Annotated in this window: 113 protein-coding genes (2 of these 113 running past the window's edge); 70 read left to right on the top strand and 43 right to left on the bottom strand. The window is 61.5% G+C overall.

Features of this window, described 5'->3' with window-relative positions; translation table 11 throughout:
* Positions 1 to 667: the 3' portion of an aldo/keto reductase gene (locus FHT28_RS24960; RefSeq protein WP_168597612.1), read on the top strand. It extends 164 nt beyond the left edge of the window; 667 of the gene's 831 nt are visible here — the last part of the coding sequence; its start codon lies off the left edge, out of view; it ends in the stop codon at positions 665 to 667.
* Between the two features lie 87 nt (positions 668 to 754).
* Here the strand turns inward: FHT28_RS24960 and FHT28_RS24955 are convergent, their stop codons facing one another.
* Positions 755 to 2,215, bottom strand: coding sequence for an MFS transporter (locus FHT28_RS24955; RefSeq protein WP_210255853.1), 1,461 nt, complete (start codon positions 2,213 to 2,215; stop codon positions 755 to 757).
* A 137-nt stretch (positions 2,216 to 2,352) separates the two neighbouring features.
* Here FHT28_RS24955 and FHT28_RS24950 point away from each other — a divergent pair, with 137 nt between their 5' ends.
* Positions 2,353 to 3,279 (top strand): LysR family transcriptional regulator, encoded by a 927-nt coding sequence (locus FHT28_RS24950; protein ID WP_168597611.1) that lies wholly within the window; start codon positions 2,353 to 2,355, stop codon positions 3,277 to 3,279.
* Here the strand turns inward: FHT28_RS24950 and FHT28_RS24945 are convergent.
* Positions 3,256 to 3,744 (bottom strand): MarR family transcriptional regulator, encoded by a 489-nt coding sequence (locus tag FHT28_RS24945; protein WP_037196892.1) that lies wholly within the window; start codon positions 3,742 to 3,744, stop codon positions 3,256 to 3,258. The genes FHT28_RS24950 and FHT28_RS24945 overlap by 24 nt on opposite strands.
* An 83-nt stretch (positions 3,745 to 3,827) precedes the next feature.
* Here FHT28_RS24945 and FHT28_RS24940 point away from each other — a divergent pair, with 83 nt between their 5' ends.
* Positions 3,828 to 4,730 carry an EamA family transporter gene (locus FHT28_RS24940; protein WP_168597610.1) on the top strand — a complete coding sequence of 301 codons (903 nt, stop codon included), beginning with the start codon at positions 3,828 to 3,830 and terminating at the stop codon, positions 4,728 to 4,730.
* 193 nt (positions 4,731 to 4,923) lie between these two features.
* On the opposite strand, the gene leuC is transcribed toward FHT28_RS24940, so the two are convergent.
* From leuC to ffh, 10 genes are all read right to left on the bottom strand, one after another.
* Positions 4,924 to 6,333 (bottom strand): 3-isopropylmalate dehydratase large subunit, encoded by a 1,410-nt coding sequence (leuC, locus tag FHT28_RS24935; RefSeq protein ID WP_037196890.1) that lies wholly within the window; start codon positions 6,331 to 6,333, stop codon positions 4,924 to 4,926.
* Positions 6,334 to 6,604: 271 nt separating this feature from the next.
* Positions 6,605 to 7,483: an amino acid ABC transporter permease gene (locus tag FHT28_RS24930; RefSeq protein ID WP_047637770.1), complete on the bottom strand. Its 879-nt coding sequence runs from the start codon at positions 7,481 to 7,483 to the stop codon at positions 6,605 to 6,607.
* 34 nt (positions 7,484 to 7,517) lie between these two features.
* Positions 7,518 to 8,315 (bottom strand): basic amino acid ABC transporter substrate-binding protein, encoded by a 798-nt coding sequence (locus FHT28_RS24925; protein ID WP_047637951.1) that lies wholly within the window; start codon positions 8,313 to 8,315, stop codon positions 7,518 to 7,520.
* 211 nt (positions 8,316 to 8,526) lie between these two features.
* Positions 8,527 to 9,084 (bottom strand): 50S ribosomal protein L19, encoded by a 558-nt coding sequence (rplS, locus tag FHT28_RS24920; protein ID WP_168597609.1) that lies wholly within the window; start codon positions 9,082 to 9,084, stop codon positions 8,527 to 8,529.
* A 265-nt stretch (positions 9,085 to 9,349) separates the two neighbouring features.
* On the bottom strand, positions 9,350 to 9,769 hold the full coding sequence (locus tag FHT28_RS24915; RefSeq protein WP_037196886.1) for a DUF1801 domain-containing protein: 420 nt from the start codon (positions 9,767 to 9,769) through the stop codon (positions 9,350 to 9,352).
* A 287-nt stretch (positions 9,770 to 10,056) separates the two neighbouring features.
* The gene (gene trmD, locus FHT28_RS24910; protein ID WP_168597608.1) at positions 10,057 to 10,749 is read right to left on the bottom strand and encodes a tRNA (guanosine(37)-N1)-methyltransferase TrmD; all 693 of its coding nucleotides are present in this window, start codon (positions 10,747 to 10,749) and stop codon (positions 10,057 to 10,059) included.
* 24 nt (positions 10,750 to 10,773) lie between these two features.
* The gene (rimM, locus tag FHT28_RS24905) at positions 10,774 to 11,355 is read right to left on the bottom strand and encodes a ribosome maturation factor RimM (protein ID WP_037196884.1); all 582 of its coding nucleotides are present in this window, start codon (positions 11,353 to 11,355) and stop codon (positions 10,774 to 10,776) included.
* A 222-nt stretch (positions 11,356 to 11,577) separates the two neighbouring features.
* Positions 11,578 to 11,934: a 30S ribosomal protein S16 gene (rpsP, locus tag FHT28_RS24900; protein WP_037196883.1), complete on the bottom strand. Its 357-nt coding sequence runs from the start codon at positions 11,932 to 11,934 to the stop codon at positions 11,578 to 11,580.
* Positions 11,935 to 12,050: 116 nt separating this feature from the next.
* On the bottom strand, positions 12,051 to 12,353 hold the full coding sequence (locus FHT28_RS24895; protein WP_034509068.1) for a chorismate mutase: 303 nt from the start codon (positions 12,351 to 12,353) through the stop codon (positions 12,051 to 12,053).
* An 18-nt stretch (positions 12,354 to 12,371) separates the two neighbouring features.
* Positions 12,372 to 13,940, bottom strand: coding sequence for a signal recognition particle protein (ffh, locus tag FHT28_RS24890; RefSeq protein ID WP_047637777.1), 1,569 nt, complete (start codon positions 13,938 to 13,940; stop codon positions 12,372 to 12,374).
* A 411-nt stretch (positions 13,941 to 14,351) separates the two neighbouring features.
* Between ffh and FHT28_RS24885 the strand changes: the two genes are divergently transcribed.
* Both FHT28_RS24885 and FHT28_RS24880 read left to right on the top strand, forming a co-directional pair.
* Entirely contained in the window at positions 14,352 to 15,344 is a 993-nt protein-coding gene (locus FHT28_RS24885) for a hypothetical protein (RefSeq protein ID WP_168597607.1), read from the top strand.
* Positions 15,341 to 16,360, top strand: a complete 1,020-nt coding sequence (locus FHT28_RS24880) for an MBL fold metallo-hydrolase (protein ID WP_092573175.1) — start codon at positions 15,341 to 15,343, stop codon at positions 16,358 to 16,360. Before FHT28_RS24885 ends, FHT28_RS24880 begins: the two co-directional genes overlap by 4 nt.
* A 132-nt stretch (positions 16,361 to 16,492) precedes the next feature.
* On the opposite strand, the gene FHT28_RS24875 is transcribed toward FHT28_RS24880, so the two are convergent.
* Positions 16,493 to 16,936, bottom strand: a complete 444-nt coding sequence (locus tag FHT28_RS24875) for an SRPBCC family protein (protein ID WP_168597606.1) — start codon at positions 16,934 to 16,936, stop codon at positions 16,493 to 16,495.
* Between the two features lie 680 nt (positions 16,937 to 17,616).
* Here FHT28_RS24875 and dapF point away from each other — a divergent pair.
* The 5 genes from dapF to FHT28_RS24850 are packed head-to-tail and all read left to right on the top strand — an operon-like array spanning position 17,617 to position 22,644.
* Entirely contained in the window at positions 17,617 to 18,522 is a 906-nt protein-coding gene (gene dapF / locus FHT28_RS24870) for a diaminopimelate epimerase (RefSeq protein WP_168597605.1), read from the top strand.
* Complete coding sequence (mtaB, locus tag FHT28_RS24865) at positions 18,519 to 19,793, top strand: tRNA (N(6)-L-threonylcarbamoyladenosine(37)-C(2))-methylthiotransferase MtaB (protein ID WP_168597604.1); 1,275 nt, start codon at positions 18,519 to 18,521, stop codon at positions 19,791 to 19,793. The genes dapF and mtaB overlap by 4 nt, the downstream gene beginning before the upstream one ends.
* A gap of 18 nt (positions 19,794 to 19,811) precedes the next feature.
* Positions 19,812 to 21,341: a signal recognition particle-docking protein FtsY gene (ftsY, locus tag FHT28_RS24860; protein WP_168597603.1), complete on the top strand. Its 1,530-nt coding sequence runs from the start codon at positions 19,812 to 19,814 to the stop codon at positions 21,339 to 21,341.
* On the top strand, positions 21,338 to 22,057 hold the full coding sequence (locus tag FHT28_RS24855; protein WP_168597602.1) for a septation protein A: 720 nt from the start codon (positions 21,338 to 21,340) through the stop codon (positions 22,055 to 22,057). The genes ftsY and FHT28_RS24855 overlap by 4 nt, the downstream gene beginning before the upstream one ends.
* Entirely contained in the window at positions 22,054 to 22,644 is a 591-nt protein-coding gene (locus tag FHT28_RS24850) for a DUF2585 domain-containing protein (RefSeq protein WP_168597601.1), read from the top strand. Before FHT28_RS24855 ends, FHT28_RS24850 begins: the two co-directional genes overlap by 4 nt.
* Positions 22,645 to 22,859: 215 nt before the next feature.
* On the opposite strand, the gene FHT28_RS24845 is transcribed toward FHT28_RS24850, so the two are convergent.
* The 5 genes from FHT28_RS24845 to ccmA form a co-directional block, all read right to left on the bottom strand.
* Positions 22,860 to 23,474 (bottom strand): DsbE family thiol:disulfide interchange protein, encoded by a 615-nt coding sequence (locus FHT28_RS24845; RefSeq protein ID WP_168597600.1) that lies wholly within the window; start codon positions 23,472 to 23,474, stop codon positions 22,860 to 22,862.
* Positions 23,471 to 23,644 (bottom strand): heme exporter protein CcmD, encoded by a 174-nt coding sequence (gene ccmD, locus FHT28_RS24840; protein ID WP_037196865.1) that lies wholly within the window; start codon positions 23,642 to 23,644, stop codon positions 23,471 to 23,473. Before ccmD ends, FHT28_RS24845 begins: the two co-directional genes overlap by 4 nt.
* 1 nt (position 23,645) lies before the next feature.
* Positions 23,646 to 24,407 (bottom strand): heme ABC transporter permease, encoded by a 762-nt coding sequence (locus tag FHT28_RS24835; RefSeq protein ID WP_168597599.1) that lies wholly within the window; start codon positions 24,405 to 24,407, stop codon positions 23,646 to 23,648.
* Positions 24,408 to 24,486: 79 nt separating this feature from the next.
* Positions 24,487 to 25,146 carry a heme exporter protein CcmB gene (gene ccmB / locus FHT28_RS24830; protein ID WP_047637786.1) on the bottom strand — a complete coding sequence of 220 codons (660 nt, stop codon included), beginning with the start codon at positions 25,144 to 25,146 and terminating at the stop codon, positions 24,487 to 24,489.
* Between the two features lie 190 nt (positions 25,147 to 25,336).
* Positions 25,337 to 25,984 (bottom strand): heme ABC exporter ATP-binding protein CcmA, encoded by a 648-nt coding sequence (gene ccmA, locus FHT28_RS24825; protein WP_168597598.1) that lies wholly within the window; start codon positions 25,982 to 25,984, stop codon positions 25,337 to 25,339.
* 263 nt (positions 25,985 to 26,247) lie between these two features.
* Between ccmA and acnA the strand changes: the two genes are divergently transcribed.
* From acnA to FHT28_RS24810, 3 genes are all read left to right on the top strand, one after another.
* Positions 26,248 to 28,938, top strand: coding sequence for an aconitate hydratase AcnA (gene acnA / locus FHT28_RS24820; RefSeq protein WP_037196860.1), 2,691 nt, complete (start codon positions 26,248 to 26,250; stop codon positions 28,936 to 28,938).
* Between the two features lie 263 nt (positions 28,939 to 29,201).
* Positions 29,202 to 29,945 (top strand): thioredoxin family protein, encoded by a 744-nt coding sequence (locus FHT28_RS24815; protein WP_047553677.1) that lies wholly within the window; start codon positions 29,202 to 29,204, stop codon positions 29,943 to 29,945.
* Positions 29,946 to 30,304: 359 nt separating this feature from the next.
* Complete coding sequence (locus FHT28_RS24810; RefSeq protein WP_037196858.1) at positions 30,305 to 30,706, top strand: DUF2794 domain-containing protein; 402 nt, start codon at positions 30,305 to 30,307, stop codon at positions 30,704 to 30,706.
* A gap of 94 nt (positions 30,707 to 30,800) precedes the next feature.
* Here the strand turns inward: FHT28_RS24810 and FHT28_RS24805 are convergent, their stop codons facing one another.
* The 4 genes from FHT28_RS24805 to FHT28_RS24790 all read right to left on the bottom strand — a co-directional run bounded on the left by FHT28_RS24805 (position 30,801) and on the right by FHT28_RS24790 (position 35,668).
* Positions 30,801 to 31,358, bottom strand: coding sequence for a GNAT family N-acetyltransferase (locus FHT28_RS24805; protein ID WP_168597597.1), 558 nt, complete (start codon positions 31,356 to 31,358; stop codon positions 30,801 to 30,803).
* Between the two features lie 119 nt (positions 31,359 to 31,477).
* Positions 31,478 to 32,218, bottom strand: coding sequence for a Bax inhibitor-1/YccA family protein (locus FHT28_RS24800; protein ID WP_037196856.1), 741 nt, complete (start codon positions 32,216 to 32,218; stop codon positions 31,478 to 31,480).
* A 196-nt stretch (positions 32,219 to 32,414) separates the two neighbouring features.
* Positions 32,415 to 34,961 (bottom strand): ABC transporter permease, encoded by a 2,547-nt coding sequence (locus FHT28_RS24795; protein ID WP_168597596.1) that lies wholly within the window; start codon positions 34,959 to 34,961, stop codon positions 32,415 to 32,417.
* Complete coding sequence (locus tag FHT28_RS24790; RefSeq protein WP_168597595.1) at positions 34,958 to 35,668, bottom strand: ABC transporter ATP-binding protein; 711 nt, start codon at positions 35,666 to 35,668, stop codon at positions 34,958 to 34,960. Before FHT28_RS24790 ends, FHT28_RS24795 begins: the two co-directional genes overlap by 4 nt.
* A gap of 82 nt (positions 35,669 to 35,750) precedes the next feature.
* Between FHT28_RS24790 and FHT28_RS24785 the strand changes: the two genes are divergently transcribed.
* Entirely contained in the window at positions 35,751 to 36,401 is a 651-nt protein-coding gene (locus tag FHT28_RS24785; protein ID WP_037196853.1) for an arylesterase, read from the top strand.
* 68 nt (positions 36,402 to 36,469) lie between these two features.
* Positions 36,470 to 37,066 carry an RNA 2',3'-cyclic phosphodiesterase gene (gene thpR / locus FHT28_RS24780; protein WP_037196852.1) on the top strand — a complete coding sequence of 199 codons (597 nt, stop codon included), beginning with the start codon at positions 36,470 to 36,472 and terminating at the stop codon, positions 37,064 to 37,066.
* Here the strand turns inward: thpR and FHT28_RS24775 are convergent.
* The gene (locus FHT28_RS24775; RefSeq protein WP_037196850.1) at positions 36,997 to 37,479 is read right to left on the bottom strand and encodes a low molecular weight phosphotyrosine protein phosphatase; all 483 of its coding nucleotides are present in this window, start codon (positions 37,477 to 37,479) and stop codon (positions 36,997 to 36,999) included. The genes thpR and FHT28_RS24775 overlap by 70 nt on opposite strands.
* Positions 37,480 to 37,515: 36 nt before the next feature.
* Between FHT28_RS24775 and FHT28_RS24770 the strand changes: the two genes are divergently transcribed.
* From FHT28_RS24770 to FHT28_RS24750, 5 genes are all read left to right on the top strand, one after another.
* Positions 37,516 to 37,821 carry a 4a-hydroxytetrahydrobiopterin dehydratase gene (locus FHT28_RS24770; protein WP_092573185.1) on the top strand — a complete coding sequence of 102 codons (306 nt, stop codon included), beginning with the start codon at positions 37,516 to 37,518 and terminating at the stop codon, positions 37,819 to 37,821.
* Between the two features lie 66 nt (positions 37,822 to 37,887).
* The gene (locus FHT28_RS24765) at positions 37,888 to 38,277 is read left to right on the top strand and encodes a YkvA family protein (RefSeq protein WP_034509011.1); all 390 of its coding nucleotides are present in this window, start codon (positions 37,888 to 37,890) and stop codon (positions 38,275 to 38,277) included.
* 334 nt (positions 38,278 to 38,611) lie between these two features.
* Positions 38,612 to 39,160 (top strand): invasion associated locus B family protein, encoded by a 549-nt coding sequence (locus FHT28_RS24760; RefSeq protein ID WP_037196846.1) that lies wholly within the window; start codon positions 38,612 to 38,614, stop codon positions 39,158 to 39,160.
* Between the two features lie 264 nt (positions 39,161 to 39,424).
* Positions 39,425 to 40,660, top strand: a complete 1,236-nt coding sequence (gene rlmN / locus FHT28_RS24755) for a 23S rRNA (adenine(2503)-C(2))-methyltransferase RlmN (protein WP_037196845.1) — start codon at positions 39,425 to 39,427, stop codon at positions 40,658 to 40,660.
* Between the two features lie 5 nt (positions 40,661 to 40,665).
* On the top strand, positions 40,666 to 41,094 hold the full coding sequence (locus FHT28_RS24750) for a hypothetical protein (protein WP_168597594.1): 429 nt from the start codon (positions 40,666 to 40,668) through the stop codon (positions 41,092 to 41,094).
* Here the strand turns inward: FHT28_RS24750 and FHT28_RS24745 are convergent.
* A complete protein-coding gene (locus FHT28_RS24745) occupies positions 41,078 to 41,719 on the bottom strand; it encodes a LysE family translocator (protein ID WP_037196843.1) in 642 nt (213 codons plus the stop codon). The genes FHT28_RS24750 and FHT28_RS24745 overlap by 17 nt on opposite strands.
* Before the next feature lie 64 nt (positions 41,720 to 41,783).
* Positions 41,784 to 42,638 (bottom strand): SDR family NAD(P)-dependent oxidoreductase, encoded by an 855-nt coding sequence (locus tag FHT28_RS24740; protein WP_168597593.1) that lies wholly within the window; start codon positions 42,636 to 42,638, stop codon positions 41,784 to 41,786.
* A 191-nt stretch (positions 42,639 to 42,829) separates the two neighbouring features.
* On the opposite strand from FHT28_RS24740, the gene FHT28_RS24735 reads away from it, so the two are divergent.
* Positions 42,830 to 44,053, top strand: a complete 1,224-nt coding sequence (locus tag FHT28_RS24735) for an argininosuccinate synthase (protein WP_047554365.1) — start codon at positions 42,830 to 42,832, stop codon at positions 44,051 to 44,053.
* Positions 44,054 to 44,233: 180 nt separating this feature from the next.
* Here the strand turns inward: FHT28_RS24735 and FHT28_RS24730 are convergent, their stop codons facing one another.
* The gene (locus FHT28_RS24730) at positions 44,234 to 44,716 is read right to left on the bottom strand and encodes a MarR family winged helix-turn-helix transcriptional regulator (protein WP_037196841.1); all 483 of its coding nucleotides are present in this window, start codon (positions 44,714 to 44,716) and stop codon (positions 44,234 to 44,236) included.
* Between the two features lie 161 nt (positions 44,717 to 44,877).
* Here FHT28_RS24730 and FHT28_RS24725 point away from each other — a divergent pair, with 161 nt between their 5' ends.
* The 5 genes from FHT28_RS24725 to ppa all read left to right on the top strand — a co-directional run bounded on the left by FHT28_RS24725 (position 44,878) and on the right by ppa (position 51,020).
* On the top strand, positions 44,878 to 45,519 hold the full coding sequence (locus FHT28_RS24725; RefSeq protein WP_037196839.1) for a LysE family translocator: 642 nt from the start codon (positions 44,878 to 44,880) through the stop codon (positions 45,517 to 45,519).
* 97 nt (positions 45,520 to 45,616) lie between these two features.
* On the top strand, positions 45,617 to 47,680 hold the full coding sequence (locus tag FHT28_RS24720) for a M3 family metallopeptidase (protein WP_168597592.1): 2,064 nt from the start codon (positions 45,617 to 45,619) through the stop codon (positions 47,678 to 47,680).
* A gap of 173 nt (positions 47,681 to 47,853) precedes the next feature.
* Positions 47,854 to 49,680, top strand: coding sequence for a translational GTPase TypA (gene typA / locus FHT28_RS24715; RefSeq protein WP_037196837.1), 1,827 nt, complete (start codon positions 47,854 to 47,856; stop codon positions 49,678 to 49,680).
* A gap of 206 nt (positions 49,681 to 49,886) precedes the next feature.
* Positions 49,887 to 50,393, top strand: coding sequence for a GNAT family N-acetyltransferase (locus tag FHT28_RS24710; protein WP_034509000.1), 507 nt, complete (start codon positions 49,887 to 49,889; stop codon positions 50,391 to 50,393).
* Positions 50,394 to 50,489: 96 nt separating this feature from the next.
* The gene (gene ppa / locus FHT28_RS24705; protein ID WP_037196836.1) at positions 50,490 to 51,020 is read left to right on the top strand and encodes an inorganic diphosphatase; all 531 of its coding nucleotides are present in this window, start codon (positions 50,490 to 50,492) and stop codon (positions 51,018 to 51,020) included.
* On the opposite strand, the gene FHT28_RS24700 is transcribed toward ppa, so the two are convergent.
* Both FHT28_RS24700 and FHT28_RS24695 read right to left on the bottom strand, forming a co-directional pair.
* Positions 51,021 to 51,335, bottom strand: a complete 315-nt coding sequence (locus tag FHT28_RS24700) for a DUF167 domain-containing protein (RefSeq protein ID WP_037196835.1) — start codon at positions 51,333 to 51,335, stop codon at positions 51,021 to 51,023.
* Positions 51,332 to 51,655, bottom strand: coding sequence for a YggT family protein (locus tag FHT28_RS24695; RefSeq protein ID WP_092573259.1), 324 nt, complete (start codon positions 51,653 to 51,655; stop codon positions 51,332 to 51,334). The genes FHT28_RS24700 and FHT28_RS24695 overlap by 4 nt, the downstream gene beginning before the upstream one ends.
* 115 nt (positions 51,656 to 51,770) lie before the next feature.
* Here FHT28_RS24695 and FHT28_RS24690 point away from each other — a divergent pair, with 115 nt between their 5' ends.
* Together FHT28_RS24690 and FHT28_RS24685 are read left to right on the top strand one after the other, a co-directional pair.
* On the top strand, positions 51,771 to 53,027 hold the full coding sequence (locus tag FHT28_RS24690) for an MFS transporter (protein WP_047553648.1): 1,257 nt from the start codon (positions 51,771 to 51,773) through the stop codon (positions 53,025 to 53,027).
* Positions 53,028 to 53,036: 9 nt separating this feature from the next.
* Positions 53,037 to 53,657 (top strand): poly-gamma-glutamate hydrolase family protein, encoded by a 621-nt coding sequence (locus FHT28_RS24685; protein WP_168597591.1) that lies wholly within the window; start codon positions 53,037 to 53,039, stop codon positions 53,655 to 53,657.
* Between the two features lie 13 nt (positions 53,658 to 53,670).
* On the opposite strand, the gene FHT28_RS24680 is transcribed toward FHT28_RS24685, so the two are convergent.
* The 6 genes from FHT28_RS24680 to hemC all read right to left on the bottom strand — a co-directional run bounded on the left by FHT28_RS24680 (position 53,671) and on the right by hemC (position 59,554).
* The gene (locus tag FHT28_RS24680; protein WP_131511879.1) at positions 53,671 to 54,399 is read right to left on the bottom strand and encodes a glutamine amidotransferase; all 729 of its coding nucleotides are present in this window, start codon (positions 54,397 to 54,399) and stop codon (positions 53,671 to 53,673) included.
* A complete protein-coding gene (locus FHT28_RS24675; protein ID WP_037196832.1) occupies positions 54,389 to 54,874 on the bottom strand; it encodes a TerB family tellurite resistance protein in 486 nt (161 codons plus the stop codon). Before FHT28_RS24675 ends, FHT28_RS24680 begins: the two co-directional genes overlap by 11 nt.
* Positions 54,875 to 54,924: 50 nt before the next feature.
* The gene (locus FHT28_RS24670) at positions 54,925 to 56,532 is read right to left on the bottom strand and encodes a heme biosynthesis protein HemY (protein WP_168597590.1); all 1,608 of its coding nucleotides are present in this window, start codon (positions 56,530 to 56,532) and stop codon (positions 54,925 to 54,927) included.
* Positions 56,533 to 56,547: 15 nt separating this feature from the next.
* Positions 56,548 to 57,810 (bottom strand): mitofilin family membrane protein, encoded by a 1,263-nt coding sequence (locus FHT28_RS24665; RefSeq protein ID WP_047637806.1) that lies wholly within the window; start codon positions 57,808 to 57,810, stop codon positions 56,548 to 56,550.
* A gap of 79 nt (positions 57,811 to 57,889) precedes the next feature.
* Positions 57,890 to 58,618 carry a uroporphyrinogen-III synthase gene (locus FHT28_RS24660; protein ID WP_047553637.1) on the bottom strand — a complete coding sequence of 243 codons (729 nt, stop codon included), beginning with the start codon at positions 58,616 to 58,618 and terminating at the stop codon, positions 57,890 to 57,892.
* A gap of 6 nt (positions 58,619 to 58,624) precedes the next feature.
* A complete protein-coding gene (gene hemC / locus FHT28_RS24655; RefSeq protein WP_047637956.1) occupies positions 58,625 to 59,554 on the bottom strand; it encodes a hydroxymethylbilane synthase in 930 nt (309 codons plus the stop codon).
* Between the two features lie 84 nt (positions 59,555 to 59,638).
* Between hemC and tsaD the strand changes: the two genes are divergently transcribed.
* The 5 genes from tsaD to FHT28_RS24630 are packed head-to-tail and all read left to right on the top strand — an operon-like array spanning position 59,639 to position 63,149.
* Positions 59,639 to 60,736 (top strand): tRNA (adenosine(37)-N6)-threonylcarbamoyltransferase complex transferase subunit TsaD, encoded by a 1,098-nt coding sequence (gene tsaD, locus FHT28_RS24650; protein WP_047637808.1) that lies wholly within the window; start codon positions 59,639 to 59,641, stop codon positions 60,734 to 60,736.
* Positions 60,733 to 61,722 carry an NAD(P)H-dependent glycerol-3-phosphate dehydrogenase gene (locus FHT28_RS24645; RefSeq protein WP_168597589.1) on the top strand — a complete coding sequence of 330 codons (990 nt, stop codon included), beginning with the start codon at positions 60,733 to 60,735 and terminating at the stop codon, positions 61,720 to 61,722. Before tsaD ends, FHT28_RS24645 begins: the two co-directional genes overlap by 4 nt.
* A gap of 29 nt (positions 61,723 to 61,751) precedes the next feature.
* A complete protein-coding gene (locus tag FHT28_RS24640; RefSeq protein ID WP_037196823.1) occupies positions 61,752 to 62,045 on the top strand; it encodes a YciI-like protein in 294 nt (97 codons plus the stop codon).
* Positions 62,046 to 62,048: 3 nt separating this feature from the next.
* On the top strand, positions 62,049 to 62,480 hold the full coding sequence (locus FHT28_RS24635; RefSeq protein WP_037196822.1) for an EVE domain-containing protein: 432 nt from the start codon (positions 62,049 to 62,051) through the stop codon (positions 62,478 to 62,480).
* Positions 62,481 to 62,498: 18 nt separating this feature from the next.
* Positions 62,499 to 63,149 carry a methyltransferase gene (locus FHT28_RS24630; protein WP_168597588.1) on the top strand — a complete coding sequence of 217 codons (651 nt, stop codon included), beginning with the start codon at positions 62,499 to 62,501 and terminating at the stop codon, positions 63,147 to 63,149.
* A gap of 6 nt (positions 63,150 to 63,155) precedes the next feature.
* On the opposite strand, the gene FHT28_RS24625 is transcribed toward FHT28_RS24630, so the two are convergent.
* Positions 63,156 to 63,557, bottom strand: a complete 402-nt coding sequence (locus FHT28_RS24625) for a hypothetical protein (RefSeq protein WP_037196820.1) — start codon at positions 63,555 to 63,557, stop codon at positions 63,156 to 63,158.
* Between the two features lie 303 nt (positions 63,558 to 63,860).
* Between FHT28_RS24625 and sdhC the strand changes: the two genes are divergently transcribed.
* The 21 genes from sdhC (at position 63,861) to FHT28_RS24520 (ending at position 86,417) form a co-directional block, all read left to right on the top strand.
* Positions 63,861 to 64,259, top strand: a complete 399-nt coding sequence (gene sdhC / locus FHT28_RS24620; RefSeq protein WP_037196819.1) for a succinate dehydrogenase, cytochrome b556 subunit — start codon at positions 63,861 to 63,863, stop codon at positions 64,257 to 64,259.
* Between the two features lie 65 nt (positions 64,260 to 64,324).
* A complete protein-coding gene (gene sdhD / locus FHT28_RS24615; protein ID WP_037196818.1) occupies positions 64,325 to 64,705 on the top strand; it encodes a succinate dehydrogenase, hydrophobic membrane anchor protein in 381 nt (126 codons plus the stop codon).
* 7 nt (positions 64,706 to 64,712) lie between these two features.
* The gene (gene sdhA / locus FHT28_RS24610) at positions 64,713 to 66,554 is read left to right on the top strand and encodes a succinate dehydrogenase flavoprotein subunit (protein ID WP_037196817.1); all 1,842 of its coding nucleotides are present in this window, start codon (positions 64,713 to 64,715) and stop codon (positions 66,552 to 66,554) included.
* A 17-nt stretch (positions 66,555 to 66,571) separates the two neighbouring features.
* Positions 66,572 to 67,351 carry a succinate dehydrogenase iron-sulfur subunit gene (locus FHT28_RS24605; protein WP_047553621.1) on the top strand — a complete coding sequence of 260 codons (780 nt, stop codon included), beginning with the start codon at positions 66,572 to 66,574 and terminating at the stop codon, positions 67,349 to 67,351.
* A 48-nt stretch (positions 67,352 to 67,399) separates the two neighbouring features.
* Positions 67,400 to 68,206, top strand: coding sequence for a nucleotidyltransferase domain-containing protein (locus tag FHT28_RS24600; protein WP_168597587.1), 807 nt, complete (start codon positions 67,400 to 67,402; stop codon positions 68,204 to 68,206).
* A gap of 145 nt (positions 68,207 to 68,351) precedes the next feature.
* Positions 68,352 to 68,873, top strand: coding sequence for a protease inhibitor Inh/omp19 family protein (locus FHT28_RS24595; RefSeq protein ID WP_047554363.1), 522 nt, complete (start codon positions 68,352 to 68,354; stop codon positions 68,871 to 68,873).
* A gap of 60 nt (positions 68,874 to 68,933) precedes the next feature.
* Positions 68,934 to 70,097: a cell division protein ZapE gene (gene zapE / locus FHT28_RS24590; protein WP_037196812.1), complete on the top strand. Its 1,164-nt coding sequence runs from the start codon at positions 68,934 to 68,936 to the stop codon at positions 70,095 to 70,097.
* 180 nt (positions 70,098 to 70,277) lie between these two features.
* Positions 70,278 to 71,240, top strand: coding sequence for a malate dehydrogenase (gene mdh / locus FHT28_RS24585; RefSeq protein WP_037196811.1), 963 nt, complete (start codon positions 70,278 to 70,280; stop codon positions 71,238 to 71,240).
* A 27-nt stretch (positions 71,241 to 71,267) separates the two neighbouring features.
* Positions 71,268 to 72,461 (top strand): ADP-forming succinate--CoA ligase subunit beta, encoded by a 1,194-nt coding sequence (gene sucC, locus FHT28_RS24580; RefSeq protein ID WP_037196810.1) that lies wholly within the window; start codon positions 71,268 to 71,270, stop codon positions 72,459 to 72,461.
* A 5-nt stretch (positions 72,462 to 72,466) separates the two neighbouring features.
* Positions 72,467 to 72,958: a DUF1579 family protein gene (locus tag FHT28_RS24575; protein WP_047553613.1), complete on the top strand. Its 492-nt coding sequence runs from the start codon at positions 72,467 to 72,469 to the stop codon at positions 72,956 to 72,958.
* 12 nt (positions 72,959 to 72,970) lie between these two features.
* Complete coding sequence (sucD, locus tag FHT28_RS24570) at positions 72,971 to 73,873, top strand: succinate--CoA ligase subunit alpha (RefSeq protein WP_037196807.1); 903 nt, start codon at positions 72,971 to 72,973, stop codon at positions 73,871 to 73,873.
* Between the two features lie 176 nt (positions 73,874 to 74,049).
* Positions 74,050 to 77,034 (top strand): 2-oxoglutarate dehydrogenase E1 component, encoded by a 2,985-nt coding sequence (locus FHT28_RS24565; RefSeq protein ID WP_168597586.1) that lies wholly within the window; start codon positions 74,050 to 74,052, stop codon positions 77,032 to 77,034.
* A 72-nt stretch (positions 77,035 to 77,106) separates the two neighbouring features.
* Positions 77,107 to 77,427, top strand: coding sequence for a YciI family protein (locus FHT28_RS24560; RefSeq protein ID WP_037196803.1), 321 nt, complete (start codon positions 77,107 to 77,109; stop codon positions 77,425 to 77,427).
* 31 nt (positions 77,428 to 77,458) lie between these two features.
* Positions 77,459 to 78,700 carry a 2-oxoglutarate dehydrogenase complex dihydrolipoyllysine-residue succinyltransferase gene (gene odhB, locus FHT28_RS24555; protein ID WP_168597585.1) on the top strand — a complete coding sequence of 414 codons (1,242 nt, stop codon included), beginning with the start codon at positions 77,459 to 77,461 and terminating at the stop codon, positions 78,698 to 78,700.
* Positions 78,701 to 78,714: 14 nt separating this feature from the next.
* On the top strand, positions 78,715 to 79,464 hold the full coding sequence (locus FHT28_RS24550; protein ID WP_168597584.1) for a DUF4241 domain-containing protein: 750 nt from the start codon (positions 78,715 to 78,717) through the stop codon (positions 79,462 to 79,464).
* A gap of 20 nt (positions 79,465 to 79,484) precedes the next feature.
* The gene (locus tag FHT28_RS24545) at positions 79,485 to 79,988 is read left to right on the top strand and encodes a hypothetical protein (protein ID WP_168597617.1); all 504 of its coding nucleotides are present in this window, start codon (positions 79,485 to 79,487) and stop codon (positions 79,986 to 79,988) included.
* The gene (locus tag FHT28_RS24540) at positions 79,985 to 80,740 is read left to right on the top strand and encodes an SDR family oxidoreductase (protein ID WP_168597583.1); all 756 of its coding nucleotides are present in this window, start codon (positions 79,985 to 79,987) and stop codon (positions 80,738 to 80,740) included. Before FHT28_RS24545 ends, FHT28_RS24540 begins: the two co-directional genes overlap by 4 nt.
* 17 nt (positions 80,741 to 80,757) lie before the next feature.
* Entirely contained in the window at positions 80,758 to 81,396 is a 639-nt protein-coding gene (locus tag FHT28_RS24535) for a LysE family transporter (RefSeq protein ID WP_047553600.1), read from the top strand.
* Positions 81,397 to 81,424: 28 nt separating this feature from the next.
* Positions 81,425 to 82,831, top strand: coding sequence for a dihydrolipoyl dehydrogenase (gene lpdA / locus FHT28_RS24530; protein ID WP_168597582.1), 1,407 nt, complete (start codon positions 81,425 to 81,427; stop codon positions 82,829 to 82,831).
* A 114-nt stretch (positions 82,832 to 82,945) separates the two neighbouring features.
* Entirely contained in the window at positions 82,946 to 85,804 is a 2,859-nt protein-coding gene (locus FHT28_RS24525) for a M16 family metallopeptidase (protein WP_210255851.1), read from the top strand.
* A 133-nt stretch (positions 85,805 to 85,937) separates the two neighbouring features.
* The gene (locus FHT28_RS24520) at positions 85,938 to 86,417 is read left to right on the top strand and encodes a DUF2867 domain-containing protein (protein WP_246704933.1); all 480 of its coding nucleotides are present in this window, start codon (positions 85,938 to 85,940) and stop codon (positions 86,415 to 86,417) included.
* Here FHT28_RS24520 and FHT28_RS24515 read toward each other — a convergent pair.
* Together FHT28_RS24515 and FHT28_RS24510 are read right to left on the bottom strand one after the other, a co-directional pair.
* A complete protein-coding gene (locus FHT28_RS24515) occupies positions 86,395 to 87,486 on the bottom strand; it encodes a TraB/GumN family protein (RefSeq protein WP_092573202.1) in 1,092 nt (363 codons plus the stop codon). The genes FHT28_RS24520 and FHT28_RS24515 overlap by 23 nt on opposite strands.
* Positions 87,487 to 87,616: 130 nt before the next feature.
* Complete coding sequence (locus tag FHT28_RS24510) at positions 87,617 to 88,552, bottom strand: tyrosine recombinase XerC (protein ID WP_037196791.1); 936 nt, start codon at positions 88,550 to 88,552, stop codon at positions 87,617 to 87,619.
* Between the two features lie 244 nt (positions 88,553 to 88,796).
* On the opposite strand from FHT28_RS24510, the gene FHT28_RS24505 reads away from it, so the two are divergent.
* The 9 genes from FHT28_RS24505 (at position 88,797) to FHT28_RS24465 (ending at position 98,897) form a co-directional block, all read left to right on the top strand.
* Positions 88,797 to 89,744, top strand: coding sequence for a 1-acyl-sn-glycerol-3-phosphate acyltransferase (locus FHT28_RS24505; protein WP_092573203.1), 948 nt, complete (start codon positions 88,797 to 88,799; stop codon positions 89,742 to 89,744).
* Between the two features lie 24 nt (positions 89,745 to 89,768).
* Positions 89,769 to 90,905 (top strand): AAA family ATPase, encoded by a 1,137-nt coding sequence (locus FHT28_RS24500; RefSeq protein WP_047637820.1) that lies wholly within the window; start codon positions 89,769 to 89,771, stop codon positions 90,903 to 90,905.
* Positions 90,906 to 90,962: 57 nt separating this feature from the next.
* Positions 90,963 to 93,194 carry a primosomal protein N' gene (locus tag FHT28_RS24495; RefSeq protein ID WP_168597579.1) on the top strand — a complete coding sequence of 744 codons (2,232 nt, stop codon included), beginning with the start codon at positions 90,963 to 90,965 and terminating at the stop codon, positions 93,192 to 93,194.
* 112 nt (positions 93,195 to 93,306) lie between these two features.
* Positions 93,307 to 93,690, top strand: coding sequence for a hypothetical protein (locus tag FHT28_RS24490; protein ID WP_037196787.1), 384 nt, complete (start codon positions 93,307 to 93,309; stop codon positions 93,688 to 93,690).
* 261 nt (positions 93,691 to 93,951) lie between these two features.
* Positions 93,952 to 94,518 carry a F0F1 ATP synthase subunit delta gene (locus tag FHT28_RS24485; RefSeq protein ID WP_080760447.1) on the top strand — a complete coding sequence of 189 codons (567 nt, stop codon included), beginning with the start codon at positions 93,952 to 93,954 and terminating at the stop codon, positions 94,516 to 94,518.
* Positions 94,518 to 96,047 (top strand): F0F1 ATP synthase subunit alpha, encoded by a 1,530-nt coding sequence (atpA, locus tag FHT28_RS24480; RefSeq protein WP_037196785.1) that lies wholly within the window; start codon positions 94,518 to 94,520, stop codon positions 96,045 to 96,047. The genes FHT28_RS24485 and atpA overlap by 1 nt, the downstream gene beginning before the upstream one ends.
* Before the next feature lie 29 nt (positions 96,048 to 96,076).
* Positions 96,077 to 96,961, top strand: a complete 885-nt coding sequence (locus FHT28_RS24475) for a F0F1 ATP synthase subunit gamma (RefSeq protein WP_037196784.1) — start codon at positions 96,077 to 96,079, stop codon at positions 96,959 to 96,961.
* A 23-nt stretch (positions 96,962 to 96,984) separates the two neighbouring features.
* Positions 96,985 to 98,415, top strand: coding sequence for a F0F1 ATP synthase subunit beta (atpD, locus tag FHT28_RS24470; protein ID WP_037196782.1), 1,431 nt, complete (start codon positions 96,985 to 96,987; stop codon positions 98,413 to 98,415).
* A 74-nt stretch (positions 98,416 to 98,489) separates the two neighbouring features.
* Positions 98,490 to 98,897 (top strand): F0F1 ATP synthase subunit epsilon, encoded by a 408-nt coding sequence (locus FHT28_RS24465; protein ID WP_034511671.1) that lies wholly within the window; start codon positions 98,490 to 98,492, stop codon positions 98,895 to 98,897.
* 338 nt (positions 98,898 to 99,235) lie between these two features.
* Here FHT28_RS24465 and FHT28_RS24460 read toward each other — a convergent pair whose 3' ends face one another.
* Positions 99,236 to 100,141, bottom strand: a complete 906-nt coding sequence (locus tag FHT28_RS24460) for a LysR substrate-binding domain-containing protein (protein WP_047553573.1) — start codon at positions 100,139 to 100,141, stop codon at positions 99,236 to 99,238.
* Positions 100,142 to 100,257: 116 nt separating this feature from the next.
* Here FHT28_RS24460 and FHT28_RS24455 point away from each other — a divergent pair, with 116 nt between their 5' ends.
* From FHT28_RS24455 to FHT28_RS24445, 3 genes are all read left to right on the top strand, one after another.
* Positions 100,258 to 101,403 carry an iron-containing alcohol dehydrogenase gene (locus FHT28_RS24455; protein WP_168597578.1) on the top strand — a complete coding sequence of 382 codons (1,146 nt, stop codon included), beginning with the start codon at positions 100,258 to 100,260 and terminating at the stop codon, positions 101,401 to 101,403.
* A 1-nt stretch (position 101,404) separates the two neighbouring features.
* The gene (locus FHT28_RS24450) at positions 101,405 to 102,904 is read left to right on the top strand and encodes an aldehyde dehydrogenase (RefSeq protein ID WP_168597577.1); all 1,500 of its coding nucleotides are present in this window, start codon (positions 101,405 to 101,407) and stop codon (positions 102,902 to 102,904) included.
* A gap of 73 nt (positions 102,905 to 102,977) precedes the next feature.
* Positions 102,978 to 104,099, top strand: coding sequence for a mandelate racemase/muconate lactonizing enzyme family protein (locus FHT28_RS24445; RefSeq protein WP_168597576.1), 1,122 nt, complete (start codon positions 102,978 to 102,980; stop codon positions 104,097 to 104,099).
* 37 nt (positions 104,100 to 104,136) lie between these two features.
* Here FHT28_RS24445 and FHT28_RS24440 read toward each other — a convergent pair whose 3' ends face one another.
* Both FHT28_RS24440 and FHT28_RS24435 read right to left on the bottom strand, forming a co-directional pair.
* On the bottom strand, positions 104,137 to 105,348 hold the full coding sequence (locus tag FHT28_RS24440) for an acyltransferase (protein WP_168597575.1): 1,212 nt from the start codon (positions 105,346 to 105,348) through the stop codon (positions 104,137 to 104,139).
* 204 nt (positions 105,349 to 105,552) lie between these two features.
* Positions 105,553 to 106,128, bottom strand: a complete 576-nt coding sequence (locus FHT28_RS24435) for an NAD(P)H-dependent oxidoreductase (protein ID WP_047553560.1) — start codon at positions 106,126 to 106,128, stop codon at positions 105,553 to 105,555.
* Between the two features lie 74 nt (positions 106,129 to 106,202).
* Here FHT28_RS24435 and soxR point away from each other — a divergent pair, with 74 nt between their 5' ends.
* Positions 106,203 to 106,667, top strand: a complete 465-nt coding sequence (gene soxR / locus FHT28_RS24430; RefSeq protein WP_047553554.1) for a redox-sensitive transcriptional activator SoxR — start codon at positions 106,203 to 106,205, stop codon at positions 106,665 to 106,667.
* 10 nt (positions 106,668 to 106,677) lie between these two features.
* Here soxR and glpD read toward each other — a convergent pair whose 3' ends face one another.
* Positions 106,678 to 108,189: a glycerol-3-phosphate dehydrogenase gene (gene glpD / locus FHT28_RS24425; RefSeq protein WP_168597574.1), complete on the bottom strand. Its 1,512-nt coding sequence runs from the start codon at positions 108,187 to 108,189 to the stop codon at positions 106,678 to 106,680.
* 116 nt (positions 108,190 to 108,305) lie between these two features.
* The gene (locus tag FHT28_RS24420) at positions 108,306 to 109,079 is read right to left on the bottom strand and encodes a DeoR/GlpR family DNA-binding transcription regulator (protein WP_168597573.1); all 774 of its coding nucleotides are present in this window, start codon (positions 109,077 to 109,079) and stop codon (positions 108,306 to 108,308) included.
* 97 nt (positions 109,080 to 109,176) lie between these two features.
* Between FHT28_RS24420 and FHT28_RS24415 the strand changes: the two genes are divergently transcribed.
* The 3 genes from FHT28_RS24415 (at position 109,177) to FHT28_RS24405 (ending at position 110,819) form a co-directional block, all read left to right on the top strand.
* On the top strand, positions 109,177 to 109,947 hold the full coding sequence (locus FHT28_RS24415) for an SDR family oxidoreductase (RefSeq protein WP_168597572.1): 771 nt from the start codon (positions 109,177 to 109,179) through the stop codon (positions 109,945 to 109,947).
* Positions 109,948 to 110,049: 102 nt separating this feature from the next.
* Positions 110,050 to 110,388: a metalloregulator ArsR/SmtB family transcription factor gene (locus FHT28_RS24410; protein WP_037196764.1), complete on the top strand. Its 339-nt coding sequence runs from the start codon at positions 110,050 to 110,052 to the stop codon at positions 110,386 to 110,388.
* A 230-nt stretch (positions 110,389 to 110,618) separates the two neighbouring features.
* Positions 110,619 to 110,819 carry a hypothetical protein gene (locus FHT28_RS24405; protein ID WP_168597571.1) on the top strand — a complete coding sequence of 67 codons (201 nt, stop codon included), beginning with the start codon at positions 110,619 to 110,621 and terminating at the stop codon, positions 110,817 to 110,819.
* A 76-nt stretch (positions 110,820 to 110,895) separates the two neighbouring features.
* Here the strand turns inward: FHT28_RS24405 and FHT28_RS24400 are convergent, their stop codons facing one another.
* Positions 110,896 to 111,368: the 3' portion of a MarR family winged helix-turn-helix transcriptional regulator gene (locus tag FHT28_RS24400; protein ID WP_037196762.1), read on the bottom strand. The gene runs 13 nt beyond the window's last position; 473 of the gene's 486 nt are visible here — the last part of the coding sequence; the start codon falls outside the window, past its right edge — the gene reads right to left on this strand; its stop codon occupies positions 110,896 to 110,898.

The raw sequence follows: 111,368 nt of genomic DNA, 5'->3' as shown, positions 1-111,368 counted from the left end.
TGGTGTCGGCGAAGGCATGCGCCAGTCCGGCGTCGCCCGCAAGGATATCTTCCTGACCACAAAGCTCTGGAACGAGGCCCAGGGTTTCGATTCCACACTCAAGGCCTTCGATGAAAGCCTGAAGCGGCTCGGTACCGACTATCTCGACCTCTATCTCATTCATTGGCCGTCGCCGCACCGCGACCGCTACCTCGACACCTGGAAGGCCTTCGTGCGCCTCAAGGAAGAAGGCCGCGCCCGCTCGATCGGCGTTTCCAACTTCGCTAAGGAACACCTCGACCGCATCATCGGCGAGACCGGCGTCACGCCCGTCCTCAACCAGATCGAGCTGCACCCGACCTTCCAGCAGAAGGCGCTGCGCGAAGTGCACGACAAGCTCGGCATCAAGACCGAGTCCTGGAGCCCGCTCGGCCAGGGCAAGCTCCTCACCAACGCCGCAATCGGCAAGGTCGCCGCCAAGCATAGCCGCACGCCGGCGCAGGTCATCATCCGCTGGCATATCGAAAACGGCCTGATTGTCATTCCGAAATCGGTCACGCCGAGCCGCATCGAGGAAAATCTCAAGGTTTTCGACTTCAAGCTCGACAGCGACGATCTGGCTGACATCGCCAAGCTCGATTCGGCCGGCGGCCGTATCGGCCCGGATCCAGTGACGGCAACGTTCTGATTCAACTCGCCGGATTGCATTGTACAGGAGGCTCGGAGTGAAAGATCCGAGCCTCCCTTGTATCGAGCAGGCTGCATTGCCCCGGCGTCACGACGCCTGCTCGGAAAGTGCAGTGCGCTTCGCGATGGCGAAACCGGTGAGCGCGACGACGAGTGCCGCGACGATCAGCAGGGCGGCGATCGCGAAGGTGACCTGCATGCCCGTTGCAATGGCCTCGGGGCGGGCCGCGGTGATGCCTGTGGTTCCCGATGCCAGGGTGAAGACCGCGCCCATCACGGATGCGCCGGTGATCAGCCCGAGGTTTCGCGACAGGCTTAGCATGCCGGAGATGACGCCGCGTTGGTCCGGACGGATATTGGTCATGATCGTGGTGTTGTTGGCTGCCTGAAACAGGGCGTAGTTCGCCGTCACAAGGGCAAGCGGCCCGATATACCCGACGACACCGAACCTGCCCTGCATCGCTGCTACCAGGAACAGGCCGATGATCATGGCCACGAGGCCGGTGATGGTCATACGGTGAGCGCCGAAGCGATCGACGATGCGGCCGGCCGGCACGCCCGTCAGCGCCGCCACCAGCGGACCGGCGGACATCACGGCGCCGACATGGGCGGCATCGAGACCGAGCGCGCGGGAGAGATAGAAGGGCCCGACCACCAGCGTCGCCATCATGACGGTCGAGACAAGGGTGCTCATGGCAAGGCCGACGCTCAGCGCCGAATCGCGGAACATCGTGAGGCGCACCAGGGGCGATTTCACTTTCGCCTCGGTAAAGGCGAAGAGCGCGGTGCCGAAGGCTGCGGCCAGCAGCAGGCCGATGTTCAGCATACCGAAGCTGCCATGCCCCATCGTCATGGCGAGCGCATAGGCGGCAAGCGTCAGGGCCAGCAACAGCGTGCCGATCGCATCCGGGCGTCCCTGGCCGACTTTTCGGTTGGGGCGGTCCACTGGCAGGAAGCGTGCGGCGAGAAGGAAATTCGCGATCCCGAGCGGCACATTGACCAGGAAGATGGTTTCCCAGCCGAAGCCGGCAATCAGGACGCCGCCGAGCGACGGGCCGAGCGTGGTTCCGATGGCGGACATGGTGCCGAGCAGGCCCATGGCGCTGCCGGTCCTTTCCTTCGGGACTGTCTCGCCGACCATGGCCACCGTCAGCGCCATCATCATGGCGGCGCCGAGGCCCTGCAAGGCTCTGGCAGCGATCAGCAGCCACAGCGTCGGTGCTATCCCGCAGAAGAGCGAGGCGAGGGTGAAGAGGGCTATTCCGGCGAGCAGCAGTCGGCGGCGACCGACGATATCGCCTAGCCGCCCGACGCTGACGATCAGCGCGGTAATCGCGAGCAGATAAGCAAGCACGATCCACTGCACCTGCTGGAAGGAAGCGCCGAAAGCCTCTGCCAGCGTCGGCAGGCCGACATTGGCGATGCTGGTATCGAGCGAGGGCATCAGCATGGAGAGCGAGAGGCTGGCGAGCGCCCATCGGATCGAAGGTGCGGCTTTCATCCGCCCGGCTTCGGTCTTGTCCGGTCTTTCAATAATTGGCTTCAACATGAGCTCCGTTTCTGGCGACGTTTGAGAAGTCCTGGCAGAAAGGTAGCTCTTTGCCTGATATGGCGGAACGCGCACGATTTGCATCTTATTCGTGCGTTTGACGCTATGCTTCGGCGAAATCGTGTTATGGTCGCGTCATGTCGACGCCCGATCTCAACCTGCTTGTCACTCTCAATGTCCTGCTTGCGGAAGGCAGTGTCGCGCGTGCGGCCCGCCGGTTGGGGCTGAGCCCGTCCGCCATGAGCCGGGCGCTGGCACGCCTGCGAGAGACGACGGGCGATCCGTTGCTGGTCAGGGCCGGCCGCGGGCTTGTGCCGACACCGCGGGCGCTGGAATTGCGCGAGAGCGTCGGCCGGCTCGTGCAGGAGGCGGAGGCGGCCTTGCGGCCATCCGAGACACTCAACCTGAAAGAGCTCGTCCGGATTTTCACATTGCGCACCCGCGAGGGCTTTGTGGAGAATTTCGGCCCCGAGCTGATCGCTCGCATTGCGGAACAGGCGCCCGGTGTGCGGCTCTACTTCACCCAGAAGCTGGACAAGGACAGCACGCCGTTGCGCGACGGTACGATCGATCTCGAGACCGGAGTCGTCGGCGACGATACCGGGCCGGAACTACGAGCGCAGGCCTTGTTCCGGGATCGCTTCATCGGCGTGGTGCGACGCGGCCACCCGCTGAGCGAAGGTGTGATGACGCCGGCGCGCTATGCCGCTGGCCAGCACATCCTCGTCTCCCGGCGCGGCTTGAAGAAGGGGGAGATCGATGAGGCGCTGGAAAGGCTGGGACTGGAGCGGCAGATCGCAACCATTGTCGGCAGCTTTTCGGCGGCGCTGGCTTTGGCCCGCGCTTCCGACCTGATCGTCAGCGTACCGGAACGCTATACGGGCAACCTGCGCGTTGACATGCATAGTTTCGCGTTGCCGGTGCCGACGTCGGATGTGGCGATCTCGCTGCTCTGGCATCCGCGGCTGGACGCCGATCCGGCGCATCGCTGGCTGCGCGGCTGCATTCGCGATGTTTGCGCGGAGCGGCGTGCGGACCTGTCAGCGAGATTCGAAGCTGGCTAAATAATTGCGCAGCAAGCCGTCGAGGGCAGCTCTTTCCTCTTGCGAGAGGGCGGAAACAAGCCGAGCCTGCGTTTCGACATGCGCCGTCACAGCCGCGTCGATGAGCCTGAAACCTTCCGGGGTCAGGGAAATCAGGAAGCTTCGGCCATCATTCGGGTTCTGGCTCCGGGCGACGAGGCCGGCCTTTTCCAGTTGATCGATGCGGTTGGTCATCGTGCCCGATGTCACCATCATCGTATCCATCAGGTCGCTGGGGGAGAGGGTGTAGGGCTCGCCTGAGCGGCGCAGGGTTGCCAGCATATCGAAATTTGCCGCGTTCAGATCGAAGCGCGCAAAGGTCTTCTCCATTTCGCGCGAGAGATGGAGCGTGAGGTTGCGCATGCGCCCGAACAGGCCCATCGCCGCCGTGTCGAGATCGGGCCGCTCGCGGCGCCACTGGTCAAGAATTTTATCGATGCGATCCATGTCGGGATATCGCCACCAATTTATCTTGACGTCAAGATATTTCAGTTTATCTTGAGGTCAAGATAAATTTTGGGGCCAAGGCCATGAACCGCAATGTCGACCTTCTGCTGACAGCCATCGCGCCGGCGATCTGGGGCAGCACCTATCTGGTGACGACGCAGCTCTTGCCTGCCGGCTATCCGCTGACGGTCGCAACGCTGCGTGCCCTGCCTGCCGGGCTGCTGCTGCTCCTTATCGTGCGGCGGCTGCCGCACGGGATCTGGTGGATCAAGTCCCTTGTTCTCGGGGCACTCAATTTCTCGATCTTCTGGTGGCTGCTGTTCATTTCGGCCTATCGGCTGCCCGGCGGCGTGGCCGCTACCGTCGGTGCAGTCCAGCCGCTGATCGTCATCGTGCTGGCGCGGTTGTTGCTCGGCTCGCCGATCCGCAGCCTTTCGATCATCGCCGCCGTTGCGGGTATTGGCGGTGTCGCCCTGCTGATCCTCACGCCGAAGGCAACGCTCGATCCCATCGGGATTGCCGCCGGCGTCGCCGGCGCCTTCTCCATGGCTGGTGGAACCGTGCTCAGCCGCCGCTGGCGGCCGGATGTCTCGCCGCTCACCTTCACGGCGTGGCAGCTGACCGCGGGCGGTGCGTTGCTGCTGCCGTTCGCCCTCTTGCTCGAGCCGCCGCTTCCGCATCTGACCGGGGCCAATATTATCGGCTTTGCCTATCTCGGGCTGATCGGCGCAGCACTCACCTATATTCTCTGGTTTCGCGGCCTCTCGCGGCTTGAGCCATCGGTGGTCTCGCCACTCGGATTCTTGAGCCCGACGACTGCTGTGATCTTGGGGTGGTGGGTGCTCGGCCAGCAACTGAGCCCGATGCAGATCTTCGGCATCGTCGTGGTGCTCGGCAGTGTCTGGCTCAGCCAGCGGGCGCAGCAAGGTCAGCCGGCGGTTCAAACCCCTTCTCCCCGAGAGGAGAAGGTGCGGACAGGCGGATGAGGGGGGGGCCAGACGCACGAAAGCCTATGGATTCGAGACGATTGGCCCCCTCATCCGACTCTTCGGGCCACCTTCTCCCCGAGGGGGAGAAGGGGTGTTCGTGCAGTGACTTCATTTCCCATGCAATTGCCTTACCCACAAACAAAAAGGGCGGCCGTTCGGGCCGCCCTTTGCTATTCATGCTTTAAGCGGATCAGTTCCACTCGCGGATATCGACGAAGTGGCCGGCGATCGCGGCAGCTGCGGCCATGGCCGGGGAGACCAGGTGCGTGCGGCCCTTGAAGCCCTGACGGCCTTCGAAGTTGCGGTTCGACGTCGATGCGCAGCGCTCGCCCGGCTTCAGGCGGTCGTCGTTCATGGCAAGGCACATGGAACAGCCGGGCTCGCGCCAGTCGAAGCCGGCGGCCTTGAAGATCTTGTCGAGGCCTTCGGCTTCCGCCTGCTCCTTCACGAGGCCGGAGCCCGGAACGATCATGGCATCGACGGTGGAAGCCACCGTCTTGCCTTCGACGACCTTGGCGACGGCGCGCAGGTCTTCGATGCGGCCGTTGGTGCAGGAGCCGATGAAGACGCGATCGACGTTGATATCGGTCATCTTCGTGCCCGGCTTCAGGCCCATATAGTCGAGGGCGCGCCACTTGGAGGTGCGCTTGTTCTCGTCCTGGATCTCGTCCGGGTTCGGGACGATGCCCTGGACGGAGACGACGTCTTCCGGCGAGGAGCCCCAGGAGACGATCGGCGGCAGGGCAGCGGCATTAAGCGTGACGATGCGGTCGTAATGCGCACCTTCATCCGATGTCAGCGTCTTCCAGTAGGCGATCGCCTGTTCCAGCGCTTCGCCCTTCGGCGCGCGCGGCTTGCCCTTGATGTATTCGAAGGTGATCTCGTCCGGCGCGATCAGGCCGGCGCGGGCGCCGCCTTCGATCGACATGTTGCAGATGGTCATGCGGCCTTCCATCGACAGCGCGCGAATGGCTTCGCCGGCATATTCGATGACGTAGCCGGTACCGCCGGCGGTGCCGATCTCGCCGATGATGGCGAGGATGATGTCCTTGGCGGTGACGCCTGGTGGCAGCTGGCCATCGACCTGCACCAGCATGTTCTTGGCCTTCTTCTGGATCAGCGTCTGCGTGGCGAGCACATGCTCGACCTCGGAGGTGCCGATGCCGTGCGCGAGCGAGCCGAAGGCACCATGCGTCGACGTGTGGCTATCGCCGCAGACGATGGTCATGCCGGGCAAAGTGAAGCCCTGCTCGGGGCCGATGATGTGGACGATCCCCTGGCGCTTGTCGTTTTCGGAGTAGTATTCCACGCCGAATTCGGCGGCGTTCTTGGCAAGCGCCTCGACCTGGATGCGGCTTTCCTCGTTCTTGATGCCGAGGTGGCGATCCGGCGAGGTCGGAACGTTGTGGTCGACGACAGCAAGCGTCTTTTGCGGCGCGTGGACCTTGCGACCGGTCATGCGCAGGCCTTCGAATGCCTGCGGCGACGTCACCTCATGAACGAGATGGCGGTCGATGTAGAGAAGACAGGTGCCGTCGTCTTGGGCGTCGACGAGATGATCATCCCAGATTTTGTCGTAAAGTGTGCGTGGAGCGCTCATGGCTACAGATCCATATTGGCAATGTCGAAAAAGGGGTGACGGATCAGGACCGCCGGCCTCGGGTGTGATCAGCGAAGTCGGCTGTTGAGCGCGCCCGAAATCATCGCAAAGAAGCGTGCCGGCAGGCGCTTATGGTCCTGCAGCACGAAAGCCGTGACGTAGCGTCCGTCTTTGCTCATGATCCTAGTCATGGCGTTGCTCATATCAATTTTCGCAAGTCTCGGCAATGGTGACGATGGGGTGGCAGGGGGCTGACGTTTGACCGCAGCCGCTAAACCTGCACGTCGGGCGGCTGGCCCACGCTGAGAGGGCGGAAGGCCGACCGGTCCGCACCGGTCCGCCGGCGCATCCAGGATTCCAGCTGCCGCAGGAGCAGGGAGAGGCCGATCGTCAGCAGCAGATAGATGAAGGCGAGGATCGACAGCGTTTCGAAATAGCGGAAGTTGGCCGAGTAGTAGAGCTTGGCGAGCTGGCTGATGTCGGCGACCCCGAGCACGGAAACCAGCGAGCTGTCCTTGACCATGGCGATGAAGTCGTTCGACAACGGCGGCAGGATGACGCGGATCGCCTGCGGGAATATGACGAGCCGGAAGCGCTGGAAGCGCGTGAGCCCCAGCGCCTTCGCCGCCTCTATCTGGCCCTGGTCGACCGCCTGGATGCCGGCGCGGAAAATCTCGGCGATGAAGGAGGAATAACCGATCATCAGCGCGATGATGGTGCGCCAGACGAACGGCACATCACGTACGACAAGCGGGCTCGTCAAGCCGGTGGAGATCAGCGGGGACGTCACGACATTGTAGATGGCCACGAAGGCCGGCGTGCCGACGAAGGCGATATAGGCGAGCAGCACCAGCATCGGAATGCCGCGCACAATCTCGATGTAGAAGCGGGCGATCTGCCTGAGCACGATGAAGTCCGACAGGCCGAGCAAAGCGAGCCCGAGGCCGAAGAGCATGGCGAGCGTGAAGGCCACCAGCGTCACGAAGATCGTGACGCCGACGCCATTGAGCAGAAGGGAGAAGATCTGGGCGTAGAGGCCGTTCGCCGCGATTGCGATGGAGACGACGATGCCGAGAACGGCGAGTGCGACCAACCACCAGGGAAAGTCATCCTTGCCTTGGTGCCCGCCCGGGCCTGCGAGCAGGGCCATCAGAGCGGGCTTCCCATATGTCGATCTAGGGAGTTCATTGGCCCATCTTGTAATCGAGGAACCACTTCTTGTTCAGCGCCTCGAGCGTGCCGTCAGCCTTCAGGCTGGCAATGGCGGCATTGACCGGAGCGACGAGATCGGAGCCCTTCTGGAAGATGAAGCCGAAATCCTCGGAGCCGAGCGGGCCGCCGATCAGCTTCAGGCCGCCGTTGGAGGCGTCGACATAGCCCTTGCCGGCGGTGCCGTCGGTCAGCACCAGATCGACGTCGCCGGTCTTCAGTGCCTGTACGGTCGCGCCGAAGGTTTCGAAGGTCTTGATGCGCGGGTTCTGCTCGTTGCCGTCGAGAACTTCGTAGACGGCGGTGTAGAAGGGGGTCGTGCCCGGCTGCGCGCCGATCAGGCCTTCCTTGAGGGCGGCGAAGCTCTTGGCGTCGGTGAAGCGCTTCTCGTCGCCACGCACCAGCATGAACTGCTCGGAGCGCATGTAGGGATCGGAGAAGTCGACCTTCTGCTTGCGGTCTTCCTTGATGGTAATGCCGGTCATGCCGATGTTGTACTGGCCTTCCGAGACGGCCTGGATCATCGCGTCCCAGCTGGTGTTCTGGTACTCGACCTTGAAGTTCAAACGCTTGGCGATTTCGTTCATCGCGTCATATTCCCAGCCGATCGCCTTGCCGGATTTGGCATCGACGAATTGCAGCGGCGGGTAGGCGTTCTCGGTGACGACGACGACAGTCTTGCCTTTGAGATCAGGCAGGTCGGCGGCGAAGGACGCGAAAGGTGCAAGCACGAGGGCGCTGAGGCCCAGTAGGAACGAACGACGGAATGCCATGGAAATCTCCCCGATTAGCGCGCGGAAAAGTGTCATATTTGGAAAGCAGATGGCAAGGCCGTTGCCATGGCCGCGAGCGTAAAAGCGGAAAAGTAACTCTAAAATAAGCGGTTCGCGGCGGAATTTTCTTTCTGCCAAGCTGTCTTCGGCAGGCAGCAAAAAGGCGACCCGAAGGCCGCCTTTAAGCGTAGCGATCCGGATGGATCGAAATTTACTCGGCTGCCGGCTCTGCGGCGGTAGCTGCTGCATCGGCGGCTGCCTTTGCTTCGGCTGCTGCTTTTGCTTCAGCGGCTTCGGCGGCTGCCTTCTCGGCTGCGAGAGCCTGGGCTGCTGCAACCTTCTCGGCTTCGATACGAGCCTTCTCATCGGCGAAAGCCTGACGCTCGGCGTCGTTGAGCTTGCGGGCGCGAGTGCCGGTGTTCTCGACGATACGAGCAGCCTTGCCGCGCAGGTCGCGCAGGTAGTAGAGCTTGGCGCGACGGACCTTACCGCGGCGAACGATTTCGACGCTTTCGATCATCGGCGAGTAAACCGGGAATACGCGCTCGACGCCTTCGCCGTAGGAGATCTTGCGGACTGTGAAGTTTTCGTGCAGGCCGCCGCCGGAGCGAGCGATGCAGACGCCTTCATAGGCCTGAACGCGGGTACGGTTGCCTTCCGTGACCTTCACGTTGACGCGGACGGTGTCGCCGGCGGAAAATTCGGGAAGCGTGCGCTTGGCTTCGATCTTGGCGGCCTGTTCGGCTTCCAACTGCTGAATGATGTTCATAGTATCAACCTCGTTGTTGCTTCAACAGCCAGAGCGCCCTGAGCGATCTATCCTTGGTCGGACCCTGAAGGTCTCGCCTCGGATATATGCCTGTGAAGGCAGGGGCGAATACGTCTGCTTTTCTTTGGTGGTTGATGGGAAATTTCCCATGCCCGGCGCGCACATATCCTATTGTCACAGCTTTGTCACCCCTTGGCGGCGAATTTGTTGCAGCGCAAGCGGCTTTCAATGACGGTTTGTGGTCCGCCGCCACCCCGAATTCTGTTCAGGCTTTCTTCGGTTTTTTCCGCGTCGATATATTCAGTGCCGCTGCCGCACGAACGAGCGCCTTCAGCGCCTCCTCATCGATATCTTCGTTCTCCCGGATATCGATGGCCCGTCTCGTATTGCCATCGAGGCTGGAGTTGAAGAGGCCTGACGGGTCCTCCAGCGAAGCGCCCTTGGCGAAGGTCAATTTCACGACACTCTTGTAAGTCTCGCCGGTGCAGATGATCCCGCCGTCCGACCAGACGGGAACGCCCCGCCATTTCCATTCCTCGACCACATCGGGATCGGCCTGTTTGATAAGGGTTCGGACTCGAGCGAGCGTCTGGCCCCGCCAATCGTCCAGTTCCTTAATTCTCCCGTCTATGAGATTAGAGGCAGAGGCTCCCTGCTCGTCCTCCGTCGCGCCGCTTTTTGCCATCCTGTGCGTCCTCCCCGCCGCTGTCGTTCCATCGCCCGTTGCGTTTTATCGCTGGATATCATTTGGCACTATCGAAATCGACCTCAACGGCGGTATCCTACCGTCCGCAAGGCTGTGAGGACCGGCCCCAGCCCCGAACGTCGGCGCAGCATATCCCTGCTTGCTCAAGTCCCGAAGCGATCCTGACGAGGCCATCGGAATTCTTGAATGGCATTCGGCCGATTCCCCTTAGTGGCGAACGGCGGTTGATCTAACTCGTCAACTTGCCGCCGCCCGGTTTCCCGATGCTATTTCCTTGCCTTCTCTTCCAGCAGATCCGGCCGGCGTTGCCGCGTCAGCTCTTCGGCCTGTTCTCTCAGCCATTTGGTGATGGCGGCGTGGTTGCCCGACGTGAGCACGGCGGGGATCTCGCGGTCTTCCCAGATCTGCGGGCGGGTATAGTGAGGGTGTTCCAACAGGCCGCCCTCAAAGCTTTCGTGCAGGCCGGAAAGGTCGTTGCCCATGACGCCGGGCAGGATGCGAACGATGGCGTCTAACAGGATGAGTGCCGCCGGCTCGCCGCCGGACAGGATGTAGTCGCCGATCGACACTTCTTCCAGGTCGCGCCCGTCGATCACCCGCTGGTCGACGCCTTCGAAGCGGCCGCAGACGATGATGACGCCGTCGCCACTTGCAAGCTCGCGCACGCGCTTCTGCGTCAGCGGTGCGCCGCGCGGGCTCATCAGCAGGCGCGGGCGGCTGTCGTTTTCGCTGGCATGGTCGATGGCGCGGGCAAGCACGTCCGGCTTCAACACCATGCCGGCGCCGCCGCCGGCGGGCGTGTCATCCACGGTGCGGTGCTTGTCGGTGGTGAAATCGCGGATCTGGACGGTGTCCAGCGCCCATTGGCCGCGCTCCATCGCCTTGCCGGCAAGGGACGTGCCGAGATGGCCGGGAAACATCTCCGGATAAAGCGTCAGAATGGTCGCCCGAAAACTCATGGCGCAGTCACTTCCAAATGAGGATTATTTCTTCGTCTTGCCTTCTGGCTTCGGCGGTTTCGGCGGCTTGCCGACAAGGTCTTCCGGATTGTCGATCAGGCCAGCGGCCATTGGATCGATCAGGATCTTGCCGCCTTCGAGATCGATTTCGAGCACGGCCGTTTCGGAGAAGGGGATCAGGACCGGACGCTTGCCCGGGCCTTTCAGCTCCAGAAGGTCGCCGGCGCCGAAATCATAGACGCCGCTGACCGTGCCGTAGCCGGTGCCCTTGTCGTCGACGGCTTCGAGCCCTTCGAGGTCGGTGTAGAAGAATTCGTCATCGTCGAGCTCGTCATCCGGCAGGTTGTCGCGCTCGATATAGAGCTCCAACCCGTTCAGCGCCTCGGCGGCGTCACGGTCATTGACGCCCCGGAAGCGTACCACCACCACGTTCTTGGCCTCACGGATTTCCAGCACCTCGAAGCTGCGGCCGTCCATGCTGTGCAGGTGGCCGTAGTCGCCAAGCGCCGCGGGGTCAGACGTATAGGCCCGCGCGCGCACCTCGCCCTTGAGGCCCTGTGCCGCGCCGATTGTCGCCATCAATACCGGGTTTTGCAGTTTCGTCATGGTCTCTTCGCCGATTGCCGGATCACTGCATAATTCCTTAAATCGGAATCGATTTAAGGAATTATGCAGCAGATCTAAAGTGCTTCAACGACCTTTGCGCGTCACATGTGACGCGCGGCGCTGTAGTTGCGTTCTCTCATAAGATGAACATTCCCCGATGGGAAATAAAAAACGGGCGGCATGTCGCCATGCCGCCCGTTTTTCGATGATTACGAGGGCCGATTATTCGGCAGCGGCGGCGTCAGCAGCCTTCTGTGCCTTTTCGGCAGCGCGCTCCTGAGCCTTCTTGCCCGGCTTTGCCTTTACCGGGTTGCTCTTGACGTCGCGCGTGGCAACGCCGGCTTCGGCGAGGAAGCGCAGAACGCGGTCGGTCGGCTGGGCGCCGTTGTCGAGCCAATGCTTGATGCGGTCGGCGTCGAGTTCAACGCGCTTGGCGTCATCCTTGGCGAGCATCGGGTTCCAGGAACCGACCTTCTCCAGGAAGCGGCCATCGCGCGGCGAACGGGCGTCGGCGACAACAACGTGGTAGTACGGGCGCTTCTTGGAACCACCGCGGGCGAGACGAATTTTCAATGCCATGTTTCTTACTCCTTAGGCTTTTTGTGACCGCTTGATTTTGGCGGCGTGTTTATTTGCTGTTGCTGTTTTTGTGTGTCGCATGATCTCTTCCGAAACCCGCTTCACACATTTCGGGATCATGCTTTGAGATCGGCGGCGATCTGCTCATGATGCCGGATGACTTCCTTGATGACGAAGTTCAGGAACTTCTCGGCGAAATCCGGGTCCAGATTGGCGTCCTTTGCCAGGCGGCGCAGGCGTTCGATCTGGAATTCCTCGCGCGCCGGGTCGGCCGGCGGCAGATTGTACTTGGCCTTCAGCACGCCGACCTCTTTGGTGCAGCGAAAGCGTTCGGCCAGCATGTGCACCAGTGCGGCATCGATATTGTCGATCGACTGGCGGTAGTTGCCCAATTGGGCCTTGACGTCTGGATCAATCATGGGGGTCAACGATCCTTTTCACTTCTTCTTCGGCAAACCGGGCAGGCCTGGGAATCCACCGCCGAGGCCCGGCAGCTTGGCGCCGCCCAGACCAGGCAATCCACCACCGCCAAGGCCGGGCATGCCGCCGGGACGGCCGAGGCCTGCGGCCTCCGCCTGCTTCTGCAAGGCTTCGAGCTGCTTGGGGTCCATGTTCGACAGGTCGGGCATGCCGCCCATGCCGCCACCGCCGAGACCCATCTTGCCGGCGAGGCCACCCATCAGCTGCTTCATCATGCCGCCCTTGCCCTTGCCGCCCATCATCTTCATCATGTCCGCCATCTGGCGGTGCATCTTCAGAAGCTTGTTGATGTCGGAGGCGTCGGTGCCGGAGCCGCTAGCGATGCGCTTCTTGCGGGAATGTTTCAGGAGGTCCGGATTGGCGCGCTCGGCCTTGGTCATCGAGGAGATGATGGCGAGCTGGCGGCCGAAAAGCTTGTCGTTGAGGCCGGCGGCGGCCATCTTGTCCTTCATGCCGGCCATGCCCGGCATCATGCCCATGATGCCGCCCATTCCGCCCATCTTCTGCATCTGGCTGAGCTGATCGGCAAGGTCGTTCAGGTCGAACTTGCCCTTGGCCATCTTGGCGGCCATGGCGGCGGCCTTTTCGGCGTCGATATTCTCAGCCGCCTTCTCGACCAGCGAGACGATGTCGCCCATGCCGAGGATGCGGTCGGCGATGCGGCGGGGATGGAATTCTTCCAGCTCGCCCATCTTTTCGCCGACGCCGATCAGCTTGATCGGCTTGCCTGTCACGGCGCGCATCGAAAGGGCGGCACCGCCACGGCCGTCGCCGTCCATGCGGGTCAGCACCAGGCCGGTGATGCCGACGCGGTCGTCGAAATTGCGGGCGAGATTGACGGCGTCCTGACCGGTCAAGCTGTCGGCGACCAGCAGGATTTCGTGCGGGTTCGACCGCTTCTTGATATCCGCCATCTCGACCATGAGCGGCTCGTCGATATGCGTGCGGCCGGCGGTATCGAGGATGACGACGTCATGGCCGCCGAGCTTGGCGGCCTGCACCGCGCGCGCGGCAATATCGGTCGGCGACTGGCCGGCGATAATGGGAAGCGTATCGATGTTGGCCTGGACGCCGAGCTGGCGCAGCTGTTCCTGCGCTGCAGGACGCCGAGTGTCGAGCGAGGCCATCAGGACCTTCTTGCGGTCGCGGCTCGTCAGGCGGTGGGCGATCTTCGCCGATGTGGTGGTCTTGCCCGAGCCCTGCAGACCGACCATCATGACGACGACCGGGGCGGGCGCGTTAAGGTCGATGCCCACGCCTTCGCCGCCGAGCATTTCGATCAGCTCGTCATGGACGATCTTGACGACCATCTGGCCGGGCTTGATCGACTTCAGGATCCCGGCGCCAACGGCCTTCTCGCGGACGCGGTCGGTAAAGGAGCGCACGACATCAAGCGCCACGTCGGCTTCGAGAAGCGCGCGGCGAACCTCGCGGAGTGCTGCGGAAACATCAGCTTCCGAAAGCGCGCCGCGGCCTGTCAGTCCATTCAGAATGGAACCAAGACGGTCCTGGAGGTTTTCAAACATCAATTCTTCCTTATCGATCGCTTTGGGCTTTAGATTTGCGCCTATTCCTTATCTTCCTCGGCTTTGCCTCGAAAGGGAGATGCGCGGATCCTCGCCCGAAAACGTCGTGCTTTTCCATGACGAAAACAAGACGCAAAGCCAAAAAGCACCCGAGGGCGCGTCGCGCTGTCGGGTGTTGACCTCCGGGATCTCTTTATACCTTTATGGGTCCCGGTCGGTGGCTCGGAGGCTTGTGCTCGTCGCAGATTGCGGGCGATAAACAGGAAAAGGCCGCCAAAGTCAACCCGAGGCGGTGGAAATGCCTGGGATGCATGCCCAATATCGCTATATGAACGTCGTTTTACCGCCAATACACTCCTCTAGTTATTGTATTGATCCCCGCCAAATCATGTTTCCCCGAGACAGAACTGAATGAACGATGCAGCCCTGACCAATCTTCTTGCCGCGTGCCGCAGCTATGCCGGCGGCCGGGTCGACGCGCGGTTCAACGCCGCGGCGCAGGCCTTCTATGCCGACGCCAAGGTGCAGCCGAAAATCGTCTCGCGGGCGGCGCGCGAGTTGCGCAGCCTGCCGCCTCCCGGTGCCGCGATCCTGGCGAATATGCTGGGTACCGTGGTCGAGACCGGGGGTTCGGTGGAGCGTAGCGGTCCCGCCGTGTTGGAGCTTTTTACGACCTGGCTGCCGCAGATCCATCGCGGCTTTGCCGGCCGCAAGGAGCTGAGCCCGCGGCAACAGCAGCTGCTCGAAGCTTTCCAGTTGCTCGGTCAGTCGGTCGTCTCGCACCTCGCGGCGATGCCGAAGGAGCGTGCGCTTGCCGCCGGTGATACCAGCCTGATGGCGCAGCTCGCCGAGCTGCAGGATTATACGCCGGGTGCGGCTTGGGTGCGCCATATGCTTCTGAGCCGCAGCGACCTCTTGCTTGTCCTGCATGTGCCGAGCCGTCGAGGCTTCCGCCTGCGCTATGAGAATATCGTCAACTGCTTTCATCTCTTCACGCTGATCCAGGCGGCTTTCGGAGAGACCCTGCCAGGCGGCCGCTCGCCAAACAGGTTCATCATCGACATGGCGCGTTGCGTAACCGTGGTGGAAGACGGTAACGACGAGCCATGGTGGCGCTATGAAACGGTGCAACCTAATCAGTCTGGCACTGTGGGGATATCGGGCGAGGCATCTGTCGATACCATCACGCGCATCGATGGCACGCAGGTCATCCTGCTTTCGCCCCCTGTCGAAGGTGCTGCGCTGTGGGACACGAGCTTCTTTACGCCGCAGCTTTTCGTTATGCCGGCCAATGTCGTGCTTGAGCGAACGCTGACGGCGCGCGAGGTCGAGGAGTGGCTGGCGAAGGCTGGCTTGCCTGGCGAAGGGGAAATGATGGGCGAGCAAGGAGTGGACAAGCCATGACAAGCGCATCCGGCTCCGGCAAGAAAAAGAACCCCTATTATCAAGGCCCGGCTTCCGACCATTTCGATGGTCTGCGCTTCTTCAATCCCGGCGGTGTCGGGCCGGGAAGTCCGCTTGATCTGCTGAAATGGCAGTTCGCGGGCGGCCGGGTGCGCTGGCCCAATCCGGTCATCAGCGCCTTTCCCTCGGCAAAGCCAGACCGGCATGTGTTCGGCGATCAAATGCGGGTGACCATGGTCGGGCATGCGTCGATGCTGGTGCAGATCGCCGGCCTGAACATGCTGACGGATCCGGTCTGGTCCGAACGCGTCAGTCCGTTCCGCTCGATCGGGCCGAAACGCGTGGTGCCGCCCGGCATCCGCTTCGAGGATCTGCCGCCCATCGACCTCGTGCTGGTCTCGCACAACCACTATGACCACCTCGATCTCGTCACGCTGGCGAGCCTGCAGGCGCGCCAGCGGCCGAAGATCGTTACGCCGCTCGGCAACGATACGATTATCCGCCGGGCCGTGCCCGACGCCGAAATCGTCGTGGTCGATTGGGGCGATCGCATCGCTGTCAATGGCGGGGTGACCATCGATGTCGAGCCCTGCCATCACTGGTCGGCGCGGGGCATGGGCGACCGGCGCATGGCCCTTTGGGCCGCTTTCGTGCTGACGACGCCGGCTGGCAGGATCTACCATGTCGGCGACACAGGCTTTCACGATGGCATCAACTATGAGGCTGTCAGGCAGAAACATGGCGGCTTCCGCCTCGCCATTCTGCCTTTCGGCGCCTATGAGCCGCGCTGGTTCATGAAGGGCCAGCACCAGAACCCTGTAGAGGCGGTCAAGGGCATGAAGCTCTGCAACGCCGCTTATGTCGCCGGGCATCATTTCGCGACCTTCCAGCTGACGGACGAGGGGATCGATGAGCCCGTTCACGCGTTGGATGCGGCGCTGAAGGCCGAAGGCGTGGAGCCGGACCGGTTTCGACCGCTGAGGGCGGGGGAAGTGTTCGACGTGCCGGTCGTTTAACGGATCGCGCCTGCGCGAAGCGAAAACCCCTCCTCCCCGTAGGGCAATTGCATATGGAGCATGCTAGCGCCGTAAGCTCCTTCTCCCCAAGGGGAGAAGGGGTTGTGTGCAGAAGCCCTGTGGCTGCGGAGCTTACTGGGTGATCTCCGGCTCTACCAGTTTCGCCAGATTGATCAGCGATTCCTGCCAGCCGAGATAGCAAGCCTCCGGCGGGATAACGTCCGGTATGCCCGCCTGGGTGATGTTTACCTCGGTTCCGACCAGCACCTTCTTCAAGGTGACGGTCACGTCCATTTGGCCCGGCAGGTTGGGGTCATCGAACCTGTCGGTGTAACGCAGGCGTTCGCCGGGAATGAGCTCGACATATTCGCCTCCGAAGGCATGGCTTTTGCCCGTCGTAAAGTTGCGGAACGACATCTTGAACGTACCGCCGGCTGTCGGTTCGAAGTGATGCACGCTGCAGGTAAAGCCATTGGGGGGAAGCCACTTGGCGAGCGCGTCCGCTTCGAGGAATGCGCGATAGACCTTTTCCGGGCTGGTTGCCAGGACGCGGTGCAGGCGAATGGTATTCGGCATGGTCATGATCCTTCTGAATTGACGGAGTGGACGATCCTAGGACGAGCAAACCTTCTGCAATCCGACACTGGAGCAAATTTTGTCGAAATAAATCGCGCTAGGCTCAGCGCCGCAAGGTCTTTTGCCGAGATCAGGCAGAGAGCCGCCTTATCCGCCATGGCGATGCCGTCCCTGCGAGCAGGCGGGATATTGGATGTACGGGTTTGTGGGAGAAACAGTCTCTGCGTTCCGCCATGTCCGGATATGCGCGATTTCAAACTATCATTGCGCCACGAGGGTGCGACCTCATCGTGCGAGAAGCCGGCAAGAAGGTGGGTACTGTTTGCATGCAGGGCTTCACGGGCGGCTGGAAGTCGCCTTCGCGGCCTCCGTCTACGACACCAGAGAGCTTCGGCCGTCCTTGGAGTCCGGTGTGCGGCGGCGGCCGAGCTGTCCCACCTGGGAACCGAGCTGACGCTGATGCATCTGAGAAATCACATGACGGATCGCAAGCAAACCACATCGGTCGCATAGAGCAGGATCGCGGGACAGCTTTGTCGCTTCTCTGTCGAGGTTGAAGCGGTCGTTTGTGTTCGTCAAGCGCGGCCTGAACCTGGCCACGAGCAGCGAATATCACGGCACTGGTAATTCCCCCTCATTTCCGCCATATACAGCTCGAAAACACTGACGGACATACCACCATGAGCAATATGGTCGAATTCGCGCGGATGAACGGGCTTGGCAACAAGATCCTGGTCGTCGACATGCGCGGCCGCAAGGATGTGGTGACGGCTGAGGCTGCGATTGCGCTCAATGCCGATCCTGCTACCGAGTTCGATCAGATCATGGCGATCCATGACCCGAAGGTGCAGGGAACCGACGCCTGGATCGATATCCTCAACTCCGACGGCACCAAGGCACAGGCTTGTGGCAACGGCACGCGTTGCGTCGTGCAGGCGCTATCAGCCGAGACCGGAAAGAAGGTGTTCACCTTCCAGACCGTCGCCGGCATCCTGAACGCCGTCGAGCACGAGGACGGCACGATATCTGTCGACATGGGCAAGCCGGTATTCGATTGGGACAAGATTCCGCTCGCCGAGGAATTCGCCGACACGCGCTATATCGAGCTGCAGATCGGGCCGATCGACAATCCCGTCCTGCATTCGCCCTCTGTGATGTCGATGGGCAATCCGCATGCGATCTTCTGGGTCGACAAGGACCCGATGTCCTTCGATCTCGCTCGCTTCGGGCCGCTGCTTGAAAACCATCCGATGTTTCCCGAGCGCGCCAACATCACGCTGGCGCAGGTGCTTTCGCGGACGACGGTGCGGACCCGCACCTGGGAGCGCGGCGCCGGTCTGACGCTGGCCTGCGGCTCCGCTGCCTGTTCTGCCGCCGTCAGCGCTGCTCGCACCGGCCGCACCGGCCGCAAGGTGACGATCGACGTCGCCTCCGCGCCTGCGCCGAGCCAGCTCACCATCGAATGGCGAGAGAGTGACGAGCATGTCGTCATGACCGGTCCTGCCGAATGGGAGTGGTCCGGTATGGTCGATCCCGTGACGGGCAGCTTCACGCGCGATCAGGAGCAGGGGGCTCAGGCGCGGTGAGCGGGGTCGAGGTCATTACCTTCGGCTGTCGTCTCAACACCTATGAATCCGAAGTGATGAGGTCGCAGGCGGAGAAAGCCGGGCTCAACAACGCCATCCTGGTCAATACCTGCGCCGTAACAGGCGAAGCCGTGCGCCAGGCACGCCAGGCGATCCGCCGCGCGCGGCGCGACAATCCGCATGCGCGCATCATCGTGACAGGCTGTGCCGCGCAGACGGAAAAGCAGATCTTTGCCGAAATGGCCGAAGTGGATGCCGTGCTCGGCAACGAGGAGAAGCTGAAGAGCGCCTCCTATCGCGCGCTGCCGGATTTCGGCGTTTCGGCAGAAGAGAAGCTCCGCGTCAACGATATCATGAGCGTGCGGGCGACCGCCCCGCAGATGATCCGCCATATCGACGGCCATGTGCGCGCCTTCATCCAGGTGCAGAACGGCTGTGATCATCGCTGCACCTTCTGCATCATCCCCTATGGCCGCGGCAATTCGCGCTCTGTGCCGATGGGCGCGGTCGTCGATCAGGCCCGTAACTTGGTTGAAAGCGGTTATCGCGAGATCGTGCTGACCGGCGTCGATGCCACGAGTTACGGCGCTGATTTGCCCGGAACGCCAACGCTCGGCCTGCTTGCCAAGACATTGCTGAAGCAGATCCCGGATATCCGCCGCCTGCGCCTCTCCTCGATCGACAGTATCGAGGCCGACAGGCACCTGATGGATCTTATCGCCGACGAACCGCGCTTCATGCCGCATCTGCATCTGTCGCTGCAGCATGGCGACGATATGATCTTGAAGCGGATGAAGCGGCGGCACTCGCGCGCCGACGCCTTGCGGTTCATCGAGGATGTGCGCTGCCTGCGACCCGAGACGAGCTTCGGCGCCGACATGATCGCCGGTTTTCCCACAGAGACGGAGGAGATGTTCGACAATGCCGTTGGCCTTGCCGAACAGGCCGCGATCGCGCATCTGCATGTTTTCCCTTACAGCCCGCGCCCCGGCACGCCCGCCGCCCGCATGCCGCAACTCGACCGCGTGCTGATCAAGGAACGCGCCGCCCGCCTGCGCGAGGCTGGACAAAGACTGCACCAGACCCATCTCGACAGCATGGTCGGAACACGGCAATGGCTGCTTGTGGAGAATAACGGGCTGGCCCATACCGAAAATTTCACGCTTGTCGCCGCCCCCGGCCTTCGCCCGCGCGACCTTGTGCAGGTCGCAATCACCGGCCACAATGGCAAGCACCTCGACATGCAACTTCTGGCCGCTAACGTGGCCTAATGCTTCAACGGATACTTCATGGCGCTTGGTTTCATTAAAAAAGTCTTCACCTTCGGCCGTGAGAAGCCGGCGGAAGAACAGGCGCCTGCGGAGGTTATTGCACCGGACGTGCCCGCTCCGGAGCAAGAAGCGCCTGTTGCGGATGTTTCGCCGGCTTCCGAGTTGGCCGAACCTACCTCGCCCCCCTCTGTCCCGCCGGGACATCTCCCCCACGCGGTGGGAGATCGGTTGGAGGATGCCGCGCCGGTCGAGCACGAACAGTTGGCTGAAAAGGCCGCAGAGGCGGTTGTTTCGCATGAGCCGGTTGCTCCGGAGCAGGCTGGTAAGAGTGAAATTGTCGAGCCGGAGCAAGCCAAAAACGCTGAGGCTGATGCTGTAGCGGAGGATACCACTCCAGAACCGATCTCCACCCCTGTGGGGGAGATGTCTGAAAAGACAGAGGAGGGTGAGGAAGTTTCGGCTAGCTCGGAGCTCTCGTCGGAAAGCACCGAAGCTCAGACGGACTCGGAACAGTCGCCGGAAACTACCGAAACCCCAGCCGCAGCCCCCATCCTCCCCAAAGGCTTCGCCGCGGCCTCCAGCATCCCCGAGCCCGCTCCCGAAGCCCTCAAGCAGAAGCTCTCCTGGTTCCAGCGCCTGCGCGCCGGCCTTGCTCGCACATCGTCGCAACTGACAGGCCAGATCGCCGCGCTCTTTACCAAGCGGAAACTCGACGACCAGACGCTGCAGGATCTGGAGGATCTGCTGATCCAGGCCGATCTCGGCGTCGAGACGGCGATGCGGGTGACCGATACGCTGGCCTCCGAGCGCTATGGCAAGGACGTGACAAGCGAGGATGTCGGCCGCATCATGGCGCAGGAAATCGCCAAGGTGCTGAAGCCCGTCGCCAAGCCGTTGCAGCTCGATCTCAGCCACAAGCCGCACGTCATCCTCGTGGTCGGCGTCAATGGCACCGGCAAGACGACGACCATCGGCAAGCTGGCGGCCAAGCTATCCGGCGCCGGGCTCAAGGTCATGGTTGCCGCCGGCGACACGTTCCGCGCGGCTGCCATCGAGCAGCTGAAGATCTGGGCCGAGCGCACCAAGTCGGAATTCATCGGCACCAAGATCGGCGCGGATGCGGCCGGTCTAGCCTTCGATGCTTTCCAGCAGGCCAAGGCCAACAAGAGCGACGTGCTGATCATCGATACCGCCGGCCGCCTGCAGAACAAGGCGGAGCTGATGGCCGAGCTCGAAAAGATCGTGCGCGTGCTCGGCAAGCTCGATCCGGACGCGCCGCATACCGTGCTGCAGACGCTGGATGCCACCACCGGCCAGAATGCTTTGAACCAGGTGGAGATCTTCCGCAATGTCGCCGGCGTCAACGGGCTGATCATGACCAAGCTCGACGGCACGGCGCGCGGCGGCATCCTTGTGGCGATCTCGGCCAAGCACAAGCTGCCGGTCTATTTCATCGGCGTCGGCGAGGGTGTAGACGATCTCGAGCCGTTCGAGGCCGAGGATTTCGCCAACGCCATCGCAGGGACAGGTGCCGGAAGCAGCCAATGAACGATAAGAACGAATTCGACGATAGCGAAAGTGCCGCAATGACGACCAGCGATAACGAACTCACCCCAAGTGCCGCCGACAAGCATCATCCGCTGTTGAAGCTGGTGCTGGAACTCGGGCCTTTGCTGGTGTTCTTCTTCGGCAATCTGCGCGGCGACTGGTTGGCGCAGCAGTTCCCGGCGCTGTCCGCGCTGGGAGGGCCGCTCTTCGTCGCCACCGGCCTGTTCATGGCGGCAACGGTGATCTCACTCGTCGTCTCGAAGGTCATGCTCGGCCATCTGCCGCTGATGCCCTTCGTGTCAGGCATCGTCGTCCTCGTCTTCGGTGCGCTCGGCATCTACCTGCAGAATGAAACCTTCATCAAGATGAAGCCGACCATCGTCAACGCTCTGTTCGGTGTTGTCCTGCTTGGCGGGCTCGCTTTCGGAAAATCGTTGCTCGGCTACGTTTTCAACGCCGCCTTTCAGCTGGATAGCGAAGGCTGGCGCAAGCTCACGCTTCGCTGGGGTCTCTTCTTCCTGGTTCTTGCCGTGCTCAACGAAGTCGTCTGGCGCCTGTCGAACTGGTATTACCTGCCCGACGTCAAGGCCGCGGATAATCTCTGGGTGAACTTCAAGGTCTGGGGAACGATGCCGATCACCATCCTCTTCACGCTGTCGCAAATGCCGCTGATCATGAAGCATACGATCGAGCAGCCGGCGGAAAGCGGAAAATGACCGAAGCAGTCGACGCGCAAAACCGCTACCGGCAGCAAAGCTTCTGGTTCATCGCCTGCGCCCTTGTCCTGCTCGTGCAGATCGTCGCGGAATATATGATGGGCCGCGTGCCGATCTGCACCTGCGGTTACGTGAAGCTTTTCGAGCCCGTCGTGAAATCCAGCGGCAATTCGCAGCATATCGCCGATTGGTACACGCCGTCTCACATCATTCACGGCTTTCTGTTTTTCGGGCTGACGCATCTGATCATGCGCGGTAAGCCGCTGCCGATGCGCCTGTTCGTCGCCATGCTGATCGAATCCGGCTGGGAACTGCTGGAGAACTCGCCCATCATCATCAACCGCTACCGCGCCGCGACGATCTCGCTCGATTATGTTGGCGACAGCATTCTGAATTCGGCGATGGACGCGGTGTTCATGGTGGTTGGCTTCCTGTTTGCCTGTCGTGCGCCGGTGATCGTCACGATCGCCATCGCGATCTTCTTCGAGCTGCTGACGGGTTACCTGATCCGCGACAATCTCACGCTGAACGTGCTGATGCTCGTCTGGCCGGTCGAAGCGATCAAGACCTGGCAGGGCGGCATTTAGCTTGTTCCCCCTCGCCCCTACGGGGAGAGGGTGGCAATCCTGAGTTTATCGAAGGGGCGCCGGGTGAGGGGCGTTACCGGGAAATTGCCGTTCGCTTGTCGCTTGAGGCCATTGTTGTTTTGCTTTTCGGCCCCCTCATCCGCCCTTCGGGCACCTGACCGGGGTTGAGCCGCAGGTCTCAACCCGTCCTTCGGACCCCCGAGGGAAGAAGGAGTTCAGGATACCGGCTTCCTCTGCGCCTTCGTTATGGCCGGATAGAGCCCTTCCTTCAAACTCGTCGGCGTAAACGGGCCGACCTGTTTGTAGAGGATCGTGCCGTCGGGGGCGACGAGGTAGGATTCCGGGATGCCGTAGACGCCCCAGTCGATGGCGGCGGAGCCGTTGGGGTCGATGCCGATGGCGTTGTAGGGATTGCCGAGTTCACCGAGGAAGCGCAGGGCGTTCTCACTCGTGTCCTTGTAGTTGATCGCGACGATGTTCAGCCGGCCGTCTTTCGCGAGCTCCTTCAGTACCGGATGCTCGTCCCGGCACGGAACGCACCATGAGGCGAAGACATTGACAAGCGTCAGCTTGCCCTTGATGGCCTCATCGGTCAGCGCCGGCAGGTTGGAGCCTTCGAGCGGCGGCAGAGCGAGCTTTGGCGCTTTCGTGCCGATCAGCGCCGAGGGGATGGCGGAGATGTCAGTGCCATGAACCTCCTGGTCGTACATGACCTTGCCGACGGCAAGCGCGATGCAGGCAAAGACGATGAGCGGGATCAGCGCCAGCAGATAGCGCCCGGTGCCGCCGCCCGATTTCGGCTGATCCTTGTTGCCGGCATCGGTGGTCATTTCGCATCGCCTTCGGGCGCGCGCTGCGAACGGCGGCGGATGCCTGATGCTTCGAGTGCGGCCAGCTCGCGACGACGCAGGCGTCCGTCGATCCATGTCCAGGCGATGATGGCGAGAATCATGACGGCAGCAAAGCCATAGGAGCCGAAGACGTAGAAGGGATGGGTCATCCTATTCCTCCCGGCTTGCCATGCGTGCGGCGATACGGCGCTGCGCGGCAATGCGACGGCGCCAGATCTCGTTGCGGATCGCCATCAGATGCAGGGTGAAGAACAGCAGGGTGAAGGCCAGCGCCATGATGAAGAGCGGCCAGAGGAATGCGATGTCGATGGCCGGGCCATCCAGACGCATGATGCTTTCCGACTGATGCAATGTGTTCCACCAGTCGACCGAGAACTTGATGATCGGAATGTTGATGAAGCCGACTAGAGTCAGCACGGCGGCGACGCGCGCGGCTTTGGACGGATCGTCCATGGCGCGGTTCAGCGCGATCAGGCCGAGATACATCAGGAACAGGATGAAGACCGAGGTCAGCCGCGCATCCCAGACCCAATAGGTGCCCCACATCGGCTTGCCCCACAGCGAGCCGGTGACGAGCGCAATCAGGGTGAAGGCGGCGCCGAGCGGGGCGGCGGTCTTGCCGGCGACGTCAGCGAGCGGATGACGCCAGACCAGCGTGCCGATCGCCGACATGCTCATGATCGTGTAGCACATCATCGAAAGCCAGGCGGCCGGAACGTGAATATACATGATGCGGACGGTGTCGCCCTGCTGGTAATCGCCCTCGGTCGAAAAGGAGAGGTAAAGGCCGATCGCAAAGAGTATGGCCGAGATCGCTGCCAGCCAGGGAATGAGACGCGCCGAAAAGGCCAGGAACCGCGTGGGGTTGGCGAGGTCGGAAAATCGGCTGATCGCAGGGCTGATATCGCTCATGCGGCTTGTTTAACCCGATATGGCTTTTCCGGCAATCGACAGCATTGTCTCAGATGGGCGAAACAGTATCTCATCGCGATCAATCCGTCGTGTTCCGCAAGGCAAGGGCGGCAGCCGCCGGGCCGAGCACGGCGAAGAACAGGGTGAGGGCGATCAGGATCAGGAAAGGCGGCAGGAAGGGTTGCGGCCCCTCGACGGCAGCATAGGTCGCGCTGACGCCGAAGATCAGCACGGGGATGGCCAGCGGCAGCACCAGGATTGACACCAGCAGGCCGCCGCGCGGCAGCGCCACGGCAACAGCTGCGCCTACCGCGCCGATGAAGGTGATCGCCGGCGAGCCGACGAGCAAGGTCAGGGCCGTGGCGGCGATCGCTGTTTCACTCATATTCATAAAGAGACCGAGCAGCGGCGAGGCAATGACCAGCGGAAGGCCTGTTGCTATCCAATGCGCGGCGCATTTGATGAGAACCGTGAGGACCAGCGGCGTCTCCTGCATGACGAGCAGATCGAGCGAGCCGTCGTCCCGTTCGGCCTGAAACAGACGGTCGAGCCCGAGCAGGCAGGCAAGCAGCGCGCCGATCCAGACGATGGCCGGGCCGATTCGCGACAACAGTTTCAGGTCGGGGCCGACGCCGAAGGGAATGACGGCGACGACGGTGAGGAAGAAGAGTATGCCGATCAAGGCTCCTCCGCCGGCGCGCACCGAGAGTTTGAGATCGCGGAGGAAGAGGGCGGTCATGATGTGGCACCAATCCCCTTCTCCCTTCGGGGGGAAGGTGGCCCGAAGGGCCGGATGAGGGGGCTTCTTCTCCATAAAAGTCTGATCTTTCGCTTCCGCTCAAGATGCTCTGTGCTTCGCTCCTCGCCCCCCTCATCTGCTCTTCGGGCATCGTCTCCCCAAGGGGAGAAGAGGAAAATCGTCGTTCTCGTCATCCCCAAACCCCTTCACTCACCCCGGCAAATCCGGTCATCCGCATTTCCCGCACATTATTTAATCCCAGTGGCTGATGCGTCGCCGCAAGGACGATGCCGCCCTTCTTCTGGTGTGCCGAGATCAGATCGGTGAAGAGTTGGTCCGCCGAAGTGTCGAGCGCGGCTGTCGGCTCGTCGAGGATCCAGATCTGGCGATGGGCGACCAGGAGTTTGGCGAAAGCGATTCGCCGTTGTTGGCCGGCTGAGAGATAGCCGAAGGGGAGATGGGTGATATCGGCAAGTCCGACAGCATCCGCCGCCGCCTCGATGCCGAGGCCGGCGCCGCCTGGCATATCGCCGAGGAAGGCTTTCCAGAAGGTCAGGTTTTCGGCTACCGTGAGCTCGGATTTCATTGCATTGCGATGGCCGAGATAGTGGCTGGCCTCGCCGGGTAGGCGGTCCGAATCGCCGTCGGCACCGGTGAATGTGACACGGCCCTTCTCCTGCCTTAGAAGACCGGCGACCACGCGCAAAAGCGTGGACTTTCCGGAGCCGTTGCGGCCGGTCAGAACGAGGGCGTCGCCACCCTCCAAGCCAAAGGAAACGTTCGAGAAAATCAGGTCTTCGCCCCGCCTCGCCGCCAGATTTTCAGCGCTTAGATGCATTCGCTCAGGCTTTCCCTATTTTAGTTGCCGCAACGCGCAAAAAATTGTCCAAATTTGCATCTTGTCACTCTGGCAAGTCTTTACGAAATTATCTATAAGACCTGCAACCACGCCAGCGGTCGGCGTGAATTTCATCCTTGCGCCGAACATAAGGTTTTCTGCCTTACGTGCGGACAGCGGAAATGGCCGTACCCGCATCCTGATGTGCATAAAGTGCATAGGCGTTCGCACGACTGTGTTGGCTATCAGAAACGGGGTATCTCGTGTCTAAATCTCTTGACAGTTTCAATTGTCGTTCCACGCTGACTGTGAACGGGAAAGACTACATCTATTTCAGCCTGCCCAAGGCTGAAGCGAATGGTCTGCCCGATGTTTCCAAGCTGCCTTATTCCATGAAGGTGCTTTTGGAAAACCTGCTGCGTTTTGAAGACGGGCAGTCGGTCACCAAGGAACATATCCTTGCCGTCGCCGAATGGCTGACCAACAAGGGCACAGTCGAGAATGAAATCGCCTATCGCCCGGCGCGTGTGCTGATGCAGGACTTTACCGGCGTCCCCGCCGTTGTCGACCTTGCCGCCATGCGCGACGCGATGGTGTCCCTGGGCGGCGATCCGGAAAAGATCAACCCGCTCGTTCCGGTCGACCTCGTCATCGACCACTCTGTTATCGTCGATGAATTCGGCACGCCGCAGGCTTTCGCCCGCAACGTCGAGCTTGAATATCAGCGCAACGGCGAGCGTTACCGCTTCCTGAAGTGGGGCCAGCAGGCGTTCAAGAACTTCCGCGTCGTTCCCCCCGGCACCGGCATCTGTCATCAGGTCAACCTCGAATATCTCGGCCAGACCGTCTGGACGAAGGAAGAGGACGGCGAAACGATCGCTTATCCCGACACCTGCGTCGGCACCGATTCGCACACGACCATGATCAACGGTCTCGGCGTTCTCGGCTGGGGCGTCGGCGGCATCGAGGCTGAAGCCGCCATGCTCGGCCAGCCCGTCTCCATGCTGCTGCCAGAAGTCATCGGCTTCAAGCTGACCGGCAAGCTCAAGGAAGGCGTCACCGCGACCGACCTCGTGCTGACCGTCGTGCAGATGCTGCGCAAGAAGGGCGTTGTTTCCAAGTTCGTCGAATTCTTCGGCCCCGGCCTCGACGCGCTGCCGCTCGCCGACCGCGCCACCATCGGCAACATGGGTCCGGAATATGGAGCGACCTGCGGCTTCTTCCCGGTCGACAAGGAAACGCTGAACTATCTCAACATGTCCGGCCGCGCCAAGGACCGCATCGCGCTCGTCGAAGCCTATTCCAAGGCGCAGGGCATGTGGCGTGACAATGACGGCGCCGACCTCGTCTTCACCGATACGCTGGAGCTCGATCTCGGCGACGTCGTGCCGTCGATGGCCGGCCCGAAGCGCCCGGAAGGCCGTATCGCGCTGGAAAACATCGCCTCCGGCTTCGCTACCTCGCTGGACACCGAATACAAGAAGCCCGGCCAGCTTTCGAACCGCTATGCGGTGGAAGGCACGGACTTCGATCTCGGCCATGGTGACGTTGCGATCGCCGCCATCACGTCCTGCACCAACACCTCGAACCCGTCGGTGCTGATCGCTGCCGGCCTTCTCGCCCGCAACGCCGTCGCCAAGGGCCTGAAGACCAAGCCGTGGGTCAAGACCTCGCTGGCACCGGGAAGCCAGGTCGTCGGCGAATATCTCGCCAAGTCCGGCCTGCAGGCCGATCTTGACAAGCTCGGCTTCAATCTGGTCGGCTTCGGCTGCACCACCTGCATCGGCAATTCCGGCCCGCTGCCGGCGCCGATCTCGAAGACGATCAACGACAAGGGCCTGATCGTATCAGGCGTCCTCTCCGGCAATCGCAACTTCGAAGGCCGCATTTCGCCTGATGTCCAGGCAAATTACCTGGCCTCGCCGCCGCTCGTCGTCGCCTATGCGCTCGCCGGCTCGGTGCAGCTCGATCTGACCAAGGAGCCGCTCGGCGAAGACCAGAACGGCAAGCCGGTCTATCTCAAGGACATCTGGCCGACCTCGCACGAGATCCAGGAATTCATCCTGAAATACGTCACCCGCGAACTGTATGAATCCAAGTACGCCGACGTCTTCAAGGGCGATGCCAACTGGCAGGCCGTGCAGGTTCCTCCGGGCCAGACCTATGCCTGGGACGACAACTCGACCTATGTGCAGAACCCGCCTTACTTCGTCGGCATGGGCAAGACCGGCGCCGGCATTTCCGACATCAAGGGCGCCCGCGTTCTCGGCCTGTTCGGCGACAAGATCACCACCGACCATATTTCCCCGGCCGGTTCGATCAAGGCTGCCTCGCCGGCCGGTTCCTACCTCATCGACCATGGCGTCGGCGTTGCCGACTTCAACCAGTACGGCACGCGCCGCGGCAATCATGAAGTGATGATGCGCGGCACCTTCGCCAATATCCGCATCCGCAACCACATGCTCGGCCCGAACGGCAAGGAGGGTGGCTACACCATCCACTATCCGTCCAAGGAAGAGACCTCGATCTACGATGCGGCCATGCAGTACAAAGCCGAGGGCGTTCCGCTCGTCATCTTCGCCGGCGTCGAATACGGCAACGGCTCGTCGCGCGACTGGGCTGCCAAGGGCACCAACCTGCTCGGCGTGCGCGCCGTGATCGCCCAGTCCTTCGAGCGCATCCACCGCTCGAACCTGGTGGGCATGGGCGTCATCCCCTTCGTCTTCGAGGAGGGCACCACCTGGGCAACCCTTGGCCTTAAGGGCGACGAGATCGTCTCGATCGAGGGCCTGGAACATATCAAGCCGCGCGAGCGCAAGATCGCCAAGATCACCTATGGCGACGGCACGGTTCGCGATATCCCGATCATCTGCCGTATCGATACGCTGGATGAGATCATCTACGTCAACAATGGCGGCATCTTGCAGACCGTTCTGCGCGATCTCGCTGCCTGATAGGCCTGATAGGCTTTGAAGCCATGATTGCATGCCGCCGGGGAAGTTTCCCGGCGTCGTCTTTTTTCACGCTGATGTGTACGAGACGCGCGTTGTCGGGCCTTTGCCTCACCCCATCGTGACTTTGCGTCATCGCGCTAAACTATTATCTCTTGTTTCAGATTTTTCGGGCTTGATACGGACTTGGTTGCCCCAGGGAGCGTGAGCGGTTTCGAGGTCTGCACGGGCAGACACTCTCGAATTTGAGAAAGAGGTACAAGGGAATGCGCCTTCGATTTTCGGTTCCACTTCTGGCAGGCATCGCGCTGGCAAGTTCGCTGCATGCGCAGGAGGCTGCGAAGATCAAGGGCGTGGTCGAGCTTTTCACCGCGCAGGGCTGCGCCTCCTGTCCGCCCGCCGATGCGGCGTTCCGCAAGCTGATCCGCCAGGGCGACGTTGTGGCGCTCGCCTATCATGTCGACTACTGGAACTATCTCGGCTGGAGCGACACCATGGCGTCCAAGGACAATACGGCGCGCCAATATGCCTATGCCCGCGCGCTGGGCCGGAGCGGGGTCTATACCCCCCAGGCCGTCGTCAATGGCCGGGATCATATGAATGGTGCCGACCTCGGCGCAATCAATGTCAAGCTTGATGACTTCCAGCGTGGAGGCGAAGGGCTGATCGTGCCGGTGAATGCCGCCATGAAGGGCGACGAGCTCGAGATCAAGATCGGTGCTGGCCAGGGCAAGGCCAATGTGGTCGTCGTCTATTTCGACAAGGAACAGATGGTGGCTCCGAAGGGCGGCGAAAACAACGGCCAGCAGATTGCCTATATGCATGCGGTCTCCGATGTCGAAACCGTGGGCATGTGGGATGGCAAGGCCATGAACATCGTCTTGCCCGCCAATGTGCTTGATAAAGCCGGTAGGAAAGGGCTTGCCGTTCTCCTGCAGGCTTCGACGCCTTCGGGTGATCCGGCCGCCATCATCGGGGCAACTGTCTTGACGATCGGCTCGGACGGCTGAGTGGCTTTTCCCACATCAGCCTGAAAGCTCTCCGTTTCGGCTAGCGCCGAAAAGGCCCCTATTTTGGCTGCCGCCAAAAAGGTCCCTATTTTGGCTGCCGCCAAAAAGGGGAGGTGCCCGGCGAGGACGCATTCGGGGCTGGGGTTTAATCGATGCGCCCCGGCCGGGCCGTTTGGCGCGGCGGCGCCAAACGGCTGACTATAATTCTTGTAAATTGGGCGTCGTTTTGACTGAAATGCGGCGCTGCCAAGATGCTTTCTCGCGCCGAAAAGAAATTGTGAGCGGCCAGGTGTCTTGCAATTTGAAGCGGCTGAGGCAAACTGTCATTCTCCTGTCATGAGATAGCCCTTGGGGGATTGATGACTGATCAGCCGGATTTGCGACATAGCGAAAGCCGCTCCGTCGATACCACCACCTCCGTCGTTGTTGATCTCAGGGAATACAAACAGAGCAGGGATCCGATACCGGTGACCTTTCATCGCCGGGAGCTCGACGCCATTTTGTGGATCTACGGCCGCATGGTCGGCGAAGGCGAGTGGCGGGACTACGCAATCGATCATCTCAAGGACAAGGCGGTTTTCTCCGTCTTCAAACGCTCCGGCGAGATGCCGCTCTTCCGTATCGAAAAGAACCCGAAGCTGGCCGCCAAGCAGGGCGCCTTCTCGGTGGTCAGCACCAGCGGCATGATCCTGAAACGCGGGCATGACCTGAGCCAGGTGCTGAAGGTTTTCGACAAGCAGCTGAAGCTGGTGGAGAAGTAGTTTCCCTGAATTGACGGTGGGTATGAGGATAGTGCGGCCCCCCTCTGTCCCGAAGTGACCGAGGGGGTATCAGAGGCTCGGCATACGGGTAATGCTACCCGCCGAACAACGTCCCAGGATAAACCGACGGATCCGGATCGGTATCCGCACCATCGCCCAACGCCTTTTGCATCAGCATGGTATCCAGCCATCGGCCGTGCTTGTAGCCGGTGCCTTTCAGCAACCCTACCTCGGTGAAGCCTGCGGCGCGATGCACGGCGACGGAGGCCGGATGTGCTCCGCCGATGACGGCGATCATCTGGCGGAAGCCGAGCGTCTGGCAGCTCTCCACCAAGGCGTCCAGCAGCAGCCTCCCGACGCCCCGCCCGCGGGCTTCCGGGGCAAGATAGATCGAATCCTCCACCATCCAGCGATAGGCCGGCCGCGTGCGGAACGCCGAGGCATAGGCATAGCCGAGGAATGCGCCGCCCTCGTCTTCGGCGACGATGTAGGGATAGCCCTTCTCCCGGATTGCCTGAAAGCGGTCTGCCATCTCCTCATCGCTCGGCGGCGTGATCTCGTAGCTCGCCGTGCCGTTCAGGACGGAATCGAGGTAGATGGCGGTGATTTGCGGGAGGTCGTCTGGAGTTGCGCTGCGAAGGCTGACGGACATGTGCTTCTATTGCCTGATCTGGGATTTTGAACGTCGATATCAAATCGCAGAGCCGGCAGCCAGGCAAATAAAAAAGGCGGCCGAAGCCGCCTTTCCGATGAGTTGTTCAAACCGTGCAATTAGCGGCGGTTGCCCATGAACTGCAGCAGGAACATGAACAGGTTGATGAAGTCCAGGTAGAGCGACAGGGCGCCCATGATGGCCTTGCGGCCGGCCACGGTCGCATCGTCGGCGGTGTAGTACATTTCCTTGATCCGCTGCGTATCGTAGGCGGTGAGGCCTGCGAAGATCAGCACGCCGATCACGGAGATCGCGAACTGCAAGGCGGACGAAGCCAGGAAGATGTTGACGAGGGAGGCGATGATCAGGCCGAAGAGACCCATCATCATGAACGAGCCCATCGCAGAGAGATCACGCTTCGTCGTGTAGCCGAAGAGCGACAGCGCGCCGAAGGAGGCGGCGGTCACGAAGAAGGTCTGCACCACGCTCTGGCCGGTGTAGATAATGAAGATCGACGACAGCGACAGGCCCACCAGCGCGGCATAGACCCAGAAGGTCGTCGTCGCGGCGGCTACGCTCATGCGGTTGATCCTGAAGCTCAGGAAGAAGACCATTGCCAGCGGAGCGAAGATCACCACCCACTTCAGCGGGCTCAGATAGATCGCCTGACCGAAGGTCGTGATCTGTCCATTGGCGAAAGCGAGGGTGAAGGAGAGATAGGCGGCAACACCCGTGATCGCCAGACCCAGCGCCATCAGGTTATAGACCTTGAGCATGTAAGCTCGAAGGCCTTCGTCTATCATCGCACCGGATTGCGCACCGCTCTGCGCCCGGTTTTGGTAGTTGCGAAAGTCAGCCATGTTTTCCTCTTTTAAGCTCCGATGTGAGTACGGTGTCGGGCCTTCCAGGCCCAGGCGCCGCTGCGGAGCTCCAGCATGCCTCCACAGAATATGAGGCTTTCATGCCTTATACACAAGGGTCTAGCTGTCGGCGCCGTGTTAAATCGGCGTAATATCGGGCGGCTTTCGCGGCGTTCGGTTAATCCGCGAAGACGATTCACAGTTCGCGCAGAACGGGCGCCGCCTTCTGGCCGAGGATGCGCCAGGTGCCGATCAGACCGATGCCGACCGTCAGCACCAGGGCGATGATGAGCGTGGAGAAAGCGACATCGGGCATGAAGGTCGAGGGCAGGTGCATGATGCGGCTGACGATGTACCAGGCGGAGACGGAGCCGGCGATCAGCGCGAAGACGGCGGTTGCCGAACCGAGGATCAGATATTCGTAGCTGAAGGCACGGATCAACATTGCCCGCGTCGCGCCGAGCGTCTTGAGGATGACCGCATCATGGGTGCGGGCGCGATTGCCGGCGGCAAGCGCGCCGGCGAGCACCAGCACTGACGCGATAAGCGCGACCGAGGCGGCGGCGCGGATGGCGGTGGCGAGCTGTCCCACAAGCGTATTGACGACATCGAGGGCATCCTTGACGCGGACGCTGGTGATGGTCGGATAGGCGTTGGTGACTTTCCTCAGGATCGCCGCCTCCTGCGCCGAGGTGGCGGAGGCATCGGTCAGGGTTGCCAGCCACGCATGCGGGGCTCCCTTGAAAGTGTTGGGCGAGAAGATCATCACGAAGTTGATCGACAGCGACTGCCATTGCACCTTGCGGAAGCTGGCGATCTTTGCCGTCACGTTGCGGCCGAGGACATTGACGGTCACCTTGTCGCCGATCTTCAAGCCGAGCGCCTTGCCTTCATCGTTGGAAAAGGAGACCAGCGGCTCGCCGCTATAATCCTTGTCCCACCACTGCCCTTCGGCAAGGGCGGCGTTTTCGGGCAAGGTCTCGGCATAGGTGATGCCGCGGTCGCCGCGCAACACCCAATGTCCGGCCGCCGGCACCTTCATTTTCGTGACATCCTCGCCGTTGAAGGCGACGATCCGGCCGCGCAGCATCGGCGCCTCGACGAGCTTGCCCTTGGGGTCCTCGTTGAGGACGATCTTGCGGAAGCCCTCAAGTTCCGGTCCCTGTATGTCGACAAAGAAGAAATTCGGCGCCTTTTCGCTCATGCGTCCGGTCAGCTCGTGGCGCATGTTGCCGTCGATCAACGTCAGGGTCACCAGAAGCGCCAGGCCGAGGCCGAGCGACAGCACGACGGAACCCGTGAGCGCGCCGGGCCGGTGGATATTGCCGATCGCAAGCCGCAGGGCCGGCGAGCGCACACGCGGGCTGCGGCGGGCGAGCCAGGAGAGGAGTGCGGCGACCACGCGCAGCACGACGAAGGCGGCGGCGATGGAGACGACGAAGACGATGGCGATGAAGCGATCATAGGCGGTGACGATCGCGAGAGCCGCAAGAGCCGCCATCAGCACGCCGGCGGCGAGCAGATAGGGCCAGCCGGGCAGGCGGCGCGCTTCAAAGCCCTGTTCGCGGAAAAGTGCCGTCGCCGGCACCTCGCGGGCGTGGCCGAGCGGCGGAATGGCAAAGGCAAGCGTCGTCAGCAGGCCGAAGAGGGCCGCCAGCATCATGGGGCCGGGATAGAGCCGCGGTGCAGTCGATATGGGTAGGAATTCCGCCATGAATTGCGAGGCGACCAGCGGCGCGATGGCGCCGAGGACCAAGCCGACGGCAACACCGGCGAGCGCAATGACGGCAATCTGGATGAGATAGATCAGCACCACGACGAAGGCCGGGGCGCCCAGGCATTTGAAGGTGGCGATGGTGGTGCGCTTCGAATCGAGGAAGGCGCGCACGGCATTGGCGACGCCGACGCCGCCGACGATGAGAGCCGCCAGTCCCACCAATGTCAGAAACTGCGAGAAGCGGGTGATGTTGTCGGCAAGCTCGGGTGCGGCGCGGCTGCTGGTGCGGATCGACCAGCCGGCCTGCGGGAAGGCGGCATTGGCGCGATCGCCAAGGTTGCGCAGCCCGGTCGCGGGATCGTCCATGCGGATCCTGTAGGCCTGCTCGACGAGGCTGCCAGTGGTGATCAGGCCGGAGGCGGCCAAGGCATCGCGGCTTGTGAGCAGACGGGGGGCGAAGCCGAAGCCTTCGGAGACGGCATCCGGCTCATTCGTGATGGTGCCGGTGATGTGGAGCTTTGTATTGCCCAGCAGCAGATCGCTGCCAACCTTGAGGTTCAAACGCTCAAGCAGGAGGGGAGCGACGACGGCGCCATAGGCGCCATCCTTGACGGCAAGCAGGGTCGATAGCGGCTGATCGGGATTGGCTTGAAAGGTGCCATAGAGCGGATAGGCGTCATCGACCGCCTTGACCTCGACCAGCGCCTGGTCGGAGCCGTCGGGCAGGCGGGACATGGAACGCAAGCTGGTGGAGCGGGAGAGCTTGCCGAGGCCTTGGAGATAGGCCAGTTCCTCAGGGCTTGCCTCGCGATTGCGCAGCTCGAAGCGGGCGTCGCCGGCCAGGAGCGACTGGCCCTGCGTCGAGATGGCATCGGTGATCGAGCGGGATACGGAGTTGACGGCGGCGATGGCGCCGGTGCCGAGCGCGATGCAGGCGAGGAAGATATAGAAGCCGCCAAGACCGCCGCGCAGTTCGCGCAAGGCAAGGCGGAAGGCGAGCGTCAGGCGCATCCCCGCCATGTTCATGCGATGGCCGCCTGATTGACGCGTGACGGAGCGCTATCCTTCTCGATTTCACCTGATCGTACGCGGATCTGGCGCGAGCAGCGGGCGGCAAGCGCCGGGTCGTGGGTGACGAGCAGCATGGTGGTGCCGCGCTCGGCCTGCTGGGCAAAGAGCAGGTCGGCAATCTGCCGGCCGGTATCCGTGTCGAGATTGCCCGTCGGTTCGTCGGCGATGAGGACGGCAGGCGAGGGCGCAAGTGCGCGGGCAATCGCCACACGCTGCTGCTCGCCGCCGGAAAGCTGGCCGGGATAGTGATTGAGCCGCTCGCCCAGCCCCACCGCCTGCAGCTCCCGCCTGGCGATGTCGAAGGCGTCTCTGTTGTTGGCGAGTTCCAGCGGCACGGCAACGTTTTCCAGCGCCGTCATATTGGCGATGAGATGGAAGGATTGGAAGACGATGCCGATATTGCGGCCGCGGAAATCGGCGATGCGGTCTTCGCTCAGGCTATGCAGAGGCGTGTCGCGGATCAGCAATTCGCCGCTGTCGAGCTTTTCGAGGCCGGCCAGCACCATCAGCAGCGTCGACTTGCCGGAACCGGAAGGGCCGACGATACCCACGGCCTCGTCCTCCATGACTGTGAGGTCGATGCCCTTCAGCACATGGACGGAGGCGGCGGCACTGCCGAGCGTCAAATCCGCCTTCTTCAGCTCGATGATGGTTTTTGCCAATGCGAACGCCCTATATATCAGAGAACATCAGAGATAGTGGCGGGCGCAAATTGGCCCGGACAGCGAATTTAGGAAATCGATCATGAGTTTTAAAGTTGCTGCGTTTCACTTCGCTGTCATCACTTTCGGTCTTTTGTTTGGCGCTGTGGATGCCGCCGAGGCGCGGACCATCCAGCTCGTCGGATTGGGCGACAGCCTGATGGCCGGTTATCAACTGCCGCCGGGCGACGGCTTTCCCGCCAAACTGGAGGCGGCGCTGAAGGCCAAGGGGCTTGATGTGGCCGTCGCCGATGCCGGCGTATCGGGCGACACGACATCCGGCGGGCTTTCCCGCGTGGACTGGTCCGTGCCCGACGGCACGGACGGGGTGATTCTCGAGCTCGGCGCCAATGACGCCCTGCGCGGCATTCCACCGGAACAGACGGAAAAGAATCTCGAAACGATGATCGGCCAGCTCAAGCAGCGAAAGATCCCGGTTCTCCTCGTCGGCATGCTGGCACCGCCGAACATGGGGGCGGATTATGCCGAGAAGTTCAATCCCATCTACAAGCGCCTGGCAGACAAATATCAGCTCGCGCTCTATCCGTTTTTCCTCGACGGCGTGGCCACGCATGCGGATTTGCAGCTGTCCGACGGCATGCATCCGAATCCTAAGGGCGTCGATGTAATGGTCGAGCGCATTCTGCCAGCTATTGTCACTTTCGTAGGGATGATTGACGCAGGTGCGAAATAGGTGCTTGCACCGACTGCAAATGCGTGATTCCCTACTTATACCTGCAAGAGATTCGGGGAGTGCTCGTGATGCCGAGACTTTTTACCGCCCTCGAAATTCCGCGCAACGCGGCCATGAGCCTCTCGTTGTTGCGCGGTGGTCTTCCCGGAGCCAGGTGGATCGACGTTGAAAATTATCACATCACCCTTCGGTTCATCGGCGATGTCGATGGTCGGACGGCTGATGAGATCGTCGACCGGCTGGACCGGATAGATCGCCCAGAATTTCAGCTTCGTCTGGAGGGCATAGGCTCCTTCGGTTCCAAGAAGCCGCACTCGGTCTGGGCCGGGGTCTCGCAGACACCGGACATGTACGCGCTGCAAGGCGAGATCGAGCGCATCTGCCAGCGCATCGGATTACAGTCCGATCCCCGCAAGTTCACGCCGCACGTCACGCTCGCCAGATTGAAGTCCTCGCGGGTCGACGATGTCGTGCACTACCTCTCCGGCCGCGGCAACTTCTATACCCAGCCGTTCACGGTGGGGCGCTTCGTGCTTCTGTCATCGCGCGAATCGGTTGGCGGCGGACCCTATCTCACCGAAGAGATATTTCCGCTTCACGAACCCCACAGCGCCTTCCCGGCCTTGGGCAACAACGCGCTGCAGCCGGCCAAGAGCATGGTGTAAACAGCCTCGAAATCATCGCGGCCACCATAATACGGGTCGGGAATGTCCTTGTTGCTGCCAAGCGCGAGGGCGTTGAAGAGGTGCAGCTTGCCGTGAAGATCGGCAGGCGCGACCTTGCGCAGATTCTTTAAATTGTCTTGATCCATTGCCAGGATCAGATCGAACCTGCCGAAATCTGATGATGCGATGCGGCGGGCGCGCTGGCTGGAAATATCGATTCCGTGGCCGGCGGCAACGGCCACCGAACGGCGATCCGGTCGCTCGCCTTGATGCCAGCCGCCGATGCCGGCCGAATCGATCTCGAATTCAAGGGAGCGACCGGCTTCGGTCGCCAGATGCCTGAAAATGCCTTCGGCAAGCGGCGATCGGCAGATGTTGCCGGCGCAGACAAAAAGAATCCTTTGACGATCCATGATATCGTTCAATCGCTAGAGAGGAGTGACCTTGCCATGAAATACGAGAAGCTGGAGCCGACCGCAATCGATGAAAGCCTGAAGGAACTGGACGGCTGGACGCTTTCGGCCGACCGCATTTCGATTTCGAAGACGTTCAAATTCCGCAATTTCGTCGAGGCCTTCGGCTTCATGACAGAGGCGGCGCTTTCGGCGGAGAAATTCAATCATCACCCGGAATGGTTCAATGTCTATTCCCGTGTCGACGTCAAACTGACGACGCATGATGCTGGCGGTCTGACGGATCACGACATCAAGCTTGCGAAGGCGATGGAGAAGGCGGCGGCCCGGCGGATCGATTGAATCGCCTGATGCGATCACCATATGTTTACACGGCCCGGGCAACGGGTCTCGATAGAGGTGAATGGAATGGATGACATCAAGTACGGGGAAATCCTGATGCCTGGTGATGAAGAAACCCAAAAGGAGCAGGAGAAGACGGTGCGCAGCAAATTCTGGCCGACCTTGCGGAAGGCGGCTCGTCATATCCCGTTTTCCCGCGACGTCGTGGCCGCTTTCTATTGCGCGTTCGATCCGCAGACACCGACTCGTGTCCGCGGCATCCTGCTGGCTGCGCTCGGCTATTTCGTCATGCCGTTCGATATTATCCCCGATTTTTTTGCCGTGGTCGGCTTTACGGACGATGTCGCGGTGCTGACGCTCGCCTTCAGCATGATCAGGGGCCATATCCGCCAGGAACATTACGACGCTGCCGACAGGGCGTTGGAGAACGAGCCAGAGGCTGTAAAAACGGCTTGATGCCCGCCCAACAGGGGTCGATCTGAATCCTCTCGGGTTTCCAGACCTTTATGAGGCCCCACTGATTTAAGCGAGGACAAATTCTTGCCTGAATCTTTCTGTCTTAAATCGATCCCGTAGGGTGGTGTTCCACCATCCGGGTTTTCCAATTCCTTCTGAAGCGTTTCAAGCTCTGCGCAATACCTGGGTTGAAATGGCACGGAGCCAAGGGCGGTTAGCGCTCCGTTGACGGTTTGGTAACCTGAATAAAGTCAAAATAAGGCAGCTCACGAGCATAGGCGTGCGTTAATCGACTCGCCACGCGCTCTGGACCGCAAGAAATCGGCAGGAAACCATGTTTGTAAAAAGCTTCGCAATCGCCCTCTCGCTTGTTCTCGCCGGCACCGGCATTGCCTCCGCCCAGACCAAGAAGCAGACGCAGGCAGCGGCAGCAGCAGCGCCGGCGGCTCCGACGCGCATCCAGCAGTTCGACGCCTGGGGCGCCTATTCCTACCAGTCCGCGGCGGGCAAGGTCTGCTACGTTCTCTCCGTGCCCACCGCCAAGGCGCCGACCGCCGGCATCGACCATGGCGACAATTTCTTCATCGTGTCCCAGCGCCCGGGCCAGAATATCTCCTATGAACCGCAGGCGATGATGGGCTATCCGCTCAAGGACAATTCGAAGGTCGACGTCATCATCGACAACAAGACCTTCGTGATGTTCACCAAGGACAAGGCCGCCTGGGTCGAGAATGCCGCGCAGGAGCCTGCATTGGTCGCAGCCCTCAAATCAGGCCATTCGCTGAAGGTTTCGGCGACTTCGAAAAAGGGTACGGCCACTTCCTATACCTATTCGCTGAAGGGCGTTACCGCCGCGCTGAAGCAGATCGAGAACTGCAAGTAAGTTCGAGGGCCAAGGGATCACGTCAATGTGATCGTCCTGCCGCCGCGACCGTGATGACAAGGCCGGCAAGCACGCCGGCCTTTGCTTTTGAGGGAAAGGGATGACGCGAGCGGAAATTAGTGCTAAAGGCCGCGCCAACAGCAGGTGTGCGGCAGACAGCTTGTCCCGCCACCGCATGAATCTTCAGATTTCCGTGCCTTGCCCGCATCCGCAGCTTCTTTCAGCTTTTGCGGCATCGCCGATGTGAACCGTTGGAATGATCCTATGTCCGCCACCGATATCATGACCCATCCCAAGCTGAAGCCGATGCCCTTGTCGCAGCCGGTGGAGCTTTCGCCGAAACCGTCGCTCATCGGTCTGACGCGCGAGGAAATGGGTGCCGCGCTCAAGGAAAAGGGCGTTGCCGACAAGCAGATCAAGATGCGCGTCAGCCAGCTCTGGAACTGGATCTACGTGCGCGGTGTCTCCGATTTCGATGCCATGGTGAATGTCTCGAAGGACATGCGCGAAATGCTCAAGACGCATTTCACCATCGCACGTCCCGAAATCGTCGAGGAACAGGTGTCCAATGACGGCACCCGCAAATGGCTGCTGCGTTTCCCGCCGCGCGGCGCCGGCCGTCCCGTCGAGATCGAGGCCGTCTATATTCCGGAAGAGGGCCGCGGCACGCTCTGCATTTCCAGCCAGGTCGGCTGTTCGCTGACCTGCTCCTTCTGTCATACGGGCACGCAGCGCCTGGTGCGCAACCTGACGGCGGAAGAGATCCTGTCGCAGTTGCTGCTGGCGCGCGACCGGCTCGGTGATTTCCCCGACCGCGAAGCGCCGCAGGGCACGGTCATGCCGGCGGAAGGCCGCAAGGTCAGCAATGTCGTCATGATGGGCATGGGCGAGCCGCTCTATAATTTCGACAGCGTCAAGACGGCGCTGCTGATCGCTTCCGACGGCGACGGCCTCTCTCTGTCGAAGCGACGCATCACCCTTTCGACCTCAGGCGTCGTGCCGGAAATCTACCGCACAGGCGATGAGATCGGCGTCATGCTGGCGATCTCTCTGCATGCGGTGCGCGACGACCTGCGCGACATGCTGGTGCCGATCAACAAGAAATATCCGCTGAAGGAGCTGATGGATGCCTGTCGCGCCTATCCCGGCCTTTCGAACGCACGGCGCATCACTTTCGAATATGTGATGCTGAAGGGCGTCAACGACAGCCTCGAGGATGCGAAGGGGCTGATCCAGCTGCTGAAGGGCATTCCGGCCAAGATCAACCTGATCCCCTTCAATCCCTGGCCCGGCACGAATTACCAGTGTTCGGAGTGGGAGCAGATCGAGAAATTCGCTGATTTCATCAATTCGGCCGGCTATGCTTCGCCGATCCGCACGCCGCGCGGGCGTGATATCCTCGCCGCCTGCGGCCAGCTAAAGTCGGAATCGGAGCGCATGCGCAAGACCGAACGCCTGGCCTTCGAAGCGATGATGATCGCCAATCACGGCGAGGATTGAGATCGATGCTCGTTGGGCTGCGCAAGCCGATACGCCTCCTGTGGGGCTATGTCGCCGCCTGCGCTCTGATGGGCTTCGTGCTGGCCTGCGTTGCAGCGTGGACGGTGCCGGAGACGGCCCCCCCCGAACTTTTCGTCCTGACGATTGCGCTCACCAAGCTCGCAATGATCGTCAGCATTCTGCCGTCGCTCATCGTCATCCCCATTCTGGAATGGCGCGGTATGCGTCGCTGGTACGGTTATGCGATCTATGGCGCCGTCTTGTCTGCGGTGGCCTCCATCCTTATTTCCGGCGGCGTGGAAAAGCCACAGACCCTCAATCTGATCACGATCGCGGTCTGCTTCGCCTTCTTGGGGGCAGCCAGCGCCACCGTTTATTGGTGGATCGCCGGCCGGTTCGCCGGGCGAGGCCCCGTCCTCAACGAGCCTGAGTGAAGAAGATCTTCACCGCGAAGATCGAGAAGACGGTGGCAAAGGCATAGTCGAGGCCGCGCATGACGCCCCGGTTCTTCTGCAGCCAGGACGACAGGCCGTCGGCGGCAAGAACGATGAGCACGTTCACCGGAATGCCGATGACGATGAAGAAGAAGCCGAGGAACAGCAGCTTGTGCGTCACGGCCGGATCGCCTGCCGTGACGAATTGCGGCAGGAAGGTCATGAAAAAGATGATGACCTTGGGGTTCAGCAGATTGACTGAGAAGCCGGTGGAAATATTGGCGAGCGGCGTGCCCTTGACGGCATCGACCTTCTTGATCGACAAGCTGGAACCGAAGCGGATCGCCTGGATCGCCAACCACAGGAGATAGGCGGCACCACCCGTTTTCAGCACCGTGAAGGCGACCGGCGAAGCGGTGATCAGCGCCGAAATGCCGAAGGCCACCAGGCAGGTGTGAACGATGACGCCGAGGCTGGTGCCGAGAACGACGAAAAGCGCTGCCTTCTTGCCCTGAGCCAAAGCGCGACTGATCGACAACGTCATGTCGGGACCGGGGGTCAGCGCCAGCAACAGGCTTGCCGCCGAAAAGGCGAGAAGGGTCGGCAGGCTGGGTATGAAGTCCATGAGATGCTCCGAAAGCCGGATAGGGGATCCGTGTTCTCTTATCCGGCTTTGGGGGGATTGCAAATCAATCCTTCTTTTCGAGAAATGCCTTGAATTGGTCGGCATAGTCGGGGTGCCAACGCGACAGCGGCGGACGGTTTTCGACGATATCGCCGGCGGCCCACAGCATGCGGCGCTCGTCGGTCGGACGGGCCACGTCATTGTCAGGGCAGAGAATATAGAAGTCGCCGCGCTTCAGGCTCTCCACCATGAAGTCGATCGTCTGTTCCGGCGTCCAGGCACCGGCCGGCTTTTCCCTGCGCTCGCCCTTGGTGAGGCCGGTGAAGACGAAGCCGGGGATAAGGAGATGGGCTGATATTTTCGCGCCCGCTGTATTGCGTAGCTCGTGCTGCAGCGCTTCGGTGAACACCTTCACGCCGGCCTTTGAGACATTGTAGGCCGGATTGCCTGGCGGCGTGGTGATGCCCTGCTTCGAGCCGGTGTTGATGATAACACCCGGTTCGCCATGGGCCAGCATGCCGGGCCCGAAGGTCCGCGTGCCGTTGATAACGCCGAGCAGATTGACGCCGAGAATGGCATCCCAGCCGGCCTGTGTGCTGAAGATCGAGGTTTCCGGTCCGATACCGGCATTGTTCATCAGCACATGCACCCGGCCGAAGCGCTGCAGGACTGCGCGCTCCAACGCCTCCAACGAGTCTTTGCTGGAAACATCGGTCTCGATGGCCATCACATGCTCCTCGCCTGTGATCGTCTTGAGCTCGGCGCTCGCTTCCGCCAGGCGGTCGCCGCCGAGATCGGCAATGACGACGCTCATGTCGAGCGAAGCAAAATATTTCGCCGCGGCAAAGCCGATGCCGGACGCGCCGCCGGTGATGACGGCTACATTGGATTTCTTGAAAATGTCTTGAATATCGGTCAAAGGGTGCCCTCCGAGGCATTGCTTGCTCGCCGCCGAATATGGTGCTTTCCCGAGGCGAGTCAAACCCGCGTCGAACCCGTGCGAGGCGCTCCGCCGCACTTCCCCTTGCGCCTCGCGATAATCTCGCTAAAAGTGCCGCGATACAGGGTTTGCGGGCCTTTCCTTCGGCTTGCATTGAAACGGATCTCATCATGGCATCACATAAAGACGTGAAGAAAGTCGTTCTCGCCTATTCCGGCGGTCTCGACACCTCGATTATCCTGAAGTGGCTGCAGACGGAGCTGGGTGCGGAAGTCGTCACCTTCACCGCCGATCTCGGCCAGGGCGAAGAGCTGGAGCCGGCGCGCAAGAAGGCCGAAATGCTCGGCATCAAGGAAATCTATATCGAGGATGTGCGCGAGGAATTCGTGCGCGATTTCGTCTTCCCGATGTTCCGCGCCAATGCCGTCTACGAAGGCGTCTACCTGCTCGGCACGTCGATCGCCCGCCCGCTGATCTCCAAGCACCTGATCGAGATCGCCAAAAAGACCGGCGCTGACGCCATCGCGCACGGCGCGACGGGCAAGGGCAACGACCAGGTTCGTTTCGAACTCTCGGCCTATGCGCTGAACCCCGACATCAAGATTATCGCTCCCTGGCGCGACTGGTCGTTCAAGAGCCGTACCGACCTGCTCGAATTTGCCGAGAAGCACCAGATTCCGGTTGCCAAGGACAAGAAGGGCGAGGCGCCGTTCTCCGTCGATGCCAACCTTCTGCACTCCTCCTCGGAGGGTAAGGTGCTGGAAGATCCGTCGCAGGAAGCGCCGGAATATGTGCATATGCGCACGATTTCCCCTGAAGCCGCTCCCGACAAGGCGACGGTTATCAAGGTCGGCTTCGAAAAGGGCGATGCCGTCTCGATCAATGGTCAGCGCCTGAGCCCGGCGACGCTGCTGGCAAAGCTCAACGATTACGGTCGCGACAATGGCATCGGCCGTCTGGACCTCGTCGAGAACCGCTATGTCGGCATGAAGTCGCGCGGCGTCTACGAAACGCCCGGCGGCACGATCCTGCTAGCGGCCCATCGCGCCATCGAATCCATCACGCTCGACCGCGGTGCCGCGCACCTCAAGGACGAGCTGATGCCGCGTTATGCCGAGCTCATCTATTACGGCTTCTGGTTCTCGCCGGAGCGCGAGATGTTGCAGGCCCTCATCGACAAGAGCCAGGAACATGTCGAAGGCGAAGTGACGCTGAAGCTCTACAAGGGCAATGTTATGGTCATCGGCCGCGAAAGCCCGAAGTCGCTCTACTCCGATAAGCTCGTCACATTCGAGGACGATCAGGGCGCCTACGATCAGAAGGACGCAGCCGGCTTCATCAAGCTCAACGCTTTGCGCTTGCGCACGCTCGCCAAGCGCAACCTGTCGAAGTAATCAGAATCCAAACAACAAAAGACCCGCTTCCGGTTGCCGGAGGCGGGTTTTTCTTGCTGGAAAGCGGAACGTGCCGGACATTAGGCGGTCAGGCGATTCCGTGAAACGCCTGACCGCTCTATGTTGTTGTTTTGCGCAATTCCGGACGGAAAACCGCTACGCACTTTTCCCGGAATCGCTCTAGTCGACCGGCCTCAGCTCACGTTCGGTCTCGGCGGGCAGTTCTGCCTTCTGCAGATTGCTGCGGAACGTACAGAGTGCGTCGTGCAGCTGCGTCTGCAATCCCTGATCGAAGCCTTGCGTCGCATTGCGCTCGACCTCGCAGACCTCTCTGTCGATCTGCTTCAGCTTGGCGGCGGCCGTTTCCGACAGGACGATCCGCTTGGCGCGGCGGTCGAGCGGGTCGGGTTGGCGTTCGATCAGGCCCCGCGCCTGCAATTTGTCCAGAAAGGCGCTGACGGTCATCGGCTCCAACCCCATGCGGGAGGCGATGTCGAGCTGCCGACTACCGTTAATGGCAGCGACCTGCATCAGCGTTCGTGCTTCACCCGCTGTCAGGCCGAGCCCTGCGACAAGAATACGTCGCTCGAAGGCCGTCCTGATCAATCGGGCGCAATCGCTCACAAGAAAGGCGAGCGAATCCGTATTAATCCTGCTGTTCATAAGCGCTTCCCTACCTACGCTTTTCAGTTCTTGGGCCCCGATACGTTCTTATTGGTTTAAACCCATGAACACAACGGCTTCTTCTGTCATAAAACGAACAGCGACTTGACCCGATTCAGCAGGTTGCTACTCTCCCGCGATCAGCAGTGGGGACCTCCATCATGACGCAATCGCTCGTTGTCGGCGCTTTCCTGGCCGCGCTGTTTTATGTCCTTATTCCGGGCCCCGCTTTTCTGGCGCTGCTGGGCATCGGCGCGGGGCAAGGGCGCAAGGCCGGCGCATTTTTCGTCAGCGGCCATCTGCTGGGCGATATCGTCTGGTCGTCGCTTGCGCTGGTCGCCATCGTCGGCGCCAAGACCATCGGCACCTTCGTCTTCGATCTGCTCGGATTGCTTTGCGGCTTCTATCTTGCCTGGATCGGATGGAGCGCGGTGACGGCCAAGCCAAAGGGAGATGGGAAATCGCTTGTCAATGTCGACCGGCCGTTCCGCCGGGGCCTGATCTTTGGCGTCACCAACCCGAAGGGATATCCGGTTGCGCTGGCGACGTTCACCGCTTTGGTGGCGGGTTCCGCCGGAGCGCTGACTTTCAGCGCGCTGCCGCTATTGCTCACAGTTTCCTTCGCCGGCTTCGTGACAGCGGATATCATCCTGATCAGCATTATCGGCGCGGGGGCTGTGCGACGTTTCTATCGCGCGCATGAACGGCTGATCGTGCGCTGCTCCGGCGTGCTCTTCATGGGCTTTGCGGCGCAGGCGCTCTGGCACGCCACGCCTGGCCTGCTCGGCTGGCGCAAGGCCTGACCCTTCCCCGTGAATTTGTTTGTCGCCGCCATACCAATTTGGCGGGGCGGGCCTTATATCGTGCTTCGATCAGATATCTGTCGAAAGGATGCCCTGCATGTCTTCCTACGCCGCCGTCAATCCCGCGCTCGTCGAATGGACCGGACATCAAGGGCTGCCACGCTTCGACGCGGTGAAGGACACGGATTTCGCTCCCGCCTTCAACGCCGCATTTGTGTTCCACGAGGCGGAGATCGATGCGATTGCCGGGGACAGCGATGCGCCGACCTTCGCCAACACGGTGACAGCGCTCGAACTCGCCGGTGATGAGCTGTCGCGCATATCGGCGCTGTTCTGGAACAAGGCCGGTGCTGATACCAACGAGACGATCCAGGCGCTGGAGCGCGAGATCGCGCCGAAGATGGCGCGGCATTATTCGAAGATCGGCACGAATGCCGCGCTCTTTGCCCGCCTCGACGCTCTCTGGGAGGGCCGTGACGAACTCGGTCTGACGCTGGAGGAAACCCGCGTGCTCGAACGGCACTGGAAGGGTTTCGTGAAGTCGGGTGCCAAGCTGCCGAAAGCGGAGCAGGAGCGGCTTTCCGCGATCAACGAAAAGCTTGCCGGCCTCGGTGCGCAGTTCGGGCAAAATGTGCTTGCCGATGAAAAGGACTGGGCGCTGTTGCTGTCGGAGGAGGCCGATCTCGCCGGCCTTCCTAGCTATCTGCGCGATGCAATGGCGGCCGCGGCGCGCGAGCGCGGCGAAGAGGGTAAATATGCCGTCACGCTGTCGCGCTCGATCATTGAACCGTTCCTGACATCATCCGAGCGCCGCGATCTGCGCGAGCAGGCCTTCAAGGCGTGGGTGGCACGCGGCGCCAATGGCGGCAAGACGGACAACCGCGAGATCATTCGCGAGATGTTGGCGCTCAGAGCCGAGAAGGCGAGGCTGCTCGGCTACGGCAACTTTGCCGAATTGAAGCTCGACAACACCATGGCGAAGACGCCTAACGCAGTGAATGACCTCCTCATGACCGTATGGTCGAAGGCGGCAGCACGCGCTGCCGAAGAAGAAAAGGATATTGCCGCGCTGATCGCCGAGGAAGGCCGCAACCACGAGGTCATGCCCTGGGACTGGCGGCACTATGCCGAAAAGATCCGCACGCAGAAGTTCGATTTCTCCGAAACCGAACTCAAGCCTTATCTGCAGCTGGAAAAGATCATTGCCGCCTGCTTCGATGTCGCCGGCCGCCTGTTCGGCATTCATGCCGTCGAGCAGAAGGGCGTTCCCGCCTATCATCCCGATGTGCGTGTCTTCGAGATCCGCGACCGTTCCGACAAGCTCGTCGCGGTGTTCCTTGGCGATTATTTTGCCCGCAGCTCCAAGCGCTCCGGCGCCTGGATGAGCTCGTTCCAATCGCAGCACAAACTGCCATTGAAGAACGGTGACGTGGGCGAATTGCCGATCATCTACAATGTCTGCAATTTCGCCAAGCCGGCCGAAGGCAAGCCGGCGCTGCTGTCGCTCGACGATGCCCGCACGCTGTTCCACGAGTTTGGCCATGCGCTGCACGGCATGCTGTCGAACGTCACCTATCCCTCGGTATCAGGCACCGGCGTTTCCCGCGATTTCGTCGAGCTGCCGTCGCAGCTTTACGAGCACTGGCTGACCGTGCCTGCCATCCTGAAAGAATATGCCGTCCACTACGAGACCGGCGCGCCGATGCCGCAGGCGCTGCTCGACAAGGTGCTGGCAGCCCGCACCTTCAATGCCGGCTTCAACACGGTGGAGTTTACCTCGTCGGCGCTGGTCGACATGGCGTTCCATACTCGCGGCGCCGTCGAGGATCCGATGGCGGTGCAGGGGCAAGTGCTTGCCGAGATCGGCATGCCGAAATCGATCGTCATGCGTCATGCCACCCCGCATTTCCAGCATGTGTTCGCCGGCGACGGCTATTCGGCCGGCTACTATTCCTACATGTGGTCGGAAGTGCTGGATGCGGACGCCTTCTCCGCTTTCGAGGAAACCGGCGATGCTTTCAATGCCGAGATGGCCGAGAAACTCAAGGCCAACATCTATTCCGTCGGCGGCTCGATCGACCCGGAAGACACCTATAAGGCCTTCCGCGGCAAGCTGCCGAGCCCGGATGCGATGCTGAAGAAGAAGGGGCTGGCGGCCTGATCCTTGCCCTTGGGCTCGAAGGTCGGGACCATGTTGTCGATGGGTTGAAGAGGCGTGCAAGCGAGCTTTCGCGCCTCCCCCCTTTCGCAATCGCGAAAAAAAGGCTATGAGCGCGCCAAACGTAATTGGCGTGTTTACTTTATATCGCGCCTCAGCCTCAGAGATATAACATTATGACACTCCGCAACATCGCGATCATCGCGCACGTTGACCATGGGAAAACCACCCTCGTTGACGAGCTTCTGAAGCAGTCCGGTTCCTTCCGCGAGAACCAGCGCACCGTTGAGCGCATGATGGATTCCAACGATCTGGAAAAAGAGCGTGGCATCACCATTCTCGCCAAGGCGACCTCCGTTGTCTGGAAGGGCGTTCGCGTCAACATCGTCGACACGCCTGGCCACGCCGACTTCGGCGGCGAAGTCGAGCGCATCCTTTCGATGGTCGATGGCGCCATCGTGCTGGTCGATGCCTCGGAAGGCCCGATGCCGCAGACCAAGTTCGTGGTCGGCAAGGCGCTGAAAGTCGGCCTCCGCCCGATCGTCGCGATCAACAAGATCGACCGTCCGGATGCGCGCCACGAAGAAGTCATCAACGAGGTCTTCGATCTCTTCGCAGCGCTCGACGCCACCGACGAGCAGCTCGATTTCCCGATCCTTTATGGCTCGGGCCGCGCTGGCTGGATGAACTATTCGCCGGAAGGCCCCGTCGAGGATGGCCTTGGCCCGCTTCTCGATCTGGTGCTGAAGCATGTGCCGGAGCCGAGTGTCGGCGAAGAAGACGGCGCATTCCGCATGATCGGCACGCTTCTCGAAGCCAATCCCTTCCTTGGCCGCGTCATCACCGGCCGCATTCATTCCGGCTCGATCAAGCCGAACCAGTCCGTCAAGGTTCTGGGCCAGGATGGCAAGCTGATCGAAACCGGCCGCATTTCCAAGATCCTCGCCTTCCGCGGCATCGAGCGCACGCCGATCGAGGAAGCTCATGCAGGCGATATCGTCGCCATCGCCGGTCTGTCCAAGGGTACCGTCGCCGACACATTCTGCGATCCGTCCGTCACCGAGGCGCTGCACGCCCAGCCGATCGATCCGCCGACCGTCACCATGTCGTTCATCGTCAATGACAGCCCGCTCGCTGGCACTGAAGGCGACAAGGTTACCTCACGCGTCATCCGCGATCGCCTCTTCAAGGAAGCCGAAGGCAATGTCGCGCTGAAGATCGAGGAAGCCGAAGGCAAGGATTCGTACTACGTCTCCGGCCGCGGCGAATTGCAGCTTGCTGTTCTGATCGAAACCATGCGCCGCGAAGGCTTCGAGCTTGCCGTGTCGCGTCCGCGCGTCGTCATGCACAAGGACGAAGCCACCGGCCAGATGCTGGAGCCGATCGAAGAAGTCGTCATCGACGTCGATGAAGAGCATTCGGGTGTCGTCGTGCAGAAGATGTCGGAGCGCAAGGCCGAAATGGTCGAGCTTCGTCCGTCCGGCGGCAATCGCCTGCGCCTGAAATTCTTCGCGCCGACCCGCGGTCTCATCGGCTATCAGTCGGAACTGCTGACGGATACGCGCGGCACCGCGATCATGAACCGCCTGTTCCATGACTATCAGCCCTTCAAGGGCGCGATCGGCGGCCGCACCAACGGCGTCCTGCTCTCCAACGCTTCAGGCGAAGCAGTCGCCTACGCGATGTTCAACCTGGAAGACCGCGGTCCGATGATCATCGAACCGGGTGAAAAGGTCTATGCCGGCATGATCATCGGCATTCACTCCAGAGACAACGACCTCGAAGTCAACGTGCTCAAGGGCAAGCAGCTCACCAACATCCGCGCCGCCGGCAAGGATGAAGCCGTGAAGCTGACCCCGCCGATCCGCATGACGCTCGACCGCGCTCTCTCCTGGATTCAGGACGACGAGCTGATGGAAGTCACGCCGAAGTCGATTCGCCTGCGCAAGATGTATCTCGACCCGAACGAGCGCAAGCGCTTCGAAAAGGCGCGTTCCGCGTAACGGCAAAGCCTGTACCGCTTCGAACCAATCAACCCCGGCCATTGTGCCGGGGTTTTATTTTGTGTGTTCGATTTTTGGACCCTTGTGGGAAAGGTTAAAAAGGCGTTAATTTTCAGCGATCATCCACGGATAAAGGCTGTGGGCAAGTCTGCCGTCTTTATGAATGAGGATGGTTAATTCGGAGTCGCGAGACCAGAGTAGACGTTATGAAGACGTTGTCGATTGATGTTCGGCGGGCAGAACCCCATGACGCCCGGGCCATTTCGGAGGTGCACCGCCAGTCGTGGCAGTACACCTATGCCGGCATTATCCCGCATCGCGCACTCGGCCAGATGATCGAACGCCGCGGCGAATCCTGGTGGCGCAAGGCAACCAGCGGTCCGGCCACGCTCTTGGTTCTCGATGTCGCCGGCGAGATTGCCGGCTATGCCACGCTTGGGCTCAACCGCGCCCGCGCCCTTCCGCAGGAAGGCGAGATCTATGAGCTTTATCTGCGCCCGCAATATCAGGGCCTCGGCCTCGGGCGGATGCTTTTCGGCGAGGCGCGCCGGCTGTTGAAGTCGCTCGGCTGCAAGGGGCTCGTCGTCTGGTGCCTCGAGGAAAACGAAAATGCCTACCAATTCTATCGAGGGCAGGGTGGCGCCGATTTCTGCGAGGGCATCGAAACCTTCGATCATCGACAGCTGAAGAAGATCGGCTTTGTCTGGCCCTGACGCCAACTAAATCCTCTGCTTTCTCGATGGATTGTTGCGTTGCGCCATGATTCCTATTATTTGGCTGGCGGCAACCATCCTTATTAGGGGACACGCATGCGCATCGACGCGATTTCCATTGGCAAGAACCCGCCCGAAGACGTCAACGTCATCGTTGAAGTGCCGGTCGGCGGTCATCCGATCAAGTATGAAATGGACAAGGAGGCCGGCACGCTGGTCGTCGACCGTTTCCTCTACACGCCGATGACCTATCCGGGCAATTACGGCTTCGTGCCTCACACGCTCTCCGAAGACGGCGACCCGATCGACGTCCTCATCGCCAGCACCCGTCCGCTGGTTCCGGGCTGCGTTATCAATGTCCGCCCGATCGGCGTGCTGAAGATGGAAGACAATTCCGGCAGGGACGAGAAGATCATTGCCGTTCCCTCGCCGAAGCTGACGCTGCGCTACGAGAAGGTCAGGGAGCATACCGACCTGCCCGAGATCACGCTGAAGCAGATCGAGCACTTCTTTGAGCACTACAAGGATCTGGAGCCCGGCAAGTGGGTGAAGATCTTTGGCTGGGGCGGTTCCAAGGAGGCTGGCGAGCTCATTCTCGAAGCCATCGAGCGCGCCAAGAAGGCCTGATCAGTTCTTCGCGATAGCCTTTAATCTTTCTATCAAATCCTCCGGCTCGCCCTCGATCCGGAGGATTTTTTTACGTGCGGTCTCGCCGCTGACCAGGCTGAGCGCGGATTTGGGAATGCCGATGCTCTTGGCGATGAGCGCGATCAGCGCCTTGTTGGCCTTACCCTTTTCCGGGGCGACCGAGACACGCGCCTTCAGATAGCACTCGCCCTCGCTGCCGGTCTCCACGCCATCGATCGCGTCACGACCGCCATTGGGCGTGAGACGGACGGATAGTCGCAGGTGATCCGAAGACACCTGCCAGGGCGTGCTCACCGCAAGAAAAGCGGAACCAGCGAGTTCCACATCAGCGAGCGGACGAAGAAGATGATCAGGAGCAGGATGACGGGCGAGATGTCGATGCCGCCGAGATCGGGCAGGATGCGGCGGATCGGGCGCAGTGCCGGCTCCGTCACGGCATAGAGGAAATTGCCGACCGAGTTGACGAACTGATTGCTCGAATTGATGACATTAAAAGCATGGAGCCATGAAAAGATGGCGCTGGCGATCAGCACCCAGGTATAAAGATTCAAAGCCAGATCAATGGTTTGAAATAAGGCGAGCATATCCGTCTCCATTTCGCGGTTGACAGACATGTAGACATTGACGACTAAACGGGCAAGTCCCATGCACTGATGCATGTTGAATCATGTTTAAAAGGCAGCCAAGCGTGCTTTTAGTGCAGGCCGCCGCGCCGGAAAGTCTCGCCCAATGTCGTTCGCTGCAAGCGGAGACCGGTTTGCCGCCTTCAGGCACATCGCCTATACCTATTTCTTCTTTGCGCGGTTTTTGACTGGCTTCGCCACCCAAATGGTCAGCGTTTCCGTTGGCTGGCAGATGTATGCGCATACCGGCCAGCCGATCTATCTCGGCCTTATCGGCCTGGTACAGTTCCTGCCTTCGTTGTTGCTTATCCTTGTGACGGGCACGGTTGCCGACCGCTATAACAGGCGCATGATTGCCGCCACCTGCATTTTCATCGGCACCCTCTGTACGGCCGCCCTACTGTTCCTGACGGTCTCCGGCACCTTCGCACCGCTGCCGGTCTTCATGATCCTCACCGTCTTCGGCATCGAGCGCGCCTTCATGACGCCGGCGACGCAATCGCTGGCGCCCAATCTCATACCGCCCAAAGACCTGACGAATGCCATCACGTGGAATTCGATGTCATGGGACGCTGCGGCCATCCTCGGGCCGGTGGCCGGCGGCCTGCTTTATGGCGTCGGTCCCGAGGTTGCCTATACTGTGGCCGTTCTTTTCTTTGCGGCCGGTTCGGTGCTGACCTTCCTGATCCCGAAGCCGCAGCAGCGCGTCGCCCATGAGGCGCGAAGCCTGAACGAGATGCTCGCCGGCTTCCGGTTCATCTGGTCGGAAAAAGTCGTGCTCGGCGCGATCTCGCTCGATCTCTTCGCCGTGCTGCTCGGCGGCGCAGTTGCCCTGATGCCGATCTTTGCACGCGATATCCTGACGCTCGGCCCCTGGGGCCTCGGCCTGCTGCGCGCGGCGCCGAGCTTCGGCGCGATCGCCATGGGCCTGTTTCTGGCGACCTATCCCATCCGGCATCGCGCCGGGATCTGCATGTTCATCGGCGTTGCCTTGTTCGGCCTGGGAACGCTGATCTTCGGCATTTCGCATACGGCCTGGCTGTCGATTGCCGCCCTCGCCATCATGGGGGCATCCGACCTGATCTCGGTCTATGTCCGCGAAACCTTGATCACGCTCTGGACGCCGGATCACGTGCGCGGCCGCGTCAACGCCGTCAACATGGTCTTCGTCGGGGCGTCGAACGAGCTCGGCGAGTTCCGCGCCGGCACCATGGCCCATTATTTCGGCGCGATCCCCGCCGTCGTCATCGGCGGCGTCGGCACGCTCGCCGTGGCCGCCCTCTGGGCGACGGGCTTCCCGCAGCTTCGCCGGATCGACAGCCTGAACGCGCCCGATCGCAAGGGCGAGCCGCAGCCGGCGTGAGGTTGCCGAATGAAAAGGCAGCCTGATCGATACGGTTCGTTTTCAGCGCTGCGCGAACATGAAGCGGAGGGCGTTGACTATCGCATCCGTATTGAGGATCGGTCGTCACGTGTCGTTGTTATCGCTCCGCATGGCGGCTTCATTGAGCCGGCCACCTCGCAGATCACGCTTGAAATAGCGGCGGAGAGCTTTTCCTTCTACTGCTTCGAGGGGTTGGCTACGGACAGGTCGCACCATGAGCTGCACGTCACCTCCGAACGTTTCGACGAGCCGATGGCTCTCGGTCTGGTGTCAAAATCACCGATCGTCGTCGCCATTCACGGCCGAACGGACAGGGGCGACCCGGAAACAAGTTGGGTTGGCGGCCTCGATACCGCGCTTCGCGATCTGATCGTTCAGGCGTTGCGGGAGGATGGCTTTGCAGCCGTTGCGAGGGCCAAAGGCGAGGCTCTGGCGGGAACGGCGGCCGGTAACATATGCAACCGCGGCAGCCGGAATGCCGGCGTCCAGCTGGAGATCCCGAGATGCGTTAGGGATACTCTCGTGTCAGACGATGAAAAGCTCAGGCGATATGCCGGATCGGTGCGCCAGGCGGTCGAGCGGCATAATCGAATTCTTGCCGCGGACTAAACTATTGGCCGCCTCAGGCAGCCATGGCCTGCTTGCCTTCGAAAACCATGTCGAGGAATTCGGAAAGCCAGGCCTTGAGCGCCGAGTCGAAGATCATGCGGCCTTCCAGATGCTCGCGTCCCTGCTGGGCGTTCGGCATGCAGAAACGGTGTTCGCCATGCACGACCCAGCGCTGCATCATGGCGCGGGTGAGTTCGGCATGGAACTGCAGACCCCAGGCATTGGCGCCATAGCGATAGGCCTGGTTGGGATAGGTCTCGGCCGTGGCAAGCAGATCGGCGCCGCGCGGCAGTTCGAAACCCTCGCGATGGAAATGATAGACCATCTGCGGCCAGCGCATCAGCAGCCGGCCCTTTTCCGTCGGGTTCAGCGCATACCAGCCTATCTCGGTCTTGCCGTCGTCGCGCGCCTTCACCTTGGCGCCCAGATGACGGGCGAGCATCTGCGCGCCGAGACAGATGCCGAGATAGGGGCGATTTTCCTTGAGCGGGATTTTCAGCCAGTCGATCTCGGCCTTGACGAACTCGTCCGGGTCGTTGGCGCTCATCGGGCCGCCGAAGATGACGGCGCCGGCATGGGCCGCAAGCGTGGAGGGCAGGCCTTCGCCGAGAACCGGGCGGCGGATATCGAGATCGTAGCCCTTTTGCAACAGCATCTGGCCGACGCGGCCCGGACTGGAGTGCTCTTGATGGAGCACGATCAAAATGGGGCGGCCAGCGCTCTCCGGCGCTTCAATCATCATTGCCTGTCTCCATCTTGGAACCGGGCGCGCGGGCTGCTGCCTCCTGGCGCTTCATGATGCGTTCGCGATCGGAAATGCCCATGAGGTCGGCGATGCGCCAGATCGCGTGATCTTCCATCTCGCTGCGCTCGCCATCGGCATAGACGATATCCCAGAGGATGCCGAGCAGCTCCAGCCGCTGGGCATTGTCGAGATGGCGCTTCAAGTCCGAGGTGAAGCGATAATAGTCGACGGCCTCGCTTTCGGCCTCCTCGCCGGCGGCGATCAGCCGATCGAGCTGACGGCCGTCCAGGCCATATTGCTCCTTCAGCAGCTTGCGAAGCCGCTTCTTCTCGCTGTTCTCGATCTTGCCGTCCGCTTCCATGACCTGGATGCAGAGCGCCGCCACCGCTATGCGCGGATCATCGGGAGCAAAGCCGGATTTGGGGCGATCCTGGGTCAGGTTATGGAAGAATTCCTGAAAGCGTTCAAACATCCGATTCCATTCTTAAAACAAGTCGAGCAGGGTTCTTGGGGCACCATGCTTTAGAATAACTTGAGCCGTGTCTTGGGTTCCGGTTCAAGTTTTAGATTTTTCACACCCGGGTCGTCCGGCGCACCGCCGAAGAAGGGCCGTGGTTCCGGCTCCTGCTGAGCCGGCTCTGGCGCTGCGGCGGATGCGTCGGGCGCGGGTTTTGCCGCCGCCGGCTCCAACTCCATGACATAGGCATCGGCTGCCGGCGATGCAACTTTCGGTGAGGTCGATTTCGCTGGCACGGTTGCGGAAGCTGCCTCGCGCACCGGCGGCAGCGATTTCAACGCTGCATCGACGGACACGGCGGAACCTTCTTCCACAGGTCCCTCGATCTGGCCGAAGGGGGCCTTCCATTCGAAGGCGTCGAGGCGGCCCGTCACGGGCGATAGCGGCAGCCACTTGTCGGATACGAAACCATCGGCGACCCAGGCCGGGTCGCGCGGCGCGCGCAATGCCTGCGCCATCCAGTGACGCACGCGGCCCTGATCGCCGGTTTCGGCCTCCTCGATATCAGCTAGCAGCATAAAGGCGCCTTCGCGCGCATCGATCCTCGCGGCGGCTTCGGCCTTGGCGCGGGCCTTGTTGAAATCCCCGGCATCCAGCGCCGCCTTTGCCGTCAGCAGCAACGCTTCGACATTGTTCGGGCGGATGGCCTCCAGCCGTTCGGCCCGTTTCAGCCGGTCGATGACGGAATCGCCGCTGCGGGCACGCACATAGGCCCTGCCGATCTCGGGGTGCGGATGCGCTTTCCAGACCTGCTCGAGCATGGAGGCGGCCTTGCGCACCTTGTCTTCGCGGAAGAGAGCTTTCGCCGCTATCAGCGCCGCTGGCACGAAATCATCCACCAGCTTCACGGCCGCAAGCGCATCGTCGCGGGCCCCGGCCGGATCGCTCTCCAACCTGTCGTTGGCGCGTGCCGTCAGCAGCACGGCCCGCTGGCGGTTCGCGGTGGTCTTGTCGACGACGTGGGCAACCTTCTGCTGGTCGAGAAGCTTGATGGCATCATCCCAGCGGCCGGCCTGGCTGCGATATTCCAGCGTCGCCTGTGCCGCCCAAGGCAGATAGGGAGCCTGATCGGCCGCTTTTTCCGCATATTGCCGCGCCGCTTCGTGCGCGCCGAGGCGCTTGGCTTCGAGGTAGAGGCCGCGTAACCCGAGCTCGCGCGTTTCCGGATCGTTGGCCATCAGCTCGAATTTCTGGCGCGCCTCGTCGTGCTTGCCTTCGATCAGAGCCGCCTGCGCCTCGAGCAGGTTGATGAGGGGTTCCTGATCGGCGCGGATGAGGCCGCGCGTGCGCGCCGCCATCTTCCGTGCGAGCAGGGCGTTGCCGGCACCGGCGGCGATCAACCCGGTGGAGAGCGCCTGATAGCCGCGGTCGCGCTTACGGGCGCGGAAATAGCGGGTGACGGAATGTGGCGAGGTCCAGATCAAACGCAGGAACCACCAGACAATCATGACGGCGGCGATCAACGCAATCAGGATGCCGGCGGCCACGATCAGCCTGGTCTGGTAAAGCTGGCCTTCCCAGACCAGCGAAAGATCGCCGGGGCGATCCGCGAGCCAAGAGAAGCCGTAGCCGAGAGCCAGGACGAAAACGGCGAAGATAAGCAGTCTGATCATTCCTGCGCTCCGTCCTTAATTCTGTTTCCCGGTGTTGGCGATTGCCTTCGACAGCGCATCGCTCACCAGATCCTCGACGCGGATGCGGGCTTCCAGCGATTGCTTGAAGGCGGCGGAGGCCGACTTGGCGGCATCGGGCAGGCTGTTCCATTCGGTCACCGCACCCGGCAGATCGCCATTCTTCACCTTGTCTTCGAAGCGCGCGGCGATCGCATCGACGCTGTCGCCGGGAACGTTGCCGACGGGGCGGACCTGCACCAGGGTCTTGGCGCTCGAGATCAGGCGGTCGCTCCAGCTCTGATTCGGATCGTTGCTCTCAGTCGTAGCGACGATCGCGGTCGCGACATCCGTGACCCGACGGATCAGGTCGGCGCGGGAGGGAACGCCGGTCTGGGCGAAGGTCTTGAGATCGGCAACGGCAGGGTCGTCCGAGGCGACGTTGGCGAAGGTGTCGAGCTCGGGCTGGAAGGGGCCGCCCCGGTCGATCGCCGCCTTCAGTGCCGCGGCGGCAATGGCGCGGGCGACCGCGCTTTCCTGGCTCGGTTGATTGAGTTTCTTCTCTGCGTCGTCGAGACGCTTGCCGACCTCGGCGTCGGAGCTGGCCTGGCTTTGGGTTGCCTTGCCGAGGTCCGCCTTCAGCTGATCGACTTCCGCACTCAGGGAAGCAATCTTCTGATCAGCATCGGCGCTTGCCGTTCCCGCCGATCCACCGGTCGAGGTGCCGTTGGCGGCAGCCGTTTCGAGCGCTGAAATGCGGGCAGCAAGAGCGCCGTCGGGCTTTGCGGCAGGCGCTGCGGCGAGGCTGGCGATGCTCTGCTTCAGCCCGTCGATCTCAGCGTTCAGTGCGGCAATATCGGCGGAATTGTCCTTGCGCGAGCCGCCGCCCGGCAACAGGCCGGCATATTGAACGGCGCCGGCGCAAACGAGCGCAATCAGGCCGCCGACGATGCCGGCGGCGATCAGGCCGGAGGTTGAACCTTCCCGTCGCTGCTGATGTTCTGCATAGGAAGCATGAGGTTCGGCCTGTCGTGTCGTCGTGGCCTGCGGCTCTTCCGGGACGGGATCAGGGGTGGGCTCGCGAGGCTCCTCGCGCAGCGGCTCCTTGTCCGCCTCCAGCGGCATTTCCACTTCATTGGCGGAGGATGAGCCGAACTCGCCGTGGGCGTGCTCCGTCATATCCTCGGGGGCTGCGTCCTGCGCAGTTTTTTCGGCCTCCAGATCAATCGTGACCGGCTCGTCGTTGGGCTTCGAATGGTTAGGCGGTTTTCCCGGTACCATGAGGTCCTCTTTTCATGCGCTGCAACGAAGTTAGACAGACAAGGCGATTATGGAAAGACCTTAGATCAAAATTGCGGCCTTACTCAGCGTCGAGCAGCGCCAGAAGTCGGTCCTCATTCGGCATGTCAGCGATATCGACGTGTAAACGCATCTGAGGGGGAATCGCTCCCGCGATGGCCTCGCTCAGGCAGAGGAAGTGCGTTTCGGCGAAGATCTCAGGATTTTCCTGCACGAAAGACAGGCCGAAAAAACGCTGCGCCGTCTGATGGGAATAAAGCAGCACCGCATTGGCGCTGATATCGATAAAAAGCCGGCGAAGAATATCATCTTTCGGAGCGATATCCCGCATCCGGTAGCATTCCACCGTGTGGAACGGCAGTTGCAGCTCCGCCAATCTCGCCTCGAAGCCGGCGGCGCGGGGATGGCCCGCGAGATAGAGGAGGGGAGCCTTGGCAAGGCTTGCCGCGTGGTCGGAAATCAAGGCCGCAAGTTCCGTGCCGCCCCCTTCGGATATGACGACATTGGTGAAGCCGAGGCTTGCCGCCTCTTTGGCGGTTGCCTTGCCGACCGCAAAGAGCGGTCGGCCGAGATAAGGCCCGAGATCGGATCCCAATGCGGCCAGAACCCGAATCGCTTCGGCGCTGGTGACGGCAATGGCGCCTTGTGTGTCCAGGAGCGCGCGCCTGGCCTCGTCGGCATGATGGACCGGCTCTGCCAGCGGCAGCAGCAGCGCCTCGTGACCCATCTGCGTCAGTCGCCGGATGGTGCGTTCACCCGAATGCTGGGGACGGGTGACGACAACGCGCATCGGATGTCAGATCCAGTCTTCGAAGAAGGTGCTGCCTGCCTCGGCGCGTATGGCCTGGCCGGCATTGGTGCCGAGCGCCTCGGCGTCGCGGCGGTTGCCCTCGATGGTGGTCGTATGCACCTGCTGTCCATCAGGCGTCAGGATCATGCCGAAGAACCGCAGGTGATCCCCCTCGCAAATTGCATAGCCGGCAATCGGCGTCCGGCAGGAGCCGTCAAGCGCGGCGAGAAATGCGCGCTCGCAGGAGACGGTATCGAAGGTAGGGCCGTCATTGATGGCGGCGAGCAGGTCGTTCATCCTGGCGTCGCCAATGCGGCTTTCGATGGCGATCGCGCCCTGTGCCGGTGCCGGCGGAAATTCGTCGGGATCGAGGATATCGGTGATGACTTCGACCTTGCCGAGCCGCTTCAGGCCGGCAACGGCGAGCAGCGTTGCGTCTGCCTGCCCCTCTTCCAGCTTGCGCAGCCGGGTCTGGACCGAGCCGCGAAAGGTGATGACGTTGATATCGGGGCGCAGCCGGCGGATCAGCGCCTGGCGGCGCAGCGACGCGGAACCGACGGTCGCGCCGTGCGGCAGCTCGATCAATCTCGGTGACGTGCGGCCGATGACGGAATCGCGGATGTCCTCGCGCGGCAGGTAGGCTGATAGCGCCAGGCCTTCCGGAAGCTTCGTCGCCATATCCTTGGCCGAGTGCACGGCGAAGTCGAGCTCGCCCGAGGCCAGCTTCTCTTCAAGCTCTTCCGTGAACAGGCCCTTGCCGCCGATAGCCGCCAGCGAGCGGTCGGTGATGCGGTCGCCCTTGGTTGTGAGCACGGCGATTTCGAACATCTCCTCCGGAAGGCCGTGCGCCGCCATCAGGCGGTCGCGTGCCTCATGTGCCTGGGCGAGCGCCAGCGGGCTGCCGCGCGTGCCGATCCGGAAAGGTTTTGTTTGCATCCGCTTTGATCCGTTGTTACCGACAGTTCCCGTAACCATATTTCCGCTTCATCGCAATCGACCAAAAGGCAACGAACAGCTTCCATGGCGTCCATTCTTCGTATTCTCGGCATCGAAACAAGCTGCGACGAAACCGCTGCAGCCATTGTCGAACGCCTAGAAGACGGCACGTCCACGATTTGCTCCGATGTCGTCCTCAGCCAGTTGGAGGAGCATAGCGCTTATGGCGGCGTCGTGCCGGAAATTGCTGCGCGTGCGCATGTCGAGGCGCTGGATACGCTGATCGACGAGGCATTGAAACGCGCCAATGTGTCGCTCTTGGACGTCGATGCCATCGCCGCAACATCAGGCCCAGGCCTTATCGGCGGGCTGCTTGTCGGCCTGATGACCGGCAAGGCGATCGCGCGCGCCACAGGCAAGCCACTCTATGCCATCAACCATCTGGAAGGCCATGCCCTGACGGCGAGGCTGACCGATGGGCTTGCCTTTCCCTATCTGATGCTGCTCGTTTCCGGCGGCCATACGCAGCTTATCCTCGTGCGCGGCGTCGGCGAATACGAGCGCTGGGGCACGACCATCGACGATGCGCTGGGCGAAGCCTTCGACAAGACGGCCAAGCTCCTGGGTCTTCCCTATCCCGGCGGCCCGGCCGTGGAGGCGGCGGCCAAAAGCGGTAATGCGGATCGCTTTGATTTCCCGCGGCCGCTTGTCGGCGAAACACGCCTCGATTTTTCCTTTTCCGGCCTGAAGACCGCGGTACGACAGGCGGCAATGGCCATCGCGCCGGTCACGGAGCAGGACATTGCCGATATCTGCGCCTCTTTCCAGAAGGCGGTCTCGCGCACGTTGAAGGATCGCATCGGCCGCGGCCTGCAACGCTTCAAGGCGGAATTCCCGAAGACGACGGAAACGCCGGCGCTCGTGGTCGCCGGCGGCGTTGCCGCCAATCTCGAGCTGCGCCGCACTCTGCAGGAGCTTTGCGACACCAACGGCTTTCGCTTCATCGCGCCGCCATTGAGACTGTGTACGGATAATGCCGTCATGATCGCCTGGGCCGGACTGGAGCGCATGGCAAAGGGCGCAGCACCTGACGATCTCGATGTGCAGCCGCGTTCGCGCTGGCCGCTGGATCAGAAGGCGGAAACTCTCCTGGGTCATGGCAAACGCGGAGCGAAGGCATGAGCGGCAACGAACGGATCGCAGTCATCGGCGCAGGCGCCTTCGGCACGGCGCTCGCGGCCGTCATCGCACTAACCGGCCGCAGCGATGTGACGCTCGTCGGGCGCAAGGCGGCGCTGATGGCGGATCTCGCAGCCGATCGGATACATGATGCCGTCTTGCCCGGGATCCTGCTTCCGGATTCGCTGCGGTTTTCGGCCGAACCTGATTCCATCTCCGATGCCGGCATCGTGCTCTTCGCCATGCCGTCGCAAGCGCAAGCCGATGCGGCCAGTCTCTATGGGCCTTACCTTGCCAAGGACGCCGTCGTCGTCACCTGCGCCAAGGGCATCGACAAGGTCTCGGGTGATCTTTTGACCGACATGCTCGAGCGGGAACTGCCGCAACATGCCATCGCCGTCCTCTCCGGACCGGGCTTTGCCACCGATATCGCCAAGGGCCTGCCGACGGCCATGGCGATCGCGGCGGCCGACATGGCCGTTGCTGAAAGGCTTGCGCAGGCGATCTCCGGTCCGAGTTTCCGTCTCTATGCATCGGACGATCGCATCGGCGTGCAGCTCGGTGGCGCCTTGAAGAATGTGCTGGCCATTGCCTGCGGCATCGTCGAAGGCCGAGGTATCGGCGATTCCGCGCGTGCGGCCCTGATCAGCCGCGGCCTGGCCGAAATGTCACGCTTCGTCGCGGCCAAGGGCGGCAAGGCGGAGACGGTGCGCGGGCTCTCCGGTCTCGGCGACCTCGTGCTGACGGCCACCAGCCATCAATCCCGCAATCTCAGATTCGGCATCGCGCTCGGTCGCGGAGAAGCGGGCGATCCGACGCACGGCACGCTGGTTGAAGGTGCTTATGCCGCCTCTATCGCCGCGCGGTTGGCTGGCGAAATCGGCGTCGACATGCCGATTACCGAAGCAGTTTCGGCCATCATCGACGGCAAGCTCGACATAGCGACCGCCATCGGCCAATTGATGACGCGGCCTATCACCACGGAATAGTTTTCTCGATATCTGAAGGAGCCCAAGCAATGCTGTTCGCCTTTGTCTGCAAGGATAAACCCGGTCATCTGAATGTCCGCATGGAGACGCGCCCGGCGCATGTGGAGCATCTGAACAAGCTGAATGCCGAAGGAACGCTGAAGATAGCGGGGCCTTTCCTCGATGCCGACGGCAAGCCGAATGGCAGCCTCGTCGTCGTCAGCGCCGAGACCATCGAGGCGGCCAAGGCGATCGCGGATGCCGATCCCTATACGAAGGCCGGCCTGTTCGAGAGCGTCGAGATCAAGCCGTTCAATTGGGTCTTCAACAATCCGGAGGCATGAGGCATGGCGCATTGGCTCTATAAATCCGAGCCGTCTTCCTGGTCGTGGCAGCAGCAGAAGGCGGCTGGCGAAAAGGGGACCGAATGGACCGGCGTGCGCAACTATCTCGCCCGCAACAACATGCGGGCGATGCAGATCGGCGACAAGGGTTTCTTCTACCATTCCAATGATGGGCTGGAGATCGTCGGTATCGTCGAGGTTTGCGCGCTGGCGCATCCGGATTCGACCGCCAAGGACGACCCGCGCTGGGAATGTGTCGATATCCGCGCCGTCCGCGACATGCCGAAGTTTGTTTCCTTGAAGGACATTAAGGCCAACCCGAAGCTGTCGCAGATGGCGCTCGTCACCTCCATGCGGCTTTCGGTCCAGCCGGTAACCGACGAAGAATGGCTCGAAGTTTGCCGCATGGGCGAACTTGACAATCCTCCCGTCTGATCCCGGTTCGAGGAATCGTTGAAAACCGATCCGGAAAGCTTCATCCGCGCCAATACCAGCCTCATGGCGCCGCCGCATGTGCCGGAGGTCCGGCTGCATCTGGCAAGCGAAGCACATGAACTCTGGCTGAAGACAGAAGAGGAGTTGGAAGAGATCGGCCTGCCGCCGCCCTTCTGGGCCTTTGCCTGGGCGGGCGGGCAAGGATTGGCACGCTACATTCTCGACCATCCTGAAATGGTTGCCGGCCGGACGGTGCTGGATTTCGCCAGCGGCTCCGGGCTTGTGGCGATCGCGGCGAAGCGCGCCGGCGCCCGCCATGTGCTGGCGGTCGATATCGATCCATGGGCCGGTACCGCGTTACGACTGAATGCGGTCGAAAACAGTGTCGATCTCGACTTCGCCGGCGATAATATCATCGGCCGTGCGGTGGATGCCGACGTCATACTTGCTGGTGACGTCTTTTACGATCACGATTTTGCCGGGAGCCTGGTTCCCTGGCTGCGGCAATTGGCAGGTGAGGGGAAGCTGGTTTTGGTCGGTGATCCCGGCAGGGCCTATCTTCCCAAGGATCGCCTGGAAGAGCAGGCGACCTGTCAGGTGCCGGTAACGCGGGCGCTGGAGGACAGCGAGATCAAGAAGACCACTGTCTGGCGGTTTCTCGCCGGCTGAAGACCGTCAGGGCCTGATCACGCAGACGCCGGCTTCGTACGAGCAGGGATTGTCGGCATAGCGTACGTTGATGACCTTGGCGCGCGGCCTTGGCTGCATCGCGGCAGGGCGGGCATAGGGGTTGTAGCCGCCATAGCCGACGACATAGGTGCCACCATTCGCCTGATAGACATCGGCCGTACCGGCATAGGTGCCGGTGTCTGCGGCTTCGCGTGGTTCCATGAGAATGATTCTGGCCGGCTGCTGCTGCCCGAAACCCTGCGGCGCCGATGTCTGGTTCAGGCGCACGAGGCCCGAATGGTCGCGGTGATGCCAGTGACGGTAATCGCCTGCCAGCACCGCGCTTGACGAAAATGCGGCTGTTGCCGCCAAAACGAGCGCTGATGCCCTGAAAAGATGCAAGCTCATGATTCGCCCCCGTTTGGGTCGGTTAATGAAATCTTAACGGCAGATTGCCCCAAGACCGGCGCGAAGTCCACGTCAGGGTTGAGGAAATGGTAAATGAGGTCGAATGGGGAGCGCGTCCTTGCATACTCGCTAAAGTGCAAAGCGATCCCAATCGATTAAATTCGGTGCAGGCATCAATTGTGCTTGTCGATAGGCGTCCGGGTGATTAATGGTCGCAATGATGCAACGCACACAGCATGTCTCTGCGCGCGCGTTGTCCCGGATATCCGGGTTTTAAGCGTATCGTAACGCCGCGAGGTTCTGATGGCGAACGTCACACAAAACCGGCCCCTGTCGCCGCATCTGCAAATCTACAAACCCATTCCCACCATGGTCATGTCGATCGTTCACCGCATCACCGGCGGCGCGCTCTACTTCGGCACGGTGCTGGTCGCCTGGTGGCTGATCGCCGCGGCGACCGGCCAGGGCTATTTCGATCTGGTCAACTGGATCCTGGGCACGATCATCGGCCGGATCATCCTGTTCGGCTATACATGGGCGCTGCTGCATCACATGATCGGCGGCCTGCGCCATTTCGTCTGGGATCTCGGTTACGGTTTCGATCCTGCCGTCTCGACCAGGATGGCCAAGGTCACGCTTATCGCGTCGATCTGTTTGACCGTGCTGGTCTGGATCATCGGCATCGTCATCAGGCTGGGTTGATTGGTGTGATCGTTTCCGAAAACCGCTCGATGATTTTCGGGATCATGCTTTAGAGGATATTTCTCATGGATATGCGCACCCCTTTGGGTAAAGTCCGCGGTCTCGGTTCCGCCAAGGAAGGCACCGATCATTTCTGGCGTCAGCGCCTGACCGCCGTCGCCAACGTTCCGCTCTTCATTTTCTTCGTCATTTTCCTGCTGATCTATGCCGGCGCGCCTTACGCGGAAGTCGTGCATGCGCTGTCGAACCCGCTCGTCGCCGTCATCATGGGGCTCATGGTGATCTCCGGCGTCATTCACATGAAGCTCGGCATGCAGGTCATCATCGAGGATTATGTCCACGGCGAATTCGGCAAGATCGTCCTTCTCATGCTCAACACATTCTTCGCGATTTTCGTGGCGGGGCTCTGTCTTTTCGCCATTCTGAAGATCGCGTTCGTAGGATAATTGTATCATGGCACCGACCTCACCCGCTCAGAATGGCAAAGCCTACAAATATGTCGATCACTCCTATGACGTGATCGTCGTCGGCGCCGGCGGTGCCGGCCTGCGCGCTACGCTCGGCATGGCCGAGCAGGGCTTCCGCACCGCCTGCATCACCAAGGTCTTCCCGACCCGCTCGCATACGGTCGCAGCCCAGGGCGGCATCGCTGCCTCGCTGCAGAACATGACGCCGGACAGCTGGCAGTGGCACCTCTACGATACCGTCAAGGGTTCGGACTGGCTCGGCGACGTCGACGCCATGCAATATATGGTCATGGAAGCGCCGAAGGCCGTGTACGAGCTCGAGCATTACGGCGTGCCCTTCTCGCGCAATGAGGAAGGCAAGATCTATCAGCGCCCGTTCGGCGGCCACATGCAGAATTTCGGCGACGGACCGCCGGTGCAGCGCACCTGCGCTGCCGCCGACCGCACCGGCCACGCCATCCTGCATACGCTCTACGGCCAGTCGCTGCGCAACAATGCCGAATTCTTCATCGAATATTTCGCGCTCGACCTCATCATGTCGGACGATGGCAGCCGCTGCACGGGCGTCGTCGCCTGGTGTCTCGACGACGGCACGATCCATCGCTTCGCCGCCAAGATGGTGGTGCTGGCGACCGGCGGCTACGGCCGCGCCTATTTCTCGGCAACGTCTGCCCATACCTGCACCGGCGATGGCGGCGGCATGGTGGCCCGCGCCGGTCTGCCGCTGCAGGACATGGAATTCGTGCAGTTCCACCCGACCGGCATCTACGGCTCGGGATGTCTGATCACCGAAGGCGCGCGCGGCGAAGGGGGCTATCTCGTCAATTCCGAGGGCGAGCGCTTCATGGAACGCTATGCTCCTTCGGCAAAGGACCTTGCCTCGCGCGACGTGGTTTCACGCTGCATGACGCTGGAAATCCGCGAGGGTCGCGGCGTCGGCAAGAACAAGGACCATATCTTCCTGCATCTCGACCATCTCGATCCGGCCGTGCTGCACGAACGCCTGCCTGGCATTTCCGAGAGCGCGCGCATTTTCGCTGGCGTCGATGTGACCCGCGAGCCGATCCCGGTGCTGCCGACCGTCCACTACAACATGGGCGGCATTCCCACCAATTATTGGGGCGAAGTGCTGAATGCCGACAGCAACAATCCCGAGCGCATTCTGCCGGGCTTGATGGCCGTCGGCGAGGCCGGCTGCGCCTCGGTGCACGGCGCCAACCGTCTCGGCTCCAACTCGCTGATCGACCTTGTGGTCTTCGGCCGTGCCGCAGCCATCCGCGCCGGTCAGGTCATCGACCGCGTCGGCCCGGTTCCGCCTGTTAACGTTGCCGCCTGCGACAAGATCATGGAACGCTTCGACAGTCTGCGCCACGCCAGCGGCAGCACGCCGACGGCGGCGCTGCGCGAGAGAATGCAGCGCGCCATGCAGGAAGACGCCGCGGTGTTCCGCACGCAGGAATCGCTGGAATCCGGCTGCCGCCGCATTTCGGAGATCTGGAAGGAACTGTCCGACATCAAGGTCACGGACCGTTCGCTGATCTGGAATTCCGATCTCGTCGAGACGCTGGAACTGCACAATCTGATGTCCAATGCCATCACGACGATCTACGGCGCCGAGGCACGCAAGGAAAGCCGCGGCTCGCATGCTCGCGAGGACTACACCGAGGGCAAGTTCGGCGGCCGTGACGACGAGAACTGGCGCAAGCATACGCTTGCCTGGGTCAACGAGGCCGGCGATGTGAAGCTCGACTATCGTCCCGTCCACACTGACCTGATCGCCGAAGGCATCGATCCGCACAAGATCGAGCCCAAGGCACGCGTGTACTGATCTGAGAGGAACTGACCATGGTTGAACTCGCTCTCCCCAAGAACTCTCAGATGCGCGAAGGCAAGGTCTGGCCGAAGCCGGTCGGCGCCACGAATACGCGCGAATTCCGCGTTTATCGCTGGAGCCCGGACGACGGCCAGAATCCGAGCATCGATACCTATTACATCGATATCGACGATTGCGGCCCGATGGTGCTCGACGGTCTGCTCTACATCAAGAACAAGATCGACCCGACGCTGACGCTGCGCCGCTCCTGTCGCGAGGGCATCTGCGGCTCCTGCGCGATGAATATCGACGGCACCAACACGCTCGCCTGCACCAAGGGTCTGGACGAGATCAAGGGTACCGTGAAGATCTATCCGCTGCCGCATCTGCCCGTCGTGAAGGATCTCGTGCCGGATCTGACGAATTTCTATGCCCAGCATCGTTCGATCGAACCCTGGCTGAAGACGGTATCGCCCCCGCCGGCCAAGGAATGGAAGCAGAGCCACGAAGACCGCCTGAAACTCGACGGCCTTTACGAATGCATCCTGTGCGCCTGCTGCTCGACCTCCTGTCCGAGCTATTGGTGGAACGGCGACCGCTATCTCGGTCCTGCCGTCCTGCTGCAGGCCTATCGCTGGCTGATCGACTCCAGAGACGAGGCCAAGGGCGAACGTCTCGACAATCTCGAAGATCCATTCCGCCTCTATCGCTGCCATACGATCATGAACTGCGCCCAGACTTGCCCGAAGGGTCTGAACCCGGCCAAGGCAATCGCCGAAATCAAGAAGATGATGGTCGAACGGCGGGTTTGACCGTCGACGATCATTCGCCAATTCGGCGGCGATGAGGATTATGTTCGCATGACGATAGAAGGCTTTGCGCCAGAGGCCGTGGCCGAAATTCGGTTGCGGCTTGCTTCGGTCAAGGCCGAGGGCATTCGCATCGGTCTTGCCATCGAAAGCGGCAGCCGCGCCTGGGGCTTTCCCTCGCCCGATAGCGATTATGATTGCCGCTTCGTCTATATCAGGCAGGAGCGGGATCATCTGACCTTGTTCCCGCATCGCGACGTCATCGAGTTTCCCATCGTTGACGATATCGATACCGGTGGGTGGGATCTGCGCAAGGCGCTGCTTTTGGCACTGAAGGGCAACGCCGTTCTTGTCGAATGGCTGAAATCACCGATCGTCTATGAGGAGGAGCCAGGCTTTCGAGATCGCCTCGGCGCGCTGCTGGATGCGATCATGGTGCCGGAGAAGGTCGCTCAGCACTATGTCGGCTTAATGAAACGGCATCAGCCAGACGATGGAGCCGAGCCTGTTCGCTTGAAGAAGCTGCTCTATTCCATTCGTCCGGCGATAGCGCTCGAATGGATGTGTCAGACGGATTTTGCCAAATTGCCGCCAATGAACATGCTCGAATGTCTCGCAGACATCGACATAGCCAAGGATATTCGGGCAACAATTCTGCAATTGGTGGCGGTCAAGAAAGAGACGCGCGAAATGGGAGAGGGCGTCCCGCCACTGCCCCTCACGCAATTTCTGACGGCCTCGCTCGCACGCTATTCTGACTTCTCAGGCAGGTTCCGCGAAGATCGAGTGCGTGACAAAAGCATGCAGGAGTTTGCCGATCGCTTCTATCTGGAAGAGGTTCGCCGGGTTAGGCCTTGAAACCACCCGATTCTTGTCCAGCTATGGCCGACGGCAATTTGTGGCGGTATCGACTTGATTAACCAAAGTGAAATACGATAATTCCCACGTCATTGAGCATTACTTTGCAAATGTCAGCGGTGGACAATTAATTAGGAGTGTGATGATGCAGTTCAGATATGCAGTGACGGCTGCTGCGATAGGTCTGTCGCTTGCCGGTTGCCAGCGCACAGCATACAACGACAATTATTCGGCCCCGCCATTGCAGGCACAGCCTGTCCCCTCCGTTCAGTCAAGTCAGCTTCCCCCTGTGAACGGCGCCAATGGTTCGCAGTTTCCAGCAGCGCCGACGAACGCGCCGAGCGGTGGCAACCCGCAGCAACAGCAGGCGATGGCCGCTTCCGCCATGGACGTCACCAAGGAATCGATGGTCGGCAGCTGGAAGGTCAGCAACGGCGGATCGAGCTGCGACATGTTCCTGACGCTCACCAACCTCGGCAGCGGCTCGCGTGGCGGCACGCGTGGCTGCTCGGGCGAGCTCACCGCAATGGGATCCTGGGAAGTCTCCGGCAAACAGGTTCTCTTGAAGAACCGCGATGGCAGCACGATCGGAACGCTCTACAAGACGGCCGACGCGCGCTTTGATGGCTCGACCGCTTCCGGTCAGCCTCTCAGCCTCAGCCGATAAGCTTCTCCGATAGGGCCGCGCCTCGGGCGTGTTCCCTTTTGCACAGGCGGGTATTTCCCCATGCAGCCCATGCCCGACTATTCCCACAGCGTCTGCGAGCAGTTGAAGGCGCTGACGGTCTCCGGATCGCTTCAGGTAGATTCGGCGCAGATGAATGTGGCGAAACTGCTGGATCGGGTGCTTGCCGATCTGAAGCGGAAGCGGCCCGCCAGCAAGTCGAGCGCGCTCGGCTGGATGTTTGCCACGCGCAAGAAGTCGGTCGAGACCGTCAAGGGGCTCTATATCCACGGCAGCGTCGGGCGCGGCAAGACGATGTTGATGGATATGTTCTTCGCCATGGCGCCCTGCCAGAAGAAGCGCCGTGCGCATTTTTTCGAGTTCATGACCGATGTGCACAATCGCATCGCGGCGCAGCGGCTGAAGTTCAAGAACGGCGAGACCAAGCAGGCAGACCCCATACCGCCGGTTGCCGCAGATCTCTACGCCGAGGCCGAACTGCTCTGCTTCGATGAATTCACCGTCACCGACATCGCCGATGCGATGATCCTGTCGCGGCTGTTTTCCGAGCTGTTCTCGCTCGGATGCGTGCTGATTGCCACATCGAACGTCGAACCGGACAATCTCTATCGCGATGGGCTCAATCGTGGCCTGTTTCTGCCCTTCATCGATCTCTTGAAGCGCCATGTCGATGTCGTGACACTGGATTCGCCGACCGACTACCGCATGGAGAAGCTGAACAGCCAGCCTGTTTATCTGACCCCGATCGATGACCGCACCGATATGGCGATGGATGCATCCTGGATGCAGGCGCTGCACGGACGCAAGGCGCAGCCGACGGAGATCCCTAGGAAGGGGCGCTCCATCCATGTGCCGCTGGCAGTCGATCGCATGGCGCGCTTCTCCTTCGCCGATCTTTGCGAGGCGCCGCTCGGCCCCGCAGATTTCCTCGCCATAGCGGAGCGGTTCGACACGATCTTCCTCGATCGCGTGCCGAAGCTCGGGCCGGAAAAGCGCAATCAGACGAAACGTTTTATCATTCTGATCGATACGCTCTACGATCATGCCATCCGGCTTTATGTTTCCGCGGCTGCGATGCCGGAGGATCTTCTGGTGGAAAGGCGCGGGACCGAAGGCTTCGAATTCGACCGCACGACATCCCGGCTTTTCGAGATGCGCAGCGCAGACTATCTGGCGCAGACTCGGGCAAAACGCGCGGCCGAGTAACAATTGGGTGACAGAGTGGCTTACGTTTACGTAAGAATTTTACGATCTAACCGATTGAAATTGCTGCTCTCAAAATAATCAATTGCCAATTTGTGCCTTTGGGTCTATGCGATTGGCGGCTATTGTGGATGCCTCGCTCGGCGTCCCGCCACGGATTTTGATCGCAAAGGATACACCGAAATGGCGCGCAACAAGATCGCACTTATTGGTTCTGGCATGATTGGTGGCACGCTGGCACATCTCGCCGGCTTGAAGGAACTGGGCGACATCGTCCTGTTCGACATCGCGGACGGCATTCCCCAGGGCAAGGGTCTCGACATCGCCCAGTCTTCGCCGGTCGAAGGCTTCGACGCCAACCTGACCGGCGCCAGCGACTACTCCGCGATCGAAGGTGCTGACGTCTGCATCGTCACCGCCGGTGTCGCCCGCAAGCCGGGCATGAGCCGTGACGATCTTCTCGGCATCAACCTCAAGGTCATGGAGCAGGTCGGCGCCGGCATCAAGAAGTATGCCCCGAATGCCTTCGTGATCTGCATCACCAATCCGCTCGACGCCATGGTCTGGGCGCTGCAGAAGTTCTCGGGCCTGCCGGCCAACAAGGTCGTCGGCATGGCCGGCGTGCTCGACAGCTCGCGCTTCCGCCTTTTCCTCGCCAAGGAATTCAACGTATCGGTCGAAGACGTCACCGCTTTCGTTCTCGGCGGCCATGGCGATTCGATGGTTCCGCTTGCCCGCTACTCCACCGTTGCCGGCATTCCGCTGACGGACCTCGTCACCATGGGCTGGCTCACCGCTGAGCGCCTGGAAGAAATCATCCAGCGCACCCGTGACGGCGGCGCCGAGATCGTCGGTCTGCTGAAGACCGGCTCGGCCTATTACGCTCCGGCCGCCTCCGCCATCGCAATGGCCGAATCCTACCTCAAGGACAAGAAGCGCGTCCTGCCCAGCGCTGCCCATCTCAATGGTCAGTATGGCGTCAAGGACATGTATGTCGGCGTTCCCACCGTCATCGGCGCCGGCGGTGTCGAGCGCATCATCGAGATCGACCTGAACAAGGCCGAGAAGGAAGCCTTCGACAAGTCGGTCGCGTCCGTCGCCGGCCTTTGCGAAGCCTGCATCGCCATCGCGCCGTCGCTGAAGTAATTTCCGCGCTATAACAGGGATAAGTCCATGAACATTCATGAATATCAGGCCAAGGCTCTGCTGAAGAGCTATGGCGCACCCGTCGCGGACGGCGTTGCCATCTTCTCCGCCGACGAAGCCGCCGCTGCCGCCAAGCAGCTTCCAGGCCCGCTTTACGTCGTCAAGAGCCAGATCCATGCCGGCGGCCGCGGCAAGGGCAAGTTCAAGGAGCTCGGCCCGGACGCCAAGGGCGGCGTTCGCCTCGCCAAGTCTGTCGAGGACGTCGTTGCCAATTCCAAGGAAATGCTCGGCCACACGCTGGTGACCAAGCAGACCGGCCCGGCCGGCAAGCAGGTCAACCGTCTCTACATCGAAGACGGCGCCGATATCGATCGCGAACTCTATCTCTCGATCCTGGTTGACCGCTCGGTCGGTCAGGTCGCTTTCGTCGTATCGACCGAAGGCGGCATGGACATCGAGACCGTCGCGCACGATACGCCGGAAAAGATCATCACCGTTGCCATCGATCCGTCGACGGGCGTCACGGCTGACAATTCGGCTGCCATTTCCGACGCGCTGAAGCTCGAAGGGGCTGCCCGCGAGGACGGTGCCAAGCTGTTCCCGATCCTCTACAAGGCCTTCGTCGAAAAGGACATGGCGCTGCTGGAAGTCAACCCGCTGATCGTCATGACCAACGGCCGCCTGCGCGTCCTCGACGCCAAGGTCTCCTTCGATGGCAACGCACTCTTCCGTCATGAAGACATCCGCGCGCTGCGCGACACGTCTGAAGAAGACGAGAAGGAAATCCAGGCCCACGAATACGACCTCGCCTATGTCGCTCTCGATGGCAACATCGGCTGCATGGTCAACGGCGCCGGTCTCGCAATGGCGACCATGGACATCATCAAGCTCTACGGCGCAGAGCCGGCGAACTTCCTCGATGTCGGCGGCGGCGCCAGCAAGGAAAAGGTTACGGCCGCCTTCAAGATCATCACTGCCGATCCGGCCGTCCAGGGCATTCTGGTCAACATCTTCGGCGGCATCATGAAGTGCGACGTCATTGCCGAAGGCGTGCTCGCAGCCGTCAAGGAAGTCGGTCTGAAGGTTCCGCTCGTCGTGCGCCTCGAAGGCACCAATGTCGAGCTCGGCAAGAAGATCATCAACGAATCCGGTCTCAACGTCATCTCCGCCGATGACCTGGACGATGCCGCCCAGAAGATCGTCAAGGCAGTCAAGGGCTGATCGGGATGGCTGCCTCCTTCGCTCCAACGGCCGCTCATCTTCGCCTCGGTGCCTTTGCCGGCACCTGGGAAGGGGAAGAGCGTGTCGCGGCTTCGGCCTGGACGAAGGAAGGCACGGCAACCGCGCGGCTCACGGCCGAGTGTCTGTTCGGCGGGTTCTTCGTCGAGCAGCGCTACGTGCAGACGCGGGACGGCGATACCTCTTTCGAATCCCGGAACATTCTCGGCTTCGACGGTGCGGATCAGGCTTACAAGCTCTATCAGTTCGACAGCGTGGGCTTCGCGCCCCACTCGCCGGCCTCCGGCGAGTGGGTCGAGGATAGGCTTGTCCTGACGAAAGTCTCGCCGCGCGGTGCGCAGCGCACTCTATTCCAGTTCGAAAATGAAGACTGCTACCGAATGGGCGTCACTTTCTCGCCCGCCGGCAGCGATACATGGCAGGAGGTCGTCAGCGGTGTCTATCGTCGCGTTGCCTCCGCGTCTTCCAACCTCTCGTAGCAAAGGCCTCGCATGTCTATTCTCATCAACAAAGACACCAAGGTTCTGGTTCAGGGCCTGACCGGCAAGACTGGCACCTTCCACACCGAGCAGGCGCTTGCCTATCACGGCACGAAGATGGTCGGCGGTATCCATCCCTCCAAGGGTGGCGAAACCTGGACCGGCAAGGACGGCGAAAAGCTGCCGATCTTCAAGTCGGTCGCCGAAGGCAAGGAAGCGACCGGCGCCAACGCTTCGGTCATCTACGTGCCACCGGCGGGTGCCGCAGCCGCGATCCTCGAAGCGATCGAAGCCGAGGTCCCGCTCATCGTCTGCATCACGGAAGGCATTCCGGTCGCCGACATGGTCAAGGTCAAGGCTCGCCTTCTCAAGTCGAAGTCGCGCCTGATCGGACCGAACTGCCCCGGCGTGCTCACCCCGAACGAATGCAAGATCGGCATCATGCCGGGATCCATCTTCAAGAAGGGCTCGGTCGGCGTTCTCTCGCGTTCGGGTACGCTGACCTATGAAGCCGTATTCCAGACCACCAATGAAGGTCTCGGCCAGACGACCGCCGTCGGCATCGGCGGCGATCCGGTCAAGGGCACGGAATTCATCGACATCCTGGAAATGTTCCTCGCCGACGACGAAACCAAGTCGATCATCATGATCGGCGAAATCGGCGGTTCGGCGGAAGAAGACGCGGCACAGTTCCTCAAGGACGAAGCCAAGAAGGGCCGCAAGAAGCCGATGGTCGGCTTCATCGCCGGCCGCACGGCACCTCCCGGCCGCACCATGGGCCATGCTGGCGCCGTGATCTCCGGCGGCAAGGGCGGCGCGGAAGACAAGATCGCAGCGATGGAAGCGGCGGGCATCCGCGTGTCGCCGTCGCCGGCGCGTCTCGGCAAGACGCTGGTGGAAGTCCTGAAGGGCTGATCTTACCTATAGCAAGACCCGGACGGGGAGCGGCAGCCGCATATCCCGTCCGGCCTTCCAATTTTTGGAAACAGATGTGCGGCCCAATGGGCCGTGGACGAAATACGGTCGCCGGATGTCCATAAGCCGGCAATGCAAACAAGTCGGGAGGCGGACGAGGCTGTCCGCATATCACCATGGCAAGGCAAGAAGCCAACGAGCAATTTCAGATCACCTCGTTCCTGGATGGCGCGAATGCTGCCTATATCGAGCAGCTTTATGCGCGCTACGAGGACGACGCATCGTCGGTTTCCGACGAGTGGCGGTCATTCTTCAAGGCGCTGGAAGACAGTCCTGACGACGTGAAGAGGGCGGCCAAGGGCGCCTCCTGGCAGCGCAAGAACTGGCCGATCCCGGCAAAGGGCGACCTGGTTTCCGCGCTCGACGGCGATTGGGGCATTGTCGAGAAGGTTATCGAGACCAAGATCAAGGCCAAGGCGGAAACCGCCGGCGCGCCGGCCGATACCGCCGACGTCCTGCAGGCGACGCGCGATTCCGTCCGCGCCATCATGATGATCCGCGCCTACCGCATGCGCGGTCACCTGCACGCCAAGCTCGATCCGCTCGGCATCGCCGCTGCGGTCGAGGACTACAAGGAACTGTCGCCGGAAGCCTACGGCTTTACCGAGGCCGACCTCGATCGCAAGATCTTCATCGATAATGTGCTCGGCCTCGAATATGCGACCATTCGCGAGATGATCGAGATCCTCGAGCGCACCTACTGCTCGACGCTCGGCGTCGAATTCATGCACATCTCCAATCCGGAAGAGAAGGCCTGGATCCAGGAGCGCATCGAGGGCGTCGATAAGGGTATTGCTTTCAATCCCGAGCGCAAGAAGGCGATCCTGCAGAAGGTGATCGAAGCCGAAGGCTACGAGCAGTTTCTCGACGTCAAGTTCAAGGGCACGAAGCGCTTCGGTCTCGACGGCGGCGAATCGCTGATCCCGGCGCTGGAGCAGATCCTGAAGAGCGGCAGTCAGCTCGGCCTCAGGGAGGCTCTGTTCGGCATGGCCCATCGCGGCCGCCTGAACGTGCTTTCTCAGGTCATGGGCAAACCGCACCGGGCGATTTTCCACGAATTCAAGGGCGGCTCCTACGCGCCGGATGAAGTCGAAGGCTCCGGTGACGTCAAGTACCATCTGGGCGCGTCCTCCGACCGCGACTTCGATGGCGCCAAGGTGCACGTTTCGCTGACGGCCAATCCGTCGCATCTGGAAATCGTCAATCCGGTCGTCATGGGCAAGGCCCGCGCCAAGCAGGATATGGGCGCCACCCAATGGGATGGCGACATCATTCCGCTGTCCGAACGCGCCAAGGTCGTGCCGCTGCTGATCCACGGTGACGCGGCTTTCGCCGGCCAGGGCGTGGTTGCCGAAATTCTCGGCCTGTCCGGCCTGCGCGGTCATCGCGTTGCCGGCACGATGCACGTCATCATCAACAACCAGATCGGTTTCACCACCAATCCGGCCTTCTCGCGCTCGTCGCCCTATCCGTCCGACGTCGCAAAGATGATCGAAGCGCCGATTTTCCATGTCAACGGCGACGATCCGGAAGCCGTTGTCTATGCGGCCAAGATCGCCACCGAATTCCGCATGAAGTTCCACAAGCCTGTCGTCCTCGACCTGTTCTGCTACCGCCGCTACGGCCACAACGAAGGCGATGAGCCGTCCTTCACGCAGCCGAAGATGTACAAGGTCATCCGCGCCCACAAGACGGTTCTGCAGCTCTATTCCGAGCGGCTGATCGCCGAAGGTGTGCTGACCGAGGGCGAAGTCGAAAAGATGAAGGCTGATTGGCGCGCCCATCTCGAGCAGGAGTTCGAGGCCGGCCAGCACTACAAGCCGAACAAGGCCGACTGGCTGGACGGTGAATGGTCGGGCCTGCATGCGGCTGACAATGCCGACGAGCAGCGCCGCGGCAAGACCGCCGTGCCGATGAAGACGCTGAAGGAGATCGGCCGCAAGCTGTCGGAAATTCCGGCCGGCTTCCACGCGCACCGCACCATTCAACGCTTCATGGAAAACCGCGCCAACATGGTGCAAACAGGCGAAGGCATCGATTGGGCAATGGCGGAAGCGCTCGCTTTCGGCTCGCTTGTTGTCGAGGGCCACAAGATCCGTCTGTCCGGCCAGGATTGCGAACGCGGCACATTTTCGCAGCGTCATTCGGTTCTCTACGATCAGGAAACCGAAGAGCGCTACATCCCGCTCGCCAATCTGTCGCCGACCCAGGCCCGCTATGAAGTCATCAACTCGATGCTTTCGGAAGAGGCTGTTCTCGGTTTCGAATACGGCTATTCGCTGGCCCGCCCGAACGCATTGACGCTCTGGGAAGCCCAGTTCGGCGACTTCGCCAACGGCGCGCAGGTCGTTTTCGACCAGTTCATCTCGTCGGGCGAACGCAAGTGGCTGCGCATGTCCGGCCTCGTCTGCCTGTTGCCGCATGGCTATGAGGGTCAGGGTCCGGAACATTCCTCGGCCCGCCTCGAGCGCTATCTGCAGCTCTGCGCTGAAGACAATATGCAGGTCGCCAACGTCACAACGCCGGCAAACTACTTCCATATCCTGCGCCGCCAGTTGAAGCGTGACTTCCGCAAGCCGCTGATCCTGATGACGCCGAAGTCGTTGCTGCGTCATAAGCGCGCCGTGTCGAGCCTGGCGGAAATGGGGGGGGAAACCTCCTTCCATCGCCTGCTCTGGGACGATGCGGAAGTGATCAAGGACGGCCCGATCAAGCTGCAGAAGGACAACAAGATCCGTCGCGTCGTCATCTGCTCGGGCAAGGTCTATTACGATCTTCTGGAAGAGCGTGAGAAGCGCGGCATCGACGATATCTACCTGCTGCGCATCGAACAGCTCTACCCGTTCCCGGCCAAGGCGCTCATCAATGAGCTCAGCCGCTTCCGCAATGCGGAGATGGTCTGGTGCCAGGAAGAGCCGAAGAACATGGGCGCGTGGTCCTTCATCGATCCCTACCTGGAATGGGTGCTCGCCCATATCGATGCCAAGTACCAGCGCGTTCGCTACACCGGCCGTCCGGCCGCCGCCTCTCCGGCGACGGGCCTGATGTCCAAGCATCTGACGCAGCTTGCGGCGTTCCTTGAGGATGCGCTTGGCGGTTGAAGCATGATCCAGAAAAGTGCGAAGCGGTTTTCTGACAAGGTCATCGAGCAAAGACGATAGGGAGGTGGGACGATGGCTTATTTTCATATGAAACTCGTGCCGCCGCGTCCCAGCTTTCCACATGACGCCACTGGGGAGGAGATGGCGGCCATGCAGCAACATGCCGCCTATTGGCACGGGCATGCGCAAACCGGGGTGGCCATTGTCGTCGGCCCGGTCTTCGCTGCCGCCGGTGCCTTTGGCATGGCGATCATCGAGACAGAAGATGCCGACACCGCGAAGGCGCTCTGCGATGCTGATCCCGTCCTTCTTGCAGGACTCGGCTTCCGCACCGAAATCTCGCCGATGCCATCGATCATTCTCCGGCCGTCTGCTGCCGGATCATCTACTTAACGTATAACGACGAAAAATCAGGATCTGAACAATGGCCACTGAAATCCGCGTTCCTACCCTCGGCGAGTCCGTCAGCGAGGCGACCGTCGGCACCTGGTTCAAGAAGGTCGGCGATGCCATCAAGGCCGATGAGCCGATTCTCGAGCTTGAAACCGACAAGGTGACGATCGAAGTTCCAGCACCTGCGGCTGGCACGCTGTCCGAAATCGTTGCCCAGGCCGGGGAGACCGTAGGCCTCGGCGCGCTGCTCGGCCAGATCAGCGCCGGTAACGGTGCCGCCGCCGCTCCGGCTCAGGCTGCCGCACCCGCCGCTCCGGCCCCCGCCGCTGCCGCGCCGGTTGCTGCGGCCGCCGTTTCCGCTTCGGCTTCGGCTTCCGCCATGCCGCCGGCTCCGGCCGCCGCCAAGCTGCTCGCCGAGAACAATATCTCCGCCGATCAGGTCGATGGCAGCGGCAAGCGCGGTCAGGTCCTGAAGGGCGATGCCATCGCCGCCATCGCCAAGGCTTCCTCGGCGCCTGCCGCCGCGCCGGCTGCTCCGGTCGCCGCGCGCGCGCCGACCGCCGTCGAGGACGTCAGCCGCGAAGAGCGCGTCAAGATGACCCGCCTGCGCCAGACGATCGCCCGCCGCCTCAAGGATGCGCAGAACACCGCCGCCATGCTCACCACCTACAATGAGGTGGACATGAAGGCGGTCATGGACCTGCGCAACAAGTACAAGGACATCTTCGAGAAGAAGCATGGCGTGAAGCTCGGCTTCATGGGCTTCTTCACCAAGGCCGTCACGCACGCCCTGAAGGAACTGCCGGCCGTGAACGCCGAGATCGACGGCACCGACATCATCTACAAGAACTACTGCCACGTCGGCATGGCTGTCGGTACCGACAAGGGCCTCGTCGTTCCTGTCATTCGCGATGCCGACCAGATGTCGATCGCCGAGGTCGAGAAGGAGCTTGGCCGTCTGGCAAAAGCTGCCCGCGACGGCACGCTGTCGATGGCTGACATGCAGGGCGGCACCTTCACCATCACCAATGGCGGCGTCTATGGTTCGCTGATGTCCTCGCCGATCCTGAACGCGCCGCAGTCGGGCATTCTCGGCATGCACAAGATCCAGGAACGTCCGGTCGCCATCGGCGGTCAGGTCGTCATCCGTCCGATGATGTATCTGGCGCTCTCCTACGATCACCGCATGGTCGACGGCAAGGAAGCCGTGACCTTCCTCGTGCGCGTCAAGGAAAGCCTGGAAGATCCGGAACGCCTGGTTCTCGATCTCTAAGGGAGCGTTGGATCATGTCGACATGGCCCATGCGGACGCTGCGCGGATTGTTGTGCGCCGTCGCCGCATGGGTGCCATCATCCGCCGGCGCGGATGAGTTCGACGTTTCCAAGCTCAGCAGCAACCTCGATCTGGCGTCGTTCAGCGACGCCGATCTTGCTGCACGATCGATCACCGTCCTTCGCATCGGTAATGTCGAACTGACGTCCGGCCGCATCGTTGCCAGCGATCCGCTGGTCGGACCGGGCCGTCCGGCGCTGGTCAGGACCGTGCCTCCGGGCGATTATCCAGTGACGCTCTATGAAGCCTTCGGCCGCATCGCCGCCGGCAGCATTCGGTTTGCCGAGGGCAAGCCGGTGCGCTGGGAGCTGGCGCTCATTCCGGGCCAGGATATCAATGCGTTGAAGGGTGAGGAGTTCTTCGGCTATCCGGTGGATGCTGGCCTCGGCTGCTATATGGATGCCGATACCTATGCTCTCATTCAGGAGCGGGAAAAGCAGGTCCGGGCCGAGAAGTCGTCCTCGGATATCAACTACTATGACGATGTCCTGGCGCCCGAGCTCGAGGCGAACAAGGACAAATATACCATGCACCGGCCGGTGGCCGGCGAGCGTGGTAATGTCGCCATCTTCTGGAGCGGCTGGGGCGATGGCTTCTATCCGGTCTTCTGGGGCCTCGATGCCGGCGGGCGGCCGCTGGTTCTGTTCACCGACTTCGGCGTGACGGAGAACGCCGATGGCCGGCGCGAACCGGGAGGGGAATGACGATGTTGACTAACCGCATGATGACGCGGCTGGCTCCGGTGCGCTGGGCGATGATGGCCTTTGCTGTTAATCCGGCACTGGCTCTGGCAGGCGAATGCGTGCAGGAAAAGGCCGTCTACGGCGATATGGATGACGCCTATGAGCTGCGCTTCGAGCCCATGGGGTCGGAATCATCCGTCAGCAACAAGTTCAAGCTTGCCGTGCGCAACACCAACGTCGTGGCCGATGGCGTTGTCATGCGCACCGACGATCAAAAGCGCGCCGATGGCAGGATCATGTTCGAGTGCCCGGAAGGTGATGTGACCGGGGCCGATCTGAGGGCCTGCACCGTCTGGCAGGGCATGGTCTATGCCTCGGACCTGAAGGGCCATATCAGCGCACTTCCGACCGAGGGCGAGAGTGCGGCGGAACGGCTTTTCCTGCCGGCGCTCGGACCCTCGATCCAGAAGTCTTCTCTTTGGGGCGAGGGCAAGGCAACCGTCGCGCCCTGGGACGTCCTCAGCCTGAAAGGATGCTATCAATGAGCGAGAGTGCACCCGTTCTTCTCGTAACCGGCGGCAGCCGCGGCATTGGCGCGGCTGTTTCAGTGGCCGCTGCTCAGCATGGCTGGGCGGTGGCGGTCAACTACGCGTCCAACAAGGAGGCGGCCGAGGCTGTGGTGGCGACGATCCGCGAGGCTGGGGGCGAGGCGATCGCAATACCCGGCGATGTCGGCAAGCCCGAGGACATCAAATCCATCTTTGCCACGATCGACGCGCATTTCGGCCACCTCGATGGCCTCGTCAACAATGCCGGCATCGTTGGTGTGATCCAGCGCCTCGACGAAATGACGCCTGAGCGGATCGACCGCATGTTCCGCGTCAATGTCACCGGCTCGATGTTGGTCGCGGCGAAAGCGGTGCGCCGCATGTCGACTCGGCACGGCGGCAAGGGCGGCGTGATCGTCAACGTTTCTTCTCTCGCCGCCACGCTCGGCGGCGGCGGGCAATATGTCGATTATGCCGCTTCCAAGGGGGCGATCGATACCTTCACGGTCGGTCTGGCGCGCGAGGTGGCGGCCGAAGGCATCCGCGTCAATGCCGTCCGGCCCGGCATCATCGATACGGATATCCACGCCGCCGCCGGCCTGCCGGACCGGGCTCGCGACATCGCTCCGCAATTGCCGATGAAGCGTGCCGGAACGGCCGACGAGGTGGCCGACTCCATCCTCTATCTCCTGGGGCCTCACGCATCCTATATAACGGGTGCCTTGCTCGACGTGAGCGGTGGCCGTTAAGCGGAAGGGTGGCTTTCATGCAATATATTCTCGAATTCCTCGGCCTGATGGCGGTGTTCTCGATCTTCATCGTCATTCCCGGCGCCGATTTTGCCGTCATCCTGCGCCAGAGCATCGTGCATGGCCGCCGTGCCGCCATGATGACCGGGCTCGGCATGGGCTTCTCGCTGCTCTTCCACATCAGCTACACCATTCTCGGCCTCGGCCTGATCGTCTCGCAATCGCTTGTCCTGTTCAGCATGATCAAATGGGCCGGCGTTCTCTATCTCGTCTATCTCGGCCTCAAGTCGTTCCGCGATCCGGGCTTCAAGGTGGCGGAAATCGAGATCACCGATGCCGACCGCAAGCCGGTCTCCGTCTGGCGTTGCCTGGCGACGGGCTTCATCACCAATGCGCTCAACCCGAAGCCGGTGCTGTTTTTCCTGTCGCTGTTTTCGACGCTCGTGCATCACGACACGCCGGCGCTGATCCAGTTCAGCTACGGCATCGGCATGGCGGCGGCTCTGGTCGCCTGGTTTGCCGGCGTCTCCACCTTTTTCACCGTCAAGCCGGTTCGCGATCGCTTCATCGCGTCAGGCAAATGGTTCAACCGCATCACCGGAGCGGCGCTCGTCGGCTTCGGCATCCGCCTCGCCTTGGCGCGGGCGGCCGACTAACAGAGATAGAAAACAAGGAAATTAAACCATGTCCTACGATGTGATCATTATCGGAACCGGCCCGGGCGGCTATGTCTGCGCAGTCAAGGCGGCGCAGCTCGGCCTGAAGGTGGCGGTCGTCGAAAAGCGAGTGACCTTTGGCGGTACCTGCCTCAACATCGGCTGCATTCCCTCCAAGGCGCTGCTGCACGCTTCCGAAGTGTTCCATCAGGCCGGCCATGGCATGGACGCGCTAGGCGTCGAGGTTGCAGCGCCGACGCTGAACCTTGGCAAGATGATGGCCCACAAGGACGCGACGGTTAAGTCGAATGTCGATGGCGTCGCCTTCCTCTTCAAGAAGAACAAGATCGATGCCTTCCAGGGCACCGGCAAGATCGTTTCCGCCGGCAAGGTTGCCGTGACGGCTGACGACGGCAAGGTGACGGAGATCGAGGGCAAGAACATCGTCATCGCCACCGGCTCCGACGTTGCCGGCATTCCGGGCGTGCCGCTCGAAATCGATGAGAAGATCATCATCTCCTCCACCGGCGGCATCGCGCTCGACAAGGTGCCGGGCAAGATGATCGTCGTCGGCGGCGGCGTCATCGGCCTCGAGCTCGGCTCGGTGTGGTCGCGCCTCGGCGCCAAGGTTACCGTCGTCGAATATCTCGACACCATCCTCGGCGGCATGGACGGCGAAGTCTCCAAGCAGTTCCAGCGCATGCTGGCCAAGCAGGGCGTGGAATTCCATCTCGGCGCCAAGGTGGTCGGCGTCGAGAAGTCCGGCGGTGGCGCGAAGGTTACCTTCGAGCCGGTCAAGGGCGGCGACAAGGTCGTGCTCGACGCCGATGTCGTGCTGGTCGCGACTGGCCGCAAGCCCTATACGGCAGGCCTCGGCCTGGAAGAGGCCGGCGTCGTGCTCGACAATCGCGGCCGCGTCGAGATCGACGGCCACTTCAAGACCAACGTCGCCGGCATCTATGCCATCGGCGACGTGGTGAAGGGCCCGATGCTGGCGCACAAGGCGGAAGACGAGGGCGTGGCGCTCGCCGAGATCCTCGCCGGCCAGGCGGGCCATGTGAACTACGACGTCATCCCGAGCGTCGTCTACACCCAGCCGGAAGTCGCCTCCGTCGGTAAGACCGAGGAAGAGCTGAAGGCCGCGGGCGTCGCCTACAAGGTCGGCAAGTTCCCGTTCTCCGCCAACGGCCGCGCCCGCGCCATGCTGGCGACCGATGGTTTCGTCAAGATCCTGGCCGACAAGGAAACGGACCGGGTTCTGGGTGGCCATATCGTCGGCTTCGGCGCCGGTGAGATGATCCACGAGATTACCGTGCTGATGGAATTCGGTGGGTCGTCGGAAGATCTCGGCCGCACCTGCCATGCGCATCCGACCATGTCGGAAGCCGTGAAGGAGGCAGCGCTTGCGACCTTCTTCAAGCCGATCCACATGTAAGAACGGCGTTTAAGCTCGGTCGAATACTGGGATTGCAATGCACATGCGATGATGCGATGAACGGGGCCTCTCGTGCATCGCATCATCGAAGCTCCCCCAATCACCGAAGCAAGCATGTCACGCCAAATCCCAGCTATTGCCGCATCCCTACAACTGTTCATTGTTGTCGCCTTCACGGTCCTAGCGACCGGTGTGCTCCCGGCTCATGCCGAAACGCCTGATGTCGGTTGGCCGCAGGCCGCCAGCGATCTGCCGGCGGAGCCCGATCTCCGTTTCGGCACGCTGCCCAACGGTATGCGTTTCGCCATCATGCATAATGCGACGCCTGCGGGGCAGGTGGCGATCCGGTTTCGCATCGGCACCGGTTCGCTCCAGGAAAAAGACGATCAGCAGGGGCTGGCGCATTTTCTCGAACATATGGCGTTCAAGGGTTCGACCCACGTTCCCGAAGGCGAGATGACCCGAATCCTCCAGCGCCTCGGCCTGGCCTTCGGCGCGGATACGAACGCTTCGACCAGCTACAACGAAACCGTCTATGCGCTCGATCTGCCTGAGGCCGATGCCGAGACGGTTTCCACCGGCCTGATGCTGATGCGCGAGACGGCGAGCGAACTCACGCTGGACGCCGGCGCCTTCGACCGCGAGCGCGGCGTCATCCTCTCGGAGGAGAAGCTGCGCGATACGCCGCAATATCGGGGCGGAACCGGCTTCATGAACCTGCTGCTGCCCGGCCAGCGCGTGCTGCTGCGTCCGCCTATCGGCAAGACTGACATCATCAGCAACGCACCGGTCGATCTGGTGCGGGACTATTATCGCACCAATTATCGGCCGGAACGCGCCACGCTGATCGTGGTCGGCGATATCGATGCGGCGGCCCTCGAAGCCGACATCCGCAGCCGCTTCAGCAATTGGATGTCAAATACACCGGCGCCGGCGGAGCCCGATCTGGGCGCTCTTGAAAAACACGGGGAGCGCGTCGGAACCGTGGTTGTGCCGGGTGGCGCCACCCGCGTGCAGATCGCCTGGACGCGTCCCTATGATGGTTCGCAGGACACGGTTGCCAAGCGTCGTCAGCAGTTGATCGACGGGATAGGGCTGGCTGTTCTCAACCGGCGCATCTCCGTTCTGGCGCAACAGCCCAACCCGCCCTTCGTCAGCGCGCAGGCCGGTTCTCAGGATCTGTTGAAGTCCGCGCACGTCACGATGATTGCCGCCGATAGCGATCCCGACAAGTGGCAGGCGGCGCTTGCCGCCATCGATCAGGAGCAGCGCCGCATTGCCGAGTTCGGTGCTGCGCAAAGCGAGATCGATCGCGAGATTGCCGAATACCGGTCGACACTGCAGGCGGCTGCGGGCGGCGCTGCAACGCGCACGAGCCCGGACATTGCCGGATCTTTGGCCTGGAGTGTCGGCGAAGGCGTGGTCTTCACCTCGCCGGCGGAAGACCTCTCGCTCTTCGATGCTGCGATGAAAGGCTTGACAGCGGCCGAGGTCAACCAGAGTCTCCAGGCTGCCTTTGCGGGCAACGGTCCGCAACTGGTACTGCAGATCCCGCAAATGCCCGAGGGCGGTGTCGCGGCTGTTGAAAAGGCCTATGCGGACTCGCGCGACGTGCCGGTTATTGCGCCGGAGCATACGACAGCGGCCGTCTGGGCGTATACCGATTTCGGGAAGGCCGGAGCCGTCGTCGAACAGCGAGTCGTCGATGATCTCGGCGTGACGATGGTACGCTTTGCCAACGGCGTCCGCCTGACCGTCAAGCCGACAAAGCTCCGCGCCGACGAAGTCCTGGTTCGTGCGAATATCGGTCGCGGCCGGCTCGATCTGCCGCATGACCGCCCGCTGCCAATATGGGCGGCGCCGGCGGTGCCGCTGTCCGGCCTCAAAGCAATCAGCTACGATGACTTGCAGAAGGCGTTCGCCAGCAACGTCGTCGGCAGCGACTTTTCCATCCAGGATGGCTCCTTCAGGTTCGAGGGGGCGACGCGGCCGAGCGACCTGGCGACGCAATTGCAGCTTCTGACGGCCTATGTCTCCGATCCAGCCTACCGTCCTGATGTCTTCAAGCGGGTGCAACAGGCCTATCTGAACAGTCTGACGCAGCTTCAGGCAACGCCAGGGACCGTGGTCGGCCGCGATCTTCCCGGGCTTTTGCATTCTAATGATCCGCGCTGGACTTTTCCGGACCGGACACAGTTGCTCAACACCAAGCCGGAAGATTTCGAGGCACTCTTGCGGCCGTTCCTTTCCAGGGGGCAGATCGAAGTCATCATCGCCGGCGATGTTCAGGTGGATGATGCGATCCGCATGACCGCACAGACCTTCGGTGCGCTGCCGGCCCGGCCCGATGCGCAGGTGCGGACCGACAGCAGCGCGCTTTTTCCGGCACCGACGCCGGAACCGGTCGTGCGGCTTCAGGACGGGCGAAGCGACAATGCCGGCGCGCTTGTTGCCATGCCGATCGGCGATTTTCTCTCCGATTTGCCGCGCGCCGTTGCCGCCAATGTTACAGGAGCGATCTTCCGGAATCGCCTGATCGATCAGTTCCGCATTGCCGAGGGCGCGACTTACAGTCCACAGGGCGACGTCGACCTGTCCAGATCGATCCCGGGCTATGGCTTTGCCTATGTCTACGTCGAGACAGTTCCGGCGAAGGTGGATCATTTCTTCAATCTGGTGGACAAGATCAGCGCCGATTTGCGGGATAGGGACGTTTCGCCGGACGAGCTCACGCGCGCCAAGGCTCCGATCGTGGAGGAGATAAAGCGTTCGCAGCAGACCAACGGCTATTGGCTGGAGAGCTTGCATGGTGCCCAGACGGATGCCCGGCGTCTCGAACGGATTCGCGGCAGCATCAACGGCTACCAGTCCATAACAGCGCAGGATGTCCGCGCAATTGCGACAGCCTATCTGAAGCCGGAGACGTCCTGGCGTATGAAAATATTGCCGGCTAACGGATCGGCTGTGCGCTAGCCGGCCGTCCATCTGCACAATCGTCGCAGCCGGCATTTGTCTGTTCAGGTTGATGTGCTGAGTGTGATAGCTTGCGGGGATGGACGCAACGGGCGAGACGATGTCTGCAAGGCCTCGGATGGTGATACCGTATATGCCGCATCCCGCGCTGCCGGGTGCGGATTGGGCGGATTGCTATGAGCTGCAGGTCGCGAGATCGGATTTTACGGCAATTACGGCTGCGCATGCCATGCTTGGCCGGTTTCCGCTGTGGGTGCGGCTATTGGTGCGGCTGCGCGACGCCGTGACTGGTCTGTTCGGATTGAGATCCAGCCGTAGCCTGGTGGCGGATGAGCTGGAAACGATCGGTTTCTTTCCGGTCGTTAGCAAGTCGGACAATCAAGTCGTTCTGGGGTTCGACGATCGCCACCTCGATTTTCGTGTCGTCATCGACGTGCGGCACGACGATCAGGGGCGTCGGCTGGTCGATGCGACGACATTGGTCAGGCGAAAGATATGGCTCGGGCGGATCTATATAGCGCTGATTACACCATTCCACCGGCTGATCGTCATAACAATGCTCGCCAATTTCGGCAGACGGATGAGCGCGGTCAGTTTACTGCCGTTACCGTGAAGCCCTGCTTGCGCAGCAGCGCTACCAGGCCCTGGTCGCCGGCCAGATGCAGCGCGCCGACGGCGATGAAGGCGTTGCCCTTGTCGAGGATCGGTGCGGAGCGTTCGGCCATCACCTTGTTGCGATCGAGGATGATGCGCTGCTCGAAGGCCGCCGTGTCGTCGTCAGAGATGTTCTGGTCCGGCTCGATTACCTTCAGCATCGGGATCATCGCGCCGATATTGCCGGCACGATAGAGATCGGTCATCGTTTCGTTGACGTCGTTGATCTTGTCGCCGAGTTCGAGCGTCTGGATCAGCGACTTCAGATGCAGCGCGATGGGCAGATCGCTCATGGCCTTGGCCTGCTCGGCCAGCGTCTCCAGGCCCTTGACCTGCTTGCCCTCGGCGGCGGCGTCGCTTGCCAGCTTCTGATCGAGGAATTTCGCGCCGGCGGTCTTGCGGTGGATTTCGCAGCCGGTCATCTCGAAAGAGCTCGAAATCAGCCAGGGTTGCATGCGGGAGACAGCGGCAAGCGCAATGCCGCGCGCCTTCAGTCCCGCTTCGAGCTTGGCGTTATCCTCGGGCGACAGATGCTGGCTGATGGTCGAGCCGTCGGTGAGCATCGTCAGCGACGGATTGGCGAAGAGGGCCGCGGCTGCCCTCTTGTCATCGAGAATTTCGTCGGATTCGACGACGATCGTATCGGCGGCCGCTACGGCCTCCGGCGCGCCCTTCGGCATGGTGAGCACGCGCGAATCCGAGACATGCATGGTGCCGAGCAGCCAGGAAGGCTTCAGGCCTGATTTCTCGATCTTCCAGAAGATGCCCTTGCCGTTTTCCACTTTATCGCCTGCCGCGATGATGGAGGCATATTTGGCAGGATCGGTTTTCTGCAGCTCCGCCATCAGATCCTTGCCGCCGCAGCTGTCGGACACCGTCTCATCGGCGTGCGCCGATTGCAGCGTCAGCATGGTTGCGATCAATATGATCGCCAGCATCAGCGGAAAGGCCGTGGCGAGCCAAAGGAGCATGCCACCGATCGCCGGCGTCGGTGACCGCATCGTCCTGGATCCGAGGGCAGAAATCATCTAAACCTTCCGCTGGCAGAGGACATGACTTCTAAAGCTCGAAAGCGGCTTTCGGGAGGCATGTCGAAACATGTTTCTGCTCTATCCTTGCGAAACGCATATTCCCTTAACGCAAGGGGTTAATCTTTTCTTACGCTCGCGGATGGGCGCGATCGTAGACTTCCAGAAGCCGCGAGGAATCGACGCCGGTATAGACCTGCGTCGTCGACAGGCTGGCATGGCCGAGCAATTCCTGGATGGTGCGCAGGTCCCCTCCGCCCGCCAGCAGATGCGTCGCGAAGGAGTGGCGCAAGGCATGCGGCGTGGCGGTATCGGGCAAGCCGAAGGCGCTGCGCAGTTTCTGCATGCCGTGCTGGATGATGCCCGGCTGCAGCTTGCCGCCGCGCGCGCCGCGAAAGAGGGGGCCGTCCGCGTCGAGATGATAGGGGCAGAGCGCGCGATAGTGATCGACCGCCTCGACGACGATTGATAGTAGCGGCACCAGCCGCGTCTTGTTGCCCTTGCCGGTGATGCGCAGCGCAGTCGCGCCCGGCGGCATATCCTGCGGCTTCAGATCCAGCGCTTCGGAAATGCGCAGGCCGCAGCCGTAGAGCAGGGTCAGCACGGCCGCATCGCGCGCAGCGATCCATGGCTCCTCATGCAACTGTGCCTCATCGCTGACCACCGTGATGGCCTGCGTATCGGAAAGCGGCTTGGGAAGCGATTTCGGCTGTTTCGGCGAGCGCACGGCCGCCGCGCCTGCGGCATTCACCAGGCCTTTCTTTTCGAGATAGCGCAGCAGCGACCGAAGGCCGGCAAGATTGCGCCCGAGCGAACGGGCGCCGGCCCCTTCTTTTCGGCGCGCGGCGAGAAAACCGCGAAAATCGGCGGGGCGCAGCGCGTGAATATCCGCGATCGTTGCCGGGCCGCCGAGATGGCCGGTGAGAAAGGTGAGGAATTGCCGCGTGTCGCGCTCGTAGGCATTCAGCGTGTGGGCGGAGAGCCGCCGCTCCTGACCGAGCGCGTCGAGCCAGCGGCTACGCTCCGCCATCAACCTTGAGTCGGCAATGATCAACAATTCGTTCAGTGGAAAACCCCTTGAAATTCAAATTCCTTCTGCCACTTTGAATTAGGGAAGGTTATGGAATCACTAACTTTCCCGTTGCACTGCTTGCATTTCCGATGTGCTGCGGGAGCAACGGCACTCCAAAAAACTGCATATGGGCCGGTTCCTAAATCCCCGATGATTTGGCGGCTATATGCGAGGCGCTTGTCATGCTTCGATCATATTCGGTTGCAATAGAATATACCCCAACCATTCAGGATACTTCATGGCACGCCGCGGTTCGATAACTGCATTGGGACAGATTGCAGAAGCGATCGCTTTGGTGTCGCAGGGTCAGCCGGGACATATTGTCGATATGCTGATCGCCGAACGTGGCGAAAAGATCGTTCGCAATCCGCTCTGGCCGGTCATGCGCCCCTTTCTCTACACGCTGCTGCGCTACAACAAGGCGATCGAATTCGCCAATGATGTCGCCAAGTTGTCCGGCTTTCAATGCTTCGAATATATGAGCGATCTGCTCCAGCTCGACATCGACGTCACCCACGCCGATCGCATCCCGGCATCCGGCGGGTTCATTCTCGTCAGCAATCATCCCACCGGCATTGCCGACGGCGTCGCCGTTTTCGATCTCCTGAAATCGCGCCGGCCTGACATGATGATCTTTGCCAATCGCGATGCCGTCCGCGTCAATCCGCGTTTCGCCGAGATGATCATTCCGGTAGAATGGCGAGAGGAGCACAAGAGCAAGCCGAAGACGCGCGAGACACTGCAGCTGACCAATCGCGCCGTCGCCGACGGCAAGGTCACCGTGCTTTTTCCGTCCGGCCGCATCGCCTATTGGGCGGACGGCAAGCTGAACGAGCGTCCGTGGAAGACATCCGCCGTGGGTCTGGCCCGCAAATACAATCTGCCGATCCTGCCGGTGCACCTGACGGCGCGCAATTCCGGCCTGTTCTACTGGCTCGCCAGATGGTCGACCGAGCTGCGCGATATGACTGTCTTTCACGAGCTTCTGAACAAGCGCGGCGACCAGTTCGACTTCCTCGTCGGCAATCTCATTCCCGTCGAGCATCTGGACGGCGACGTCAACGAGGTGACGAAAGCGCTGGAGAAACACACGGTCGTCGATCTTGCGGCTGACGGCAATGCGAGGTTCTCGCCGCTCGTTTCGCCCAGGCGGCAGGACGAGGCCTTGGCCGCGCATTCTCTTTAAATCGGGAATCGGCTAGACCGGGGCATGCAACTTCGCTCGATGTTCGCCCAGAATTACCGCTCTTTGCGTTCGATCCGAATGGATCTCGCTGATGTCAACCTGTTCATCGGCGAGAATGGCGTCGGCAAATCCAATCTCTATCGTTCGCTGCAGCTCGTACAGGCGGCGGTCCGTGGGCGGCTGGCGCATGAGATTTCCAGCGAGGGCGGCATGTTCTCGGCCATGTGGTCGGGCAAGCGGCGCTCGCATGAATCAGCCCGCATCCGCTTCGATGTCGAGCTGCTCGACATGGAGCGGGCAGCGACCTTCCGCTATTGGATCGAGGCCGGCATGCGGCCGCCGCTTGCCTCTGCCGGCTTTCCATTGGAGCCGCAAGTCAAGGCTGAGGAATTGTCGATCGAAACGGGCCGGCGGTCGGTAACGATGATGAAGCGCGACGGACCGGGCATTTCCGTTCGTGGCGAGAATGGCCGCATGCAGGCGCATCCCGAGCAGGCGCTGACATCCGAAACGGCGATCGCTCTGCTCGGCGATGCCGGATATTATCCGGAAGTCGGCACGTTCCGACGGGCCGTCGATGCCTGGCGGTTCTACCATGGCTTTCGCACCGATCGCGGCTCGCCGCTGCGTGCGCCATGCCTTGCGGTGACTTCTCCGATGTTGGACGAGGACGGCGCCAATATCGCTGCCGTCTTCGCCACGCTTGTTCACACGCGCGAAGATACCGTTGAACTCGATCGCGTCATTGCCGCCGCCCTTGGTGGGGCGCGTCTCGTCGTGCCGGAACCGCAGGAGACGGCGGATTTCGGCCTGATGCTGCCCGAATTCCCGAGGCGCGTCTTTCAGCCGCGCGAATTGTCCGACGGCCAGATCCGTTTCCTCGGCCTGGCGGCTGCGCTGATGTCCTATCGCCTGCCGCCGCTGATCGCGCTCAACGAGCCGGAGGCGAGCCTGCATCCCGACATGCTGGTGCCGCTTGCCGAGATGATCGCGCAAGCGGCCAAGACCAGCCAAATCTGGATCGTCACCCACTCGGAGGTTCTGGCCGCTGCCGTGCGCGAGCGCTGCGGCGTGCGGCCGCGCCGGGTGATCCGCGAAGATGGTGCCACCTGGATCGACGGCATGCGGCTGACCGGTGTGATCGACGATGAAGACGAATAGTGGCAATCCGGCAATCCGGGTTTTCTTTTGTGCCCGTCCGGGGCATGGTCTGGCGCAATGAATAAAGATTCTTCCGATCTGTTCGGTGCGCTTTTCGAGGCTGCGCCCGCGAAACTTGTGATGAGCCGCACGGTTCCGGTTTTGGTGCCGTTGCCGGCGCCGAAGGCCTATTCCTATGCGGTGCCTGAGGGGATGGCGGTCGAGCCGGGTTCTGTCGTGCAGGTGCCGCTCGGGCCGAGGCAGGTCATCGGCGTCGTCTGGGATGGCGACGAGGATGGCGGCGTCGATCCGAAGAAGCTTCGCCCCATCAGTCGTGTGTTCGATTGCCCGCCGCTCGGCAAGCATATGCGCGATTTCATCGATTGGGTTGCCACCTATACGCTGTCGCCGCCGGGGCTGGTGGCGCGCATGGCCTTGCGCGCGCCGGCCGCCTTCGATCCCGAGCCGATGATCGAGGGGTTGCGCTTCATCGGCGGACAGCCGGAGCGGCTGACGCCGGCGCGCGCCAAGGTCATGGAGACTGCCGCCGACGGGCTGTCATGGACGCGCATTGGCCTGGCGCATGCGGCCGGCGTTTCCACCAGCGTCGTCGATGGGCTGATCTCGCAAGGTATTTTCGAAACCATCTTCCTGCCGCCGCCACCCGTCGTCGCCCGGCCCGATCCGGATTATATCGGCTCGCGGCTGGAGGGGCCGCAGAAGGAGGCGGCCGACGAGATATTGGTCGATGTGCGCAAGGGCGAGTTCTCCGTCTCGCTGATCGACGGCGTTACCGGCTCCGGCAAGACGGAGGTCTATTTCGAGGCGATCGCCGAAACGCTGAGGCGCGGCAAGCAGGTGTTGATCCTACTGCCCGAGATCGCGCTGACGGCAAGTTTCTTGGAGCGCTTCCAGGATCGCTTCGGCGCCAAGCCGGCGGAATGGCACTCGGATCTCGCGCCGCGTACGCGCGAGAAGGTCTGGCGGCAGGCGGTGACGGGCGAGGTCAGGGTCGTGGCCGGGGCGCGCTCGGCGCTGTTCCTGCCCTTCGAGGACCTCGGCCTGATCATCGTCGACGAGGAGCACGATCCGGCCTATAAGCAGGAGGATCGCGTTTATTACAATGCGCGCGACATGGCCGTCGTGCGCGGCCGCATCGGCGATTTTCCCGTCGTGCTGGTTTCCGCCACGCCCTCGGTCGAAAGCCAGGTCAACGGACAGAGCGGGCGCTACACCACCATTCACCTGCCGACGCGCTTCGGCGATGCCGCTCTTCCCGACCTGCATCTGGTCGACATGCGCCGCCACGCGCCGGAACGCGGCGGCTTCCTCTCGCCTGTCTTGCTCCGCGCCATCGGCAAGACGGTTGCCAAGGGCGAGCAGGCGTTGCTGTTCCTCAACAGGCGCGGCTATGCGCCGCTGACGCTTTGCCGCGTTTGCGGCCATCGTTTCCAGTGCCCGCAATGTTCAAGCTGGCTGGTGGAGCACCGGTTTCGCGGCCAGATCCAGTGCCATCAATGCGGCTATGCCGAGCGCACGCCGGAAGCCTGCCCGGAATGCGGCACGCTCGACCACCTCGTTGCCTGCGGGCCCGGCGTCGAGCGCATTGCCGAGGAAGTGGAGCGGCACTTTCCCGAAGCGCGGACGATCATGCTTTCTTCCGACATCATGGGCGGCGTCAAGCGGCTGAGATTGGAGCTCGAAGCCATTGCCAAGGGCGAGGCGGATATCGTCATCGGCACGCAGTTGGTCGCCAAGGGCCACAATTTTCCGCTGATGACGCTGGTCGGCATTGTCGACGCCGATCTCGGCCTTGCCAATGGCGATCCGCGCGCCGCCGAGCGGACATTCCAGCTTTTGTCTCAGGTGACGGGACGCGCCGGCAGAACCGGGCTGAAGAGCCACGGATTGCTGCAGACCTACCAGCCGCAGCACCCCGTCATGCAGGCGATCGTCTCAGGCGATGCCGGCGCCTTCTACGAGCGCGAGATTTCCGAGCGCGAGAGGGCGGTGCTGCCGCCCTTCGGCCGGCTCGCCTCGATCATCGTTTCGGCCGAAACCCGCCAGGATGCGGAGACCCATGCCCGCAGCATGCGCAACGCCGCGCCGCAGGTGCAGGGCATTTCCGTGCTCGGGCCGGCGGAAGCGCCGTTAGCGCTGGTGCGCGGCCGCCACCGGTTCCGGCTGCTCGTGCACGGCCGGCGCAATTCCGACATGCAGGGGTTTCTTCGGGCCATGCTGGCGCAATCGCCCAGGGAGCGCGGCTCGGTGCAGGTGCAGCTCGATATCGATCCACAGAGCTTTCTGTGATTTGACCCGGCTGATATGGCGGCATGCCTTTCCCTGCTCCGCCGGATCATGCCATAAGTCGGCCGTCTCATTCAGGTGATTTGCGCACCGATCGATCTTCTAGGGGCGACCGATGGAATTCTATTTTCCGACCGAATTCGGCGAGCAGCTTGCCTTTTGCTCGGCGGCGTCTACGGCGCTGATCGGTCTCGTCATGATGTTCGCGCCGGGCTACACTTATCGCTTCCTTCGATTGCAGGTGCGCGAGGGGCGATCCGAAGCCTATGCCGAGGCGCGGTCGGCGGGCGGCTTCCTTGCCGGCTTCGGGCTGGTGGCGATTCTGCTGGCTCAGCCTATGATCTATCTGGCGCTTGGCGCCTCCTTCGGCGTTGCGGCGTTCGGCCGTATCCTTTCGATCATGTCGGATCGTGGAAGTGTATTCTTGAATCTTCTCCTTCTGGTTGTGCAGGCGATTCTGGCCGCTCTACCGCTTCTCTACGGAATGGGCTATATTTGAACTGAAATAGGCTCGGCGTGGCCTTATTTCCCTGCGCTATCCCCACGCTTTTCGATTTTTGCCATCATAATTTCACCCGAATGGCGTATTCCGTGGATACGCGTGTTGCGAGTCTCAATATCCTATGTTAGACGAACCCCGAATTTCGGATGAGGTAGGAACGTACTCCTGCTGATTTCTGGGGGAAATCAAAACGAATTCAAGGATATATGGCTTCCGTCACCCGGAAGCCGAGTTCTTGGGTTGAAATCAGGGAAATTTGTGCCCGTGGCAGACACATCCCAGCATATTTCTGGTGTTGCAGAACGATATGCCTCGTCATTGTTCGAATTGGCCCTTGAGGAGGGCGCAGTACCGACAGTGACCGCCGATCTTGATCGGTTCCAAGCCATGCTCGATGACAGCGCCGATCTGAAGCGCTTCGTCCTCAGTCCGGTCTTTTCGTCTGAGGAGCAGGTCGGCGCGATTGAGGCGCTGGCGACTAAAGCTGGCTTCGGCGCCTTCGTTACCAATTTTCTGAAGCTTGTGGCCAAGAACCGGCGCCTCTTTGCGCTGCCGGGCATGATCAAGGCTTTCCGTATCATCGCCGCCCAGCATCGCGGCGAGATTTCCGCCGAGGTCACCTCGGCGCATGCGCTTACCCAAGCGCAGGAAGATGAATTGAAGGCGGCGCTGAAGGGCGTCACCGGCAAGGACGTGGCGATTGCCGTCACGGTCGATCCGTCGATCCTCGGCGGCCTGATCGTCAAGGTTGGTTCGCGTCAGATCGATACGTCCCTTCGCACCAAACTCTCCACCCTTAAGCTTGCATTGAAAGAGGTCGGCTGATGGATATCCGCGCCGCGGAAATTTCCGCAATTCTGAAAGATCAGATCAAAAATTTCGGCAAGGAAGCTGAAGTCTCCGAAGTCGGCCAGGTTCTTTCCGTCGGTGACGGTATCGCCCGCGTCTACGGTCTGGATAACGTCCAGGCCGGCGAAATGGTCGAATTCCCGGGTGGCATCCGCGGCATGGCGCTGAACCTTGAAGCCGACAACGTCGGTGTGGTCATCTTCGGCTCCGACCGCGACATCAAGGAAGGCGACACCGTCAAGCGCACCGGCGCGATCGTCGACGTTCCGGTCGGTCCGGAACTGCTTGGCCGCGTCGTCGACGCGCTCGGCAATCCGATCGACGGCAAAGGCCCGATCAATGCGACCCGCCGTTCGCGCGTCGACGTGAAAGCTCCGGGCATCATTCCGCGCAAGTCGGTTCATGAGCCGATGTCGACCGGCCTCAAGGCCATCGATGCGCTGATCCCTGTGGGACGCGGCCAGCGCGAGCTCGTCATCGGCGACCGCCAGACCGGCAAGACCGCCATTCTTCTCGACACGATCCTGAACCAGAAGGCCATCCACGATGCCGGCCCGGACAGCGAAAAGCTGTACTGCGTCTACGTCGCCGTCGGCCAGAAGCGTTCGACCGTTGCTCAGTTCGTCAAGGTGCTCGAAGAGCGCGGCGCGCTGAAGTATTCGATCATCGTCGCCGCGACGGCGTCCGATCCGGCTCCGATGCAGTTCTTGGCTCCGTTCGCCGGTTGTGCCATGGGCGAATATTTCCGCGACAACGGCATGCATGCGCTGATCGGTTACGACGACCTGTCGAAGCAGGCCGTTTCCTACCGCCAGATGTCGCTGCTGCTGCGCCGCCCGCCGGGCCGCGAAGCCTATCCGGGCGACGTTTTCTACCTGCATTCGCGCCTTCTCGAGCGCGCTGCCAAGATGAACGATGAATTGGGCGCCGGTTCGCTGACCGCTCTGCCCGTCATCGAAACGCAGGGCAACGACGTTTCGGCCTTCATTCCGACCAACGTGATCTCGATCACCGACGGCCAGATCTTCCTTGAAACCGACCTGTTCTATCAGGGCATTCGTCCGGCCGTTAACGTCGGTCTGTCGGTTTCGCGCGTCGGTTCGTCCGCGCAGATCAAGGCGATGAAGCAGGTTGCCGGCTCGATCAAGGGCGAACTCTCGCAGTATCGCGAAATGGCCGCCTTCGCTCAGTTCGGCTCGGACCTCGATGCCGCAACGCAGCGTCTGCTGAACCGCGGTGCCCGCCTGACCGAACTCCTGAAGCAGCCGCAGTTCTCGCCGCTGAAGACGGAAGAGCAGGTTGCGGTGATCTTCGCCGGCGTCAACGGCTACCTCGACAAGGTCGCGGTTCCGCAGGTCGGCAAGTTCGAGCAGGGTCTGCTGTCCTACCTCCGTTCGGAAGGCAAGGAGATCCTCGATACGATCCGGACCGAAAAGGCTATCAGCGACGCGACCAAGGGCAAGCTTACGGCTGCTCTCGACAGCTACGCCAAGTCTTTCGCCTGATCGGACCTCACTTCTAGGACGGATACCGGATGCCTTCACTTAAGGATCTGAAAAACCGGATCGCCTCCGTCAAGGCGACGCAGAAGATCACCAAGGCGATGAAAATGGTCGCCGCGGCGAAGCTTCGGCGTGCCCAGGAGGCAGCGGAGGCCGCGCGGCCGTATTCGCAGCGCATGGGCGCCGTTCTTGCCAACATCACGGCTGCTGTCAGCGAAGCTGACGGCGCGCCTCTGCTGATGACCGGCACCGGCAAGAGCGATGTGCATCTGCTCGTGGTCTGCACGGCTGAACGCGGCCTTTGCGGTGGTTTCAATTCGCAGATCGCGCGCTTTGCCCGCGATCACATTCGCAAGCTGCTTTCCGAAGGCAAGACCGTGAAGATCTTCACGGTCGGCAAGAAGGGTTACGACATCCTGCGTCGTGAGTATTCTTCCCTGATCGTCGAGCGCAAGGAACTGCGCGACGTCAAGCGCATCGGCTACGAGAATGCGGATGCCATCGGCAAGCGCATCATCGAGATGTTTGAAGCCGGCGAGTTCGATGTCTGCACGCTGTTCTACTCCGAGTTCAAGTCGGTGATCAGCCAGGTGCCGACCGGGCTGCAGCTCATCCCGGCTTCGGCTCCCGCCGCCGTCGAAGAAGATGCTGCCCATAAGGGTGCAGTTTATGAATACGAGCCGGATGCGGCTTCGATCCTCGAGGATCTGATCCCGCGCAACCTCTCCGTCCAGGTCTTCCGCGCGCTCCTTGAGAACGTTGCCGGCGAAATGGGCGCCAAGATGAGTGCGATGGACAATGCGACGCGCAATGCTGGTGAGATGATCAACAAGCTGACACTGAGCTACAACCGTCAGCGTCAGGCGCAGATCACCAAGGAATTGATTGAAATCATTTCGGGCGCGGAAGCGCTCTGAGGCTAGGAAAAGAGGGTAAGATTATGGCTGACGCAGCTCAGGCCGCAGTTTCGGTCGGCAAGGTTACGCAGGTTATCGGCGCCGTCGTTGACGTTCATTTCGATGGCGATCTGCCGAAGATCCTGAATGCTCTCGAAACCAGCAACAACGGCAACCGCCTTGTTCTGGAAGTCGCGCAGCACCTCGGCGAAAACTCGGTCCGCACGATCGCCATGGACTCCACCGAAGGTCTGGTTCGCGGCCAGATCGTTTCGGATACCGGTGCGCCGATCTCGGTTCCGGTCGGTCATGAAACGCTCGGTCGTATCATGAACGTCATCGGCGAGCCCGTCGACGAAGCCGGCCCGCTGGTCACGGCCCATAAACGCTCCATCCACCAGGACGCGCCGTCTTACGTCGAGCAGTCGACCGAAGGCCAGATCCTGGTCACCGGCATCAAGGTCGTCGACCTGCTCGCACCTTACGCAAAGGGCGGCAAGATCGGCCTGTTCGGCGGCGCAGGCGTTGGCAAGACCGTTCTCATCATGGAACTGATCAACAACGTTGCCAAGGCGCACGGTGGTTACTCGGTGTTCGCAGGCGTGGGTGAACGCACCCGCGAAGGCAACGACCTTTACCACGAAATGATCGAATCCGGCGTCAACAAGCATGGCGGCGGCGAAGGCTCCAAGGCTGCCCTGGTATACGGCCAGATGAACGAACCGCCGGGCGCCCGCGCCCGCGTCGCTCTGACCGGCCTGACGGTTGCCGAGAACTTCCGCGATGAAGGCCAGGACGTTCTGTTCTTCGTCGACAACATCTTCCGCTTCACCCAGGCAGGCTCGGAAGTGTCGGCTCTGCTCGGCCGTATTCCTTCGGCCGTGGGCTATCAGCCGACGCTCGCCACCGACATGGGTCAGATGCAGGAACGCATCACCACGACGACCAAGGGCTCGATCACCTCGGTTCAGGCCATCTACGTTCCGGCCGACGACTTGACCGACCCGGCGCCGGCCACCTCGTTCGCCCACTTGGACGCGACGACGGTTCTGTCGCGTTCGATCGCTGAAAAGGGCATCTACCCGGCTGTCGACCCGCTCGACTCAACCTCGCGCATGCTCGACCCGATGGTCGTCGGCGAAGAGCACTATGAAATCGCTCGTAAGGTCCAGTCGACCCTGCAGCGTTACAAGGCTCTCCAGGACATCATCGCCATCCTCGGCATGGACGAACTGTCCGAAGAAGACAAACTGGCCGTTGCCCGCGCCCGCAAGATCGAGCGCTTCCTGTCGCAGCCGTTCTTCGTCGCCGAAGCCTTCACCGGTGCGCCGGGCAAGCTCGTTGCGCTCGAAGACACGATCAAGGGCTTCAAGGGCCTGGTCAACGGCGAATACGACCACCTGCCGGAAGCCGCTTTCTACATGGTCGGCTCGATCGAAGAAGCGATCGAGAAGGCCAAGAAGCTGGCTGCCTAAGGCCAATCCATCGGCGCGCGGCATTGCCCGCGCGCCCTTGCCTTGCGAATGAGACAATCGAGAAGTGACGGGTCATGGCTGACAATTTCAATTTCGAACTGGTTTCTCCGGAGCGCCTGCTCCTGTCGGAGCAGGTTATCGATGTCGTCATCCCCGCCTCGGAAGGCGAGATGACTGTCATGGCGCATCACGCGCCGACCATGACCACCATCAAGCCGGGTGTCGTCAAGGTGCACCTGGCCTCGGGCAAGAAGCAGGATTACGTCGTGTTCGGCGGTTTCGCCGACATCCTGCCGACGGGCTGCACTCTGCTGGCCGAATCCGCCGTTACGGTCGAGGACATGAGTCGCGACGAGCTGGAGCGCCGCATCAATGCTGCCAAGGCCGAGCTTGAAGATGCCGAGCATCACGAGCACAAATCGCGCCTTGAGCATTTCATCATGGAACTCTCGCATCTGCGCGGCTCGATCCCGCAGGATTGATGTGATCCGGATGCAATAGTCGAGATGAAAGCGGTCCTCTGGGCCGCTTTTTTTGTCAGAGGGCGTGGGCCATGCTCGCCCTTCGAGGCTTCGCCCCCTCGACAAGCACAGGAGCCTCCGCACCTCAGGGTGAGAATGGAGCGGGCGCCGTAGCATAAGCTAGTTCCAATGGCGTGAGGTTTGTCGAGTATGAGGTCTGGCATAACGGGTTAGCCCTCATGATGAGGTGGCGCGTAAGCGCCCTCGAACCACGAGGGCAGGTGGTGAGCGACCGCAACCCCTTTAAATCTCCGACTTCTCACGGCGAAAGCAGCGGGGATATTCCTCCCGAAATCGCATCAGGCCTGTTGTCCGCGCAGCAGGAACCGGTGCAACTGCAACGCTTCCGGAGAGAGCGAACGGAAGCGTGGTGCGCCGAGATAGTATCCGAAGCCGCTCTCGACACGGTCGGTACCGACGGTGACGAGCGCACCGGATTGCAGATACTCTTCGACAAGGCCGAGACTGCCAAGCGCTATGCCTTCGCCCCTAAGCGCCGCCTCCACAGCCATGATATAGGTCGAAAAGGAAAGGCGCGGCCTCGGCAGCTTGCCTTTCAAGGGGTCGCCGATACGGCCGAACCATTGACGTAGGCTGATCCAGTGGGCGTTGGCACGCTCGTAATCGATAAGATCAAGCGCGGCAATATCAACCGACGTCAATGCCTGCGGGTTCAATCCGCGAATTGCCAGGTAGTCTGGTGATGCGATGGGCACCAGCACCTCTTTCATCAGCGGCGTCAGGCTCCAGCGCGGATGCTCGCCGGTGGAATAGATGATGATGAGATCGTTGTTTTCCGATGCGAGTTCGGAATGGACGTCTGTCGTCAGCAGGCGCACGGAGATCCCGGGGCTTTCCTTGCCGAAATCCCTCAGTCGTTGTCCGAGCCAGAGATGCGAGATGGAGCCGCTTGCTGCAATCGAGATAATCTCGCCCGTGCCGGCCCGGAAGGGCTCCAGGCTCTCTTCGAGATATTCCAGCGTGGCGCGTACACGCTGGAACAGCCGTTCGCCTTCCGGCGTCAGTGCCAGGTTCCGGCCGCGCCGGGTAAACAGCGTCGCGCCGAGGTGGTCCTCCAGTCCCTTGATGCGGCGACTGACGGCGGCCTGGGTGATGTTCAGCTCTCGGCCGGCGCGGGAGAAATTCATCGCGCGGGCGGCGGCGTCGAAGACGCGGAAGGCTTCCAGGGGTATTTTCTCGAGCATGGGCTCTCCATAACTTCAGATCATCAATATTCCTGATAATTGCCCGGATTTGAAGATCTGAAATTGTGATGCAGGATCACGACATCATATCAGCCGCATTTATCAGGGGATCCCTCGTGTCCTTTTCCATTTCCGCCATCCCAGACATTCGTTTCGGCGACGGCGCCCTGTCCGACCTTCCCGCAGCAGTCAAATCCTTCGATGGCGTCGGAGCCGTTCTGCTTGTCATCGACGTTTTCCTGGCGCAGTCGGGCCTTGCCGGCAAGATCGGCGCTGAGCTCGCGGAAGCCGGTGTAAAGACGCAGGTCTTCTCGGACTTTTCCGGCGAGCCGAAACTCGCGCATCTGCAGGCCGCCATTCAGGTCGCCGAGGGCGCGGATATGGTGATCGGCATCGGCGGCGGCTCGGCGCTGGATATCGCCAAGATCGTCGCTTGCTGCGCAGCCTCCGGCAAGGACCCGATGCACTACGCGCTGGCCGCCAACCCGCTGCCGAAGAACCCGCTGAAGAAGATCATGGTGCCCACCACGGCCGGCACGGGTTCGGAGACCTCGGCAACGAACATCTTTGCCGGCCCCGAAGGCAAGAAGCTCTGGATCTGGGGTCCGGAGACGAAGGCGGATCTCGTCATCCTCGATCCGGCGCTGACGAAGACGCTGCCGGCCAACCTGACGGCGTGGTGCGGCCTTGATGCCTTCATCCATGCTTTCGAGGCGGCGACGAACCGCAACACCCATCGCGGCGCCCAATTCTATGCGCATCAGGCGCTGAGGCTGATAACAGGCGCGTTGGAGACGGCGGTCAAGCAGCCAGATGACATCGCCGCCCGTGGCGATGTGCTGCTCGGTTCCTGTTTTGCCGGCATCGCCATCGACAATTGCGGCACGGCGATCGCCCACAATGTCAGCCATGCGCTGGCGGGCCTGGCGCCGGTCCATCATGGTCTTGCGACCGCGCTCGGCTTCGAGGCGACGCTTGGCTGGCTGGTCGAAGCCGATACGCCAGAACTGAATGCGGCGGCAAAGGCTTGCGGCGTGGCCAATGCCGCCGAACTGCCGGCCTTCGTCTCCGACTGGATGGATCGTTGCGGGATCACGCGGTCGCTGCCATCAGCCTTTAAGCCGTTCGATGCCACCGATCTTGCCCGCGAGATGCGCGCGCCGGAAAACCAGCCCATGCGGCGCTCGACCATCCGCGATGTAACGGATGCCGACATCGATCATTTTGCGGCCGCCGTCATGGCGCTGCCGAAAGGAATCTGAGATGACCAAGGAATACACACGCGACTATTGGGAAAATGTTCTCTCCAGCCTGAAGCTCGAGGGGCGCCACTTCATTGACGGCGCCTTTCGCGCTTCCTCTTCCGGCGAGACCTTCACCCGCATCCGCCCGATGGACGGCAAGTCCGGTGCGCAGCTGGCGCGCGGCAATGCCGCCGATATCGACGCCGCCGTCACTTCCGCCCGCGCCGCCTTCGAAAGTGGTGTCTGGCGCAAGAAGGAGCCGCTGGAAAAGAAGAGGATCATGCTGAAATGGGCCGAGCTGATCCGTGCCCATGGCGATGAGCTTGCCATGCTGGAGACGCTTGACGTCGGCAAGCCGGTCATGGCGTCGCTTGGTGTCGACGTGCGCCTCTGCGCCGACGGTATCCAGTTCTACGGCGAGATGATCGACAAGATGTATGACGAGATCGCCCCGACAGGCCCGAATGCCCGCGCACTGGTGCGCAAGGTGCCGATTGGCGTGGTCGGCGCGATCACGCCCTGGAACTATCCGATGATCATCGATTCCTGGAAGCTCGGGCCGTCTATCGCTGCCGGGAATTCCGTGGTGCTGAAGCCGGCCGAGCAATCCTCGCTTTCGGCGATCCGCCTGGCCGAACTTGGCTTCGAGGCGGGCCTGCCTGCCGGCGTCCTCAACGTCGTGACCGGTTACGGCGAGGAGACGGGCAAGCCGCTGGCGCTGCACATGGATGTCGACATGATCGCGTTCACCGGCTCGACCGAGGTCGGCAAGCTGATCATGGGTTATGCTGCGCAATCGAACGTCAAGCGCGTGGCGCTGGAGCTCGGCGGCAAGTCGCCACTCGTCGTCTTCGAGGATGCCGATCTCGATGCGGCCGCGGTCGCTGCCGCCTGGGGTTGCTTCTACAATTCCGGCGAGACCTGCCATGCCTCGACGCGGCTGATCGTGCAGCGCTCGGTGCAGGACAAGTTGATCGAGAAGATCGAGGCGGTGACGCGCTCGGATATTGCGCTGAAGCACCCGCTCGATCCCGGCGCCCAGATCGGCGCGCTGATCGAGGAAGAGCACATGAACAAGGTGCTGGCGATGATTGCGGCCGGGGAGAAGGAAGGCGCGCGCCGCGCCTTCGGAGCCGAGCGTGTTCTGAGCGAGACCGGGGGATACTATGTCTCGCCGGGCGTCTTCGTCGACATGACCAACGACATGAGCCTGGCGCGGCAGGAGATCTTCGGGCCTGTGCTTGCCGCCATTCCCTTCGATACGGAAGAGGAAGCGCTGGGGATCGCCAACGATACGATCTACGGCCTCGCCGGCGCCGTCTTCACCAAGGATATGGATCGGGCGCATCGCCTTTCCGAAGCGATCCATGCTGGCACGGTATGGATCAACACCTATGACATGTCGAACTTCGCCACACCCTTCGGCGGCTTCAAGCAATCTGGTTTTGGGCGCGATCGCTCGGTGCATGCGATCGACAAATATTGCGACTACAAGACCATCTGGCAGCAATTCGGCTAAGACATAAAAATCAACATGGTCTCGAAAGCGGCTTCGGGTGTTTCGGGATCATGCTTGGGGAGAGGGAGCCACCATGAGCAAGATCGTTTCCATAGAGATCACCCATCATCGCCTGCCGCTCGATCCGGCGTTCAAGGCGAGTTGGGACGGCCGCCCGCGCCGGCACTTCGATGCGACCATCGTGCGCGTCAGGGATGACGAGGGCCGCGAAGGCATCGGCTCCGGCGATCTCATGAAGGGCTTCGAGGGCCATGAGGATCTGTTCATAGGGCAGGATCCCCGGCATCTCGAGCGTCACTACGAAGTGCTGTCGCATATCAACTTCCATTATGGCCGCTGCTGGCCGATGGATCTGGCGCTGTGGGATCTTTCCGGCAAGGTCACCGGCGAGCCTGTCTGGCGCATGCTGGGCGGCCGCGCCAGCCGCGTGCGGCTCTATGCATCCTCCGGCGTGCTGCGCGAACCGTCAGCAATGGCCGATCAGGCCGAGCGCTACATCGAGGAAGGCTTTCCGGCGATGAAGGTGCGCTTCTCCTCGTCGGCAGGTGGCCGTGGCGGCTGGCGCGAAGACGTCAAGGCGCTGGAGGCGATCCGCGCCCGCGTCGGCGACAGGCTGGAGCTCATGGTCGATTGCAATCAGGGCTGGCGCATGCCCTGGGATACGACGCTCTCCTGGACGTTCAAGGATGCGTTGACGGTGGCGAGAGAACTGGAACGTCTCGGCGTCTACTGGATGGAAGAGCCGCTGCATCGGTCCGACCGCAAGGGCATGAAGGAGCTAAAGCAGGCGACATCGCTGCGCATCGCCGGCGGCGAGATGACGCGAGAGCTTTATGAGTTCCGCGACATTATCGAGGAGCGCGCCTTCGATGTCGTGCAGCCCGATGTGGCGCTCGTTGGCGGCATCACCGGTTGCCGGCGGCTCGTCTATCAGGCGCGCGAGGCGGGCGTGCAGTTCACCCCGCATTCCTGGACGAACGGCATCGGCGTTCTCGCCAATGCGCATTTGAGCGCAGGGGTCGGCGATGTCGCCTGGCTCGAATATCCCTATGACAATCCGGAATGGAGCGAGGCGCGCCGCGACTATCCGATGGCATCGCCGTTGAAGCACGAAGCGGGCTGGCTGGATCTCGGGGAAGCGCCGGGTCTCGGCATCGTTCTCGATGAGGAGCGTCTGGAGGCGACGCGCGTCTGAGGCGCTTCCGTTCCGCGATGATATTCTCCCCGACCCGTCACGCGGTGGCGGGTCGGGTGGCTCTGTTTTCTCGTGTCCGTGCCCAATCGATGACGGGGCGTTCCAGCAGCATATAGCTTAGCGTGCCGATGGCGAAGATGATGGCGGTTGCGATCAGGCTTGAGACTATCCAACCGCCCAGCACGTCGTCCGAGCCTGAGCCGAAGGACGAGGGGAGGAGCTGTGGCATCAGCGTCAGGACGATATCCTGCCAGATGTAAACACCGAAGGAGACGGTGGCGACATAGCGGCTTAGGCGGTTGTCGAGCACCTTTGCCAGCAACAGCGATTGCGGCAGAGTGCAAAGAGCGATGGCGACCGCCAGCGGAAGCAGCGGGAATTGATAGGGAATGCCGAGCCAGGCATAGCCTTCTCCTGGACCGCCGATCGACTGCGGTAGCTGCCATGCGCCCATGATGATCGCAAGCGCGCCTATGACATCGTATATTGTCGAACGGCGGGCGGGGACGATGGTCTGGATTCCGGCCGCCAGTGCGCCGATCGCAAATATTGCGAAGAAGCCGATGGGGTTGTAGCGCGGCATCCATTCCTTGGCGCCGCCCTGAAAGCCATATTGCCATCCCCGCCCGGCGCTGTCCGTTGGAAGATAGGTAACTATCAGCCAATGGCCGATCAGAGCGGCCGCGATGGTGCCGATCCATAGTAGGCGACTGACGAGAGCGGAGCGCGCTCTGAGCTTCTCATTGAACAGCAGCAGGAAGCCAATCGGCAACAGGACATAGCAGGTCGTCTCGAAGGGGATCGACCACAATGGCCCGTCGCCCTGTACCGGAAAAAAGGTGCGCCAATGCCATTGGCTCATCAGGAAAAAGCCGGCGACATAGCGGCTGACGAGCTCCGCATCGAGCGGAAAGCCATAGATCGTGAAGCTGATCACGAAGCCGACCGTCAGGGCGACCCAGAAGCCCGGAAGGATGCGCGCGGCTCGGCGCATCGCGTAAATCTTCAGAGACGGCAGCGGCTGGGCTTTATCCAGAGCCAGCCAGAAGGGACGTGCGAGAAGAAAGCCGCTAAGCACGAAGAAGACCGAGACGCCGTGATTGCCGAAACGAGCCAATATGAAGGTCAGATCCAGGCTCGGAGGGATCTTGTAGAAATTCATTCGAAGCACGAGATGGTGAACGAGGACCATCAGACATGCGACGGCGCGCATGAAATCCGCTCCTCCCAGGCGCGCGGTCTTATCCATCAGCCTCCCCGCCGAAATCTTCTCCGTAGTGGGTTAAGCCATCGATGCGGTATCGGCAAGTATCGTCGCGATTATGCGCCAACTGTGTCTCGCTCCGGCGAGTGATAGACGTCCGGGTCCGTGGTGGAGGAGGGCCCGGACGTCAAACCAGCCTTTCGCACCTGCCAGAAACGAAAGACCGGATTCGGATATTGTGGATGATGATCAGGCAGCGACCGAGCGATAGGGGCGAGTGACGCGGGCCGGTTTCAGGGCGGCACTCCACCAGTTCAGCCGCGCGATCAATCGGACGAGCGATTGACGCGCCTCGATCGGATTTTCGAGCGAGCCGTCCTCGGCAAACCTGCCCCAGGGGTTGGCGAAGCTCACGGTGTCGCGCACGGTCACGGCATGCAGTTCGGCAAAGACCAGCCGCAACTGCTCGACGGCGCGCAGGCCGCCGGAGATGCCGCCATAGGAAACGAAGGCGACGGGTTTGCCGTGCCATGGCTCGTAGACGAGATCGAGCACGAATTTCAACGAGGCCGTAAAACTGTGGTTGTATTCGGGCGTCACGACAATGAAGGCGTCCGCCCGCGAAAGCCGGGCGGAAAGCGCGGCGACTCCAGCGTGCTCGCGCTCATGTTGGGACGGTAAATCGAATTCGAGGGGATCGATGATGTCGATCTCAATGAGGGGGTAGTGCACCAGTTCCCGGGCGACCCAATTGACCACCCGGTCACATAGGCGGCCCGGACGCGTGCTGCCATAAACGATCGCCAGCCGGGTTGATTCTGTCATGCCTTGCTCCTGCTTTACGCGGTTTGGAGCTCGGGTTATAAGACCTCAAGTAAAGTTGAGGTCAATAGCGTATCATGGAAAAAATCGAGCCCAATCAATTTTCCAGGCTGCTGACGGTCGGCGAGGTGGCGGCGCGGAGCGGCGTGGCGGTTTCGGCGCTGCATTTCTACGAGGCGAAGGGGCTGATCGAAAGCCATCGCAGCCGTGGCAACCAGCGCCGTTATCCCCGCGAGGTGCTGCGCAGGGTCGCCGTCATCAAGGTGGCGCAGCGGGTCGGCATTCCCCTTGCCGACGTTCAGGCGGCGCTCGAGGCACTGCCGCAGGGGCGCACGCCGACGGCGGCCGATTGGAAAGCGCTTTCTGAACTATGGAAGAGTGATCTCGATGCACGGATCAGGCGCCTGCAAGGCCTGCGCGATCAGCTCGACGGCTGCATCGGTTGCGGCTGCCTCTCGCTGGAAAGCTGTCCGCTGCGAAATCCCTGGGACAGGCTTTCCGAAGAGGGGGCGGGGCCGCGCTTGCTCGACCCCGAAGATTGAGGCGAGAGCTTTATGCGTGGACTCGGCTCTCGGCGATGTAACCGTCAAGCGCCACTGCTTCTTCCTTCGAAAGGTAAAGGCCTTTCTTGGAGCGGCGCCAGAGAATATCGGCAGCCGTATAGGCCCATTCATGTTCCATCAGATAGCGCACCTCCGCCTCGTAGAGATCGCTTCCGAAGCAGCGGCCGAGATCGGCGATCGTCTTTGCGCCGGCGAGGATCATGCTGGCGCGGGTGCCGTAACGGCGCACCAGCCGGCGCGCATGCTGATCGGCAAGGAAGGGATAGCGTGACTTCAGCTTGGCGACTTCTGCATCATAGCCGCGGGCCGGGAAGTCGCCGCCCGGCAGCGAGCTCTTGGCCGTCCATGGCGTGCCCTTGAGGCCGATGGCCTCGCCGATCTTCTCCAGCGCATGTTCGCTCAGACGGCGATAGGTGGTGAGCTTGCCGCCGAAGACGTTGAGCAATGGTGCCTGACCTTCCTCGCCTTCGACCTTCAGCACGTAATCGCGCGTCGCCTCCTGCGCCTTCGAGGCGCCGTCGTCGTAAAGCGGGCGCACGGCCGAATAGGTCCAGACGATATCCTCTGCTCGTACCGGCTCCTTGAAATATTCGCTCGCGGCATTGCACAGATAAGTGGTTTCCTCGTCGCTGATCTTCACATCCTTCGGGTCGTCCTTGTAGTCGCGATCCGTGGTGCCGATCAGGGTGAAGTCCTGTTCGTAAGGAATGGCAAAGATGATGCGATTGTCCGGGTTCTGGAAGAAATAGGCGCGGGGATCGGAGAACTTCTTGCGCACGATTATGTGGCTGCCCTGAACCAGGCGAACATTGTGCACCTGGTTCTTGCCGAAGGCGTCGGACAGAACGTGATCGACCCAGGGGCCGGCGGCATTGACCAGCAGGCGCGACCGGAACAGACGCTTCTCGCCGGTGATCGTGTTTTCCGTTTCGACTGTCCAGACCGCGTCTTCACGGCGGGCGGAAATCACCTTCGTTCGCGGCATGATCGTGGCGCCGCGGTCTGCAGCGTCGCGGGCGTTCAGCACCACCATTCGGGCATCATCCACCCAGCCGTCGGAATATTCGAAGGCCTTGGTGAAGAGCGCCTTCAGCGGTTTGCCGGCCGGGTCGGTCTTCATATCGAGCGTCGCCGTCGGCGGCAGCAGCTTTCGGCCGCCGAGATGATCGTAGAGGAAAAGGCCGAGGCGAATGAGCCAGGCCGGACGGATGCCGCCTTTGTGATAGGGCAGGACGAAGCGCATCGGCCAGATGATGTGCGGCGCCATAGCCCAAAGCACTTCGCGCTCCATCAGGGATTCGCGCACGAGACGGAATTCGTAGTGCTCGAGATAACGCAGCCCGCCATGGATGAGCTTGGTGGCGCCGGACGATGTGCCGGAGGCGAAATCATTCATTTCGGCGAGGGCGACCTTGTAGCCGCGTCCGGTCGCATCGCGGGCGATACCGCAACCATTGATGCCGCCGCCAATAACGAAAATGTCGTAGATCTGTTCGCTCACCCGCCCCTCCGCAAAGGTCAGCCCATCTCGTGAAGATGGAAATTCGAAAATCAATCCATCTAAAACGAAATAGATACGAATGTCAAACGAACGTTTTTTGACAGAAAGCGAGCCGGTCAGATCTGTCGGCGGGAGGTTTCCACGAGGCGAACGTCATGCTCCGCCGCGGTCGTCCGCACGGATTCGACGCGACATTCGTCGGTAACGAAAGTGTGCACTTGCGACAGATGGCCGATGCGCACCGGGGCGGTACGTTCGAACTTGGTGCTGTCGGCCACGAGAATGACATGCCGGGCATTGGCGATGATCGCCTGCGCCACTTTCACTTCGCGGAAATCGAAATCCAGAAGCGCGCCATCACCATCGATAGCCGAGGCGCCGATGACGGCGTAGTCGACCTTGAACTGCCTAATGAAGTCGACGGCTGCCTCGCCGACGATCCCGCCATCGGAACCGCGCACGACGCCGCCGGCAATGACGACCTCGATGGATGGGAATATTCGCAACTTATTGGCAACATTGATGTTATTGGTGATGACCATCAGCTCGTGATGGCCGAGCAGCGCCTCTCCGACGGCTTCCGTCGTCGTGCCGATATTGATGAAAAGCGAGCTGTTGTTCGGGATGAGGCCGGCGGCTGCGCGGCCGATCGCCTGTTTTTCGGGCGCGGCGATCGAGCGGCGCGCCTCATATTTCACATTCTCGGTTCCACCGGGAAAGATCGCGCCGCCATGCACGCGTGACAGCACGCGACCGTCGCAGAGATCGTTGAGGTCCTTACGGATGGTTTGCGGCGTCACTGAAAAGCGCAGCGCCAGTTCCTCCACCTGCACGCGCCCCTCCGCCTTGGCGATGTCGAGTATCTCCGTCTGGCGTCCGGATAGAAACATGATCTTCGCTCCCTTTCTTTCGTTTTTTTGTCATCATATGATAAAGTGAAAATTCCGCAATTACCGACGCGCGGATTGTGTGACTGGGGAGATCGTCGTGTTTCATCCGAAGCTGTTCGAAAATCGCAACGTCGTGGTCACCGGCGCCGGTCGCGGCATAGGGCTGGAAGTGGCCAGGCAGTTTCTCGATTGCGGTGCCCATGTTCTCGTCCATATCGGGCGGGGCTCCGCGCGCGACTTGCCCGATTTCCTGATGGAGGCGGAAACCGACCGCCGCGCCTTTCTGATCTCAGGCGATTTCGCCGCCGGCAACGGCACGCGGGATCTCGTCAGCGCCGCCAGCGAGCGATTCGATCGCGTCGATGTGCTGGTCAATAATGCCGGCACCATGGTCGGCCGCTTTCCCGCAGGCGAAGTGACGGACGAGCAATATGAAAGAATCGTCCACCTCAATCAGACCGCTGTCATGGAGGTGACGAGAGGATTGTTGCCGCTGCTCAGGGCCGCAGGGCAAGCCGCGATCGTCAACACCGTATCGATTTCCGCTCTGACCGGCGGCAGCCCCGGCTCTGCCATCTATTCCGCATCGAAGGCTTTCGTTGCCACCTATTCGAAGGCCTTGGCGCGAGAACTCGCGCCCGACGGCATCCGGGTAAATTGCGTCTCGCCCGGCACGATATCAACCGATTTCCATGAGCGTTACTCCTCAAGGGAGAAACTGGAGCAGACGCGCCGCTCGATTCCGCTTCAGCGTTTGGGTACACCGGAAGATTGTGCCCCCGCCTACCTTTTCCTCGCCGCACCGACGCTCTCCGGGTACATCACCGGGCAGGTGATCGAGATCAATGGCGGGCAGCTTATCTGCTGAGAAATCGGACCTTTTTTGGTCTCCGTGTCTTTTGAATGAACTTGCGGATTCATAATATTATAAGCATATCCCTATGTTAGTTCTCACTAGAGGCTGTGTGACATGTCGTCGTCTCCACCGCAAGGCGGTGCCGCAGAGCATAATATCGAGGAAATGACAGGGAAGGCGCGCAGTGCGAGCGTCTTGCTGAAAGCGCTCTCGCATGAGACGAGGCTGGTGATTCTGTTCATGCTCGCCAAGCGCGAAAAAACCGTGATGGAACTCGAGGCGCTTCTTAACTTGCCGCAGGCGGTGGTTTCCCAGCATCTGGCGCGGCTGCGCCTGGAAAAGCTGGTCGATACGCGCCGTGAGGGGCGGCTCATTCACTATGCCGTCGCCCGTTCGGAAATCTGCACCGTGGTCAATTGGCTGCAGGAGGCCTTCTGTCAGAGCGATTGTTGATCGTCTTTGTCGGGCGTGTCGGCTGACGACGGAATGCCGCCGCTTTCCTCCGAACGTCGGGTGCGGCGAATTTTTTGCCCTATAGGCCGAGGTGAACGGCGACAAGAAGCTCGGAAACATTCCAAGCCTCGTTTTGGCCTTCAATTCATCATCGTATCGTCAACTGCACGACACGACAGTGTTATGCGGGAGCGCTAATACGCCTTCATGGCATTGAAGGAGAATAGTCCGTGCAGAATAGTGAAATGACGATGTCGGAAGTTTTGCGGGATCCGGTGATCCGGCAAATGCTTCGTGCCGATCGCGTGTCGTTGAGCGAATTTGCGAAGCTTCTGGAAAAAACGGCCCGCGCAAGAAATGAAGTTTCTCGCGAACGAGGCGCCATAGCGCTCATTGAAGGTTCATCTGCGGGTAGTGAGATGGGTTACTAAGAGTTCCCGGAGAGGCGCTGCCGCAAGCGAAATAGTCTCTCGATTACCTGAACTTGCACCCACCGGTCTGTCGCTCCTATGCAGTTGGGGGATCCTCGTTCAACGCATCGGCAAATTTTCGCATGAGCCTGACAAGCTCGTCGATGTCGTTGATATCCCAAGCTCCAAGGATCGCACTGCCGATCCTGTCACGGGCAGCGTCCACCGCGTCCGTCATCAGTTTTCCCTTTGGTGCAATAACAGCCTCACGCACACGGCGGTCCGCAGCACCGGCCTGCCGCGCAACGAGACCGAGGCTCTCAAGCTTCGCGACCTGGCGACTGACGGTCGTGTAGTCGCGGCCGATGCGATCCGCCAGATCGACGACACCGATCGGACCGAAGCGCTCGATTGAGACCAGCAGGGGAAAAAGCGCCCGCTCGAGCGGAATTCCGGCCTCCTTGATGAGCACTTCGTCGCGCTGCGGTCGGTTTATCACGCTGACGATATCCAGCACTGCTGCGTGGAGCTTCCGGAATTGCTGCTGTATATGTGTATTTTGCACATTAT

Source organism: Rhizobium sp. SG570, from assembly GCF_012275345.1.
Taxonomy (GTDB): Bacteria; Pseudomonadota; Alphaproteobacteria; order Rhizobiales; family Rhizobiaceae; genus Rhizobium; species Rhizobium lusitanum.
The sequence above is the reverse complement of the archived record's forward strand: the minus strand, read 5'-3'. Positions and strand labels throughout refer to the sequence as shown.

Excerpts from the sequence above, each read along its gene's own strand:
- FHT28_RS24550 (WP_168597584.1), top strand. The coding sequence starts at position 78,715 with ATGTCGACATGGCCCATGCGGACGCTGCGCGGATTGTTGTGCGCCGTC.
- FHT28_RS24625 (WP_037196820.1), bottom strand. The coding sequence starts at position 63,557 with ATGAGCTTGCATCTTTTCAGGGCATCAGCGCTCGTTTTGGCGGCAACA.
- typA (WP_037196837.1), top strand. The coding sequence starts at position 47,854 with ATGACACTCCGCAACATCGCGATCATCGCGCACGTTGACCATGGGAAA.
- FHT28_RS24565 (WP_168597586.1), top strand. The coding sequence starts at position 74,050 with ATGGCAAGGCAAGAAGCCAACGAGCAATTTCAGATCACCTCGTTCCTG.
- ppa (WP_037196836.1), top strand. The coding sequence starts at position 50,490 with ATGCGCATCGACGCGATTTCCATTGGCAAGAACCCGCCCGAAGACGTC.
- FHT28_RS24595 (WP_047554363.1), top strand. The coding sequence starts at position 68,352 with ATGCAGTTCAGATATGCAGTGACGGCTGCTGCGATAGGTCTGTCGCTT.
- ccmA (WP_168597598.1), bottom strand. The coding sequence starts at position 25,984 with ATGCATCTAAGCGCTGAAAATCTGGCGGCGAGGCGGGGCGAAGACCTG.
- FHT28_RS24940 (WP_168597610.1), top strand. The coding sequence starts at position 3,828 with ATGAACCGCAATGTCGACCTTCTGCTGACAGCCATCGCGCCGGCGATC.
- FHT28_RS24475 (WP_037196784.1), top strand. The coding sequence starts at position 96,077 with ATGCCTTCACTTAAGGATCTGAAAAACCGGATCGCCTCCGTCAAGGCG.
- soxR (WP_047553554.1), top strand. The coding sequence starts at position 106,203 with ATGGAAAAAATCGAGCCCAATCAATTTTCCAGGCTGCTGACGGTCGGC.
- FHT28_RS24815 (WP_047553677.1), top strand. The coding sequence starts at position 29,202 with ATGCGCCTTCGATTTTCGGTTCCACTTCTGGCAGGCATCGCGCTGGCA.
- FHT28_RS24445 (WP_168597576.1), top strand. The coding sequence starts at position 102,978 with ATGAGCAAGATCGTTTCCATAGAGATCACCCATCATCGCCTGCCGCTC.
- FHT28_RS24875 (WP_168597606.1), bottom strand. The coding sequence starts at position 16,936 with ATGCCGAATACCATTCGCCTGCACCGCGTCCTGGCAACCAGCCCGGAA.
- FHT28_RS24605 (WP_047553621.1), top strand. The coding sequence starts at position 66,572 with ATGGTTGAACTCGCTCTCCCCAAGAACTCTCAGATGCGCGAAGGCAAG.
- FHT28_RS24660 (WP_047553637.1), bottom strand. The coding sequence starts at position 58,618 with ATGCGCGTTGTCGTCACCCGTCCCCAGCATTCGGGTGAACGCACCATC.
- FHT28_RS24915 (WP_037196886.1), bottom strand. The coding sequence starts at position 9,769 with ATGGCAAAAAGCGGCGCGACGGAGGACGAGCAGGGAGCCTCTGCCTCT.
- FHT28_RS24750 (WP_168597594.1), top strand. The coding sequence starts at position 40,666 with ATGCTCGTTGGGCTGCGCAAGCCGATACGCCTCCTGTGGGGCTATGTC.
- FHT28_RS24845 (WP_168597600.1), bottom strand. The coding sequence starts at position 23,474 with ATGACCACCGATGCCGGCAACAAGGATCAGCCGAAATCGGGCGGCGGC.
- leuC (WP_037196890.1), bottom strand. The coding sequence starts at position 6,333 with ATGAGCGCTCCACGCACACTTTACGACAAAATCTGGGATGATCATCTC.
- FHT28_RS24770 (WP_092573185.1), top strand. The coding sequence starts at position 37,516 with ATGAAATACGAGAAGCTGGAGCCGACCGCAATCGATGAAAGCCTGAAG.
- FHT28_RS24600 (WP_168597587.1), top strand. The coding sequence starts at position 67,400 with ATGACGATAGAAGGCTTTGCGCCAGAGGCCGTGGCCGAAATTCGGTTG.
- ccmD (WP_037196865.1), bottom strand. The coding sequence starts at position 23,644 with ATGACCCATCCCTTCTACGTCTTCGGCTCCTATGGCTTTGCTGCCGTC.
- FHT28_RS24675 (WP_037196832.1), bottom strand. The coding sequence starts at position 54,874 with ATGTTTGAACGCTTTCAGGAATTCTTCCATAACCTGACCCAGGATCGC.
- FHT28_RS24680 (WP_131511879.1), bottom strand. The coding sequence starts at position 54,399 with ATGATGATTGAAGCGCCGGAGAGCGCTGGCCGCCCCATTTTGATCGTG.
- FHT28_RS24440 (WP_168597575.1), bottom strand. The coding sequence starts at position 105,348 with ATGGATAAGACCGCGCGCCTGGGAGGAGCGGATTTCATGCGCGCCGTC.
- odhB (WP_168597585.1), top strand. The coding sequence starts at position 77,459 with ATGGCCACTGAAATCCGCGTTCCTACCCTCGGCGAGTCCGTCAGCGAG.
- FHT28_RS24495 (WP_168597579.1), top strand. The coding sequence starts at position 90,963 with ATGAATAAAGATTCTTCCGATCTGTTCGGTGCGCTTTTCGAGGCTGCG.
- sucC (WP_037196810.1), top strand. The coding sequence starts at position 71,268 with ATGAACATTCATGAATATCAGGCCAAGGCTCTGCTGAAGAGCTATGGC.
- FHT28_RS24930 (WP_047637770.1), bottom strand. The coding sequence starts at position 7,483 with ATGGCCCTGCTCGCAGGCCCGGGCGGGCACCAAGGCAAGGATGACTTT.
- ffh (WP_047637777.1), bottom strand. The coding sequence starts at position 13,940 with ATGTTTGAAAACCTCCAGGACCGTCTTGGTTCCATTCTGAATGGACTG.
- FHT28_RS24505 (WP_092573203.1), top strand. The coding sequence starts at position 88,797 with ATGGCACGCCGCGGTTCGATAACTGCATTGGGACAGATTGCAGAAGCG.
- FHT28_RS24690 (WP_047553648.1), top strand. The coding sequence starts at position 51,771 with ATGTCGTTCGCTGCAAGCGGAGACCGGTTTGCCGCCTTCAGGCACATC.
- FHT28_RS24575 (WP_047553613.1), top strand. The coding sequence starts at position 72,467 with ATGGCTGCCTCCTTCGCTCCAACGGCCGCTCATCTTCGCCTCGGTGCC.
- FHT28_RS24465 (WP_034511671.1), top strand. The coding sequence starts at position 98,490 with ATGGCTGACAATTTCAATTTCGAACTGGTTTCTCCGGAGCGCCTGCTC.
- FHT28_RS24950 (WP_168597611.1), top strand. The coding sequence starts at position 2,353 with ATGTCGACGCCCGATCTCAACCTGCTTGTCACTCTCAATGTCCTGCTT.
- FHT28_RS24540 (WP_168597583.1), top strand. The coding sequence starts at position 79,985 with ATGAGCGAGAGTGCACCCGTTCTTCTCGTAACCGGCGGCAGCCGCGGC.
- ftsY (WP_168597603.1), top strand. The coding sequence starts at position 19,812 with ATGGCGCTTGGTTTCATTAAAAAAGTCTTCACCTTCGGCCGTGAGAAG.
- sdhA (WP_037196817.1), top strand. The coding sequence starts at position 64,713 with ATGGCACCGACCTCACCCGCTCAGAATGGCAAAGCCTACAAATATGTC.
- FHT28_RS24805 (WP_168597597.1), bottom strand. The coding sequence starts at position 31,358 with ATGTCCGTCAGCCTTCGCAGCGCAACTCCAGACGACCTCCCGCAAATC.
- FHT28_RS24525 (WP_210255851.1), top strand. The coding sequence starts at position 82,946 with ATGTCACGCCAAATCCCAGCTATTGCCGCATCCCTACAACTGTTCATT.
- atpD (WP_037196782.1), top strand. The coding sequence starts at position 96,985 with ATGGCTGACGCAGCTCAGGCCGCAGTTTCGGTCGGCAAGGTTACGCAG.
- dapF (WP_168597605.1), top strand. The coding sequence starts at position 17,617 with ATGAGCAATATGGTCGAATTCGCGCGGATGAACGGGCTTGGCAACAAG.
- FHT28_RS24670 (WP_168597590.1), bottom strand. The coding sequence starts at position 56,532 with ATGATCAGACTGCTTATCTTCGCCGTTTTCGTCCTGGCTCTCGGCTAC.
- FHT28_RS24775 (WP_037196850.1), bottom strand. The coding sequence starts at position 37,479 with ATGGATCGTCAAAGGATTCTTTTTGTCTGCGCCGGCAACATCTGCCGA.
- FHT28_RS24645 (WP_168597589.1), top strand. The coding sequence starts at position 60,733 with ATGAGCGGCAACGAACGGATCGCAGTCATCGGCGCAGGCGCCTTCGGC.
- mdh (WP_037196811.1), top strand. The coding sequence starts at position 70,278 with ATGGCGCGCAACAAGATCGCACTTATTGGTTCTGGCATGATTGGTGGC.
- FHT28_RS24885 (WP_168597607.1), top strand. The coding sequence starts at position 14,352 with ATGAACGATGCAGCCCTGACCAATCTTCTTGCCGCGTGCCGCAGCTAT.
- FHT28_RS24635 (WP_037196822.1), top strand. The coding sequence starts at position 62,049 with ATGGCGCATTGGCTCTATAAATCCGAGCCGTCTTCCTGGTCGTGGCAG.
- FHT28_RS24735 (WP_047554365.1), top strand. The coding sequence starts at position 42,830 with ATGGCATCACATAAAGACGTGAAGAAAGTCGTTCTCGCCTATTCCGGC.
- FHT28_RS24560 (WP_037196803.1), top strand. The coding sequence starts at position 77,107 with ATGGCTTATTTTCATATGAAACTCGTGCCGCCGCGTCCCAGCTTTCCA.
- zapE (WP_037196812.1), top strand. The coding sequence starts at position 68,934 with ATGCAGCCCATGCCCGACTATTCCCACAGCGTCTGCGAGCAGTTGAAG.
- FHT28_RS24785 (WP_037196853.1), top strand. The coding sequence starts at position 35,751 with ATGAGTTTTAAAGTTGCTGCGTTTCACTTCGCTGTCATCACTTTCGGT.
- FHT28_RS24435 (WP_047553560.1), bottom strand. The coding sequence starts at position 106,128 with ATGACAGAATCAACCCGGCTGGCGATCGTTTATGGCAGCACGCGTCCG.
- FHT28_RS24895 (WP_034509068.1), bottom strand. The coding sequence starts at position 12,353 with ATGATTGATCCAGACGTCAAGGCCCAATTGGGCAACTACCGCCAGTCG.
- FHT28_RS24545 (WP_168597617.1), top strand. The coding sequence starts at position 79,485 with ATGACGCGGCTGGCTCCGGTGCGCTGGGCGATGATGGCCTTTGCTGTT.
- FHT28_RS24880 (WP_092573175.1), top strand. The coding sequence starts at position 15,341 with ATGACAAGCGCATCCGGCTCCGGCAAGAAAAAGAACCCCTATTATCAA.
- FHT28_RS24720 (WP_168597592.1), top strand. The coding sequence starts at position 45,617 with ATGTCTTCCTACGCCGCCGTCAATCCCGCGCTCGTCGAATGGACCGGA.
- FHT28_RS24765 (WP_034509011.1), top strand. The coding sequence starts at position 37,888 with ATGGATGACATCAAGTACGGGGAAATCCTGATGCCTGGTGATGAAGAA.
- rlmN (WP_037196845.1), top strand. The coding sequence starts at position 39,425 with ATGTCCGCCACCGATATCATGACCCATCCCAAGCTGAAGCCGATGCCC.
- FHT28_RS24695 (WP_092573259.1), bottom strand. The coding sequence starts at position 51,655 with ATGTCTGTCAACCGCGAAATGGAGACGGATATGCTCGCCTTATTTCAA.
- tsaD (WP_047637808.1), top strand. The coding sequence starts at position 59,639 with ATGGCGTCCATTCTTCGTATTCTCGGCATCGAAACAAGCTGCGACGAA.
- thpR (WP_037196852.1), top strand. The coding sequence starts at position 36,470 with ATGCCGAGACTTTTTACCGCCCTCGAAATTCCGCGCAACGCGGCCATG.
- FHT28_RS24745 (WP_037196843.1), bottom strand. The coding sequence starts at position 41,719 with ATGGACTTCATACCCAGCCTGCCGACCCTTCTCGCCTTTTCGGCGGCA.
- hemC (WP_047637956.1), bottom strand. The coding sequence starts at position 59,554 with ATGCAAACAAAACCTTTCCGGATCGGCACGCGCGGCAGCCCGCTGGCG.
- atpA (WP_037196785.1), top strand. The coding sequence starts at position 94,518 with ATGGATATCCGCGCCGCGGAAATTTCCGCAATTCTGAAAGATCAGATC.
- FHT28_RS24835 (WP_168597599.1), bottom strand. The coding sequence starts at position 24,407 with ATGAGCGATATCAGCCCTGCGATCAGCCGATTTTCCGACCTCGCCAAC.
- ccmB (WP_047637786.1), bottom strand. The coding sequence starts at position 25,146 with ATGACCGCCCTCTTCCTCCGCGATCTCAAACTCTCGGTGCGCGCCGGC.
- FHT28_RS24955 (WP_210255853.1), bottom strand. The coding sequence starts at position 2,215 with ATGTTGAAGCCAATTATTGAAAGACCGGACAAGACCGAAGCCGGGCGG.
- FHT28_RS24725 (WP_037196839.1), top strand. The coding sequence starts at position 44,878 with ATGACGCAATCGCTCGTTGTCGGCGCTTTCCTGGCCGCGCTGTTTTAT.
- sdhC (WP_037196819.1), top strand. The coding sequence starts at position 63,861 with ATGGCGAACGTCACACAAAACCGGCCCCTGTCGCCGCATCTGCAAATC.
- FHT28_RS24535 (WP_047553600.1), top strand. The coding sequence starts at position 80,758 with ATGCAATATATTCTCGAATTCCTCGGCCTGATGGCGGTGTTCTCGATC.
- FHT28_RS24795 (WP_168597596.1), bottom strand. The coding sequence starts at position 34,961 with ATGAACATGGCGGGGATGCGCCTGACGCTCGCCTTCCGCCTTGCCTTG.
- FHT28_RS24945 (WP_037196892.1), bottom strand. The coding sequence starts at position 3,744 with ATGGATCGCATCGATAAAATTCTTGACCAGTGGCGCCGCGAGCGGCCC.
- FHT28_RS24460 (WP_047553573.1), bottom strand. The coding sequence starts at position 100,141 with ATGCTCGAGAAAATACCCCTGGAAGCCTTCCGCGTCTTCGACGCCGCC.
- FHT28_RS24810 (WP_037196858.1), top strand. The coding sequence starts at position 30,305 with ATGACTGATCAGCCGGATTTGCGACATAGCGAAAGCCGCTCCGTCGAT.
- FHT28_RS24410 (WP_037196764.1), top strand. The coding sequence starts at position 110,050 with ATGTCGTCGTCTCCACCGCAAGGCGGTGCCGCAGAGCATAATATCGAG.
- FHT28_RS24640 (WP_037196823.1), top strand. The coding sequence starts at position 61,752 with ATGCTGTTCGCCTTTGTCTGCAAGGATAAACCCGGTCATCTGAATGTC.
- sucD (WP_037196807.1), top strand. The coding sequence starts at position 72,971 with ATGTCTATTCTCATCAACAAAGACACCAAGGTTCTGGTTCAGGGCCTG.
- trmD (WP_168597608.1), bottom strand. The coding sequence starts at position 10,749 with ATGAGTTTTCGGGCGACCATTCTGACGCTTTATCCGGAGATGTTTCCC.
- FHT28_RS24710 (WP_034509000.1), top strand. The coding sequence starts at position 49,887 with ATGAAGACGTTGTCGATTGATGTTCGGCGGGCAGAACCCCATGACGCC.
- rplS (WP_168597609.1), bottom strand. The coding sequence starts at position 9,084 with ATGAACATCATTCAGCAGTTGGAAGCCGAACAGGCCGCCAAGATCGAA.
- FHT28_RS24665 (WP_047637806.1), bottom strand. The coding sequence starts at position 57,810 with ATGGTACCGGGAAAACCGCCTAACCATTCGAAGCCCAACGACGAGCCG.
- rimM (WP_037196884.1), bottom strand. The coding sequence starts at position 11,355 with ATGACGAAACTGCAAAACCCGGTATTGATGGCGACAATCGGCGCGGCA.
- FHT28_RS24800 (WP_037196856.1), bottom strand. The coding sequence starts at position 32,218 with ATGGCTGACTTTCGCAACTACCAAAACCGGGCGCAGAGCGGTGCGCAA.
- FHT28_RS24450 (WP_168597577.1), top strand. The coding sequence starts at position 101,405 with ATGACCAAGGAATACACACGCGACTATTGGGAAAATGTTCTCTCCAGC.
- FHT28_RS24515 (WP_092573202.1), bottom strand. The coding sequence starts at position 87,486 with ATGATTTCTGCCCTCGGATCCAGGACGATGCGGTCACCGACGCCGGCG.
- FHT28_RS24730 (WP_037196841.1), bottom strand. The coding sequence starts at position 44,716 with ATGAACAGCAGGATTAATACGGATTCGCTCGCCTTTCTTGTGAGCGAT.
- FHT28_RS24490 (WP_037196787.1), top strand. The coding sequence starts at position 93,307 with ATGGAATTCTATTTTCCGACCGAATTCGGCGAGCAGCTTGCCTTTTGC.
- FHT28_RS24685 (WP_168597591.1), top strand. The coding sequence starts at position 53,037 with ATGAAAAGGCAGCCTGATCGATACGGTTCGTTTTCAGCGCTGCGCGAA.
- rpsP (WP_037196883.1), bottom strand. The coding sequence starts at position 11,934 with ATGGCATTGAAAATTCGTCTCGCCCGCGGTGGTTCCAAGAAGCGCCCG.
- FHT28_RS24760 (WP_037196846.1), top strand. The coding sequence starts at position 38,612 with ATGTTTGTAAAAAGCTTCGCAATCGCCCTCTCGCTTGTTCTCGCCGGC.
- lpdA (WP_168597582.1), top strand. The coding sequence starts at position 81,425 with ATGTCCTACGATGTGATCATTATCGGAACCGGCCCGGGCGGCTATGTC.
- FHT28_RS24520 (WP_246704933.1), top strand. The coding sequence starts at position 85,938 with ATGCCGCATCCCGCGCTGCCGGGTGCGGATTGGGCGGATTGCTATGAG.
- FHT28_RS24420 (WP_168597573.1), bottom strand. The coding sequence starts at position 109,079 with ATGTTTCTATCCGGACGCCAGACGGAGATACTCGACATCGCCAAGGCG.
- FHT28_RS24855 (WP_168597602.1), top strand. The coding sequence starts at position 21,338 with ATGAACGATAAGAACGAATTCGACGATAGCGAAAGTGCCGCAATGACG.
- sdhD (WP_037196818.1), top strand. The coding sequence starts at position 64,325 with ATGGATATGCGCACCCCTTTGGGTAAAGTCCGCGGTCTCGGTTCCGCC.
- FHT28_RS24925 (WP_047637951.1), bottom strand. The coding sequence starts at position 8,315 with ATGGCATTCCGTCGTTCGTTCCTACTGGGCCTCAGCGCCCTCGTGCTT.
- FHT28_RS24850 (WP_168597601.1), top strand. The coding sequence starts at position 22,054 with ATGACCGAAGCAGTCGACGCGCAAAACCGCTACCGGCAGCAAAGCTTC.
- FHT28_RS24500 (WP_047637820.1), top strand. The coding sequence starts at position 89,769 with ATGCAACTTCGCTCGATGTTCGCCCAGAATTACCGCTCTTTGCGTTCG.